The sequence below is a fragment of the Gottfriedia solisilvae genome (genome assembly GCF_002128405.1).
Taxonomy (GTDB): Bacteria; Bacillota; Bacilli; order Bacillales; family Bacillaceae_G; genus Gottfriedia; species Gottfriedia solisilvae.
Genome location: NZ_NETJ01000003.1, coordinates 691,524 through 806,866, shown reverse-complemented (window position 1 = coordinate 806,866; position 115,343 = coordinate 691,524). Strand labels below are relative to the sequence as shown.

General features: G+C 33.5%; 122 protein-coding genes and 1 other annotated feature (2 of these 123 cut by a window edge). Of the genes, 21 read left to right on the top strand and 101 right to left on the bottom strand.

Annotated features, from left to right (window positions below; genetic code table 11):
* Positions 1 to 67 carry the final stretch of a nucleoside transporter C-terminal domain-containing protein gene (locus CAB05_RS13080; protein WP_088000324.1) on the top strand. It extends 1,127 nt beyond the left edge of the window, so 67 of the gene's 1,194 nt are visible here — the last part of the coding sequence; its start codon lies beyond the left edge, outside the window; its stop codon occupies positions 65 to 67.
* A gap of 118 nt (positions 68 to 185) precedes the next feature.
* On the opposite strand, the gene murI is transcribed toward CAB05_RS13080, so the two are convergent.
* Positions 186 to 959: a glutamate racemase gene (gene murI / locus CAB05_RS13075; protein ID WP_088000322.1), complete on the bottom strand. Its 774-nt coding sequence runs from the start codon at positions 957 to 959 to the stop codon at positions 186 to 188.
* A gap of 374 nt (positions 960 to 1,333) precedes the next feature.
* On the opposite strand from murI, the gene CAB05_RS13070 reads away from it, so the two are divergent.
* Complete coding sequence (locus CAB05_RS13070) at positions 1,334 to 1,954, top strand: NUDIX hydrolase (protein ID WP_088000320.1); 621 nt, start codon at positions 1,334 to 1,336, stop codon at positions 1,952 to 1,954.
* A gap of 192 nt (positions 1,955 to 2,146) precedes the next feature.
* Here CAB05_RS13070 and CAB05_RS13065 read toward each other — a convergent pair whose 3' ends face one another.
* The 47 genes from CAB05_RS13065 to CAB05_RS12835 form a co-directional block, all read right to left on the bottom strand.
* Positions 2,147 to 2,701 carry a DUF4240 domain-containing protein gene (locus CAB05_RS13065; protein WP_088000318.1) on the bottom strand — a complete coding sequence of 185 codons (555 nt, stop codon included), beginning with the start codon at positions 2,699 to 2,701 and terminating at the stop codon, positions 2,147 to 2,149.
* 166 nt (positions 2,702 to 2,867) lie between these two features.
* Positions 2,868 to 3,305, bottom strand: coding sequence for a GNAT family N-acetyltransferase (locus tag CAB05_RS13060; RefSeq protein WP_088000457.1), 438 nt, complete (start codon positions 3,303 to 3,305; stop codon positions 2,868 to 2,870).
* Between the two features lie 31 nt (positions 3,306 to 3,336).
* Positions 3,337 to 5,109: an ABC transporter ATP-binding protein gene (locus tag CAB05_RS13055; RefSeq protein ID WP_088000316.1), complete on the bottom strand. Its 1,773-nt coding sequence runs from the start codon at positions 5,107 to 5,109 to the stop codon at positions 3,337 to 3,339.
* Positions 5,106 to 6,845: an ABC transporter ATP-binding protein gene (locus CAB05_RS13050; RefSeq protein ID WP_088000314.1), complete on the bottom strand. Its 1,740-nt coding sequence runs from the start codon at positions 6,843 to 6,845 to the stop codon at positions 5,106 to 5,108. The genes CAB05_RS13055 and CAB05_RS13050 overlap by 4 nt, the downstream gene beginning before the upstream one ends.
* Before the next feature lie 302 nt (positions 6,846 to 7,147).
* Positions 7,148 to 7,687, bottom strand: coding sequence for a DUF1572 family protein (locus tag CAB05_RS13045; RefSeq protein ID WP_088000312.1), 540 nt, complete (start codon positions 7,685 to 7,687; stop codon positions 7,148 to 7,150).
* 163 nt (positions 7,688 to 7,850) lie between these two features.
* Positions 7,851 to 8,489 carry an orotate phosphoribosyltransferase gene (gene pyrE / locus CAB05_RS13040; protein WP_088000310.1) on the bottom strand — a complete coding sequence of 213 codons (639 nt, stop codon included), beginning with the start codon at positions 8,487 to 8,489 and terminating at the stop codon, positions 7,851 to 7,853.
* On the bottom strand, positions 8,486 to 9,199 hold the full coding sequence (gene pyrF / locus CAB05_RS13035; RefSeq protein ID WP_088000308.1) for an orotidine-5'-phosphate decarboxylase: 714 nt from the start codon (positions 9,197 to 9,199) through the stop codon (positions 8,486 to 8,488). Before pyrF ends, pyrE begins: the two co-directional genes overlap by 4 nt.
* Complete coding sequence (locus CAB05_RS13030) at positions 9,171 to 10,112, bottom strand: dihydroorotate dehydrogenase (RefSeq protein ID WP_088000306.1); 942 nt, start codon at positions 10,110 to 10,112, stop codon at positions 9,171 to 9,173. Before CAB05_RS13030 ends, pyrF begins: the two co-directional genes overlap by 29 nt.
* Positions 10,109 to 10,879 carry a dihydroorotate dehydrogenase electron transfer subunit gene (locus tag CAB05_RS13025; protein WP_088000304.1) on the bottom strand — a complete coding sequence of 257 codons (771 nt, stop codon included), beginning with the start codon at positions 10,877 to 10,879 and terminating at the stop codon, positions 10,109 to 10,111. Before CAB05_RS13025 ends, CAB05_RS13030 begins: the two co-directional genes overlap by 4 nt.
* Entirely contained in the window at positions 10,876 to 14,088 is a 3,213-nt protein-coding gene (carB, locus tag CAB05_RS13020) for a carbamoyl-phosphate synthase large subunit (protein WP_088000302.1), read from the bottom strand. Before carB ends, CAB05_RS13025 begins: the two co-directional genes overlap by 4 nt.
* Positions 14,073 to 15,173, bottom strand: coding sequence for a carbamoyl phosphate synthase small subunit (locus tag CAB05_RS13015; protein ID WP_088000300.1), 1,101 nt, complete (start codon positions 15,171 to 15,173; stop codon positions 14,073 to 14,075). Before CAB05_RS13015 ends, carB begins: the two co-directional genes overlap by 16 nt.
* Positions 15,170 to 16,456: a dihydroorotase gene (pyrC, locus tag CAB05_RS13010; protein ID WP_088000298.1), complete on the bottom strand. Its 1,287-nt coding sequence runs from the start codon at positions 16,454 to 16,456 to the stop codon at positions 15,170 to 15,172. The genes CAB05_RS13015 and pyrC overlap by 4 nt, the downstream gene beginning before the upstream one ends.
* Positions 16,440 to 17,351: an aspartate carbamoyltransferase catalytic subunit gene (locus CAB05_RS13005; RefSeq protein ID WP_088000296.1), complete on the bottom strand. Its 912-nt coding sequence runs from the start codon at positions 17,349 to 17,351 to the stop codon at positions 16,440 to 16,442. Before CAB05_RS13005 ends, pyrC begins: the two co-directional genes overlap by 17 nt.
* Before the next feature lie 87 nt (positions 17,352 to 17,438).
* Complete coding sequence (locus CAB05_RS13000) at positions 17,439 to 18,734, bottom strand: solute carrier family 23 protein (RefSeq protein WP_142283100.1); 1,296 nt, start codon at positions 18,732 to 18,734, stop codon at positions 17,439 to 17,441.
* Between the two features lie 131 nt (positions 18,735 to 18,865).
* Positions 18,866 to 19,408 carry a bifunctional pyr operon transcriptional regulator/uracil phosphoribosyltransferase PyrR gene (gene pyrR / locus CAB05_RS12995; RefSeq protein WP_088000292.1) on the bottom strand — a complete coding sequence of 181 codons (543 nt, stop codon included), beginning with the start codon at positions 19,406 to 19,408 and terminating at the stop codon, positions 18,866 to 18,868.
* 185 nt (positions 19,409 to 19,593) lie between these two features.
* On the bottom strand, positions 19,594 to 20,502 hold the full coding sequence (locus CAB05_RS12990; RefSeq protein WP_088000290.1) for an RluA family pseudouridine synthase: 909 nt from the start codon (positions 20,500 to 20,502) through the stop codon (positions 19,594 to 19,596).
* Positions 20,499 to 20,957, bottom strand: coding sequence for a signal peptidase II (gene lspA, locus CAB05_RS12985; RefSeq protein ID WP_088000288.1), 459 nt, complete (start codon positions 20,955 to 20,957; stop codon positions 20,499 to 20,501). The genes CAB05_RS12990 and lspA overlap by 4 nt, the downstream gene beginning before the upstream one ends.
* A 73-nt stretch (positions 20,958 to 21,030) precedes the next feature.
* Complete coding sequence (locus CAB05_RS12980) at positions 21,031 to 21,351, bottom strand: TraR/DksA family transcriptional regulator (RefSeq protein WP_088000286.1); 321 nt, start codon at positions 21,349 to 21,351, stop codon at positions 21,031 to 21,033.
* A gap of 220 nt (positions 21,352 to 21,571) precedes the next feature.
* Positions 21,572 to 22,213 (bottom strand): CAP domain-containing protein, encoded by a 642-nt coding sequence (locus tag CAB05_RS12975; RefSeq protein ID WP_088000284.1) that lies wholly within the window; start codon positions 22,211 to 22,213, stop codon positions 21,572 to 21,574.
* Positions 22,214 to 22,443: 230 nt separating this feature from the next.
* Positions 22,444 to 25,200, bottom strand: coding sequence for an isoleucine--tRNA ligase (gene ileS / locus CAB05_RS12970; RefSeq protein ID WP_088000282.1), 2,757 nt, complete (start codon positions 25,198 to 25,200; stop codon positions 22,444 to 22,446).
* A gap of 225 nt (positions 25,201 to 25,425) precedes the next feature.
* Positions 25,426 to 25,647, bottom strand: a binding site (T-box leader).
* 56 nt (positions 25,648 to 25,703) lie between these two features.
* Entirely contained in the window at positions 25,704 to 26,189 is a 486-nt protein-coding gene (locus CAB05_RS12965; protein WP_088000280.1) for a DivIVA domain-containing protein, read from the bottom strand.
* An 85-nt stretch (positions 26,190 to 26,274) separates the two neighbouring features.
* The gene (locus tag CAB05_RS12960) at positions 26,275 to 27,048 is read right to left on the bottom strand and encodes a YlmH family RNA-binding protein (protein ID WP_088000278.1); all 774 of its coding nucleotides are present in this window, start codon (positions 27,046 to 27,048) and stop codon (positions 26,275 to 26,277) included.
* Between the two features lie 65 nt (positions 27,049 to 27,113).
* A complete protein-coding gene (locus tag CAB05_RS12955) occupies positions 27,114 to 27,374 on the bottom strand; it encodes a YggT family protein (protein WP_088000276.1) in 261 nt (86 codons plus the stop codon).
* A gap of 4 nt (positions 27,375 to 27,378) precedes the next feature.
* Positions 27,379 to 27,834, bottom strand: coding sequence for a cell division protein SepF (locus CAB05_RS12950; RefSeq protein WP_088000274.1), 456 nt, complete (start codon positions 27,832 to 27,834; stop codon positions 27,379 to 27,381).
* A 6-nt stretch (positions 27,835 to 27,840) separates the two neighbouring features.
* Entirely contained in the window at positions 27,841 to 28,515 is a 675-nt protein-coding gene (locus CAB05_RS12945) for a YggS family pyridoxal phosphate-dependent enzyme (protein WP_088000272.1), read from the bottom strand.
* Between the two features lie 4 nt (positions 28,516 to 28,519).
* Positions 28,520 to 29,344, bottom strand: a complete 825-nt coding sequence (gene pgeF, locus CAB05_RS12940; RefSeq protein ID WP_088000270.1) for a peptidoglycan editing factor PgeF — start codon at positions 29,342 to 29,344, stop codon at positions 28,520 to 28,522.
* Between the two features lie 122 nt (positions 29,345 to 29,466).
* On the bottom strand, positions 29,467 to 29,748 hold the full coding sequence (locus tag CAB05_RS12935) for a YlmC/YmxH family sporulation protein (protein WP_088000268.1): 282 nt from the start codon (positions 29,746 to 29,748) through the stop codon (positions 29,467 to 29,469).
* Positions 29,749 to 30,334: 586 nt separating this feature from the next.
* Positions 30,335 to 31,114, bottom strand: a complete 780-nt coding sequence (sigG, locus tag CAB05_RS12930; protein ID WP_056471070.1) for an RNA polymerase sporulation sigma factor SigG — start codon at positions 31,112 to 31,114, stop codon at positions 30,335 to 30,337.
* 162 nt (positions 31,115 to 31,276) lie between these two features.
* Positions 31,277 to 31,996, bottom strand: a complete 720-nt coding sequence (gene sigE, locus CAB05_RS12925; protein WP_088000266.1) for an RNA polymerase sporulation sigma factor SigE — start codon at positions 31,994 to 31,996, stop codon at positions 31,277 to 31,279.
* A 10-nt stretch (positions 31,997 to 32,006) separates the two neighbouring features.
* Positions 32,007 to 32,912, bottom strand: a complete 906-nt coding sequence (gene spoIIGA, locus CAB05_RS12920) for a sigma-E processing peptidase SpoIIGA (protein ID WP_235821477.1) — start codon at positions 32,910 to 32,912, stop codon at positions 32,007 to 32,009.
* A gap of 630 nt (positions 32,913 to 33,542) precedes the next feature.
* A complete protein-coding gene (gene ftsZ / locus CAB05_RS12915; RefSeq protein WP_088000262.1) occupies positions 33,543 to 34,685 on the bottom strand; it encodes a cell division protein FtsZ in 1,143 nt (380 codons plus the stop codon).
* Positions 34,686 to 34,721: 36 nt separating this feature from the next.
* On the bottom strand, positions 34,722 to 36,002 hold the full coding sequence (gene ftsA, locus CAB05_RS12910; RefSeq protein ID WP_088000260.1) for a cell division protein FtsA: 1,281 nt from the start codon (positions 36,000 to 36,002) through the stop codon (positions 34,722 to 34,724).
* Between the two features lie 226 nt (positions 36,003 to 36,228).
* Positions 36,229 to 36,996, bottom strand: coding sequence for a cell division protein FtsQ/DivIB (locus CAB05_RS12905; protein ID WP_158093264.1), 768 nt, complete (start codon positions 36,994 to 36,996; stop codon positions 36,229 to 36,231).
* Positions 36,997 to 37,159: 163 nt separating this feature from the next.
* Positions 37,160 to 38,068, bottom strand: coding sequence for a UDP-N-acetylmuramate dehydrogenase (gene murB / locus CAB05_RS12900; RefSeq protein ID WP_088000255.1), 909 nt, complete (start codon positions 38,066 to 38,068; stop codon positions 37,160 to 37,162).
* A gap of 77 nt (positions 38,069 to 38,145) precedes the next feature.
* A complete protein-coding gene (gene murG, locus CAB05_RS12895) occupies positions 38,146 to 39,237 on the bottom strand; it encodes an undecaprenyldiphospho-muramoylpentapeptide beta-N-acetylglucosaminyltransferase (protein WP_088000253.1) in 1,092 nt (363 codons plus the stop codon).
* 206 nt (positions 39,238 to 39,443) lie between these two features.
* Complete coding sequence (gene spoVE / locus CAB05_RS12890) at positions 39,444 to 40,517, bottom strand: stage V sporulation protein E (protein WP_088000455.1); 1,074 nt, start codon at positions 40,515 to 40,517, stop codon at positions 39,444 to 39,446.
* A 61-nt stretch (positions 40,518 to 40,578) separates the two neighbouring features.
* A complete protein-coding gene (gene murD, locus CAB05_RS12885; protein ID WP_088000251.1) occupies positions 40,579 to 41,931 on the bottom strand; it encodes a UDP-N-acetylmuramoyl-L-alanine--D-glutamate ligase in 1,353 nt (450 codons plus the stop codon).
* Positions 41,932 to 42,906 carry a phospho-N-acetylmuramoyl-pentapeptide-transferase gene (gene mraY / locus CAB05_RS12880; RefSeq protein ID WP_088000249.1) on the bottom strand — a complete coding sequence of 325 codons (975 nt, stop codon included), beginning with the start codon at positions 42,904 to 42,906 and terminating at the stop codon, positions 41,932 to 41,934. It abuts the gene before it with no gap.
* Between the two features lie 108 nt (positions 42,907 to 43,014).
* Positions 43,015 to 44,481, bottom strand: a complete 1,467-nt coding sequence (locus tag CAB05_RS12875) for a UDP-N-acetylmuramoyl-L-alanyl-D-glutamate--2,6-diaminopimelate ligase (RefSeq protein WP_088000453.1) — start codon at positions 44,479 to 44,481, stop codon at positions 43,015 to 43,017.
* Positions 44,482 to 44,506: 25 nt separating this feature from the next.
* Complete coding sequence (locus tag CAB05_RS12870; protein WP_088000247.1) at positions 44,507 to 46,453, bottom strand: stage V sporulation protein D; 1,947 nt, start codon at positions 46,451 to 46,453, stop codon at positions 44,507 to 44,509.
* 115 nt (positions 46,454 to 46,568) lie between these two features.
* Entirely contained in the window at positions 46,569 to 48,761 is a 2,193-nt protein-coding gene (locus tag CAB05_RS12865) for a penicillin-binding protein (protein ID WP_088000245.1), read from the bottom strand.
* Between the two features lie 11 nt (positions 48,762 to 48,772).
* Positions 48,773 to 49,144, bottom strand: coding sequence for a cell division protein FtsL (gene ftsL / locus CAB05_RS12860; RefSeq protein WP_088000242.1), 372 nt, complete (start codon positions 49,142 to 49,144; stop codon positions 48,773 to 48,775).
* A 12-nt stretch (positions 49,145 to 49,156) separates the two neighbouring features.
* A complete protein-coding gene (rsmH, locus tag CAB05_RS12855) occupies positions 49,157 to 50,089 on the bottom strand; it encodes a 16S rRNA (cytosine(1402)-N(4))-methyltransferase RsmH (protein WP_088000240.1) in 933 nt (310 codons plus the stop codon).
* 93 nt (positions 50,090 to 50,182) lie between these two features.
* Positions 50,183 to 50,614 carry a division/cell wall cluster transcriptional repressor MraZ gene (mraZ, locus tag CAB05_RS12850; RefSeq protein WP_088000238.1) on the bottom strand — a complete coding sequence of 144 codons (432 nt, stop codon included), beginning with the start codon at positions 50,612 to 50,614 and terminating at the stop codon, positions 50,183 to 50,185.
* Positions 50,615 to 50,739: 125 nt separating this feature from the next.
* Positions 50,740 to 52,368, bottom strand: a complete 1,629-nt coding sequence (gene bshC, locus CAB05_RS12845; protein WP_088000236.1) for a bacillithiol biosynthesis cysteine-adding enzyme BshC — start codon at positions 52,366 to 52,368, stop codon at positions 50,740 to 50,742.
* 26 nt (positions 52,369 to 52,394) lie between these two features.
* Positions 52,395 to 52,787 carry a DUF3397 family protein gene (locus CAB05_RS22750; protein ID WP_088000234.1) on the bottom strand — a complete coding sequence of 131 codons (393 nt, stop codon included), beginning with the start codon at positions 52,785 to 52,787 and terminating at the stop codon, positions 52,395 to 52,397.
* A gap of 6 nt (positions 52,788 to 52,793) precedes the next feature.
* Positions 52,794 to 53,681, bottom strand: a complete 888-nt coding sequence (locus tag CAB05_RS12835) for a 2-dehydropantoate 2-reductase (RefSeq protein WP_158093263.1) — start codon at positions 53,679 to 53,681, stop codon at positions 52,794 to 52,796.
* Between the two features lie 156 nt (positions 53,682 to 53,837).
* Here CAB05_RS12835 and CAB05_RS12830 point away from each other — a divergent pair, with 156 nt between their 5' ends.
* Positions 53,838 to 54,245, top strand: a complete 408-nt coding sequence (locus tag CAB05_RS12830; RefSeq protein ID WP_088000230.1) for a GNAT family N-acetyltransferase — start codon at positions 53,838 to 53,840, stop codon at positions 54,243 to 54,245.
* A 45-nt stretch (positions 54,246 to 54,290) separates the two neighbouring features.
* Here CAB05_RS12830 and CAB05_RS12825 read toward each other — a convergent pair whose 3' ends face one another.
* From CAB05_RS12825 to CAB05_RS12810, 4 genes are all read right to left on the bottom strand, one after another.
* Positions 54,291 to 54,881 (bottom strand): RsfA family transcriptional regulator, encoded by a 591-nt coding sequence (locus CAB05_RS12825; RefSeq protein WP_088000228.1) that lies wholly within the window; start codon positions 54,879 to 54,881, stop codon positions 54,291 to 54,293.
* 78 nt (positions 54,882 to 54,959) lie between these two features.
* On the bottom strand, positions 54,960 to 55,727 hold the full coding sequence (locus tag CAB05_RS12820) for an enoyl-CoA hydratase/isomerase family protein (protein WP_088000226.1): 768 nt from the start codon (positions 55,725 to 55,727) through the stop codon (positions 54,960 to 54,962).
* Between the two features lie 208 nt (positions 55,728 to 55,935).
* Positions 55,936 to 56,109: a 50S ribosomal protein L32 gene (gene rpmF, locus CAB05_RS12815; protein ID WP_025672195.1), complete on the bottom strand. Its 174-nt coding sequence runs from the start codon at positions 56,107 to 56,109 to the stop codon at positions 55,936 to 55,938.
* 55 nt (positions 56,110 to 56,164) lie between these two features.
* A complete protein-coding gene (locus tag CAB05_RS12810) occupies positions 56,165 to 56,680 on the bottom strand; it encodes a YceD family protein (RefSeq protein WP_088000224.1) in 516 nt (171 codons plus the stop codon).
* 770 nt (positions 56,681 to 57,450) lie between these two features.
* Between CAB05_RS12810 and CAB05_RS12805 the strand changes: the two genes are divergently transcribed.
* Complete coding sequence (locus CAB05_RS12805) at positions 57,451 to 58,686, top strand: nucleotidyltransferase (protein WP_088000222.1); 1,236 nt, start codon at positions 57,451 to 57,453, stop codon at positions 58,684 to 58,686.
* Between the two features lie 86 nt (positions 58,687 to 58,772).
* Here the strand turns inward: CAB05_RS12805 and CAB05_RS12800 are convergent, their stop codons facing one another.
* Together CAB05_RS12800 and CAB05_RS12795 are read right to left on the bottom strand one after the other, a co-directional pair.
* Positions 58,773 to 59,798 carry a SepM family pheromone-processing serine protease gene (locus tag CAB05_RS12800; RefSeq protein WP_088000220.1) on the bottom strand — a complete coding sequence of 342 codons (1,026 nt, stop codon included), beginning with the start codon at positions 59,796 to 59,798 and terminating at the stop codon, positions 58,773 to 58,775.
* On the bottom strand, positions 59,773 to 60,579 hold the full coding sequence (locus CAB05_RS12795; protein ID WP_371870380.1) for a patatin-like phospholipase family protein: 807 nt from the start codon (positions 60,577 to 60,579) through the stop codon (positions 59,773 to 59,775). Before CAB05_RS12795 ends, CAB05_RS12800 begins: the two co-directional genes overlap by 26 nt.
* A 175-nt stretch (positions 60,580 to 60,754) precedes the next feature.
* Here CAB05_RS12795 and spoVV point away from each other — a divergent pair, with 175 nt between their 5' ends.
* Positions 60,755 to 61,984 (top strand): dipicolinic acid transporter SpoVV, encoded by a 1,230-nt coding sequence (gene spoVV, locus CAB05_RS12790; RefSeq protein WP_235821445.1) that lies wholly within the window; start codon positions 60,755 to 60,757, stop codon positions 61,982 to 61,984.
* On the opposite strand, the gene coaD is transcribed toward spoVV, so the two are convergent.
* Positions 61,985 to 62,476 carry a pantetheine-phosphate adenylyltransferase gene (gene coaD / locus CAB05_RS12785; RefSeq protein ID WP_088000214.1) on the bottom strand — a complete coding sequence of 164 codons (492 nt, stop codon included), beginning with the start codon at positions 62,474 to 62,476 and terminating at the stop codon, positions 61,985 to 61,987. It abuts the gene before it with no gap.
* A gap of 11 nt (positions 62,477 to 62,487) precedes the next feature.
* Positions 62,488 to 63,051 carry a 16S rRNA (guanine(966)-N(2))-methyltransferase RsmD gene (rsmD, locus tag CAB05_RS12780; protein ID WP_088000213.1) on the bottom strand — a complete coding sequence of 188 codons (564 nt, stop codon included), beginning with the start codon at positions 63,049 to 63,051 and terminating at the stop codon, positions 62,488 to 62,490.
* Positions 63,052 to 63,392: 341 nt separating this feature from the next.
* On the opposite strand from rsmD, the gene CAB05_RS12775 reads away from it, so the two are divergent.
* Positions 63,393 to 63,782 (top strand): DUF7147 family protein, encoded by a 390-nt coding sequence (locus CAB05_RS12775; protein WP_088000212.1) that lies wholly within the window; start codon positions 63,393 to 63,395, stop codon positions 63,780 to 63,782.
* Positions 63,783 to 63,866: 84 nt separating this feature from the next.
* Here CAB05_RS12775 and CAB05_RS12770 read toward each other — a convergent pair whose 3' ends face one another.
* Positions 63,867 to 64,145: a YlbG family protein gene (locus CAB05_RS12770; RefSeq protein ID WP_088000211.1), complete on the bottom strand. Its 279-nt coding sequence runs from the start codon at positions 64,143 to 64,145 to the stop codon at positions 63,867 to 63,869.
* A gap of 105 nt (positions 64,146 to 64,250) precedes the next feature.
* On the opposite strand from CAB05_RS12770, the gene CAB05_RS12765 reads away from it, so the two are divergent.
* The gene (locus CAB05_RS12765; protein ID WP_088000210.1) at positions 64,251 to 64,571 is read left to right on the top strand and encodes a hypothetical protein; all 321 of its coding nucleotides are present in this window, start codon (positions 64,251 to 64,253) and stop codon (positions 64,569 to 64,571) included.
* 264 nt (positions 64,572 to 64,835) lie between these two features.
* Here the strand turns inward: CAB05_RS12765 and CAB05_RS12760 are convergent, their stop codons facing one another.
* The 5 genes from CAB05_RS12760 to CAB05_RS12740 all read right to left on the bottom strand — a co-directional run bounded on the left by CAB05_RS12760 (position 64,836) and on the right by CAB05_RS12740 (position 67,858).
* Positions 64,836 to 65,291: a YlbF/YmcA family competence regulator gene (locus CAB05_RS12760; RefSeq protein WP_088000209.1), complete on the bottom strand. Its 456-nt coding sequence runs from the start codon at positions 65,289 to 65,291 to the stop codon at positions 64,836 to 64,838.
* A 60-nt stretch (positions 65,292 to 65,351) separates the two neighbouring features.
* Positions 65,352 to 65,924, bottom strand: a complete 573-nt coding sequence (locus CAB05_RS12755) for a histidine phosphatase family protein (RefSeq protein WP_088000208.1) — start codon at positions 65,922 to 65,924, stop codon at positions 65,352 to 65,354.
* A gap of 65 nt (positions 65,925 to 65,989) precedes the next feature.
* Positions 65,990 to 66,274, bottom strand: coding sequence for a YlbE-like family protein (locus tag CAB05_RS12750; protein WP_088000207.1), 285 nt, complete (start codon positions 66,272 to 66,274; stop codon positions 65,990 to 65,992).
* Positions 66,275 to 66,284: 10 nt separating this feature from the next.
* Positions 66,285 to 66,695 (bottom strand): YlbD family protein, encoded by a 411-nt coding sequence (locus tag CAB05_RS12745; protein WP_158093262.1) that lies wholly within the window; start codon positions 66,693 to 66,695, stop codon positions 66,285 to 66,287.
* Between the two features lie 116 nt (positions 66,696 to 66,811).
* Entirely contained in the window at positions 66,812 to 67,858 is a 1,047-nt protein-coding gene (locus tag CAB05_RS12740) for a CAP domain-containing protein (RefSeq protein WP_158093261.1), read from the bottom strand.
* 175 nt (positions 67,859 to 68,033) lie between these two features.
* Between CAB05_RS12740 and CAB05_RS12735 the strand changes: the two genes are divergently transcribed.
* The gene (locus CAB05_RS12735; protein ID WP_088000204.1) at positions 68,034 to 68,405 is read left to right on the top strand and encodes a YugN family protein; all 372 of its coding nucleotides are present in this window, start codon (positions 68,034 to 68,036) and stop codon (positions 68,403 to 68,405) included.
* A gap of 68 nt (positions 68,406 to 68,473) precedes the next feature.
* Here the strand turns inward: CAB05_RS12735 and CAB05_RS12730 are convergent, their stop codons facing one another.
* The 7 genes from CAB05_RS12730 to cyoE all read right to left on the bottom strand — a co-directional run bounded on the left by CAB05_RS12730 (position 68,474) and on the right by cyoE (position 75,014).
* On the bottom strand, positions 68,474 to 68,935 hold the full coding sequence (locus CAB05_RS12730; protein WP_088000203.1) for a DUF420 domain-containing protein: 462 nt from the start codon (positions 68,933 to 68,935) through the stop codon (positions 68,474 to 68,476).
* Positions 68,936 to 68,946: 11 nt separating this feature from the next.
* Positions 68,947 to 69,846 (bottom strand): cytochrome c oxidase assembly factor CtaG, encoded by a 900-nt coding sequence (gene ctaG / locus CAB05_RS12725; RefSeq protein WP_142283094.1) that lies wholly within the window; start codon positions 69,844 to 69,846, stop codon positions 68,947 to 68,949.
* Between the two features lie 292 nt (positions 69,847 to 70,138).
* On the bottom strand, positions 70,139 to 70,480 hold the full coding sequence (gene ctaF, locus CAB05_RS12720; RefSeq protein ID WP_088000202.1) for a cytochrome c oxidase subunit IVB: 342 nt from the start codon (positions 70,478 to 70,480) through the stop codon (positions 70,139 to 70,141).
* A gap of 3 nt (positions 70,481 to 70,483) precedes the next feature.
* Entirely contained in the window at positions 70,484 to 71,107 is a 624-nt protein-coding gene (ctaE, locus tag CAB05_RS12715) for a cytochrome c oxidase subunit III (protein ID WP_088000201.1), read from the bottom strand.
* Positions 71,107 to 72,963: a cytochrome c oxidase subunit I gene (gene ctaD / locus CAB05_RS12710; RefSeq protein ID WP_088000200.1), complete on the bottom strand. Its 1,857-nt coding sequence runs from the start codon at positions 72,961 to 72,963 to the stop codon at positions 71,107 to 71,109. Before ctaD ends, ctaE begins: the two co-directional genes overlap by 1 nt.
* A gap of 31 nt (positions 72,964 to 72,994) precedes the next feature.
* Positions 72,995 to 74,038, bottom strand: coding sequence for a cytochrome c oxidase subunit II (coxB, locus tag CAB05_RS12705; RefSeq protein ID WP_088000199.1), 1,044 nt, complete (start codon positions 74,036 to 74,038; stop codon positions 72,995 to 72,997).
* A 94-nt stretch (positions 74,039 to 74,132) separates the two neighbouring features.
* Positions 74,133 to 75,014: a heme o synthase gene (cyoE, locus tag CAB05_RS12700; protein ID WP_235821473.1), complete on the bottom strand. Its 882-nt coding sequence runs from the start codon at positions 75,012 to 75,014 to the stop codon at positions 74,133 to 74,135.
* A gap of 440 nt (positions 75,015 to 75,454) precedes the next feature.
* Between cyoE and CAB05_RS12695 the strand changes: the two genes are divergently transcribed.
* On the top strand, positions 75,455 to 76,390 hold the full coding sequence (locus tag CAB05_RS12695) for a COX15/CtaA family protein (protein ID WP_088000197.1): 936 nt from the start codon (positions 75,455 to 75,457) through the stop codon (positions 76,388 to 76,390).
* Between the two features lie 45 nt (positions 76,391 to 76,435).
* Here the strand turns inward: CAB05_RS12695 and pyc are convergent, their stop codons facing one another.
* The 3 genes from pyc to CAB05_RS12680 all read right to left on the bottom strand — a co-directional run bounded on the left by pyc (position 76,436) and on the right by CAB05_RS12680 (position 81,566).
* Positions 76,436 to 79,885 (bottom strand): pyruvate carboxylase, encoded by a 3,450-nt coding sequence (gene pyc, locus CAB05_RS12690; protein ID WP_088000196.1) that lies wholly within the window; start codon positions 79,883 to 79,885, stop codon positions 76,436 to 76,438.
* A gap of 75 nt (positions 79,886 to 79,960) precedes the next feature.
* Positions 79,961 to 81,103 (bottom strand): FtsW/RodA/SpoVE family cell cycle protein, encoded by a 1,143-nt coding sequence (locus CAB05_RS12685; RefSeq protein WP_088000195.1) that lies wholly within the window; start codon positions 81,101 to 81,103, stop codon positions 79,961 to 79,963.
* 172 nt (positions 81,104 to 81,275) lie between these two features.
* Entirely contained in the window at positions 81,276 to 81,566 is a 291-nt protein-coding gene (locus CAB05_RS12680; protein ID WP_088000194.1) for an Fpa/YlaN family protein, read from the bottom strand.
* A 342-nt stretch (positions 81,567 to 81,908) separates the two neighbouring features.
* Here CAB05_RS12680 and CAB05_RS12675 point away from each other — a divergent pair, with 342 nt between their 5' ends.
* Entirely contained in the window at positions 81,909 to 82,397 is a 489-nt protein-coding gene (locus CAB05_RS12675) for a hypothetical protein (RefSeq protein ID WP_088000193.1), read from the top strand.
* 88 nt (positions 82,398 to 82,485) lie between these two features.
* Here the strand turns inward: CAB05_RS12675 and CAB05_RS12670 are convergent, their stop codons facing one another.
* Together CAB05_RS12670 and CAB05_RS12665 are read right to left on the bottom strand one after the other, a co-directional pair.
* Positions 82,486 to 83,814 carry a PhoH family protein gene (locus CAB05_RS12670; protein ID WP_088000192.1) on the bottom strand — a complete coding sequence of 443 codons (1,329 nt, stop codon included), beginning with the start codon at positions 83,812 to 83,814 and terminating at the stop codon, positions 82,486 to 82,488.
* A gap of 156 nt (positions 83,815 to 83,970) precedes the next feature.
* Positions 83,971 to 84,432 carry a PNPOx family protein gene (locus CAB05_RS12665; RefSeq protein WP_142283093.1) on the bottom strand — a complete coding sequence of 154 codons (462 nt, stop codon included), beginning with the start codon at positions 84,430 to 84,432 and terminating at the stop codon, positions 83,971 to 83,973.
* 154 nt (positions 84,433 to 84,586) lie between these two features.
* Between CAB05_RS12665 and CAB05_RS12660 the strand changes: the two genes are divergently transcribed.
* Positions 84,587 to 84,787, top strand: coding sequence for a YlaI family protein (locus CAB05_RS12660; protein WP_088000190.1), 201 nt, complete (start codon positions 84,587 to 84,589; stop codon positions 84,785 to 84,787).
* Between the two features lie 138 nt (positions 84,788 to 84,925).
* Here CAB05_RS12660 and CAB05_RS12655 read toward each other — a convergent pair whose 3' ends face one another.
* From CAB05_RS12655 to typA, 3 genes are all read right to left on the bottom strand, one after another.
* Positions 84,926 to 85,198, bottom strand: coding sequence for a hypothetical protein (locus CAB05_RS12655; RefSeq protein WP_088000189.1), 273 nt, complete (start codon positions 85,196 to 85,198; stop codon positions 84,926 to 84,928).
* Between the two features lie 31 nt (positions 85,199 to 85,229).
* Positions 85,230 to 85,553 (bottom strand): YlaH-like family protein, encoded by a 324-nt coding sequence (locus tag CAB05_RS12650; protein ID WP_235821442.1) that lies wholly within the window; start codon positions 85,551 to 85,553, stop codon positions 85,230 to 85,232.
* 88 nt (positions 85,554 to 85,641) lie between these two features.
* Positions 85,642 to 87,483, bottom strand: coding sequence for a translational GTPase TypA (gene typA, locus CAB05_RS12645; protein ID WP_088000447.1), 1,842 nt, complete (start codon positions 87,481 to 87,483; stop codon positions 85,642 to 85,644).
* Between the two features lie 198 nt (positions 87,484 to 87,681).
* Between typA and CAB05_RS12640 the strand changes: the two genes are divergently transcribed.
* On the top strand, positions 87,682 to 87,867 hold the full coding sequence (locus CAB05_RS12640) for a DUF5325 family protein (RefSeq protein ID WP_088000188.1): 186 nt from the start codon (positions 87,682 to 87,684) through the stop codon (positions 87,865 to 87,867).
* On the opposite strand, the gene CAB05_RS12635 is transcribed toward CAB05_RS12640, so the two are convergent.
* Both CAB05_RS12635 and CAB05_RS12630 read right to left on the bottom strand, forming a co-directional pair.
* Positions 87,864 to 88,685, bottom strand: a complete 822-nt coding sequence (locus CAB05_RS12635) for an inositol monophosphatase family protein (protein ID WP_088000187.1) — start codon at positions 88,683 to 88,685, stop codon at positions 87,864 to 87,866. The genes CAB05_RS12640 and CAB05_RS12635 overlap by 4 nt on opposite strands.
* A 214-nt stretch (positions 88,686 to 88,899) precedes the next feature.
* A complete protein-coding gene (locus tag CAB05_RS12630; protein WP_088000186.1) occupies positions 88,900 to 89,088 on the bottom strand; it encodes a YkzI domain-containing protein in 189 nt (62 codons plus the stop codon).
* Between the two features lie 198 nt (positions 89,089 to 89,286).
* On the opposite strand from CAB05_RS12630, the gene CAB05_RS12625 reads away from it, so the two are divergent.
* Positions 89,287 to 89,916, top strand: coding sequence for a YktB family protein (locus tag CAB05_RS12625; protein ID WP_088000185.1), 630 nt, complete (start codon positions 89,287 to 89,289; stop codon positions 89,914 to 89,916).
* 956 nt (positions 89,917 to 90,872) lie between these two features.
* Here the strand turns inward: CAB05_RS12625 and CAB05_RS12620 are convergent.
* A complete protein-coding gene (locus CAB05_RS12620) occupies positions 90,873 to 91,142 on the bottom strand; it encodes a UPF0223 family protein (RefSeq protein WP_088000184.1) in 270 nt (89 codons plus the stop codon).
* A 277-nt stretch (positions 91,143 to 91,419) separates the two neighbouring features.
* On the opposite strand from CAB05_RS12620, the gene CAB05_RS12615 reads away from it, so the two are divergent.
* Complete coding sequence (locus CAB05_RS12615) at positions 91,420 to 92,871, top strand: aminotransferase class I/II-fold pyridoxal phosphate-dependent enzyme (protein WP_088000183.1); 1,452 nt, start codon at positions 91,420 to 91,422, stop codon at positions 92,869 to 92,871.
* Between the two features lie 154 nt (positions 92,872 to 93,025).
* Positions 93,026 to 93,850: a protein-glutamine gamma-glutamyltransferase gene (locus CAB05_RS12610; RefSeq protein WP_217348567.1), complete on the top strand. Its 825-nt coding sequence runs from the start codon at positions 93,026 to 93,028 to the stop codon at positions 93,848 to 93,850.
* A 70-nt stretch (positions 93,851 to 93,920) separates the two neighbouring features.
* Here CAB05_RS12610 and CAB05_RS12605 read toward each other — a convergent pair whose 3' ends face one another.
* Both CAB05_RS12605 and CAB05_RS12600 read right to left on the bottom strand, forming a co-directional pair.
* Positions 93,921 to 94,043 (bottom strand): GapA-binding peptide SR1P, encoded by a 123-nt coding sequence (locus CAB05_RS12605; protein WP_088000181.1) that lies wholly within the window; start codon positions 94,041 to 94,043, stop codon positions 93,921 to 93,923.
* A 171-nt stretch (positions 94,044 to 94,214) separates the two neighbouring features.
* Positions 94,215 to 94,508, bottom strand: coding sequence for a DUF3055 domain-containing protein (locus tag CAB05_RS12600; protein WP_088000180.1), 294 nt, complete (start codon positions 94,506 to 94,508; stop codon positions 94,215 to 94,217).
* A 157-nt stretch (positions 94,509 to 94,665) separates the two neighbouring features.
* Between CAB05_RS12600 and CAB05_RS12595 the strand changes: the two genes are divergently transcribed.
* Positions 94,666 to 95,061 (top strand): DUF1885 family protein, encoded by a 396-nt coding sequence (locus tag CAB05_RS12595; RefSeq protein ID WP_088000179.1) that lies wholly within the window; start codon positions 94,666 to 94,668, stop codon positions 95,059 to 95,061.
* Here the strand turns inward: CAB05_RS12595 and CAB05_RS12590 are convergent, their stop codons facing one another.
* From CAB05_RS12590 to CAB05_RS12565, 6 genes are all read right to left on the bottom strand, one after another.
* Positions 95,062 to 95,319 (bottom strand): hypothetical protein, encoded by a 258-nt coding sequence (locus tag CAB05_RS12590; RefSeq protein WP_217348566.1) that lies wholly within the window; start codon positions 95,317 to 95,319, stop codon positions 95,062 to 95,064.
* Positions 95,320 to 95,445: 126 nt separating this feature from the next.
* Positions 95,446 to 96,858, bottom strand: coding sequence for a dihydrolipoyl dehydrogenase (gene lpdA / locus CAB05_RS12585; protein ID WP_088000177.1), 1,413 nt, complete (start codon positions 96,856 to 96,858; stop codon positions 95,446 to 95,448).
* Between the two features lie 5 nt (positions 96,859 to 96,863).
* Positions 96,864 to 98,219, bottom strand: coding sequence for a dihydrolipoamide acetyltransferase family protein (locus CAB05_RS12580; protein WP_088000444.1), 1,356 nt, complete (start codon positions 98,217 to 98,219; stop codon positions 96,864 to 96,866).
* A gap of 121 nt (positions 98,220 to 98,340) precedes the next feature.
* The gene (locus tag CAB05_RS12575; protein WP_088000176.1) at positions 98,341 to 99,318 is read right to left on the bottom strand and encodes an alpha-ketoacid dehydrogenase subunit beta; all 978 of its coding nucleotides are present in this window, start codon (positions 99,316 to 99,318) and stop codon (positions 98,341 to 98,343) included.
* A gap of 3 nt (positions 99,319 to 99,321) precedes the next feature.
* Positions 99,322 to 100,401, bottom strand: coding sequence for a pyruvate dehydrogenase (acetyl-transferring) E1 component subunit alpha (gene pdhA / locus CAB05_RS12570; RefSeq protein ID WP_235821472.1), 1,080 nt, complete (start codon positions 100,399 to 100,401; stop codon positions 99,322 to 99,324).
* A 476-nt stretch (positions 100,402 to 100,877) separates the two neighbouring features.
* A complete protein-coding gene (locus CAB05_RS12565; protein WP_158093260.1) occupies positions 100,878 to 101,525 on the bottom strand; it encodes a YkyA family protein in 648 nt (215 codons plus the stop codon).
* A gap of 198 nt (positions 101,526 to 101,723) precedes the next feature.
* Between CAB05_RS12565 and CAB05_RS12560 the strand changes: the two genes are divergently transcribed.
* Positions 101,724 to 101,825, top strand: a complete 102-nt coding sequence (locus tag CAB05_RS12560) for a YjcZ family sporulation protein (protein ID WP_235821470.1) — start codon at positions 101,724 to 101,726, stop codon at positions 101,823 to 101,825.
* A 195-nt stretch (positions 101,826 to 102,020) separates the two neighbouring features.
* On the top strand, positions 102,021 to 102,578 hold the full coding sequence (gene def, locus CAB05_RS12555; protein ID WP_088000173.1) for a peptide deformylase: 558 nt from the start codon (positions 102,021 to 102,023) through the stop codon (positions 102,576 to 102,578).
* Between the two features lie 54 nt (positions 102,579 to 102,632).
* Here the strand turns inward: def and CAB05_RS12550 are convergent, their stop codons facing one another.
* Both CAB05_RS12550 and CAB05_RS12545 read right to left on the bottom strand, forming a co-directional pair.
* Positions 102,633 to 103,406, bottom strand: coding sequence for a Cof-type HAD-IIB family hydrolase (locus tag CAB05_RS12550; RefSeq protein ID WP_088000172.1), 774 nt, complete (start codon positions 103,404 to 103,406; stop codon positions 102,633 to 102,635).
* A gap of 16 nt (positions 103,407 to 103,422) precedes the next feature.
* Positions 103,423 to 104,331: a DMT family transporter gene (locus CAB05_RS12545; protein ID WP_088000171.1), complete on the bottom strand. Its 909-nt coding sequence runs from the start codon at positions 104,329 to 104,331 to the stop codon at positions 103,423 to 103,425.
* A 350-nt stretch (positions 104,332 to 104,681) separates the two neighbouring features.
* Here CAB05_RS12545 and CAB05_RS12540 point away from each other — a divergent pair, with 350 nt between their 5' ends.
* Together CAB05_RS12540 and rnjA are read left to right on the top strand one after the other, a co-directional pair.
* Positions 104,682 to 104,894, top strand: a complete 213-nt coding sequence (locus CAB05_RS12540; RefSeq protein WP_088000170.1) for a DNA-dependent RNA polymerase subunit epsilon — start codon at positions 104,682 to 104,684, stop codon at positions 104,892 to 104,894.
* Positions 104,895 to 104,898: 4 nt separating this feature from the next.
* Positions 104,899 to 106,566: a ribonuclease J1 gene (gene rnjA, locus CAB05_RS12535; protein WP_088000169.1), complete on the top strand. Its 1,668-nt coding sequence runs from the start codon at positions 104,899 to 104,901 to the stop codon at positions 106,564 to 106,566.
* A gap of 346 nt (positions 106,567 to 106,912) precedes the next feature.
* On the opposite strand, the gene CAB05_RS12530 is transcribed toward rnjA, so the two are convergent.
* From CAB05_RS12530 to CAB05_RS12485, 10 genes are all read right to left on the bottom strand, one after another.
* A complete protein-coding gene (locus CAB05_RS12530; RefSeq protein ID WP_088000168.1) occupies positions 106,913 to 107,950 on the bottom strand; it encodes a cytochrome d ubiquinol oxidase subunit II in 1,038 nt (345 codons plus the stop codon).
* 176 nt (positions 107,951 to 108,126) lie between these two features.
* The gene (locus CAB05_RS12525) at positions 108,127 to 108,582 is read right to left on the bottom strand and encodes a TlpA family protein disulfide reductase (RefSeq protein WP_088000167.1); all 456 of its coding nucleotides are present in this window, start codon (positions 108,580 to 108,582) and stop codon (positions 108,127 to 108,129) included.
* Positions 108,583 to 108,737: 155 nt separating this feature from the next.
* Entirely contained in the window at positions 108,738 to 109,280 is a 543-nt protein-coding gene (locus CAB05_RS12520; RefSeq protein WP_088000166.1) for a peroxiredoxin, read from the bottom strand.
* A gap of 112 nt (positions 109,281 to 109,392) precedes the next feature.
* Positions 109,393 to 110,508 carry an N-acetyldiaminopimelate deacetylase gene (locus CAB05_RS12515; protein ID WP_088000165.1) on the bottom strand — a complete coding sequence of 372 codons (1,116 nt, stop codon included), beginning with the start codon at positions 110,506 to 110,508 and terminating at the stop codon, positions 109,393 to 109,395.
* A gap of 66 nt (positions 110,509 to 110,574) precedes the next feature.
* Positions 110,575 to 111,291, bottom strand: coding sequence for a 2,3,4,5-tetrahydropyridine-2,6-dicarboxylate N-acetyltransferase (gene dapD / locus CAB05_RS12510; RefSeq protein ID WP_088000164.1), 717 nt, complete (start codon positions 111,289 to 111,291; stop codon positions 110,575 to 110,577).
* Between the two features lie 80 nt (positions 111,292 to 111,371).
* Complete coding sequence (gene ccpC / locus CAB05_RS12505) at positions 111,372 to 112,241, bottom strand: transcriptional regulator CcpC (RefSeq protein WP_088000163.1); 870 nt, start codon at positions 112,239 to 112,241, stop codon at positions 111,372 to 111,374.
* A gap of 68 nt (positions 112,242 to 112,309) precedes the next feature.
* Positions 112,310 to 112,756, bottom strand: coding sequence for a cyclic-di-AMP-binding protein CbpB (gene cbpB, locus CAB05_RS12500; protein WP_088000162.1), 447 nt, complete (start codon positions 112,754 to 112,756; stop codon positions 112,310 to 112,312).
* Positions 112,757 to 113,061: 305 nt separating this feature from the next.
* Positions 113,062 to 113,253: an antirepressor AbbA gene (gene abbA, locus CAB05_RS12495; RefSeq protein ID WP_088000161.1), complete on the bottom strand. Its 192-nt coding sequence runs from the start codon at positions 113,251 to 113,253 to the stop codon at positions 113,062 to 113,064.
* A 54-nt stretch (positions 113,254 to 113,307) separates the two neighbouring features.
* Positions 113,308 to 113,826 carry a ribonuclease H-like YkuK family protein gene (locus CAB05_RS12490; protein WP_235821440.1) on the bottom strand — a complete coding sequence of 173 codons (519 nt, stop codon included), beginning with the start codon at positions 113,824 to 113,826 and terminating at the stop codon, positions 113,308 to 113,310.
* A 135-nt stretch (positions 113,827 to 113,961) separates the two neighbouring features.
* On the bottom strand, positions 113,962 to 114,195 hold the full coding sequence (locus tag CAB05_RS12485) for a YkuJ family protein (protein ID WP_088000159.1): 234 nt from the start codon (positions 114,193 to 114,195) through the stop codon (positions 113,962 to 113,964).
* Between the two features lie 264 nt (positions 114,196 to 114,459).
* Between CAB05_RS12485 and CAB05_RS12480 the strand changes: the two genes are divergently transcribed.
* Positions 114,460 to 114,693, top strand: coding sequence for a glutaredoxin domain-containing protein (locus CAB05_RS12480; RefSeq protein WP_088000158.1), 234 nt, complete (start codon positions 114,460 to 114,462; stop codon positions 114,691 to 114,693).
* A gap of 458 nt (positions 114,694 to 115,151) precedes the next feature.
* Here CAB05_RS12480 and CAB05_RS12475 read toward each other — a convergent pair whose 3' ends face one another.
* Positions 115,152 to 115,343 carry the end of an EAL domain-containing protein gene (locus CAB05_RS12475; RefSeq protein WP_088000157.1) on the bottom strand. Its footprint extends 1,023 nt past the window's final position, so 192 of the gene's 1,215 nt are visible here — the last part of the coding sequence; the start codon falls outside the window, past its right edge; the stop codon is at positions 115,152 to 115,154.

Genomic DNA, 115,343 nt, shown 5'->3' with positions numbered 1-115,343 from the left:
GCTATTAGTAAGTGGTATTGGCGTTTCAATGCTGAGTGCCATGATTGTAGGATTATTTGTTTGGTAAGTTAATTAAATATAAAGAGAAGTAGTGATTATCACTACTTCTTTTTTTGTTATTTAATCACTGTATATATTTCGAAATAACATTGCCTAAAAAATAAAAAAAAGATAAGCTAAAAAGCTTATCTTTTAGTTTGAAGTAAGTTTAGTGCAAACTTCATCTTTTCGATATAATCTTGATTATCATCTGAGCACATGAACTTAATCGTTGATTCACCAGAATCTTTTAATTGATTTGAAGGGCTTAATAATTGAATTAGCCTTTTAACTGTACCTGCACTTCCATCAACTATATGTATATCTTCTGGTAGAATTTTCTTTAATATCTCTTTATAAAATGGATAATGTGTGCATCCAAGTACTACAGTTCCGTATAAATTAATATCAAACGCTGCGAACTTACTCTTAAAATAATCAATCATTGTAGCATCTTCAAAATTCAATTCTTCACAGTAACGTACTAATTCTGGTAATGGTAATGAGTCAACAATACTTTGATCATCAATTCTAGAAACTAATTCATGATACTTTGTTTGTTTTAATGTAAGTGGTGTTGCAAGAACTAATACTCTTTTACCAGTTGAACGATTCATCTCAATAGCTGGTTTTACAGCCGGTTCCATACCGATAATTGGGAAGTCATAATATGCTCTTAAATCTGAAACAGCAATACTAGTTGCTGTATTGCATGCAATGACAAGTGCTTTTACATCTTCTTTTACAATTCTTTCTACTGATTGTTTTACAAATGAACTAACTTCTTCCTTTGATTTAGTACCATAAGGAACATGAAGAGTATCTGCAAAATATAAAAATTCTTCATTGGGTAACTGATTCATCGCTTCGTTTAAAACAGTTAACCCACCCATTCCCGAGTCAAAAAATGCAATTTTCATTTTGTTCACCTAATAATTTTTATTTAATGTAGTCATCAAGCAGTCTAAATACCATTAAGTTTTCTTTTTGACATACTTTTATAAACTATCTAATAATAAATTAACCTAATTAAGCATGAAAGTAAATTTTTCAGAAAAATATTACATTCAATTTAACAGTTAGACATAGCTTTTTAATACTGCATAAACTTTTTTAATAAACCATATCATTCTTTTATCTACTTTTCTCTTTTTTATTCCATCCTATCCGCTGGTGGTATTTCTATAAAAATAAAATTACATGAATAAACCTTATATCATATTACAATCAGTATCAATTATTTATATAATAGTAATAGTTAACTAATTTAAAAAAAGTTAAGGTGGTAAGTACATTGCAAGTAGAGTCTCTTAAAATTTTTGATGAATTCGGAAACCATATTGGTGAAGCAACTCGAGACGAAGTACATAAAAATGGATTTTGGCATGAAACATTTCATTGTTGGTTAATGAGTATTGAGAACGGGATTCCAATGATCTATTTTCAAAAAAGAAGTCAAACAAAAAAAGATTTTCCAAATTTACTAGACATCACTGCCGCTGGCCATCTATTAGCACATGAGACAGTTTCTGATGGAATTAGAGAAGTTCATGAAGAACTAGGCATTGAAGTCAATATAGAAGAAGTATTACCGCTTGGAATCGTTAAGAATTCTATTAACCTGCAAAATTTCCATGATCATGAACTTAGTCATGTATTTTTACTTAAAAGGAATGAACCATTTACAAAATTTAATCTGCAAAAAGAAGAAGTTTCTGGCATTGTGAAAGCAAACTTTAATGAATACTATGATTTTGCATACGGATTAAGTGAATCAATTGAAGTTGAAGGCTTCGAAGTGAATGAAAAAGATGAAAAAATTACTGTATGTAAAACTGTCTATAAAGAGCACTTCGTCATTCATGAAAACAATTACCTATTTAGTGTACTTGAACTGTTGAAACAGCATGTATAGTCATGAATCCATAAAAAAGGGGAACTTCGCCATGAAGTCCCCTTTTTACTTGGCCACTTTAGATGGATTAAGAATAATTACATTCATACTTTCTTTTAGAGAAATCTAAAAAAAACAGCTCAAATTACGCATTTGAACTGTTTTTATACGTTACTATTAGATCAGCGTTTGTTCTTTATTTAGCCATCTATATTATCCTAGTGGGTTTTCGCCAAATCTTGCCCATAATTTCGGAAACATATTTTGTAAGTCATCTGTATCTTCTTCCCAATCAAATTCAAAGTCGACAGCAGGCTTTAGTCCTTTCTTATCGAGTTTTTCTAACATTTCATCATGAATGTCATCATCCCATTCTGTATCTCCAGTCTTTTTGAACGTATACGCATCTAATCCAACTGACAGGATCTCTTCATTTTGAGGATAACCTTCTTCATCTAGATTTTCCTCATGGATATATGTTGCAAGATACTCATGATTTTCTATAACCTTTTGATATATTTCTTCACCTTGACCAATTAACCAGCCCCTGAAATAATCAAAAGCATCGTCAGAACATCCACCCATTAGAATATAAGCTGCACCCCACAGGCGAGATTGGTAACTTTCATTCATGAAACTTTCAAAATAGAATTCAAACTCTAATATTTCATTTGATTCTCTATGAGATAATACCTCTGTTAACCATTCTGCTTGATTCTCGAATTTCTTTGATTCTTCTATTAAACGCCAAAATTCTTTTTTGTCCAAGGTATTCCCTCCATTTAAAATTACATAAAAAATTTCACTACTATCATCATTTTAGCATAAATAAATGTCTTCTTTTTATTATTACAAAAACTACAATCATAACAATCTTTTAGAAACAAGCCTATAAAAAAAGTAAACCCTAATCATCCGACTAGGGTTTACTTTTTTACTTGATATCCTTACTAAAAGCATATGATAATTTTCGATATTCCATTTTTTCTTCATAAAAACGATGTGCATCAATTCTTTGTAGTCCTGACTGAAGTGAAACAAGCTCGCAGCCATTTTCCTTCCCAAATTCATGAATATAATCTAGTAGCTGTTTGCCATAGCCATTTGAACGACGATGCTGATCTGAAACTAAATCATAGACAAAAACATGCTTCCCATTATAAAAATTTGTTAAAATAATGATTCCTGCTACTGCTACTGTTTCACCATGATCCTCTAAACCAACTAACTTGTAGCCTTCCTTCTTCATTTCTTCATATAGTTCAAAAAATGATTCTTCTGTTAAATGTGTGCGTAGCTGTTTTAAAACTTGAAAACCTTTCAGTAATTCTTCTTTTGATTCATAGTGTTGAATAGAAATCTTACTGTTCATTTGAGTACCCCTTCCACTTCCAACATGTTTTTTAAACACTCAATACATTTTCACCAGTTTCAGCCTCACGTTTAAATAATCTAGAATACACTCCATCCATTTCCAATAATGCATGATGCGTACCTTCTTCAACAACGATACCGTTTTCTAATACGACAATACGATCTGCCGTTAATACAGTTGAAAGACGATGGGAAATGACAATTACCGATTGTTTTGATTTTCTCTTTTGAATTGCTTCATTTATTTGTAATTCTGTAATAGGGTCAAGTGCTGAGCTTGCTTCATCTAATATCAAGATTGGTGAATTTTTGACGAGTGCTCTTGCTAAAGACAATCGTTGTTTTTGACCACCTGAAAGAAGTGCTCCTCTTTCTCCAATTGAAGAATGTAAACCATCTGGTAATGAATCATAATAGTCAGATAAACCACTATCTCTTAAAGCTTGGACTAGCTCTTCATCAGTCGCCTTTTCATTTCCAATCTTTATGTTATCCGCTAAGCTACCATTTCGTAACTGTACATCCTGTGAGACGAATGAAATTGAGTCTCTAACCCATTTAGCATTCGACTGCTCGATAGATAATCCATCAATGTCAATCGTACCACTATTTAATGGATAAAAACCTAGTAATAAATCTACAATTGTTGACTTCCCTGCACCACTAGGTCCTACGATGGCAACTGCCTCTCCAGGTTTTACTTGGAATGTTAAGCCATTTAATACAAGGTCTTCTTTATTTGGATAACCGAATTTAACATCTTTAAATTCAATTAAACCATCCACAACATCTAGTTTCTTTCCTTCTTGTACTTCAAAAGCAGATGTTGGCTCAGCTAATAATTTTTCGGAACGATCAAGTGCTGGACCAGTTCTTCTAACGGATAACCAATTTCTTAGCATTCTTTGAATTTCATTTGCAGCAATGGTAACTAGACCGCCCGCTGTTAGCATTTGTCCACTTGATATTTGTTCATTTGATATTAATAAAACACTAATAAAATAAACCGAAGCCAAAGCGAAGCCATTGTAGCTTCCGATGACAACAATGGACTTCATTCTTGCTTTTAACTCAATAATTGATTCTTTTACAAATGATTTTCGAATATCTGCTACACTTTGAATCTCATAATCTGTTGCACCTAGAATTCTAGATAACTGGATACCTGTTACAGATTCACGTAGCCTTTCTAAATAACGTGACGCTTCTTCTCTTGCTCTTGCAGAAGCATTCCTTGTTCTAGCCCCAACTTTATTTGACGTCCAATAAAACAATATTCCTAAAACTACACTCGTAACCATTAAGTACGGGTGAATCCATAATAATACAACACTATAAATGACAACCCCTTGTACGGATGCCATAAAAGTAGATCCTTCCCATGCTAAGAAATTATGAAGCGTATCCGGGTCATCTGATACTCTAGCTAGAAGTTCCCCAGATTTTGATTGATGAAAATATGAATACGGTAAAATTTGTAAATGCTTAAATAAGCGTAATTTTTGCCAGTTTGTAACTGACTTTGCTACATGATGACAAAAATACTCGTCGATTACCATTAAAATTAAATCAAGTATTGCTGCAAAAACTAGTAACCACATTAATCCCCAAAGTAATGTATTTTCATGATTTGGGATGATATGATCTACTAACCACCCCATACCTAAAGTTGGGATTAAAGTTGCACAAATTTGACTTAAAGCAATAACAAATGAATCAGCAAATACCCATTTTTTATGAGGTATTAGAAACTGAATAACTCTTTTTCCATCACCTATTTTTTTTATTTTATTTTGGTTCATACGGCACTCTCCTTATCTAGCTCACTGTACTGTGCCATATATAGTTGATAATATTGCCCTTTTAATGATAGTAATTCTTCATGCGTACCTTGTTCAGCAATTAAACCTTTGTCTAATAGCAAGATACAATCTGCATCCTTTACTGTAACGAGTCGATGAGCAATCGTAATTGTCGTTCTTCCCGGAATTAATTTCTCAAGAGAAGACTGTACCTTCTCTTCAGTTTCCCCGTCTAAAGATGAAGTTGCTTCATCGAATATCAATACTGGAGGATGTCTTAATATCGAACGTGCTAATGCTACACGTTGTCTTTGACCACCTGAAAGCTTTAAACCTCGCTCTCCGACGATTGTCTCAAATCCTTCTGGCAATGAATCTATTAAATCACCTAAATCAGCAGCTTCAACGGCAAGTAGTAGTTCATCATCAGTAGCATTTGGTTTGGCATATAATAAATTTTGTTTCAGTGTGCTATTTAATAAGAACGTTTCTTGAGAAACAACCCCAACATTTTGGCGCAATGATTGAAAATCATGTTTTGATAAATCTTTTTGATCAACAAATATTGAACCTGATGTAGGCTCATATAATCCTAATAATAATTGGATTAATGTACTCTTTCCTCCACCACTAGATCCGACTATACCAATATGCTGCCCTGACTTTATTGAAAAAGATACACCCTTTAATACTTCTTCAGTAGCATTAGGATATGCAAATCGAATATTGTTAACATCAATATCACCTTTTACATTTTCAAAAATAGGGAAAGATTCAGTTTGCTCCGAAGGTAAATCAAAATACTCATAAATACGCTCAAGAGCAGGAATCGCTTGTTGAATTGTAAGTGCATTTTCAGCAAGAGAGCGCACCGGCATAAACATTGTTGGGATAAATCCTAATACAGCTATTAAAGTCCCTATCGAAATCTCCTGTTGCCATACTGAATATCCTCCAACCAACATAATAACCCCAGGTGCACCATTATTAAAAACATTCCCTAATCTCCAATTAAATTTACCAAAAAGAGCCAATCGGATTGCAAATCTCTTCCATATTGAAAGCTTTTCTTCTAAGCGTTTATTTTCTTGTTCCTGTGTTTGAAATGTACGAACAAGTCGAACTGATTCAATACTTTCTTGTGTATGATTATATAAATCAGCGCTCATATCTCGTGAAATGGCACCCATTTTACGTACTTTTGTTCCAATCATAAATGAAGGTACTAAATAAATTGCAAAAACAATCAGCATGATGACAGCAGCTGGCCAATACAAAGGAAAAACTGCAACAAATGCTGCGATTGCTGCGATCACTTGTTGAATAAATCGCGGAACAACAGTATTATTCAGATTTTGTACTGATTCTACATCATGCGTTAATCGAAATAGCATATCACCACGAGGTGATGTTGAAAAAAACGACATTGGTGCTTTTTGAAGCTTTTTAAATGCTCGTAATTGCATATCACTAATGACATCTAGACCAATCTTAACTTGTATAAATTCTTGTAAGGATTCAAATACAACTTTACATAAAAATGCCAACATGATTCCAAAGATTAAATAGAAAAGAACTTGTGAATTAGCATCTCCTAATAACTCATCCACGACTTTTCCCGTTAAAATTGGTGGAATAACGGCAAAAGCTCCAGCAATTAAAGAACTACCAAAAGCAAGGAGTAAAATTTTCCAATACGGTTTAAAGTGATTAAGTGTTTCAATTAAAATCTTCATATATTCCCCCCTAACTTGTAACATTTTACATTATTTTCTAACTATTTTCATTATTAAAAAAAAGAATTGATAAACTAAGTTCCGATTTAAAGGTAAATCTTCAATATTTCTTTCTATTCTAATCAAACATCCGATATCTTTGTCTTTCCTCATTCTTACTTTACTCTTCACCGATCTTTTTTTCTTCATCATTAAGTTTGAAATTAATTACTCGTTTTGTTGTAATATTCATTAAAAAATCTACAACTTTTGTTGTAGATTTAATGATCATTTTTATTTTTTATTAGGTATTCATATAGTCATCATGTATGTTTTACGTTTTTAAGTTTCTCATTTAAATATTGTTCCGATTGTCCTCTAGGGATACTTAAACTTGTAAACTGTTCATTTTTAACTTGTTTTCCTACATAAACAATTTGACCAATATGATAACCATAATGACTAATTTGTCTATGTATTGCTTGTAGTACAAAATGAGCTTCACCTCTTATGGTGATTGTTTTTAGAATGTCATCTTCTTTTAAATTTTGAATTGCCGAGAATACTACATCCCATCCTTTTTCCCACGCAGCGAGCATTTCTTCCTTTGAAGAATAAGTCCCCTCAAATTCCTGATCTCGATTACGCCATGTTTTCTCTCCATCTAACGTCAAAAAATCAGTCCATCTTGAGATCATGTTTCCACTTAAATGTTTAACGATAATGGCAATACTATTCGATTCACTAGAGGGCTGCCATACTAATTCTTCATATGACAATTGCTTCATCGTAAGATCACCTAGTTTTTTAATGCCTTGAAATTCTTTTAAACTATTTGATAAGAACAGCTTTTCTACTGACATCCAAATCCCCCCTATAAAAGATACACATTAACAATTATATGAATAGTATAAAAATTAAAATGAATAGTTTTCAACTAATTTCTATGAAATTCTGATCAGGGACCAAAAATAAAGGAATTAATCAAAAAAACACAGCCATTTGAGGCTGTGTTCCTACATTATTTTATACGCCGACAGTCATCCAGCTAGCGTCTTGTGGATTTTTTCTCCAGGCAGTTAGTTTTGCTACATGGTCTTCTTTAATTGAGCCTTGCTCTTTAGCTACTTCTACTAACGTGTCATAATCAGTTAGAGAGTAGTATGTTACGTCATTTGCTTCGAATTTTTCTACTGCAGCTGGTAGATTATATGTGAAAATTGATACAACTCCTACCACTTCACAACCTGCTTCACGTAATGCTTCTACACATGTAATTACGCTTCCACCTGTTGAAATCAGATCTTCTACTACTACAACTTTTTGACCTGCTTTTATTGGGCCTTCAATTTGGTTTCCTTTGCCATGACCTTTTGCAGAGCTGCGGACATAGACCATCGGCAAGTTCATTAAATCACTTGTCCAAGCTGCATGTGGAATTCCCGCTGTTGCAGTTCCAGCAATTACATCAACTGTGCCAAATTTTTCTTCGATTAATTGAACTAGTCCTGATGCAATATTTTTACGAATTTCTGGATAGCCAAGAGTTAAGCGATTATCACAATAGATAGGAGATTTGATTCCTGATGCCCAAGTAAATGGAGTTTCAGGTTGAAGGCTTACTGCCCCAATGCTTAATAAGTTTGCTGCGATATTCTTTTTCATATTATTACGCCCTCCCATTGTGCCAATATTTCTTCATATGCTTCTACTGGATTTTCACTTTTTGTAATACTGCGTCCTACTACAATATAGCTACTTCCTAATTGTCTAGCTTTCGCTGGAGTAGTTACTCGTACTTGATCATCTACACTATTATCAGCTAAACGTATGCCAGGTGTCACCGTTATAAAGTTATCACCTTCAACTGCTGCTTGGACTAATTCTACATCTAGTGGAGAGCAAACTACCCCATCAAGTCCACTTTCTTCTGTAATTGCAGCATATAGTTTAATCGAATCCTTTAAAGATGTAAGTCCTTGTTCATGGATTACTTGTTCTTCTGAAGTGCTAGTAAGTTGAGTAACTGCAATTAGTAAAGGTCTTTTCTTACCAGCCGGAGTGCCTTCTTCTAACCCTTCTAATGCTGCCTTCATCATTTTCGTTCCACCAGCTGCATGCACATTTACCATGTCTACTTCTAAAGATGCGATATTTTTCATAGCATGTTTTACTGTATTCGGAATATCATGAAGCTTTAAATCTAGGAAGATTTGATGTCCTAATTCTTTTAGTTCCTTTATGATCGCTGGACCCTCTTTGTAAAATAGTTCCATCCCTACCTTTACATATAGAGATTTTTGAAATTTTTTTACAAAATTCATTACTTCTTCTTTTGAAGAAAAATCAAGCGCGATGACCACTTGTGATGACATGTTGTTTCCAGCTCCTTCCAATACATTCTTCGATCGACTGATAACCGTATTTTTCTAATACTTCTGGTAGTTCATCAATGATTGTTGGACAAACAAATGGATCAACAAAGTTTGCCGTTCCTACACCAATTGCACTTGCTCCTGCTAAGAAAAACTCTAGTGCATCTTCTGCGTTCATTACGCCACCCATACCGATGATCGGGATGTTGACTACTTGACTAACATCATGGATCATTCGTATCGCTACTGGTTTGATAGCTGGACCCGATAATCCACCAGTTTTATTCGCAAGAATTGGTTTTCCCGTTCTTAAGTCTAGTCTCATCCCTAGTAATGTATTGATCATTGTTAAACCGTCTGCTCCAGCATTTTCAATTGCTTTTGCGATTTCTACAATGTTTGTTACATTTGGAGATAATTTTACGTAAAGCGGAACTTCGCTTACTTCTTTCACTTTTTTTGTTACTTCAGCCGCTGTTGCAGCATCAGTCCCAAATGCAATCCCACCACATTTTACGTTTGGACAAGAAATGTTTAGTTCTAATGCTTTTACATTACTTACTTTTGATATTTCTCTTGCTACTGTTACATAGTCCTCTATTGTTGAACCTGCAATATTTGCAATGATTGGCACATCATAGCTTGATAGCCATTTTAATTCCTCATTGATTACTTTTTCTAATCCAGGATTTTGAAGACCGATAGCATTTAACATCCCCGCCTGCGTTTCAGCAACACGAGGCGTTTCATTTCCGTATCTTGTTTCAACCGTTGTCGCCTTAATCATAATGGCACCAAGTACACTTAAATCATATAGATTTGCAAACTCTCTACCGAATCCAAAGCAACCTGAAGCTGGCATTATAGGATTTTTTAAATCTAAGCCAGGAAGTTTTGTTTGTAATGAAATCATAGAACTACCTCCTCAGCCTGGAACACTGGTCCATCACTACAAATTTTACGATATGACCCATCTTCTGTATGGCATACACATGCGAAACAAGCACCAATTCCACAGCCCATTCGTTCTTCAAGTGATATATAACCATCCTTCATACCTTTATATTGCTGTTGTAAAGCTTTTAACATTACCGTTGGACCACATGCAAAGTATTGATCAAATTGAAGCTTTTCTTCACGAATAACATCAGTTACGAATCCTTTCGTACCAATAGTTCCATCTACTGTTGCCATATAAGTTGGTCCTAATTCTGAAAATTCTTTTTCATAAAAAGCCACATTGCTTGATGCAAATCCTAGTACATGAATAACATTTACACCACGTGCTTTAAATTGCTTCGAAAGTTCATACATTGGAGGTACGCCAATTCCACCGCCTACAAGTAGTGCTGTATCCCCTTCAGAAAGAGTTTCAATATCATAACCTTGACCAAGAGGACCTAATACATCAACCTGTTGTCCAACGCTTGCTTCTTTTAAAAGCTTAGTTCCTTCACCTTCTGCGCGGAATATCATAGTGAACTCACTTTTCTCTTTGTCGACCTGACATATACTGATTGGTCTTCTTAAAAGTGGTGTTAGTCCACCAGTCACTTTTATATGGACAAACTGCCCAGGAGAGTGCATCTCCTGAACTAGTTCACCTTTTAATGTCATTTCAACAATTTGATGGGCAATTTCTCGGTTTGAGACAATTGTCATGAGTTCTTTTTTTATCATATTAATACGCCAGCCTTCATTTCTTTGTTTGGTAGTGCAGAAGTTGAGAATGTTAAGCTTTCAATTACTGATAATATTGCATTTGCTGTATCAAGTGAAGTTAAGCAAACTACTCCGTTTTCAACTGATTCACGACGAATTCTGAATCCATCACGAGCTGGTTTTTTACCTTTTGTTAATGTATTGATTACAAACTGCGCATCTCCACGCTTGATCATGTCTAGCATATTGTCTTCATGCTCGTTAATTTTGTTTACAGCTTTTACTGGTACACCGTGGTTTTCTAAATGATTTTTAGTTCCTTCAGTACCGAATACTGTAAATCCAATTTCATGGAAGCGTTTTGCGATATTCACTACTTCTTCTTTATCCTTATCAGCTACTGTAATGATCACTGAACCGTGAGTTGGGATATGCATTCCTGCAGCGATTAATGCTTTGTATAATGCTTTTTGAAGACTTACATCTTTCCCCATTACTTCTCCAGTTGATTTCATTTCAGGGCCTAATGTTATATCTACTGAGCGTAATTTAGCGAATGAGAACACTGGTGCTTTTACATACACTTCTTTACCTTCTGGATGGTAGCCTGTTGCATAACCGAATGATGCTAGTGTTTGACCTAGGATTACTTTAGTTGCGATATTCGCCATTGGTACATTTGTAATTTTACTTAAGAATGGTACTGTACGACTTGATCTTGGGTTAACCTCTAGTACGAATACTTCATCTTTATCTGTGACAACAAACTGGATGTTTAGTAATCCTTTAATATTTAAGCCTTTTGCTAGTTTGATTGTATATTCGATTAACTTTTCCTTCGCAGCTTCTGATACATTTTGTGTAGGATATACTGCGATTGAATCTCCGGAGTGAACTCCTGCTCGTTCGATATGCTCCATTATACCTGGGATATATACATCGATTCCGTCAGAGATTGCATCTACTTCAATTTCTTTACCAGTTAAGTAACGGTCTACTAGTACTGGATGTTCTGGATTGATTTTTACTGCATTTTGCATATAGTGTAGAATTTCTTCACGGTGATATACAATCTCCATAGCACGTCCACCAAGTACGTATGATGGTCTTACTAAAACTGGATAACCAATTTCATCAGCGATTGCTGCAGCTTCTTCTGCTGTCATTGCTGTTTTACCAAGAGGTTGTGGAACACCTAATTGTTGAAGTGCTTCTTCAAACTTGTCTCGGTCTTCTGCACGATCTAAATCTTCAAGTGAAGTTCCAAGAATTTTCACACCACGTTCTACTAATTTGCCTGCTAGGTTAATTGCTGTTTGACCACCGAATTGAACGACTACACCCATCGGTTTTTCTAAATCGATAATATGCATTACGTCTTCAATTGTTAATGGCTCGAAATAAAGTTTGTCTGAGATACTAAAGTCAGTCGAAACCGTTTCTGGATTGTTGTTTATAATGATTGCTTCGTATCCAGCCTCTTTAATTGCTCTTACACAATGTACTGTTGCATAGTCAAACTCAATACCTTGACCGATACGTATTGGACCAGAGCCAAGTACTACTACACTTTTCTTATCAGTTACAATTGATTCATTTTCGATCTCATATGTTCCGTAGAAGTATGGAGTGGTAGATTCAAACTCAGCAGAACATGTATCAACCATTTTATATACCGGAATGATTTGATTTTGTTTTCTAAAATCGTATATTTCTTTATTTGTTGCATTCCATTGTAATGCTAGGTAATCATCACTGAAGCCCATTTTCTTAGCTTTTAATAGTACATCAAGTTCAAAATGGTTTTCTTTAATAACTTTTTCCATTTTGATGATGTTTTCAATTTTGTGTAAGAAGAAGAAATCAATTTTTGTAATATCATGTATTTCTTCTAACGTCATACCTGTTCTCATTGCTTCAGCAACGATGTATAGTCTTTCATCGTCAGCTTTTGCCATGCGAGTAATCATTTCGTCTTTAGTCAGTTCTTTTACTGCGTTAAGCTCGATGTGACTTATTCCTAATTCTAGAGAGCGTACTGCTTTTAATAATGACTCTTCAAGTGTTCTACCAATCGCCATTACTTCTCCAGTTGCTTTCATTTGAGTTCCTAACTGACGGTTTGCCGTTTCAAATTTATCAAATGGCCAGCGTGGAATTTTTGATACGATATAGTCTAATGCTGGCTCGAAGCATGCATAAGTTTTCTTTGTAACTGGGTTAATCATCTCATCTAATGTTAAGCCTACTGCAATTTTCGCTGCTAATTTCGCAATCGGATAACCTGTTGCTTTTGATGCTAGCGCACTTGAACGTGATACACGTGGATTAACTTCGATTACATAGTATTGGAAGCTATCTGGATCTAGTGCAAGCTGTACGTTACATCCACCTTCAATTCCTAAAGCGCGAATGATTTTAAGTGATACATTTCGTAACATTTGATACTCGCGATCACTTAATGTTTGAGAAGGAGCAACTACGATTGAATCCCCTGTATGAACACCAACTGGGTCGATGTTTTCCATGTTACATACTACAATCGCATGGTCATTTGCATCTCGCATTACTTCATATTCGATTTCTTTAAAACCAGCGATACTTTTTTCTAATAAACATTGTGTTACTGGGCTATTTTTTAATCCACTTGCTACGATTTCTTTAAGCTCTTCTTCATCGTGGCAAATTCCTCCGCCTGTTCCTCCAAGAGTAAAGGCAGGTCTTACGATAACCGGGTAACCAATTTCTTCTACGAAGTCATATGCTTCTTCTAAAGTATGGATGATTGTACTTTCTGGTACTGGCTCATTTAAGTCGTTCATTAATGTTCTGAATAAGTCTCGGTCTTCTGCACGGTTAATTGCTTCTAACGTTGTACCTAAAATTTTTACACCACATTCTTTTAACACACCAGAATTATCTAGTGCTACCGCTAGGTTAAGTCCTGTTTGACCTCCTAATGTTGGTAAAAGTGCATCTGGGCGTTCTTTGCGAATGATTCGACTAACGAAATCTACTGTTAGTGGCTCGATGTATACTTTATCTGCTGTTTGTACATCCGTCATTATTGTTGCAGGGTTTGAGTTTACAAGAATTACTTTGTATCCTTCTTCTTTCAATGCCTGACAAGCCTGTGTTCCAGCATAATCAAATTCTGCTGCTTGACCGATTACGATTGGTCCTGATCCGATTACTAAGATTGTTTTAATGTCTACGCGTTTTGGCATTGTAAGTTCCCCTCTCTCTTCTGTGCTTCCATCATGCTCATAAATTCATCGAATAAATAGTTTGCATCTTCTGGTCCCGGTGATGCCTCTGGGTGATATTGTACTGTGAATGCTGGGTATTTCTTATGTTTAAGTCCTTCTACAGTTCCATCATTTAGTGCAACATGTGTTACTACTAAATCAGTTCCTTCAATTGAATCCATTTCTACAGCATAACCGTGGTTTTGTGATGTAATTGCTACTTTTCCTGTTTCTAAATGTTTAACTGGATGGTTCGCACCGCGATGTCCGAATTTAAGTTTTGAAGTATCTCCTCCATTTGCTAGCGCAAATAACTGATGACCTAAGCAAATTCCGAATAATGGTACTTTGCCAACTACTTCTTTAATCATTTCGATTGCTACTTGAACATCTTTTGGATCTCCAGGTCCATTACTTAACATAATTCCATCTGGAGCTAGTAAGAAAATTTCTTTTGCTGAGATATTATATGGTACGACTGTTACGTCACATTTACGATTTGTTAATTCTCTTAAAATACCATGCTTCATACCGAAGTCTACTAATACTACTCGGTGTCCTCTACCTGGACTTCTATAAGGCTTTTGTGTTGAAACTCGTTCCACGTGGTTAGTGAATAATGGTGTATTTGTTAATTCTGCAACAACTTCATCTACGTTGGCTTCCATACTGCAGAATTTCCCTTTCATTGTTCCAACTTCACGTAACTTTTTCGTTAACATACGTGTATCGATACCTGCTAAACCTGGGATTCCTTTATCTTTACAATATTGATCCAAGCTCATTTTATTTCGGAAATTTGAAGGATGCTCAGCATACTCCTTAACGATTAATCCGTGTACTGCTGGTACAATGCTTTCAAAATCCTCTAAATTGATACCGTAATTACCTACTAATGGATAAGTAAATGTTACGATTTGTCCACAGTAAGATGGGTCAGTTAATACTTCTTGATATCCTGTCATACCTGTTGTAAATACGATTTCTCCTGTTGTTTCAACTTCGCTACCAAATCCTTCTCCTACAAAAACTGTTCCGTCTTCTAATATTAATTGACGCATCATACTGTTACTTCCCCACTTTCATATACTAATTTGCCTTTTACCATTGTCATTACTGGCCAACCTTTACATTTCCAGCCATCAAACGGTGTATTTTTTCCTTTTGAAAGGAATGTTGTTGAATCAATTTCTTCTTGAAGTTCTAAATCAATTACCGTTAAATCAGCAACTGCGCCAACTTCAATTTTTCCTCTGTTGATCTTAAATACTTCTGCTGGTTTTACTGTCATAAAATCGATTAGTTGTTTTAATGACATTTTTCCAGTTTGTACAAAGTGTGTGTTTAAAAGTGGGAATGCTGTTTCTAAGCCTACAATCCCAAAAGGAGCTAGCTGCATTCCTTGTGCCTTTTCTTCTGGTGTATGTGGTGCATGATCAGTAGCAATCATATCGATTGTCCCATCAAGTAAACCCTCTATTAATGATTCTCTATCTAATGCTCCTCTTAGTGGAGGATTCATTTTAAAGTTCGTATCAAGTCCTGGAATGTCATCTTCACATAAAATTAAGTGATGTGGTGACACTTCAGCTGTTACGTTTATTCCTGCTTTTTTAGCATCTCTTACTACTCTTACTGATTCCTTTGTACTGATATGACATACGTGATAATGACAACCAGTTGCTTCTGCTAATAAAACATCACGTGCAATTTGTACACTCTCACAAATTGAAGGAATTCCGTTTAAGTCATTTTCTTTTGAGAATTTCCCTTCGTGTACACAGCCTTTTTGAATTAATGTATTCTCTTCACAATGAGCTACGATTGAGACATTTAACTCTGCAGCTTTTTGCATTGCTTTGTACATCATTTCTGCTGATTGAACGCCAACTCCATCATCAGTAAATGCAAATGCACCATTATTTTTTAATGTTTCAAAATCCGTTTGTTCCTCACCAGCTTGACGAATTGTGATTGAAGCATAAGGAAGTACGTTAACTAGTGCAGTATCCTCAATTTTTTTATTTAAAGATTGTAGATGTTCAATTGTATCTGGTACTGGTCGAGTATTTGGCATTGCTGCAATCGTTGTAAATCCACCTCTTGCTGCTGCTTTTGTACCTGTTTCGATTGTCTCCTTATGCTCTCCGCCCGGCTCTCTTAAATGAACATGTACGTCGATAAAACCTGGTGAAAGTAATTTCCCCTCAAGCTCAATGATTGTTGCTTCTTGATCTATGATTGTTTCAGCAATTACTGAAATTTTCTCATTCACTACTAGTACATCACGCTTTAATAATTCACCGTTTTCTTGTAAGATGACACCGTTTTTAAACAAGTACTTCATTTTTCATCTCTCCCCATACAGTTGGTAAGGCTCTTTTTAATACAGCCATTCGTACGTAAACGCCATTTTCCATTTGCTTAAAGATTCTTGAACGCTCGCATTCGACTAGTTCACTCGCTATTTCTACATCTCTATTGAATGGTGCTGGATGCATGATAATGCTTGTTGGTTTCATTTTGGCTTCTCGCTCGATTGTTAGACCATGCTTTTGTAAGTAATTTTCCATTATGTGATTAGTCTTTGCATCATGTCTTTCATGCTGTACTCTTAGTAGCATCATGACATCAACTTCTTCAACTAATTCATCTAAATTTTTATATGTTCCATAAGAGTTTTTATCGTCTTTCCATTCATCAGGACTTGCGAAGAATACTTCCGCACCTAATCTTGTTAGTGCTTCTGCATTTGAACGGGCAACTCTAGAATGTCTTAGATCACCTGCAATTGCTACTTTTAATCCTTCAAAACGTCCAAACTCTTGTTTAATGGTTAAAAGGTCTAGTAGACATTGTGTCGGGTGATTTCCACATCCGTCACCCGCATTTAGGATTGGCATTCCTGCATCTTCAATTTCTTGAAAGTACTCATCTTCTGTATGACGAATGACAACCGCTTCTACCCCAATTGCTTTAAGGGTTTTAACAGTGTCATATAAAGTTTCACCTTTTTGAATACTTGAACTTTCAACTGCTAAGTTGATCACTTCAAGTCCTAGTTTCTTTTGGGCTACTTCGAAGCTAAAACGAGTTCTCGTACTATTTTCAAAAAATAAATTTGCAACAAATGTCTGACGGTTTAGACTAGTTTTTTCTCCATTTGCAAACTTTTGAGCTTCCATTAGCAAATCTTGAATTTCTTCGATTGTTAAATCAGACATGGTTAATAAATGATTCATCCGTCTTCCCCCTAAATGAATTTCATCCGTTTTTTATATCTAGAGCACCATTTTTGTTTTTAGAGTGCTCCAATCTATCAATTGTGTTTATGAAGCTTTTTCATTGTTCATTTCAATATCTCGATCTCCACCAATTTTTTCTGGTAGGACTAAATTTAGTAAAACTCCGATTAGTGCGGCTAATGCCATTCCTTCAAGTGTGAAGACATCTCCAACATGGATTGTTGCTCCGCCAATCCCTAATACTAGGATGACAGATGCGATTACTAAGTTACGTTGTTTACTAAAATCAATTTTATTTTCAACCAGTACTCTTAACCCGCTAGAAGCGATGATTCCGAAAAGTAGTATTGAGATACCACCCATTACTGGTGTTGGGATTGAACTTATGATTGCTGAAATCTTTCCGACGAATCCGAATATCATTGCGAAGATTGCTGCACCGACGAACAGGTAAACACTGTAAGCTCTTGTTATGGCTAAAACACCAATGTTTTCACCGTAAGTTGTCGTTGTTGGTCCACCGATTAGACCTGCAATCATTGTTGACACTGCGTCTCCGAAAAGTGAACGATCTAAACCAGGATCTTTAATTAAATCTTTATCTACTACATTTCCAAGTACTACTTGGTGACCGATGTGTTCAGAAATTGTTACGATTGCGACTGGTACAAAGATGAAAAGTAACTGTAATGTAATTTCTGGCGTGTAGTCTACGAATGGTACTGAGAAATCAGGTATTTCGATCCATTTTGCTTTTGCGACTTTCGAGAAGTCTACGATTCCAAAGAAGATTGAAGTAATATAACCGCCGATAATTCCGACTAAGATTGGTATGACTGATAAGAACCCTCTTGTGAATAATGCTGTTACGATTGTGATCGCTAATGTGATGAATGCAATTGTGATTGATGTTGAACTATATTTACCATCTGCTCCATTCATTGCCATGCCTACAGCTACTGATGATAAGCCTAAGCCGATTACGATAATGACTGGTCCTACTACGATTGGTGGTAATATTTTAAATAACCATTTTACGCCGACTTTGTTAATAACAAGTGCGATCACCGCATATACAATCCCTGTGATGAACACTCCTACAAATGCTGCTCCTGTTCCAAGATTCTTTATAGCGAAGCTCATGGGAGCAATGAATGCGAATGATGACCCTAAGTAAGAAGGTACTCTACCTCTTGTAATTAGTACAAAAACGATCGTTCCAATCCCACTTGAAATTAATGCGATTGCTGGAGAAATTCCGATTAAGATTGGTGCTAATACAGTTGCACCAAACATTGCGAATAAGTGCTGTATACTTAGGAAAAACCATTGACTCAAACTTGGTTTTTCATTGATTTCTAAAACTGGTTTCTGTTTTATCATTTAGATTCCCCCATTTTTTCATAAAAAAAACTCTTTGTGATTTACACAAAGAGTCCAATACGTTGCTAAGAAGGCAGCAACTAACTAGACCCTTTGGCGGCCTCTCTGGACCACATTAAAAGGGACTTTTAATTTTCAAATATGCTTACTTTATCATGTTCATCTGTTTCCTTCAGTGCTACGACTACTTTTTCACCACTTGAAGTTGGAATGTTCTTACCAACATAGTCTGCACGAATCGGAAGTTCACGATGTCCACGGTCGATTAATACTGCTAGTTGAATTTGTGATGGTCTACCTAGGTCCATTACAGCGTCCATTGCGGCACGAACTGTTCTCCCTGTGTAAAGTACATCATCAACTAAAATAACTTTTTTGTTTGTTAGATCTACCGGTACATTTGAACCTTTCACTAATGGTTCCTTGTTTTCGGTCTTAGTTGTTAGATCATCGCGATAAAGAGTAATATCAAGGTCTCCCATAATTACTTCTTTACCTTCAATTTGCTTAATTCTTTCTGCAATTCGTTGAGCCAAGAAAACACCTCTTGTTTTAATCCCAACTAGAACGACATCTTGAATGCCTTTATTATTTTCAAGCATTTCATGAGCAATTCTAGTTAATCCTCTTCTAATTGCAAGTTCGTCTAAGATGATTGCTTTTTCGTTCATTTCCCTTTACCTCCTACTTTTTATTTTGTAGAAGCAAAAACCCTCTTGCCCGATGGACAAGAGGGTAGCACAAAAGGATACAGTTATCCCTTTTATATTCCGCTTCCTTCTCAACCTCACGGGGTTGTGTTAAAGGTTCATTCAACTGTCCTCATTATGCCTCACTAGGCATAAGTTGTCAACAGTTATCTTCTTAAATTTTCTAATACATCTTCCATTACTTTTGGAATAGGTGATGAAAACTCCATATATTCACCTGTTCTTGGATGCTTAAATCCTAATACTGCAGCGTGAAGTGCTTGCCCATCAATATCAATTGTTTTTCTCGGACCATATTTTGGATCTCCAGCTAATGGGAAACCAATATACTTCATATGAACACGAATTTGATGTGTACGACCTGTTTCAAGCTGACATTCAACTAATGTAAACTCTTCAAATCGTTCTAGTACTTTAAAATGCGTTACAGCTTCTTTAGCATTTTCTTCAGTAACTGTCATACTTTGACGATCTGATTTATCTCTTCCGATTGGTGCATCAATCGTACCCTCTTCATGCTGAATTACACCATGAACGATTGCAATATATTTACGAACAGTCGTTTTTTCACGTAATTGTTCTGCAAGTTTTTCATGCGCTACATCATTTTTAGCTACCATTAGAAGGCCTGATGTATCTTTATCAATTCGATGAACAATTCCTGGCCTTAAAATGCCATTAATTCCAGATAAATCTTTGCAATGATACATTAATGCATTCACTAAAGTACCAGTTTCATGACCTAATGCAGGATGAACTACCATACCACGAGGTTTATTGACAACGATAACATCACTATCTTCGTAGTAAATTTCAAGTGGAATATTCTCTGCAATAATTTCTAAAGGCTTTGGATCAGGTACTGAAACTGATATTTCATCGCCTTGTTTCACTTTGTAATTTCGCTTTACTTTTTCACCATTTACTAATACAAAATCTTCTTTTAACCAGATTTGTACTTGTGAACGAGACCACTCTTCATTTTGAGCTGTAATAAAAGTATCGATTCTTTCTAAATGTTGTTCTTCTTCAACTGCAAATGTAAAAACTGTCATTCCTTAACTCCTCTTTTTTCTTCCAATAAAGTAATAATAAATAATAAGACGACTCCAATACAAAGTGCAGAATCGGCAATATTAAACACAGGAAAATCATATCCAAAAATATAAACATGTATAAAATCAACAACTTCTTTACGGAAGAAACGATCGATAAAGTTTCCAATCGCGCCACCTAATACCAGACCTAAAGAAATAGATAATAAACGATCATTTTTCGCATGCTTTTGAATAAAGTAAACCACAGCTACAACGAATACAATTGTAATAATGTAGAAAAAGAACATTTTACCTTGTAACATTCCCCAAGCCGCTCCTCTGTTACGGTGAGATGTTATGTAAAAAATATTTTTAATGATTTCAATATTTTCACCTAAATACATCTTCTTTAATACTGCAAGTTTAGTTAATTGGTCAATTAAAATGACAATTAGTGCAATAATATATGCCATATTTATCCCCTACCTTATTAGATATCTCATAAAAGTTTAGCATAGGGGACAAGTTTATACAATGAAATACAAATCAGTAATAATTTCTGACAAAACTAAAGTCATCAATTGTTCTTCCTGTAGGAAGAACTTTTAGTTTCTCTATTGGAATTTGTGTTCCCGTAACTTCACAAAAACCATACAATCCATTATCAATTTTTTGTATTGCAAGCTCTATATCATATAAATCATTCTTCATATCATCAACAAGAACTTGATGTTTCATTGTTTCCTCATATAATGAAAGATGAGGTTCCACAATATTTGAATGAATTGGTTCAGAAAATAAACGATGTAGCAATTCATTTTTAATCATTTCGAGCTCTTGTCTTATATGGTAAATTTCATTGCTCATCTTGTTCACTCCCTTTTTTGAATGTAAATATAATTTTCCCAGAACTGACATTCATAAAAGGTGAAAGTTTTTCCTTTAAAGGAAACTGATAAAGATATTCCCATTTATAAATCATTGAGTTTAAGGTTTCACTATTATAAAATAAATGCTATTACAAATATAAAAAAGACTGTCTATATAGACAGTCTAAAAATTAGATTAACATAAGCCTTTTGTTATATCAGTCAGTAAATTGTTGCGTCCAATAAGTTCCTACTTTACCAACACCTAGATGTTGGAAGTTTTTGCTCATGATGTTAGCTCTATGACCTTCAGAGTGCATCCAATCATACATTACTTGTGATGGAGTTGTTTGACCATGTGCAATGTTTTCACCTTTATACCCACCATTGAATGATAAAGTTGAATGATACATACTGTTTGCATTACTCATTGTTTGTGACCATTGTTGAGCAGTTCCATTTAGGTAGCTAGTAAGTGTTAAAGGTTTTAATCCGCTTTTACCACGCTCAGTATTTACTAAATCTAAAATTTGTTGCTGAGTAGATGAACTAGTACTTGCTCGCGTAGTAGATGTTGGTGCTATATATTTCACATATTTCTTTTGAATATATCTTGTTTTACCTTTGTAACTAATTTTTACAAACGAACTATTGTAACCTGAGTAAGTGATTTTTTGATTTTTAGCTAAATATCCAACTGTTTTTGAACTAAAATATGGCTTTTCTTTAATTGATAATTTAGAGACAGCTATTGCTCCCGATGTTGCTCCAGCACTTCCTGCGCCAACTCCTAAAATCATAGGTAAAGCTACTGCGATCCCTAAAATTGTTTGAGAAAATTTTTTGAATGTATTTTTCATGTTGTACTCCTCAATAATTGAATTTTCGTAATCGTTTACAAAATAATCATACAGGAATACATACACACATACAACAAAACAAGCAATAAGGTAAAATTTACTATTATGGAATGGAATGGAATTGATTTGCTCTAGGTGTAGTCTAGTTTATTATTTCCTTCCTTTTTTGAAATGAAAAAAAGCCGAAAGTTTAACTTTCGACTTTTCTTCAAGTGTTCAACACTTTTACATTACATTTCTTTTACTACACTTGCGCAACGTAGGCATAATGTTGAATGCTCTTCATCTTTTCCTACTTCTTCTGTAACTATCCAACAACGTTCACATGTCTCACCAGTTGCCGGTGAAACTTCGATACTTAATGTTTCAAATTTTTGTGCTGTTTGTGGAACTTGCGTATCACGATCAGCTACTTCAACTTGAGATACGATTAATAATTGTTTTAAGTCTTCATTAATTGATTGTAATAAATCTGATACTTCTGCATTTGGATAAATTTTAACTGAAGCAGTTAATGATTTACCAATTACTTTTTCATTACGAGCAACTTCTAATGCTTTTAATACATCATCACGTAAATCCATGAATTTTTCCCATTTCGCTACTAACTCAGTCGTATTACCAAAGTCATTAACTTCTGGCATTTCAGTTAAGAAAATGCTATCAACTGATGTTCCGGCCATATGCGTCCAAACTTCTTCAGCTGTGTGAGGTAAAATTGGTGCAACTAAACGAGTAAGAGCTTGTAATGATTCATGTAATACAGTTTGAATTGCTAAACGATCTTTATTTGATTTTGGTTCGATATATAATACATCTTTTGATAAATCAAAATAGAATGAACTTAAATCAGTTGTACAGAAGTTTTGAATCGTATGATAAACAGTAGCAAATTCATATTTTTCATAAGATTCACGAACTGTTTTTACAACTTCATTTAATTTCACAAGCATGTATTGATCTAATTCACGAAGTTCATCAAATTTTAATGCATCCGTTTCAGCATTAAAGCCATCTAAGTTACCTAATAAGAAACGGAATGTATTTCTGATTTTACGATAAACTTCAGCAACTTGTTTCATTAATGCATCTGAAATACGAACATCAGATTGATAATCAACAGAAGCTACCCATAATCGTAAGATATCTGAACCATATTGATTCATAATTTTTGAAGGAAGAACGATATTCCCGATAGACTTACTCATTTTACGTCCTTCACCATCTAATACGAAACCATGACTCACTACAGATTTATATGGCGCTTGACCAGTTACAGCAACACTCGTGCTTAGTGAAGAGTTGAACCAACCACGGTACTGGTCTGAACCTTCTAAATACACATCAGCTGGAAATGATAATTCTTCACGAGTTGTTAACACAGCCTGATGTGAAGAGCCGCTATCAAACCAAACATCCATAATATCTTTTTCTTTAGTAAATTTACCATTTGGTGAACCTGGATGTGTAAATCCTTCTGGTAATAATTCTTTTGCTTCTTTTTCAAACCAGATGTTAGATCCATTTTCTTTAAATAAGTTAGAAACATGTTCAATTGTTTCTTCTGTAATGATTGCTTCTCCATCTTCAGCATAAAATACTGGGATTGGTACTCCCCAAACACGCTGACGAGAGATACACCAGTCACCACGGTCACGTACCATGTTGAATAGTCTTGTTTCACCCCAAGCAGGGAACCAGTTTGTATCTTGTACAGCTTGCATTAATTGATCACGAATTGCTTCAATTGAAGCAAACCATTGAGCTGTAGCACGGAAGATAATTGGTTTTTTTGTTCTCCAGTCATGTGGATATGAATGCGTGATAAATTGTAATTTTAGTAAAGCACCTTTTTCTTCTAATGCCTTTGTAATTTCTTTATTTGCTTCATCATAGAATAAACCTTCGAAACCAGGTGCTTCTTTTGTTAATACACCTTTTTCATCAACTGGACAAAGTACGTCTAAACCGTATTGTTGACCAACTCGGAAGTCATCTTCACCATGACCAGGAGCTGTATGAACACAACCAGTTCCTGCATCAGTTGTTACATGATCACCAAGAATGACAACTGATTGACGATCGTATAATGGATGTTTACAAACGATTCCTTCTAGTTGGCTACCGTTAAATGTATTTTCTACAACAGCATCTTCCCAGCCTAATTCATTTGAAACTGATTCTCTTAATTCACTCGCTACTACAAATTTGTCTCCATTTACTGCAACTACATCATAGCTAAGTTCTGGATGTAAACAAACTGCTAAGTTAGCTGGAATTGTCCATGGAGTCGTCGTCCAAATGATGAATTTCTCTCCACCATTTAAAACATTTTTTCCATTTTCAACTGCAAATGCAACATAGATTGAAGCAGATCGTTTATCTTGATATTCAATTTCTGCTTCAGCTAATGCAGATTCACTTGATGGAGACCAATAAACTGGCTTAAGGCCTTTATAGATTAAGCCTTTTGTCGCCATTTTACCGAATACTTTAATTTGTTCTGCTTCATATTCTTTTTCAAGCGTAATGTATGGGCGATCCCAATCACCTAAAATTCCTAAACGCTTAAATTGTTCTTTTTGACGATCAACTTGTTCATAAGCATACTCTTCACAAAGTTTACGAAATTCAGCTACTGACATTTCTTTACGATTTACTTTTTTGTTTGCTAACGCTTGCTCAATTGGTAATCCGTGTGTATCCCAACCAGGAACGTATGGCGAACGATAGCCATTCATATTATAAAAACGAACAATAAAATCTTTTAAGACTTTATTTAGTGCATGCCCCATATGTAAGTCACCATTTGCATATGGAGGGCCATCATGTAGGATAAATGATGGTTTTTCTGCATTGTGTTTCATTACTTTTGTATAAATATCTTTCTCATTCCAGTCCTCTTGAATTTGAGGTTCACGCTGCGGTAAATTCCCTCTCATTGGAAAATCTGTTTTTGGCATCAATAACGTATCTTTATATTCCATTTGATACTCCTCCTGAATATGGTTTTAATCTTTTTTAAATAGTCGAGTTCCACATTAACGCATTCTATCCATCTTCTAAATCTTTTATTAGTAAGGTTTCTGTTCATCCAATACAGTAAGGACAAAGAAAACCTTGTATCAAAAGATTAAATGAATAGGAATGAATCGTTTAAAACAATCCTAATCGGTAATAAATTGAGCACAAAAAAACCTTTCGCATCCCAAAAAAGGGACGAGAAAGGTTTCCCGTGGTACCACCCTAATTGACTATACATAAATAATATAGTCCACTTAGCATTCGTAACGTGAACGAAACGGCTGTTCTTACTAATGTTCAGAAAAGCTCTCAAGGGTGATTTTCGTTCTATTTTTCTACATCAAGCTTACACTATCCTTGACTCGCTAACTAGATTTTATAGAAGTACTCTTCCCTATCACCGATTAACTATTAATATTTAATAAATTATATGTAAAACTTTACAAATCGTCAAGGCTTCTTAAAATTAGTTTGCTATTTCTTCTGTTTCTTTATCTAAAATATGATCCCAATCTTCATGACTTAACATTTCTAACTGAGTTTCAATTGCCATACGAAGTCTTGTACGGAAAACTTTTGATTGTTTCTTAAGCTCTTCAAACTCCATTGTAACTTTTCGAGATTTGATTAAAGCTTCGTTAATAATACGATCAGCATTTTTTTCTGCTTCTTTTATAATTAATTTTGCTTCTTTTTGAGCATTTCCTTTTACATCTTCTGCTGCTTCTTGAGCAATTAAAATTGACTTATTTAAAGTTTCTTCAATAGTAGAAAAATGTTTTAATCTTTCTTTCATGTCTAACATTTGTTCTTCTAATTGTTTCTTTTCTCGAATTACTAATTCATAGTCTTTGATCACTTGGTCAAGAAATTCGTTTACTTCGTCTTCGTCATATCCACGAAAACTTTTACCAAATTCTTTATTATGAATATCAAGTGGTGTTAAAGGCAATTAAGCCACCTCCATGTAAGTTCTTAAATATAGGTTAATTATTAGTTTTCGACAGTTTCTACGAATATCCTTCTACATTTTCTGACTATTTTTTGACACCGTACTGAATCCGCCATTTTTCTTTTTTTGACATACCATCTATTGAAAGAAGCATCCCTCTTCCAAACCCTTTAACAGATAGTAAGTCTCCTTCGCCACAAATAAATGAAGTTGAATCAATTATTTTTTGATTGACTTTGACGTGTTCAGCTTTTATTAATGCCTGTGCTTTCTGGCGTGATATATGATAAAACTCACTAATTAATACATCTAGACGAAGTGATGAAATTGTCCCATGTCTCGATTGCCAGTCATCTTCAATTTCAACTAGTTCATTAAATGTAATTCTCTCTAATTTAATCGGCGATTTCCCTATAGAATTCAAGTTATTCTGAACAAAAACTGCTATTTCCTCGGCAACAATTATTTGAATAACATCATCTTTTAATAAAATATCACCAAATTTTGCTCTTGTCATACCTAATGACATAAGCGTTCCTAGTACTTGTCTATGTGATAAAGAATGAAATTTCACTGCATAGCTTAAATTAAATGCTGCTAACGAAAAATCTTCATCCATTGGAGAATAGTAATTCGGATAAATTAGTGCACGTTTTCGCTCACTATTTTCCCGACCACCAAAAAAAGCTGCAATACATTCAGATTGATTCCCGATTATGGTACTCATAATTTTTTGTTCCCTTAGATCAAGGAAATCAGTTAACTTTGGTGAGTATCTTTCAATTACTTGATCTTTCCAATTAATCACTTGATCAACAAATACATGCTCTTCCTTTCGATAATGATCGTATATACTCATTGATGCATTCCTCAATTTCTAAACAATATAAATAGTAAAAAAGAGAACCGTTTCAGATTCTCTTTTTAGAAGTAAGTACTAAGCGCAAATATACCTCTCATTGCAAATTGCAACGTTATTAAAGCTACAATTGGCGAGAAATCAAACATTCCGATTGACGGTATGATTCGACGGAATGGCTCTAAGTATGGTTCTGCTATTCTTCCGATAAAACGACCGAATGATGATTGTTGTACTTGTGGAAACCAGGACATAATGATGTGAATCACTAATATCGTTTGATATACTTGTATCGCATGATACAAGATTGATAAAATAAAGTCCATCTATTTACCACCTTTTAATGGATTGTTCTTCCTCAAATAACATATCTGTAATCGTTCCAGAAATGTCAACATTATCTGGCGTACAAATGAATGTATTTGTTCCGATTTTTTTTATATCTCCACTAATTGCATAAACAGTACCACTTAAAAAATCAACAAAGCGTTTTGCTTGATCAATTTGCATTTGTTGAAGATTGATCACAACAGCTTTTTTAGATTTTAGGTGATCTGCAACATCTTGTGCTTCTGCATATTCACGTGGCTGAGCCAATACAACTTTTGACGTCAAGGATGCTCCTCCTGGTATACTTACTAATTTTTGCTTTGAAGTACTACGTTCTTGATGTACTTCTTCATTTACATGCTTTGAAACAGGTTGTTGTTCCTCATACTCATACTCTTCATCTTCGTACTCATCATCCATTGCAAAAAAGTTTCTTACTTTTCCCATAAAACTCATAGCTATTTACCTTCCCTTTCCAACTAAATCTGTCCCAATGCGAATAAAGGTTGCCCCTTCTTCTATCGCAATTTCAAAATCGTTAGACATCCCCATCGATAATTCATTACATGGAACATTTGCTATTTCTAATCCTTTAATTTTCGTCTGTAAATCTTTTAATCCTTTAAAACTATTTCTTATGACTTGCTGGTCCTCTGTATAAGGTGCCATAGTCATTAACCCAACAACATATACCTTATCCAGTTCAGCTAATTCACGAGCAAAATTAACAGCTTCTTCAGGTGATAAACCATGTTTTGATTCCTCACCAGAAATATTTACTTGTATGAAACACTTTAATGGTTCATTCGCTCTTTTTTGTATTTCATTTGCTAATGACATTCTATCTAAAGAATGTAGATAATCTATACGATGGATTATGTCTTTTACTTTTCTAGTTTGTAATGAACCAATAAAATGCCAAACAACGTCGGTGTTAATATGGTCTTGTTTATCTTGTAAACCTTCAAAACGATTTTCACCTAATTGGTTTATACCAAGCTCCAATACCTCTTTAGCTACATGAACAGAAACTTCTTTTGTAACAGCTATTAGCGTAACCTGGTCGTCACGATTTGACCGACTCTTAGCAGAACGTATTTGCTCACTTATTCTTTCATAATTTTGTTTGATTGTCATGTTGCTATATCCTCCAACCAATAAAGCTCATCATTCTACCTGTTTTCCCTTCATCTCTTCGATGTGAAAAAAATGTATTCGGATTACAGCTTGTACAATAAGATGTAACTAAAATATTCTCTTTTGGGATCCCTGCTTGAATGAGCAATTGTTTGTTTGCTTCTTTTAAATCCAAAGAGTATTTTCCATTTGGCAAATCTGTCAAAATAAAAGGTGGTAAATTGTTCGAAAATGCATCTTGTACCTTATTCATAACAAAATCATCTACCTCATAACAACAATTACCAATTGATGGACCAATTACTACTTGAATATTTTCTACATTCATATTTTCTTCCGTTAGCCACTTATTGATTAAGATACCACCAATATTGCCAACAGTACCTTTCCAACCGGCATGCGCTAATCCAATGTATTTTTTTGTAGGTTCAAGAAAATATAATGGTACGCAGTCCGCATAACAAGAAGTAAGTAAAACATTTTCTTCATTCGTATAAAAGCCATCTGTACCTGGGATGCCACTATTGTAATCAGTAACACCTTTCCCACGATCGTCCTTTGTGACCTTCACTACATTATTGCCATGTACTTGTTCAGAACAAACCCATTTCGTTATTGGATAGTTTATTTCTTTAGCAAGTAATTCTCTATTCTTAACTACGTGGTTATCTGAATCATTTACATGTAAACCTACATTAAAAGAAGAGAAACAACCTTGACTAACTCCACCATTTTTTGTTGTAAAACCTGCAACTAAATGTTTATATGAGTCTTCCCAAGGTTGTATCTTAAAAGTACTTTCAGTCGATTGAATGAAACATTCTTTCATATCTAAAGAACCTCACAAAACGTATTTAGTAAATATTACTATCTAAACCACTATTAGGGTTTCCTATATTTTACCATAGATTTCATATTTTTGATTATTTTTGACAAAACACTCTATATTTTTTAAGGTAAATTTACTGGTTTTACTGTATTTCCGTCTAAATCTACTGTCGAACGATATTTTACAAGAATGACATCTTCACCAATTTTCACAATATCGCTCCAATAAATCGTCATTTCTTCTTCTTTACTAAAAAAATTCAGACCTTTACCAGGCTTCGTTAAAATAATTGATGTAATTTTACCACTTAATTGATCAATATCTAAATCAACAATATTACCTAACTTTTTACCATCAGCAACATTCACTACATCTTTTACTTGAAAGTCAGAAATTCTTGCCACTATCTCTTCACCTTCCTTTTTATCAAATATATGAAGGCAGTGAGACGAATATTGATTTTATTTAAAATAAAAATGTGTTAAACAATGAATTGATCAATACCTCATCATTGTCTAACACATTTATTATCGGAAATACATCGGCTAATTAAAGTATAATGACTATTTAATCTAGATTTGGAAGAATATTTATGTTTAATTAGTTGATGCTTTTGGTGATACACTGTCGCCTATACTTTTCTTGATGTCTAGCTCTTAAGGTTATATTTCATTAATCTTTGAAGTGAATAAACCGCCACTTTAATTAGTTAAATTCCTTTGAAAAGAAGTGGTGTCGATGTCTAGCTCCGGCTCCTAGCCCCTCGAGGTCATAAGTCAAGCCCAGTTAAAGGTTAAAAAACAACCTTTATCTGGGCTCGCCTTATGCTTGTCGGGGCTAACCAGTCGCCTCCGCTTTTCTTGGTGTCTAGTTCCGCAAGCTAGCTCTTCGGTAATATTCCATTAATCTTTGAAGTGGATAAACCGCCACTTCTTCAGATGAATGGAGATATTCCCTTCAGAGCTGGGCGAGCTTGCTCCACATTTCAATTCAACCTTGAATATTTTTGTTCATTTGTTTGATTGCTGATTTTTCTAGTCTTGATACTTGTGCTTGTGAGATTCCGATTTCTTCTGCCACTTCCATTTGTGTTTTTCCTTGGAAAAATCTTTTGCTTATGATCATTTTTTCTCTATCGTTTAGTCTTTTCATTCCTTCGCGTAGTGCAAGTTCTTCTACCCATTGCTCGTCCTTGTTTTTGTCATCACTTAGCTGATCCATTACGAAAATTGGATCGCCTCCGTCATTATATATAGGTTCAAATAACGATACTGGATCTTGAATTGCATCTAATGCGAAGACAATTTCTTCATGTGTTACACCTAATACTTCTGCAATTTGAACAGGTGTTGGTTCTTTTGAATTTTCTGCTAATAGGCGCTCTCTTACTTGTAGTGCCTTGTATGCAATGTCTCTGAGTGATCTTGATACTCTTATTGGATTATTATCGCGTAAGTATCTTCTAATTTCTCCAATGATCATTGGCACAGCATATGTTGAAAATTTTACATTTTGACTTAAATCGAAATTATCAATCGATTTCATTAGCCCAATACAACCCACTTGAAATAAGTCATCCACAAATTCTCCACGATTATTAAAACGTTGTATGACGCTTAGAACCAGTCGTAAATTTCCGTTTACAATTGTTTCCCTTGCACTTCGGTCACCGCTTTGCATCGCATGAAATAACTTACGCATCTCATCATTTTTTAAAACCGGAAGTTTTGAAGTATCTACACCACATATTTCTACTTTGTTTCGTGTCATGATGTTCCCTCCTATTTGGAGTTGCTGTACTATAGGTAAGTATCTCCTTCGGTGGAAAATTTATGCACGAAAACATATTTACAAAATATTTAACATTTTACATTCAAATTAAAAAAACCGAATAGAAAATGAGGACAACTCATCTTCTATTCGGTATGTCTATTAAACCATTTTATTAAACTCTTTTCGAAGTCTTTTTATGATTCTTTTTTCTAAGCGAGAAATATACGATTGCGAAATTCCAAGCATATCTGCAACGTCTTTTTGTGTTTTTTCCTCTGTTCCATCAAGACCAAATCTAAGCTCCATAATTTGCTTTTCACGATCATTTAATTGATCTAATGCTTTCGTTAATAATGATTTATCTACATTTGCTTCTAAATCTTTAGTGATAATATCATCTTCAGTTCCTAATACATCCGAAAGCAATAATTCATTTCCATCCCAATCAATATTAAGTGGTTCATCGAATGACACTTCAGAACGATTTTTATTATTTCGTCGTAAATGCATTAAGATTTCATTTTCAATACATCTAGAAGCATATGTTGCTAGTTTAATTTTCTTTTCGGGATTGAATGTATTAACTGCTTTAATTAAACCGATTGTACCAATGCTGATTAAATCTTCAATATTAATACCCGTATTTTCAAATTTTCTAGCTATATAGACGACAAGTCGTAAATTTCGTTCAATTAATAAAGAGCGTGCACCAAGGTCACCATTTGGGAGCTTCTGTAATAGCTTTTCTTCTTCTTCTCTTGTTAAAGGTGGCGGAAGTGCTTCACTACCCCCTATGTAAAAAACTTCATCGGCTTTCAAACCAAGTTTCACTAAGAGCTTATAAAATCCTAATTTTAATTTTAAGATAAAACGATACATTTTCTACCTCCTATGCGATTTCGTTAATCGTTCCCTGCATCATTTTTGGATGAAGGATACATTCATATAAGTTGTCAGAAGACAAAGTGACATGACTTAATCCTAATAAGACCGATTTCGTAGAGTACCATTTTCCATTGATTTTTAAGCGAACGACTGTCGGCTTAATAGCAACGAGTAATTGATTGCTTTGACCAATGCTTTTATAAGGTACGAACGATGCTTGGAAAAAACTTAAGACATCTAGTGAGTCTTTGCCTTGTAATGTACTTTCTGAATCACGTACTAACTTAACTAATTCTCCAGGAAGTCCAAAATCTTTTGTAGAACAATCTAAAATGATAACTGGTTTTCTTGAAAGTGGCTCATGTAGTGAATTTCCACTGTCCATTAGCCCTTTTGTATGGATGGTTGTATTTCTCCATACGATTTCCATTTCATACATTTCATTTAATTTCCATTTTGTAAAGGCAATCTGGTTGATTGACTTTCTAGCAAATAAAATGACAATTGGGATCATACCTAATACAAAATACCAACTTAAGGGATCGCCATAAAATGAGGCCTTTGATAAGTTATTAGAATTTGATTGAAATAAATAGTGTAATCCTAATAGTGCTCCACCTAGTAAAAAAGTAGAAAAATAGAAAATACTGATACATTGTAAAAATGTAATCATACGTTGTTTTCCAAATGAAAAAAATACAATGAAAAATGATAATAATATTTTCATAAAGGGTGAACTAACAACATATGCATATGGAGTAAACGTTAATAAAACAACGATAGAACCTATAAATGCGCCTAAAAACGAACGAAAAATAGATACATTTCTCTTTAGGATTAAACCTGTCAATTGGATAATCAAAAAATCCATTAACAAGTTTAATAACCAAACAAGATCACCATATATCACCAATATTGTCGCCATCCTCTAAAATATAGTTCATTTATTTGTAAGTATAGGATGAGCATCGTAAGAAGTCTGTCAAAAAAAGGGGTTCTGAATGAAGAGTTTTTCGACAAGTTCGTATGTGAAAATGTCTGATAAGCTCGGACAAGCACAAGCATTATTATTTTTCTAATGGAACTTTTCTGTAAAATTGGTTCTTTTTGGATTTAAAATATAGACAGATGTTGATTACAACGGATAGTGTGAGACTCTGACGGAGATGTGGGAAGGTTAAAGCCCCCAGGATGTGGGTCATGCATGAGTTACTGAAGGATGTTGTGGTTTTAGCATCCCTACCTATCATTTTTTCAGGGGGCACAGCTCATGATCCACTAAAAAGGGAACATCATGGAGTAGTAATTAACTAAAGCATTGATAAATTTCAACAATGGATCAGTAAACTCTACATGGAGAGACCATACCAATCTTGCATGTGATTTAGTCAGATTATTGACAGCTAAAAAAATTGTAGAATTAGATACATATATGGAGTCTTCTTTATTATTTTTTTGCCAAGCACATTCAAAGTAATGGACAAAATAAAAAAACCAAGAAAAGAAGAACTAACTACTTTTCTTGGTTTTGCTTGAAAGATTAGCGCTTTTTACGATTACGTAAGAAAGCCGGAATATCTAAATCATCTAGACTTGTAATATTCTTTGTAGTTTCTACAACAGGTGCTTCTTCACGAACCATTTCACGTTTTACAGTCGTTTGAGTTGATTGACTTGGTGTAGAAATTGATGGTCTTTGAATTTGCTTTTGAGCTGGCGTAGGAGCAACTACTCCTTCAAAACCTGTAGCAATAACTGTAACGATGATTTCGTCTTTTAAGTTCTCATTAATAACAGAACCGAAAATCATATTTACTTCAGCATCACATGCAGTAGAAACGATATCTGCAGCTTCTTGCACTTCATATAAGCTTAAGTTTGTACCACCAGTAATATTCATTAACACACCTTGAGCACCATTAATTGACGTTTCAAGTAATGGACTTGAAATAGCCTTTTTAGCTGCTTCAGCTGCACGGTTTTCTCCACCAGCAACACCGATTCCCATTAAAGCAGAACCTTTGTTTGACATAATTGTTTTTACGTCAGCAAAGTCAAGGTTGATTAATCCAGGTACAGCGATTAAGTCAGAAATACCTTGAACACCTTGTCGTAATACATTATCAGCTTCACGGAAAGCTTCTAACATTGGCGTGTTACGGTCAACGATTTCTAATAGACGATCGTTTGGAATAACAATTAGTGTATCAACACTTTCCTTCATTGCAGCAATACCAGTTGCTGCTTGTGTTGAACGTTTTCTACCTTCAAATGTAAATGGACGAGTTACAACCCCAACAGTTAATGCGCCAAGTTCTTTAGCAACTTGTGCAATTACCGGTGCTGCACCTGTTCCAGTACCGCCACCCATTCCAGCAGTTACGAATACCATATCAGCTCCTTTAAGAGCTTCTTGTAATTGTTCTCTGCTTTCTTCAGCAGCTTTTTTACCAACCTCTGGATTAGCACCTGCACCTAAACCACGTGTTAATTTGCCACCAATTTGCATTCTAACATCTGCTTTAGAAAGATTAAGTGCTTGTGCATCTGTATTCACAGCGATAAAGTCTACACCTTGTACGCCATGTTCTATCATACGGTTAACGGCATTATTTCCACCGCCACCTACACCAATTACTTTTATTTTCGCTAACGCATCTAAGTTTGTATCAAAATCTAACATGACTGATCCCCCTACTATTTCAAATTCATCACAAAATTAATCCCATAAATACTTAAAAATGCTTTTAACTTTACTCATGACACGTTCTTCATCCTGCTGTTTTGGTTTTGTATTTGAATTTGTAACAGCTACAGGTTTTCGTTCATTCGATTCGAAAGCGATATTAGAGCTAAGTTTTTTACCGCGCATTTTTGATTTATAAAAAGCATATCTTATTAGTCCAACACCAGTAATGTATTGAGGTTCGCGAACGCCTATATAATCAGGAGTTGCAATCCTTACATTATTTTTAAATACTCTTTGAGCTAAATCAATAACACCTGTCATTGATACAGTACCACCAGTTAATACAAATCCACCAGGTAGATTACTTCCCCTCATTCTTGATAGTTCATTTTGAACCATTAAGAAGATCTCTTCTAACCTTGCTTCAATTACATCTGATATTTCTTGTTGACTATATTGGTGATGCTGTTCGCTTCCCATGATTGGAACACTTAATACTTCTTCAGTTAAAGCAGTATCATAAAAAGCATGTCCAAATTTCACTTTTATCTTTTCAGCATCTTCAGTTGATGTCTTTAATCCAATTGATAAGTCCTTCGTAATGTGTTCGCCACCTACTGGCAATACAGAAGTTGCGATTAACACACCTTCTCTGAATACAGAGATTGTCGTAGAACCGCCGCCAATATCAACTAAAGCTACACCTAAGTTTTTCTCATCTTGTTTTAAAGCAATTGTACTTGCAGCCATTGGTTGTAAACAAATGTCAGTAACTTCTAACCCTGCTCTTTCAACACAACGTAAAATATTATGTACAAGTGTTCTTGAACCAGTGATTAATGTACCTTCCATTTCCAGTCTAACCCCAATCATTCCTCTAGGGTCTTTTACTTCTGAAAGGCCATCTACAATGTATTCATGAGGAACGACATCAATAATTTCCCTTTCAGGTGGAATTGAAATAACTTGTGCCTGATCCATTACTCTTAGAACATCTTCATTATCAATTTCTTTATTTTCTTTAGAAACTGCCACTACTCCATTTGTGCTAATTAATTGAACTTGGTTTGCACTTACCCCTACTATTACTTTGTCAATGTGAATGCCAACCATTCTTTCTGCTTGATCAATAGCTTTTTTGATGGAAGTAACTGTTTCATCTATATCAACTATCGAACCACGTTTTAAGCCAGAAGATTTCACATTACCTACGCCGATAATGTTTAGTGTGTCATTAACTAGTTCGCCAATAATAACTTTAATTGTCGAAGTTCCAACGTCAAGACTCACATAGATCTCATTGCTGTTCATGATGGCACCTCCTTTTTCTCTCTATCTATTATAATCGAACATCAATTCATTCTTAAATAACATATATGAAAAACTATTCAACATTCACAAGGGATTTCCCTCTTTTTTATTTGCATTTTTCACAATCTTTTTAATTTTTTTCAATAATTTCTATTTATCTATTAGTCTACACTAACATAAACAGATAAAAAAGGCTTAAAAGTACTGTTTTCTAATGTTATTACCGTTATTTTATAACATTTGTAACATTCGTTTCATATGGAGCGAAATAAGCTCCTACTTCTAAATGAATAACCCCTTTTTTATTTTTAGGAATTGACTTTAAAATAATCGGATAATTAGACATTTTGTTTGAAAATTTTCTAATTGTCGTCTTCACTTCGTAACCTTCATTCATAAAAACAGTAACAAGTAAAGGATCATCCTTACTTGGGGTATAATCTATTTCAGAAATTGAATGGAATATACTTTTTGGTAGTTTCGATAGTTCAACCGCTAATTCTTGTAGTTCATCACCTTGGCTCCATCCATTTAGTTCAGGAATCGTTGTATTTTCTAGGGAATGATTATCCTTCAATAACATACCACTTTCAAGAAGTAAATGTTTTTTTCCATCAAACATTGCTTGTCCGATTGGTTGATATTCTTTTATGACGATTTCTACTTTATTCGGAAACCTTTTATGTACCTCTGCAGATTGAATCGTATTTCTACTTTCAAGCTTTTGAATCACCTTTTTTGAATGAATTGTCAAAAAGCTATCGTCTTGGTTTAAATCGGCTAATTTTTGAATTTCTTTATCTGTATATAGGTTATTTCCTTTAATTTCTAAATTTATTTCTGAACCAATGGATGTTTGGAAATATAATACGCATAAAAGCAAAGAAAAAAACAATAAAATTGTCATTAGTAAACGTATATTTGCTTTTTTACGTTTTTTATTACGCAAGATCGGAACACGGTCTTCTAAACTAATTATCTTATTTTCTTGCATGTTTATGCCTCCATTATCAAAGTCCACTTCAATCTTCTTACTTATACATCGGATGTAATTTAAGAATAATAAAAAATAGAATAGCATATAAAATGCCATTCTATCTTGGTCACTATATGCTACCTTAAATTATAGCATATAATTTCAATTGTTTTTAAGAAACTTACATTTTTTTACCAACTATTTCAACTTCAGTTTCAAGTTCTACATTAAATTTTTCTAATATAGTTTTCTTAATGAAATCAATTAATTCTAGAACATCCTTTGATGTTGCGTTCCCTGCATTCACAATAAAGTTTCCATGCATTTCAGAAATTTTCGCTCCACCAATTTGGTAACCTTTTAAGTTTGCTAGTTCAATTAGATTCCCTGCATATTGCGGAAGGGGATTACGGAAAATACTTCCAGCACATGGGAAATTCCAAGGTTGCGTTTCTCTGCGATAATCCTTATTTTTCTGCATTAATGCAGAAGATACTTCTTTTGAACCTTCTTCTAATTGTAATTCAGCTTCTAAAACAAATCCTTGACGCTTTTTTTGTAGGACAGACGTACGATATGAAAATTCTAGTTGTTCATTCGTAAGCCATTCCATTGACCCATCTTGGAATATAATATGGGCTTTAGTCGTAATCTTTGAAAAGTCAGATTGGTGTGCACCTGCGTTCATATAGACAGCTCCACCAACACTTCCTGGAATGCCACTAGCAAACTCTAATCCCGAAAGTCCTTTTCTACTCAACTGGGTAGCAAGACGAATGACAGAGTAACCTGCTCCAACTAAAACTTTTGTCCCATCTATTTCAATATGATCTAAACAATCACTTATTTTAATGACAACACCTTCAATACCATTATCAGACACAAGTAAATTCGATCCTCTCCCAATAACGGTAACATTGATATTATTTTCTTTTGCAAGTTGAATGATCTCTTTTATTTCATTGACATTTTTAGGTATGACCAAATAATCAGCAGGTCCACCTATTTTCATTGTAGTATGATTTGCTAAAGGCTCATTCATTAGAAGACTCGAGTCCTTGACGATTTCCTTTAATCTAGTTTCAAACATTCTAAGCTTTTCCCCCTTTAGCTTGTAGCATCCTATGATACATATTTATAGATTTTCTAACTTGTTCGTGCATGGTTCTACTTTCTTATTTCTTCTAATACTTTTACTAGCTTGTTTGCGGCATCTGGAACACCTATTTCTAAAGCTGCACGTTTCATTTCTTCAAGTTTGATAGGATTTAATAATACTTTTTCAATTTCATTTACCAAATATTCATTTTGAAAATCTTTTTCTAAAATGACGATAGCTGCGCCATTTTTTTCAAGTGATCGAGCGTTTATTTCTTGATGATTATTCGTTACATATGGGCTAGGAATCAATATACTCGGCTTACCTAATGCTGTCAATTCAGCTAGAGTTGTTGCACCTGCTCTTGAAACGACTAAATCAACTTCTCTTAAAACCTCAGGCATATTGTGTAAAAACGGCTTGATCACTACATTTGATGGATTACCTACTTTATTGATTTCTTGAATAACCGCATCATAGTGAGCGTCACCTGTTACATAGATCATTTGATAATTCTTTTCACCAAGCTCACTCACACTTTTTAAAAACGCTTGATGGATTGGTCTAGCACCTCTTGAGCCACCAACGATTAATACAGTACTTTTCCCTTTATCCAAACCTAATGACTGTAAAACTGTTGGATTAGGTTCTCCTATTACTTCAGAAGCACGTGGATTACCAGTAAATACTACTTTTTCTTTCGTAAAATGATTAGCAACTTCATCAAAACAAATTGCAACCTTTGTAACATAGCGATTTAAAAATTTATTTGTTAAACCTGGCACACTATTTTGTTCGTGAATAACTGTTGGAATACCTAATTTTGCTGCAGCATATACTACAGGACCACATACATAGCCACCAGTACCAACAACTACGTCAGGATTAAATTCACGAATAATTTTTTTGCTATCAGAAACACCTTTTAAGAAACGATAAATTGTTTTAAAATTTTCAAGTGATAGACTTCTTTTAAATCCTGAGATGACGATTGATTTAAATGGTATGTTTTGCTTTGTTACGATACCTTTTTCAAGTCCATTTTCTGTACCAACATATAAACATTCTACATTGGAATCTTGTTTTTTCAACTCTTTAATTAGCGCAAGTGCTGGATAAATATGTCCACCAGTACCCCCACCACTAACTAAAATTTTCATAAAGATCCTCCTAAATATCAATACAATATGTAAATTGATAAGTTGTTAAGTAGCTATTATACCACTTTACGTAATTCTTTCTAATTCTTTTTTATAGAAAAATAAAATTGACCGACTCAATTAGAAATTCTAAGTACTTTTTTGATTTATGTCTAATAATTTGACATAAACAAAACTGCGTACTTGTTCCCATCGAGTCGGCCCTTTTACGATCGTGCGTGTCTGCTAATATTTAATAATACACCTACAGCTAAAAGCATCAATGTTAATGATGAACCGCCATAGCTTAAAAACGGTAATGTTATTCCAGTAACAGGCATTAACCCTATAACAACACCAATATTAATCATTACTTGTATTGCAATCATTGAAACGATTCCTACTGCAAGGAATGTACCAAATAAATCAGGCGAACTTAGTGCAATTCGGATTCCACGCCATAATAAGAAAGAAAATAATAAAATGACAAATGAACCTCCGATAAATCCTAATTCCTCTGATAAAATTGCAAAAATAAAATCTGTTTGCGGTTCAGGTAAGTACATAAACTTTTGTCTGCTTTGACCTAAACCTAGACCAAATAATCCACCTGGACCAATTGCATATAGTGATTGAATAATTTGAAATCCGGTACCTAGCGGGTCAGACCACGGATCTAAAAAGGAAGTAATCCTTTTTATTCGGTATGGTGCTGAGGCAATTAAAGCTACAAAACCTGCGATTCCAACTAATCCTAATCCCATAAAATGAGATATTCTTGCACCTGCTACAAATATGATTATGACACAAGTACCAACCATTACCGTTCCAGTTCCTAAGTCTGGTTGAAGCATAATTAAACCAAATGCTAAGAACACAAGACCTAATGTTGGCATTAAACCCTTTTTAAATGATGTAATATTTTTTTGATTTTCAGCTAAATATTTTGATAGGAAAACCATCATTCCGAGTTTCATAAATTCTGATGGTTGAATTGAGAAAGCTCCGATTCCAATCCAGCTTCTCGCTCCACCACGAACTAAACCAACGCCCGGAATTAGGACGAGTACCAACATAATAAAACAAACAATTAGAATTTTTTTTGCGTGTGTCCGAAATAACCAATAATCGATGTTTGAAACAATAAACATACCAATTACTCCAACACCTGCAAATAACAATTGCCGCTTTGCAAAAAAGAACGAATCATGAAACTTATAAGATGCCCATATTGCACTAGCACTATAAACCATAATCATACCGACTGTTAATAATGATAACGTAACGAGAACTAGAATCATGTCAGGACTATTTTTCTTTGTTGGCACTTCTATACACCTCAACTTTTGAATTAAACAAGCCTTACTTTAACTTATGCACTGCTTGTATAAATTTATTACCTCGTTCTTCAAAAGTCTTAAATTGATCCCAACTAGCACATGCAGGCGACAATAAAATGATATCTCCAACTTCTGAATGAGCGAATGCTTCTTTTACAGCATCCTCAACATTATCAACCGATTTTACTGCTTTCATTCCTGCTTTTTTTGCTGAGTCAATTAATTTATCTCTCGTTTGACCATAAGTAATCATGTTTTTCACATTATTAAAATATGGAATTAGATCATCAAAATCATTCCCGCGATCTAATCCACCTGCAATTAAGATTACTGGCTTTTGGAAAGATGAGATGGCTTTTTGAGTAGCCAAAATATTTGTTGCTTTCGAATCATTATAGAATTTTCGTTGTTTGATTTCAGTTACATATTGAAGCCTATGTTCTACCCCTGTGAATGTTGTTAGCACTTGTTCAATCGCTGCATGATCAACATCTAACAGCTTTGCAATTGCCACAGCAGCAAGGATATTTTCTAAATTATGTTTTCCTGGTAAAACAATCTTCTCTACTTCAATGACTTTTTGTTGTTTAAAATAAATTGAGCCTTCTTTAACGTATGCTCCTTCTTCTACAACCTTAGTAGAAGAAAATGGAATGATTGTTGCTTTTGAATGTTTCACCATAGCCATTACATTTTCATCATCAAAATTTACAATTGCAAAATCATCTTCGGATTGATTTTTGAATATATTTGCTTTCGCTTTTACATATTCTTCTTTCGTACCATGATAATCTAGATGAGCTTCAAATATATTCGTTACCAGAGAAATTTTAGGTTTAAACTCATCAATACCCATTAATTGAAATGAAGATAGCTCTGTTACGATAATATTATTACTTGTCGCCTTTTCTGCTACTTCGCATGCAACTGTACCAATATTCCCAGCAACTAATGGTTGTTTATTGCCTTGTTCCAACATATTTAGTGCTAATGTAGTCGTAGTCGTTTTCCCATTTGAACCTGTGATTCCAATAAACGGAGCTTCACTTATTAAATAAGCAAGTTCAATTTCTGTATAGATTGGAATATTTCTTTTTTCAGCTTCTATTAATAGAGGGTTTGAGTAAGGGATACCAGGATTCTTCACAATACAGTACAGTTCATTTTCTAACAGACTTAAAGGATGCTCCCCGCATACTACGTTAAATCCTTCATTTTTAAGTTTTTGTGCAATTTCATTTTGTTCAAATGGCGTACGATCGTTAACAGTAACAATTGCACCTAATTTTTTTAAAAGTTGACTTGCAGCATAACCGCTTTTGGCCATACCTAAAACTAATACATTCTTTTGATTGAAAATCCCCACATTTTTCAATTACATCCACACCTCGATATAGATTCCTAATAATGCAAAAAGCAACCCTACAAACCAAAATGTAACGACTACTCTCCATTCAGACCATCCAGATAATTCATAGTGGTGATGTAGTGGGCTCATTTTGAATACTCTTTTACCAGTCGCTTTAAACGACGCTACCTGAATCATTACAGAAAGGGTTTCAATAACGAATACGCCTCCGATGATCACAAGTAAAATTTCTAAATTCGTAACGATTGCAATTGCAGCTAATGCGCCACCTAAAGCCAATGAGCCTGTATCACCCATAAAGACCTTTGCAGGATGTGCATTAAATACTAAAAATCCTAAAACTGCACCTACTACAGCAATCGAAAAAATAGCAACATCAAGTTGTTGTTGATTATATGCAAGCACTGCATATGCACCGAATGCAATTGCAGCAGTACCAGAAACCAATCCATCTAAACCATCCGTTAAATTAACAGCATTAGAAGTTCCAACTAACATGAAGATTATTAATAATGCATATATAAATCCTAAATCAATTTCATATCCTGTACCTGGAATTTCTACTGAAGTAGATACTCCGGTTGATTTAATAGCAAAAAATACAATAATTGATACGATTACCTGACAGATAAATTTTTGTTTCGAAGTTAAACCAAGGTTTCTTTTCTTCACTACTTTTATGTAATCGTCTAAAAATCCAATAATACCGAAACAAACAGTTACAAATAGTAAAATAAATGTTCGTGTCGATAATACATCAAAGTACATTGAAATAAAAATTGCAGATAAACTTAAGGCAATTAATATGATGATTCCACCCATTGTTGGGGTTCCTGATTTCTTTTTATGAGATTTTGGACCTTCATCACGAATACTCTGTCCAAATTTAAGTTTTCTTAAGTACGGTATAAAAATAGGCGATAAAATGACTGCAATGATAAATGCTGTAATCATAGCAACTAAAATTGACGGTTCAAGCATTATACGCCCTCCTTTCCAAATTACTCTCTTTAGTATGTAATAGTTTAATTCTTTTAAATAGAATTATTTATTAATTAAATATTTTTTGGCATTACAAAAAAGAGGACATTATCCTCTTCTTTGCAAAATAGCCTCTTTAGCTTCTTCAACATCATCAAAATGAGATACACTCGTTCCTACAATTTGATATGTTTCATGCCCTTTACCAGCAATAACAATAATATCATGTTTTTTAGCATTCTCAATCGCAAATGTAATTGCTTTTTTACGATCTTCTATTACCGTTATATTATTATGCTCCAAACCGAATTTCATGTCTTCTAAAATTAAAATTGGGTCCTCTGTTCTAGGATTATCTGATGTGAAGATAGCTTGGGTAGAAAGGTCCGCTGCGATTTTCCCCATTAATGGACGTTTTGTACGATCTCGATCGCCACCACAACCTACAACAGTATACACATCATTTTTTGCAAATTGCTTAACAGTTTTTAATACATTTTCTAAACTGTCTGGCGTATGAGCATAATCTACAATAACAGTGAAATCTTGCCCTGCATTAACAGATTGGAACCGACCAGGAACACCTTCTAATGTAGCGATCGCTTCTAGAATTGTTTCAACCTTAATATCTAAAGCAATACCTGCACCAATTGCTGCTAACACATTATATACATTGAAAGTACCAATTAATTTCATTTCAACAACATATTGTTGATGTAAGAAATGTAGTACAAATCTAGTTCCTGAGTTTGTTAATTCAATCTCATCTGCGAATAAATCATAGTCCTTATTTAATCCATAAGTTAAGACATTCGCTTGAGTACTCGTCATATATTCCTTAGAAGCTTCATCATCACCATTTAAAATAGCGAACTTTCTCTTTTCAGAAGAAAAGCTATTTCCCAATTGTGAAAATAAAAGTCCTTTTGCTTTTTTATATTCATCCATCGATCCATGGTAATCTAAATGATCCTGAGAAAGATTCGTAAATACTGCAATATCATATTCGCAACCATGAACTCGACCTAAATGTAATGCATGAGATGATACTTCCATTACTGCTGTATCAACTTTTGCGTCTACCATTTTTGCAAACATTGATTGTAGTGTTAAACTATCTGGTGTTGTATTTTTCGTTTCAAATACTTCATCACCAATTTTCATTCCAATTGTTCCAATAACACCAGTTTTTTGTTTATTGTGTTTAACAATCTCTTCAATAATGTAAGATGTAGTTGTTTTACCATTTGTACCTGTAATTCCAACTAAATTTAAATTCTGAGTTGGGTTATGATAAAACATATTCCCAACAACAGCCATAGAACGAAGCGTATCTTTTACGTATGCAACAGGTACATTCGTTTCAACTGGTTTTTGTGCCAAAATAGCTACAGCGCCATTTTCTACTGCTTGTTTCACATATTGATGTCCATCAACTGTATAACCATCGATACAAATAAATAAGTATCCTGGTTTTACATTTCGGGAATCCATTTCAACCCCAGTGATTTCTGGATTTTCAGTTGGTGTTTTCACTAAAGGTTGCAATCTTGATAGTAAAGTATGAAGTTTCATAGCAAATCCTTTCATTTGAACTAAATCAATTTTTCTTCTTTGATTTAGTTTCTTCTTTCGTTCCTAAATAAATTCTGATTTTAGAGCCTTCTTTAAGCTTAACACCAGCTTTAGGTGCTTGGTCAATGACAACATTGCCACTACCACTATATTCAATAGTAAAAGTATCTAGCAATTGTTGCAAATCTTTTTTCTCTAAACCAATTAAATTTGGTAATTTATATGTCGGAATATCTCCATAAACAAATTCTCTTTCAATTTGATTTTTTCTTGGCGGAACGCCTAATACCTGCATACTATCACGAATAATATTTCCTACGATTGGTGCTGCTACAACACCACCGAATTGTACTGTTCCCTTTGGATTATCAACCGCAATATAAACCACGATTTGTGGATCATCTGCAGGTGCAAACCCAATAAATGATACAATAAAACTATTATCATCATAACGGCCATCTTTTACTTTTTGTGCCGTCCCAGTTTTTCCACCTACACGATACCCTTCAACGAAGGCTCCCTTACCTGTACCTTGTGCTACGACACTTTCAAGGGCAAGTCTTACTTTTTTAGACGTCTCTGGTGTAATGACTCTTTTTTTAGCAATTGGCGTTTTCCGACTAACAACTTCGTTCGTAACTGGATCTACAAATTCTTTAGCAATATATGGTTGATATAATATACCACCGTTAATTGCCGCAGAAACAGCTGCTACTTGCTGTATTGGCGTTACTGATACACCTTGACCAAAAGCAGTTGTTGCAGCTTCTACTGGTCCTACACGGTCCATACTAAATAAAATCCCAGTACCTTCACCTTGTAAATCAATACCAGTTTTTTGGCCAAACCCAAAATTACGAATATATTGGAAAAGTCTATCTTCACCTAAACGATTACCTAATTCAACAAATCCTGGGTTACAAGAATTTTGAACAACTTCTAAAAAAGATTGTGAACCATGTCCGCCTCTTTTCCAGCATCGTAATCTTGCACCGGCAACCTCTGCAGCTCCATCATCATAAAATTGGTCTTTATTCAGATCAACTAATCCTTCATTCAGTGCAGCAGCAAGTGTAATAATCTTAAAAGTAGAACCTGGTTCATAATTTGACCATACCGGTAAATTACGATTATATATTTCAGGTGAAACATTTTTAAAGTTTGATGGATTAAATCCAGGTCTACTACTCATTCCAAGTATTTCGCCAGTTTTTGGATTCATCGCGATCCCAATCATTGCATCAGGATTATATTGAGCAGTTGCATTGTTCATTTCTCGTTCTAATATTGTTTGAATTCGAGAGTCGATCGTTAGCTTTAAATTAAGCCCATTAACAGGTGGGATGTAATCATCTGCAATATTTGGCATTCTATGGCCTTTTGCATCTGAATAAAACTGAACACTACCTTTTTCACCACTTAATTGTTTATCATAATAAAGCTCTAATCCGTTCAGACCTTGATTATCGATTCCCGCAAAACCAAGTACATGAGAAAGATAGTTTCCAAATGGATAGTATCTTTTTGAATCCTCAGCTATGTAAACGCCTTCTAGGTTTAAATCCCTAATTTCTTTTGCTTTTTCATTTGTAATTTTAATACCTTCTGTACGAATATGTTCCATGCTGGATCTTTTGGTTAAAATTTTATACAGCTTTACCTCGGAGATTTTTAGGATAGGGGCAAGTTTTTTTGTCGCGATTTCTGGATCTTTAATTTGTCTAGGTACGACTAAAACGGAAGGAGCACTTTTATTTGTTGCGAGTGCAACACCATTACGGTCTAAGATTTCTCCACGTTTTGGTTCAAATGGAATATCACGACTCCATGAGTTTTTTGCACGTTCAGATAAAACATCACCTAATACAAATTGTACATAACCTAATCTTGTCGCAATAATAGAAAAAATTAATAAACCACCAATAAAAACAAAAAATAAACGTTTACGTACGGTTACATTTGATACTCGCATTTAAACGAACACTCCTCTACTACAATATGTTCGTTTCAATATATGCTTGTACCAAATACAATAGACCTTGAACTAATTCTAGCAATCTAGAAATAGTCCAAGTCCATTTTATAGTTTACTCTTGTATCTCTACTTTAACTTGTTTATCTTTCTCAACCTTTTCCTGAGGTTTATTTAATTCTACACTTAAAAAGTCACGATCTCTTAATTCTGCATTTTTCTTAATACTTTGACTTGTAATATAACCAGAACCTTTTATTGTAAGCTTTAAATTAAATAATTCACTCAATCGATTTACATCCACTTTGGACCATCCGATAACAGAAGGCATTTTATTTTTGCCATTCGTTCTTAAATAAATTTTTGTTCCTCTTACAACTTGGGTTTTTGAAGTGATTGTTTGTCCAATTACTTCATCCCCGCTTCCAAGCGAGATCGGCTTTAAGCCTAATGATGTTGCTAAAGATTTTGCTTCATTTACAGAAAGACCTTCTAAATCTGGAATTTCAATACTATCTTTATCAACTAACTCATTAATATCTGCATTTTCTGCAGGTTCTACTTTCATATACTCAAGTGCACCTTTTGTAACACTTCTAAATATTTCAGATACTGGATCAGAACCTAATTCAGTTTCTTTTAATTTAGGACGAAGAACTGCTACATAAACAACAAGCTCTGGATCATTTGCAGGAGCCATACCGATGAAAGAAAATAGATTTTCACCATGCCCCTTTATATATTTACCATGTTCATCAACAACCTGAGCCGTACCCGTTTTACCAGCAACTGTATAACCTTTGATTGCATAATTATGTCCAGTACCATTTGGTGACGTTACAACAGTTTCTAATAGTTTTCTTTCATTTTTTGCTGTTTCAGCCGTAATTGGATTGCCAGCTACTTCTGAATCATAATCTTTAACTGTTTTACTCGTATCATGATCAACTATTTTATCAATAATATAAGGTTTCATCATTCTTCCATTGTTAGCAATTGCACTGGCAGCCTGAATAATTTGAATGGCAGTTACTGTTGAACCTTGTCCAAAAGCAGTTGTCGTTTTTTCAAGTGGATATTTGTATACTAATCGTCCACTTGATTCACCAGGAAGATTAATCCCTGTTTTTTGGGTAAACCCGTAATTCTTATAATATTGCAAGAAACGTTCCGGACCTAATTTTTCGTTTAATAGAATGGAAATTCCAACGTTTGACGAACGCTGTATTCCTTCATCAAAGGTAATTGAGCCCCAACCATTTCTATTTACATCATGGACAGTACCTCCACCAGGTACTTTATATCTTCCAGATTGAAAATATTCATGACCATTGTATACTCCTTCATTCATGGAAGCACCAAGTGTAAATATTTTCATTGTTGAACCGGCTTCAAAAGCATAAGAAACTGGGTCATTTGTATAGTTTGTAATATCATTAATATTCGGATCAAAGCTCGGACGATTTCCCATCGCAACGATTTTACCCGTTTTTGGATCAGACACGATCGCCATGATTTTCTCAGGTTCATACTCTTTATCCACTCTAGTCATTGCATCTTCTAGTAAACTCTGAATCTTCGTATCAATCGTTAAATAAATGTCATTACCGTTATGCGGTGGATCAACTTTTTCATTTTCATAAGGAAGGATATTTCCTTTGCGATCACGTAAAAAGCTTTTTTTACCATCCTCTTCGTTCAATTCATCATTTAATGATTTTTCAAGACCCATTTCACCTACTAAATCACCATTATCATTTGTTGCCGTATAACCAAGTGTATGAGATGCGAACACACCATTTGGATAATATCGTTTTTGTGAAGGAGTAAAAACAATACCAGGTAGCTGTAATTTCTCAATTTTTTCTTTCTTGCTTTGAGAAATATTTCTTCCACCTGGTCCTAATTCAACTTGATATTTTGGTTTCCCTAACATTGATAATAGTTCCGACTCATCTACATCTAAAATTACCGACAATTGTTTTGCTGTTTTTTCTTTATCAACAACATGTCTTTTTATTTTAGAATTTTTAGAAGCACTCGGATCTAGTACTGCAGACACAGTATATGAAGTTACTTCTTCAGCAAGAGGAACACCATTTGCATCATAAATGGTACCTCTTTTTGCAGGAATTTTTTGTGATGTATTATAATTCTCATCTGCAAATGCTTTTAAGTTTCTACCTTCAACTGTGTCTGCTAATTGTAAATAACTAATTCTTACTATGAGTGAGATAAAAAATGCTAAAGTTACAAGAAAAAACCATCGAATTCCTAAATTCGTATACTTATTCTTTTTCTTACTCATAATATGATCTCCTAGTTGCCAGAATCTGTGAACTTCACATTATTACTATCGATCTTTAATCCCAATTCTTTAGCTTTTTGCCAAATTCGGTCATAAGTACTCAGTTCGTCTATTTTCATCTTTAATTCAGAATTATGTTGTTTTTCTTTTGCAACTTCATTTTTCACTTGTTGAATTTTAATATTCGTATCAAAAATTGCAGCTTGTGTTTTTACGATTTTCGTTCCAATAAAGAAACATGCAAAAATAAATGAAACATAAAGGAACTTTTCAATCGGCGTTACTTTTGATAATTTTTTCGTTCTTGCTTTTTTCTTGATAGAAGGTCTAAGTTGCGAATCAGTAACTTGTTTTTGTTGTAACTTTCTTGCCAAATTACTCATTGTTTTCCCTCCTTATAATTTTTCAGCTACTCTTAACTTTGCAGATCTTGCTCTTTTATTTGCTTCTAATTCTTCATCAGTTGGTAATAGTGGTTTACGAGTAATAAGCTTTAATTTCGGCTTAAACTCATCTGGAATAATCGGTAATCCAGGTGGTAAAGGTGGAAGAGAGCTCGCCTCTTTGAAAATAGTTTTACAAATTCGATCCTCTAAAGAATGGAATGTAATGACACTAATTCTTCCAGATGGTTTAATCAGTGTGATTGCATCCTTAAGCGCTTCTTCAAATACACCAAGTTCATCATTTACAGCAATTCTAATCGCTTGGAATATCCTTTTTGCTGGATGTCCACCCGTACGTCTAGCAGGTGCAGGGATTGCATCCTTAATAATTTCAACTAATTCAAACGTTGTTTCAATTGGTTTTTTAGCACGCAATTCTTCAATTTTTCTAGCAACCTGTTTTGAGAATTTTTCCTCGCCATATCGGAAGAATATTTTTACAAGTTGTTCATATGGCCAATCATTTACAACCTCGTAAGCCGATAATGTTTGTTCTTGATTCATTCTCATATCTAGTGGTGCATCTTGATGAAAACTAAAACCACGCTCTGCAACATCTAATTGTGGTGATGAAACTCCTAAATCAAATAAAATTCCATCAACTTCATAAATCCCTAAATGATGAAGCTCTTCTTTTATATGTTTAAAATTACTTTTTACGATGGTTAATTGATTTTCATACTCTTTTAAACGTTCTTTCGCATGTCTAATTGCAGTCTCATCTTGATCAAATGCAATTAATCTTCCATTAGAAGATAACTGTGATAGCAAGTATTCACTATGACCTCCACCGCCAAGTGTACAGTCTACATAAATACCATCTTTTTTTATATCTAAAGAATCAACAGTTTCTCTTAATAAAACCGTAATATGCTCAAACATGTTGCTCACCTCAATCTTAAATGTAAAAGCGTCACACTTATGGTCCCTCGAGTGGGAAGACGCTAAACGAACTAGAACTTACGATTTTTGGTTTTATAGGTCAAATCCAATTAAATTTTCAGCTAGTTCTCCAAATGACTCCTCAGACTCATTCATATATGTATTCCAAGTTGTTTGATCCCAAATCTCAATTCGATTTGTTACGCCAACTACTACGCATTCTTTTTCCAATTTTGCATAACCACGCAATGTAGGTGCAATATTAATTCTCCCCATCTTATCCATCTCACATTCCATAGCTCCAGAGAAGAAAAAACGAGTAAATGCCCTTGCGTCTTTTTTTGTTAGTGGTAGTGTACGCAGTTTGTCTTCAATTACACTCCATTCAGCCATTGAATAGCCAAATAAGCATTGATCCAACCCTCTTGTTACAATGAAGGTTTCACCAAGCTTGTCTCGAAATTTGGAAGGAATAATAAGACGTCCTTTTACATCGATATTATGTTGATATTCACCGATAAACATCCTTTCCCCCCACTTTCTAACACAAACTTACCACATTCCCCCACTTCTTACCACCTTTTCTATGAAATTCTTTAAAAAAACGAAAAATCCTGCTATCTACATAGCAGGATCGAATTATTTTCTATTTAAAGTTCGACGACTTGATGAGCATAATCCCAGGATAACGTTAACTCACATAGTTGGTGAACAAAGTCTGGGCCATATTTATTTATATAATAATAAATATTAAGTACTCGTTCTTGTGGCCTTCCATTTGGTGAAATAGAATGAATAATTCTATTCCATTTTGCAATTTGTTCTTCATGTCGTTTTAGGATTGATTCTTCAATTTTTCTTTCTAAAAGCAATATTTGTTCTTCTATTTTCGAATAATTCTTTTTAGAAAAGTCATTTAAGTTCGGTGCGACTTCTTTTGTTACTTCTTGAAGAGGTTCATGTAATTGGAACAATGCTTTTCTACTTTGATCGAAGACATCTTTATAGTCAACACTGATTTGAGCTTTTACCCATGAATTTTTCTTCTCCTCAAGTGATATTTGAAGTGATTCATCTATTCCTAGAGAAAAGTCTTCCATCGCGGATACAATATTTCGTTCGAAGATTGTAAACATATGCCTTAAAAAGACAGGAGGCATCTCTAGATTAAATACTTCAAAAATATCTTTTAACTCAGCCCAATATGCGATTTCACCAGGTCCACCAACAAACGCAAGTGTAGGAAATAAATATTCCTGCATAATTGGACGTGTCACAACATTATTGCTCAGTAACGTAGGTTGTTCAATTGCTAACCGAATGAGCTCATCTTTCGTAAATTGATAGCTTTTGTTCTTTGTCTGAATAACCCCTTCACTTTCTCCTACTTCCAACAACTGTCTACCTTCTTTACTATGGTAAAAAAGATGAATACTCTGTTCAGAAATTTGAAGTGTTTCTTGGTATCCAGATTTAATCAATTTACTTTTCGTATCTTTTAGGACACTTCTAACAATATCTTGTTTTGAAACCATTTCTTCGAACATTAAACCTTCTAAAGCTCTTATGTTCGGATCATCTGCATCAATTAAAACTAAACCTTCTTTTGCAAAAAGTCTAAATAATAGCTTTGCAAAGAAATCAACAAAAGTAACAGACTCCTCAAGCGTCTTGTTTAATTCTTGTAAAAGATCATTTGTATAATTCGTTTCTTCAAATGACTTTACGATTTTTAGTATCCAATTCTTCATTTCCTTCTGATCAAGCTCTGTTTTTGTAGCTGAGAAAGAATGTGTATCTTTACTATAGTAGGTTTGTTTTTTGACTTCATGATCATCTATGGTGTGGATATGATTTATTTCATCAATATCATGATCTTCTCCTGCTATCCAAAAAACAGGCACAACCGAAATATTCAATTCATCTTCATATTTTTTCGCTAATTGAATGATTGAAATTATTTTATGTATTGTGTATAAAGGTCCAGTTAACAATCCTGCCTGTTGACCACCAATTACAACAAACGTATCTTCATTTCGTAATTTTTTCATATTTTCCTGTGATTCAATACTAGCATGATGTTTTTGATGGAAAAGCTCTAATGCATCTACTAGACCTTGACGATTATATGATCGGTTCATTACATTTTTAATTCTGAATTCCATTTCTTCTTTTTTTAACGGATTTGCACCAAAGAAAGAAGAAATCGACTCTTTTCCATTTAAAAAATCATTCAACAATTTATTTTGACCCGCTAAATGGACTTTACTAATTTGCATTAAGAACTTCCTCTCTCGTTCTCCAATTAAGCAATATATTCAGATATGCTCAAAGTCAGACCTGTTAACAAGGTAATACAATGAAGGATAAAAAACAAAATAAAGGAAATCCTCCAAAAACCTTTTATAAGCTTAAAAAATCGAATATCTCTTTTTGCTTTCCATTGAAGAATAATACTAATAAATAAGATAATTAATAATAGATTAATCAAAATCCAACCGGTCGCAGTTGGAAAAAACATGTTTAACATAAAATAAAAAGAACTAATATATAGAATTGTAGTTAAATCTAAAGTAAAAAGCAAAAGTTTACGCTTATTATGCTTTAAAAAAAGTTTTAGAAACATATAGATAAAGATTGTTGAAACGATTGGAAATTCAATTAAAAATGAAATGAAGAAAATGAAAAATTTTCCCAATAAGAATTACCCCTTTTTCTTCTCAAGTCCTTTAATTACATTGTACACAAGTTCGATCGTTGGGACATTTATTTTTTTTTGAATTGCAAGATTCTTTACATAGCCAAGCATGCTTTCAATCTCAGTCTCTCTGCCAAAGTAAAGATCTCGATTCATTGATGAATAATTCATTGATGTTTTTTCACAGATTTCAATTACCTTCTGCCATTCTACTTCTTCATTTAATTGTAAAACTCTTGCAACTTCATTAAATAATAACTTACTAATTTGTTTAAAATAATCATTGGTAATCAACTCACCATTTCTTATGTTTAATATTGCAGTTAAGGGATTTATCGTACAATTTACAAGACATTTCTGATGTAGTATATACAACCAATTATTCTCAAATTGTAGTGAAAATCCCTCCGTATGTAATGATAACACTTTTTCAAGCGCTTCTTGGTTCCCTTTTAACCGACCAATTTTAATCGTCCCTAAACCGGTATGTTTGATCTCATTCATTGACATTTTTAATGCACCGTGTTCAACAATTCCGATAAAACAATTGTTTATTGATAATTTTTTTACATATTCAATATGGGACATACCATTTTGCAAGAATAAAATTGTATCGCCTTTAAAATTATTTATGATTGATTTGATTTTTTCTAAATGATATTGCTTTACACAAATAATCAGAATGTCACAATGATCAATATGTGAAGATAATTTTTTGGCGTTTATACACATTTGAGAAATATTTTCATTTAATGATAGTAAGATACCTGATTCATTGATTATTGTCGCCTGTTCATCCGTTCTTGTATATAACATAATTTCATGTTTTTGCTGATGAAAATACGATGCTACAAGCAGTCCAATCGCACCGCCACCTATAATTCCAATTTTCATTTTTTTCTCCATTCAATTTAAGTATTCTAATGGAATTTTAGTTTAACCAAAATAAATTTCCATGTAATCTATCTTTTTTTAAAATGTATAGTACGATATAATATAATTATATTTCAAATATTAAAAATTTACATTCAATTTAAGGGGGAGCAACATTTGAGCAACAAGATCGAACGCTTACAAATAAATTTTAAAACACTTGAACAATTTCAGCAATTTTCTGGTTACGGATTACAAGAACTTTCTATGTTGGAAGATCTTGAATCAAACTTAATCGATAATGAGTTCCAATCACCATTTTATGGTATTTATTTAGGCAAAGCTCTTATTGCTCGTATGAGCTTGTACACGCATAAAAGCGAAAACGAAGAAATAATCGAGATTAATAAAATGGAAGTACTTCCTTATTATCAAAAAAATGGTTACGGAAAAGAATTAGTCGCATTTGCTAAATCATTTAACAAACCAATCAAAACGATTCCAAGAGCAAATTCAAATGAATTTTGGAAGAAACAAGGTTTCACTGAAACTGATTCAGAGTTTGTCATTTGGCAACCGAAATAATCATAAAAAAAACTCAACACCTCAATGAAGAGATGTTGAGTTTTTTTATTCTTTTTTAGATCTTACCTTTTTATCAGGTGTTCCACTTGTAATATTTACAAATTTTCGTTTTTGGTCAATAAACTCAAATAAATTTTCATACTCACTCTCAAGCTCTTTTACTTTTTCAAGCAATAGTTGTTTTTCAACTTTTAATTGATCATTTTCTTGTTTTGAAATTAATAACTTCTTTTCGAGGGATTGAATTTCTCTAACTGGAAGCGACTCTACTTTTTCCTTTACAGTTTCTAAAAATTGAAACACAGCTTCAAAAGATACTTCTTGATCGCTTTCACCTGAAACTACTTCAGGTAATTCTATTTCAGTTTGCGGTTTTGGCACTTCATCATTTAATTCATTTTTATTTGTCGCTTGTTTTTTGCTATTTACTTTGGCATTTTCAATTTCTTCCTTATAAAACTTTCGGACGAAAGAATTCCAACGATAGCCACATGCAGCTGCTGTTCTCGATAAATTTCCAGCTACAACTTTAAAAGCAGTTAATTGAGTTGACCCTTCATTTATCGATTTTAAAACTACTTCAGCTAAGTAGTTATCCTCCTCTTTTGTCCATGCATCCTGGCGATTTGCAACCATTTGCAATCCCCTCCAATTTCTTATGCAATAAGCAGATTTTACTATAATTCATATGCAATAAAATATAAAGGTAGAAGATTACTTTTCCAATTTTTTTGTAAATTGTTCAATAATTTTTATATGCTCTTCTGAAAACCATAATGGAAGAGCTGAAATAACTTCTTCTTCCATACGAGTTTTTAATCTTTCCTGAACCCATTTTCTAGTAACTATTTTTTTATTTTGATGATGTATATGCGTTGGAATACTTCTAGCTAAGCTAATAAAGCTTTCATTATGTAACGATATAAAATCCTTACATAACTCATGGATAAATCCAAGTTTTTTCGCTTGATATGCAGTATATATGTTAGAGGAAGATAAAAGAGTAATCCATTCTTGATGATTCATTTTCTCTCGTAATATGGTCCCACCTCCCCACGAAGTAGGGATTCCCATCTGACCTTGAATAAAGCCTATTTTTGCATTATGGTTAGCAAAGCGAAAATCAAATGCACTTGCCAACTCACAACCACCACCTAACCCAAAACCATTAATATAACAAATCGTAATCTGAGGTAACATTGCTATTCGATAAATCACTTCACACATTTTTAAACAATATGTTTCTAACCCCTTACGATCATCTTTAAATTTTAGAATTGTCTTCAAGTCACCACCAGTACAAAAATATTTTAATCCTTCACCTGTTAAAACAACTAACTTACTATCTGATTTATAATGAATGTCGTAAATGATTTCTAATAGTCTATCGGCCATCGTTTCGTCTATGCAATTCCCACTATTTGGTCTATTCAAAAAGATATAATCTATTTTATCCCGTTGATATGTAATAACTTCAGACAATTACATCCCTCTCTCTAATTACCGATTATTCTCCCTAGTACACTATACGTTTTACATAAGGTAAGTAGTATAAAAAGATGAAGGTAAGAGATTGAATCTTTAGATGGTAACAGGCTTACGTCGCAGGAAGAGGTAATATATGAGGATTTCGGAGTTTAAGGAGAAAAGGAAAAAGCACATAGTTTCCTATGTGCTTTAAATGACTAGCTTATTTGCTAAGTACTTGTTTTCCTTTGTAGTGTCCGCATGATTTACATACGCGGTGTGCTAATGTTAATTCACTACAGTTTGGGCATTCAACCATTCCAGGTACCGCTAATTTAAAATGCGTACGACGCTTTCTTTTTACAGTTTTGGACGTTCTTCTTGCAGGTACTGCCATTGATCCCACCTCCTTAAAGTGAGTTTTAGTTATGAAGCCGGTAATCCGGTACTTCTCAATTATCTTTTTTGTCAAAAAATTTTGCTAATCCAGCAAGTCGAGGGTCAATTTTTTGCTCTTTTTCAACGTGTTCCCTAACTTCCCAATCTGTACCAGATGTCGGAGCTGTCTCTTTACCTTCAGTATCCTCAGCAAAAACTTGCAAAGGTATTTCAGCTAAGATAATCTCTTCAATCACAGGAGTTAAGTCTAACACATCACCCTCTAGGATGTGAAAATTCTCATCTTCACTTTTCCATTCAGATGTTGTAAAAAACGTTTCTGTTGTGGTAATCGACAAAGGATATTTTACATCAACTAATGTTCTTACACAAGGTAAAATTAAATATCCAGTTATTGTTAAATGAAACGTATATCGGTTCGTTCCAAAATCAACTCGTCCAGTTACTTTAATAGGCGAAACTTCACGAATTTCCTTATTCCGTTCCTTCAATTGACTTACATCAATTGTCTCATCTAAATTTAAACCTTTATGTCTTAATTTTTGTAATTGGTGCACTGACCATTTCATAAATAACCACCTCAAGGCAACAATGAAAATTATATAATCCCTATAATCATTTGTCAATATTTTTTCTTTACACTAAGAAAAGCGGAAGGCGTTCGCTCTGCCCCGACAAGCATAAGACGATTTTCAGTGAAGGTTGCTCTTTAACCTTTGCTGTAAATTGGCTTATGACCTCGAGGGGCAAACGCCTGGAGCTAGACACAACGAAAAGTGGAACAAGCTCGCCCAGCTCTGAAGGGAATATCTCCATTCATCTGAAGAAGTGGCGATTTTTCCACTTCGAAGATTATTGGAATATTACCGAAGAGCTAGCTTGTGGAACTAGACACTACGAAAAGCGGAAGGCGTTCGCTCTGCTCCGACAAGCATAAGACGATTTTCAGTGAAGGTTGCTCTTTAACCTTTGCTGTAAATTGGCTTATGACCTCGAGGGGCAAACGCCTGGAGCTAGACACTACGAAAAGTGGAACAAGCTCGCCCAGCTCTGAAGGGAATATCTCCATTCATTTGAAGAAGTGGCGATTTTTCCACTTCGAAGATTAATGGAATATTACCGAAGAGCTAGCTTGTAGAACTAGACACTACAAAAAGTGAACAATAAGCTAGTCTTCCCATATTAATCATTCTGATATTGGAAAATATGTAACTTATCTAATATATTATTTTCAACAAGAAATTACAATACAATTCACCTTAAGTTGCGAATTATTTCTTGATACTGTTATTCTATATGTATAATTTCTCATATTTTGTAAATATTGGAGGTGTTTTTCATGAAATCTGTTGGAGTGATCGTCGAATATAATCCGCTTCATAATGGACATGTCTACCATTTATCACAGTCAAAACAGTCAACAAATGCCGATGTTGTTATTGCGGTGATGAGTGGTCAATTTTTACAAAGAGGCGAACCGGCTGTGGTTCCAAAGCATGTCAGAGCAAAACTTGCATTACAAGCTGGAGCAGATCTTGTCATTGAGCTCCCATATAGTTACTCTACCCAGCATGCAACTCTTTTTGCAAAAGGTGCTATTTCAATCTTAGATTCCTTGAATTGTGATACTGTTTGTTTTGGCAGTGAAGAAGGTAAAATTGAAACATTTTATGAATTGATCAATCAAAAGAAACTGCTTACCAGCTCGATCAATACGAGCATCCGCTCATTACTTGATAAAGGAATGAGTTACCCTTCAGCGTATAGTACTGCACTACAAACAAATTTGGAAACCTCGAAACTAGATGTCTCCTTACCAAACAATATTTTAGGTATCCATTACTTGGAATCGATCGAACACTTTTCAAGTAAGATGCAGGGCACTACGATTAAACGGATTGCTGCAAATTATCACGATGAAGAAGCTAGCCACCAAAGTATAGCAAGTGCAACTGCAATTCGTAAAATACTGAAAAAAGAGGATGATTCAATTTCAAACTTTGTTCCAACCTACACGAAAAACGCAATTGAAACATACATAAACGAAAACGAAATCTTACATTCATGGAATGATTATCTTCCTTTTTTAAAATATCGATTAATGACAACGAAGCTTGAAGACTTATCCCTGATTTATGAAGCTGTTGAGGGATTAGAAAGAAGAGTAGTCGATGCGATTTTAAAATGTTCAAGCTTTGAGGACTTAATGACTTCAATCAAAACAAAAAGATATACATGGACTCGCATTCAAAGATTATTAACTCATTTGTTAACAAATACCTCAAAAGAAGAAATGAATGCTATTTTGGAAACTGATCGAGTTCCGTATATTCGTCTATTAGGGATGTCACAAAAAGGCAAAGCTTATTTGAATGTAAATAAAAAACAAATAGACCTACCAATTTATACAACCATCAATCAAGTAAACCAAAATGCTTTAAGTACAGACTTAAAGGCTACACATGCGTATGCTTCTATTCTTTCAATACAAAATCAGCAAAAATTAATTCATACTGAATACTCACTTTACCCATTTATTTATGATGAAAATTCGGGCCAATTTAGTAGGGAATAAATAGTAATGATAAAAATAAAAAAAACTGTTTATGACATTCTAACCAAACAACGATTTGTTTGATGAATTCAAAAACAGTTTTTTTGTTATGAACTAGACTTTAAATTTTTCAAGTATTCTATTGCGTCTGCATATGTGTTTACTGGAACAATTTTCATTTTTACATTATGCTCTTTAGCTGTTTTTACAGCCTCTTTATAATTTGAATTTCTTTTCCCGTTTTCATTTGGTGCAAAAAAGATTTCCGCCCCTGCTTTTGACGCAGCAATGATTTTTTGAGATATACCACCAATCGGACCTACTACTCCCTCTGTATCTAGCGTACCTGTACCAGCAATTTCATGTCCTTTTGCTAAGTTTTCTTCACTTAATTGATCATATATTTCTAAAGCAAACATTAGCCCCGCTGAAGGTCCACCAATTTCCTCAGAGTCAATTTCAACTTTCGGATTGGTACTTAGCTTTATATTTTCTACTATTGAAACGCCAATGCCAGATCTTTTCGGTTCATCTTTAAATTGTTTAGATGTAATACTAACTTTTTTATTTTTTCCATTACGAATAATAGAAAACTGAAAGTTCGTCCCCGTCGGTGATGATGAGATTGTATTCGTAAAATCATTAACTGAATGAATCTCCTTTTCTCCCACTTTTGTCACGATATCTCCCAACTTTAACACTTTAGAAGCTGGCATATCTTTTAATAACGAAATGATAACAACCCCAGTTTTGTTAATTGAATATGATTTGCCTGCTTCTTTGTATGCATTTACGATTGCTGCTTGTTTTGATTCTTCCATATATCGTAATTGACGAAATTGGTAATCATCATTACTTTCACCTTCACTTAAGATTTCTTTTTCTTTGTAAAGATGATGAACAGAATTAGTATACGTACCGATATAGGAATAAATATTTGCCTTACTCATTGAGACAGTCGTTAACATAAAATCCCCGTCATCTTTTTTTGCCCCTGCAACATTTACATATGGGCCTAATGGTTCCGCTAATCCAGGTTTGGTCACATAATATGGCAGTGGGATAAAAACTAATAGTATCATGACAATTCCTAGTACTAATAATACATTAAGTATCTTGATCCTTTTCTCCACTATACTTCTCCTTCCACTGTTCAATCTGATGAATGATTTCTGGTATCATTTTTTCTGTTTCTTCTTCTCCGGTTTGAATAATATTTTCTAAGTCAGTAAAGTTCCTTGAATTAAAATGATCTAGATTTGGTCGAATCATAACATTTGAAACTGTTTCTCTGTTTCTAACAAGTTCGTGCTGCATTATTTCAATACTTTGCATAATGACATCATAAATTGTTGATACTTCACCACTTACTTTTATAGGTGATACATCAACACCAATAATAAACTCCGCTCCCATATCCTTTACAACTGATACAGGAATTCGATCAATCACACCGCCATCAACTAAAAGTCTGCCATTCCATGGTTCTGGAACAAAAATACCAGGAATAGAAATACTCCCTCTTACAGCAGTGGCAATATCTCCTTCTCTAAAGATAATTTTTTCTCCAGTTAACAAGTCAGTTGCGATGACAGCAATTGGTAAATCTAAATCTTCAATTTTTCTACCGTATGATAATGCTCTAATAAGTTCTTTTGCCCGATTACCGGAAATTAATCCCATTTTAGGTACAACATAATCAATATAGTACTTTGATTTAAAGACTTTCGCAATTTTATAGAGTCTGTCTATATTAGAACCTGCTCCATACAAGACTGCTACAAGTGCACCCATACTACTTCCGGCAATATAATCTATGGGGATATTATGCTTTTTTAACACGGATATTACACCAATATGTGCAAAACCTCTTGCACCACCTGACCCTAGTGCTATACCAATTTTCGGATTCAATTTATTCCCCTCCATATAAACTAAATTGGTCTAAAATCGAGTTCATTTAACGTATATTGAATAGTACAAGTTTTATTTTGGATCCATATATTAATAACATATTTTCTATTCATTCAATTTACGACAATATAAGATGAATCAAATTTTGTTCCAATCATTTGTTGGAGGTTTGTTCGTGAAAAAAAATCATTTTATTACGTTGATTATTTTTATCATTCTAGTTACGCTAACCGCAACCATTATCATTTACCCTGATGTTGCATTTAAAGGTTCAACTCGAGGTTTAGAAATGTGGTGGGGAATCGTCTTTCCCTCTTTGCTACCCTTTTTTATTTTAAGTGAGCTATTAATCTGTTTTGGAATCGTACAATTTATAGGTGTATTTTTAGAACCTGTCATGAGGCCATTATTTAGAGTTCCAGGAGTTGGAGCTTTTGTGTGGGCGATGGGAATGGCTTCAGGATTTCCATCAGGAGCGAAGCTTTCTGCTAAATTATACAAAGATGGAGAGTTAACAAAATTAGAAGCTGAAAGACTAAATTCATTTACGAACTCTTCTAATCCATTATTTATTTTCGTCGCAATATCTGTTGGATTTTTTCATAATGTAAACATAGGAATTGTTCTGGCTGCTAGTCATTACCTATCAAACGCTCTTGTTGGCCTGTTAATGAGGTTTTACGGCAAAAACCAACCCAACTATTCTAGACGAGAAAAAACCCCTTCAAATCGAATTAAACACGCTTTCACAGTACTACATGAAAAAAGAATGAAAGAAAAAAGACCAATCGGTAAGATTTTAGGAGATGCGATCGCCTCTTCCATCCAAACTTTACTCATGATTGGTGGGTTTATTATCGTATTTTCCGTTTTGAACATGCTTTTGATTGAAGTTGGTTTCATAACCCAAGTCGGAAAAATCATTTCATTTTTCATTTCAAAGTCAAGTATCCATCAAGACCTATCCACTCCTTTTGTTTCTGGATTATTTGAAATCACGTTAGGATCAAAATTAGTGAGTGATGTTGCGAATAGTACATTATTACAACAAGTTGCTTTAACAAGCTTTATATTAGGCTTTGGTGGCTTCTCGATTCAAGCACAAGTCGCAAGTATTATTTCGGAAGTAAAAATGAGTATGAAGCCGTATATGATTGGTCGTTTACTACAATCTGTGATTGCCCCTATACTTGCAGTACTACTTTGGAAACCATTATATGTTGATCGATTGGCGAGCTGGTCGAACCATAAAACAATCACAGTAATAAATAACTTTACAGAACAACATTTTCATATAGATTCAATTTTTGTGATTGGTCCAATCATTACATTGACCGCTTTATATATTTACGTGCTCATCATCATATATCGAATATATATACAAAAAAAGAAACCTCAGTTTTAATTAAACTTGAGGTTTCTTAAATTTATTTTCTAATGCAATATTGACACATTCAGGAACTAAATCTTTTACATTTCCGCCATATTTAGCAACTTCTTTCACAATTGAAGAACTTAAGAAAGAATATTGATTATTCGTCATGACAAAAAAAGTATCAATTTCATCTACTAATTTTTTATTCATTGCAGTAATCTGCATTTCATATTCAAAATCTGAAACTGCTCTTAGTCCTCTTAAAATGGCAGAAGCATTAATAGATTTTGCGTAATCCATTAATAAGCCACTAAATGAATCTACCGTTACATTCGTTATGGATTTAGTCGCTTCAGAAATTAATGTTGTTCGTTCATCTAATGAAAACAGTGAATTTTTTGCTGAATTATTTAATACGACAACAATTACTTCATCAAACACCCTAGCCCCACGTTTAATAATATCAAGATGTCCTAATGTGATTGGATCAAAGCTACCAGGACACACTGCAATACGTTTCATGTTGTACCCCCTTATATTTCTCCCTTATTTTTATGATACACAGAAACACCACAAATTCCATATTTTTCTGCTTTTGTTCTGACAAAATGACCGATATTTTCCGGTAATTCTACATCAGTTGCATGTTCTACTAGAATTGTACCATCATTAGATAACAATTCTTTTTCGTCAAATGTTTCGATCAATGAAACAATTTGCTGCTTTTTATAAGGGGGATCTAATATGATTAAATCAAATTGCATTTCTCTTTTAATGATTGCTTTGACCGCACGCTCTGCATCATTTCGATATACTTCTGCAGACGATGAAAGTTTACATGTCTCTAAATTTTCTTTAATCGTCTTGATTGCTTTCATTTCTCGGTCTACAATGATTGCTTTATCCATTCCTCTACTTAAAGCTTCTATCGAGAGTCCACCGCTGCCGCCAAATAAATCAAGAACAGTGCCGCCTTCAAAATAAGGGCCAATAATATTAAACATCGCTTCTTTTACTTTATCTGTTGTTGGTCTTGTACTTGTACCTTGAACGGCTTTTAAACTCAAACCTTTACATTTACCTGAAACTACTCTCATTATTTACACCTACTATATTTATCAATTCTCAAAATATCCTATCATAAATTTCTACAAACAAAAACAATTCTTTCCATATTCTTCTTCTAATGTATAAAATCATTCTCATTGGTTATAACTATTTTTAACAACATCTCAGTTGATGTTGTTGCCAACCGCGGAGAAGACTTACGTTTCCCCATAAGTTCTTCCTCCGGTTTCTCCTCTCCCTTTGCCTTCTTTTAAGTGATTACACTTTAATAAGAGGGGCCCTGCGAATGCGGGGTTTTTTTTTATGTCTGATTCCTGTAAAATAAGTGATGCATATCCAATGTAATACAGATATTTAAGGGGGATTCATCATGATCCAACGCATGATTGAAATTGGAGAAGGTTACTCCGATTTATATGAATTATTTGAATTAGCTAAATCTCAGAAAGATAGAGTAAAATTTTTACTTAAGTTAACATCTGAAAAAAATAATCAAAAATGCTGTACGTTTGCAGTTATTTTAAGCCCTACTTCTATTGGCGAATTTCAACCAATATATTATTGCAGAGAAGGTATTACACTAAAAGAGAATTCAATTACGAAAAGAGAAGAACTATTTGAAGATCTAGCTGTAACATTAAATAAAGAAATTATTACATTACATATTAGGCATTCAAGTTCTTTCCACGCAATAGAATTATATCAACAATATTTAATTGGCATTTTAAGACTTAATCATTTTATTCCACCAATGAAGTAAATTGATTCAAATTCATTAAAAAACGATTGAACGGTGTTTAATTTAGAAGTAATTTCCTAAATTAAGTTTACCATTCAATCGTTTTTAATCTACTTGATAATCATATTCCTTTTCTTTCGCATGATCTGGCTTCGCATTTTCATACTCAGTTTTGATAAAAGGTTTATATGATAATTCGATTCTTTTTACAAAATGAAATTTCTTCAATCTCTCTATTGTTCGTTCAATATCATCCATATTGCAGTATAAGACAACATATTTCAAACGCTTAGAAACAAAGTGAATATTTCCAAATTTACGTAACATTTTTGCTTGCTTTAATGACTGTAAATAAATGATAATACCTTGTCTTTGCACAAACATATAACTTTCTCCTTTAAAAAATCCGTTAGAAATAGAATATCATATCCCAATTTTCTTTTGCAATGAAACTTTCATAATTCATTCGTATGAAAGGGTTGAATAAAGATGCTAGATGATATTTGGGAACAATTTCTTTTATGTATAACTTCAAATGATGAAGTTAAAGAAGTTTCTAATAAATTAATTTGTGGCGTTATCTTTTTATATATTCAACCACTGGTCCCCGAAAAAAGCGAGGCATTTATTAAAAACATCGTTTTAACATGTTCTAAACAGTATACAACACAATATAAGTTAATTTATCGAATTGAATTTGTCCGAGCCGAACAGAATATCTTGATCTTTAGACATCGTTTTTACGTTCCAAATCAAAAAATGTTCTGTTGTGGAAATGAATGTATAAACTGTACTAGATTCCGAAAATAATTGATATAGCTATTTTCGGGTACATATTGTTAAGACATAAGAATAGGTTTATTGATGACAACTCCAGGATACTCCTTTTCTTTGATTCCTAAGCCTCGAGGATGCTCATCTATCATACATTTCCTACAGGAGTCTTGCACTTTACGTTCTAATCAACTTTTGACTATTTCCTTTAAAATCCTAAAAACAGCAATTTGTTTAGAAAATAGCTTTAATAAAAAAGAAGACTCACTAATCATTAATGAGTCATTCTTAGTAATTATATTACTTTGTTTTACATCCACATTTACCGCCTGTACCGCAGCCTCCAGTACTACAGCCTCCACCAGTATTTACAAAGAATGGATTGCCTGCTGGAACTTTTACTGAAGGTGAAACAGATTGAGCAATTAAGTAGCTTGTCTCATCTAACAGCAACTGAATCGCGTCTTCCGCTTGTTTAAAAGCAGCAATCGTTTCATTCAATTGTAGTTCTCTTTTGACTTCACTCATATTTTTACGAATTACTTTATAATCAGGATGGTACTTTCCAAAACGTTGAACATCCTCATATAAGTCTTTCGTCTTTGTAAAGCGTTGGATTATGTCCTGCGCGGTTCTGTCATTATTTAAGGCTATATATGAAGCTCTATACTGATCTGCAACATCAGATTGTACGATCATAGAAGCAATTTCTTCTGATACTGTCATAAGTTGCAAGGTTTCAATTGTTGCGTACATTTCCTTACACCTCCAAGTATAAACTATACCATAAATAATTCGTAAAATAAAAGTACATGCTTAGCTATTTATATGTTCTGATACATTAAATGCTTTTATCTTCCAGTTACCATCTTTATATTCAATATAATTCGCGCATGCATTTTTTAAAACAGTTTGAAAAGGAACCTTTATAGGATCAATTGCATGTAAAATTGCCTTAATTGTATGTGAATGAGCAACGATCACAATTCTTTTATCTTTATGAATTTCAGCAATATCTTGGAGTGCATGAAAAGCTCGTTTAATTAAAAGCTCATTTGTCTCCATTCCAACTACATTGTCATGATAGATATGATCATGAAATTCAGATACAGGTTTTCCGCTAGCCTCACCAAATTCTCTTTCTACAAATCGAACATCTTCAATAATTTGATCAATATTAGTAAACTCCGCAATTGCCATTGCAGTTTCTTTTGCTCTAGATAATGGACTTGTTATAATTGTATCCCACTTTTCTCCACTAAGAAAACGTGCACTGTCATATGCCTGCTGTTTTCCAGTTTCATTTAATGGAATATCTTCTCTACCTTGGATAATATGATTAAGATTCCAATCTGTTTGTCCATGTCTAACTAAACAAATTTCTGTCATAACTTTTGCTCCTTTTAAAAACTTGTAACCCTTATTGTAGCAAAAAGCTATGACAGTATAAAATATTATTCATTTTCAGTCGCATCATCAGAATCACTCGTACTACTTTGACCTTGCTGTTCTTTTAATACTTGAAACATATCAATCATAAATGAAGCCATTTGAACTTGATTTTGCAATTTATCTACACGCTGAGGTATCGTTTTTCCAAAAAACTCTAACGAGGCAAGTCTGAAGTCTTCAACTAATTCAGGATTACGAGAAAGTTTTCTATACCATTTTGGTTGTTGTCTAATAAATTTAATATACTCTTCATCGCTCTGTAGAAAATCTAATACATCTTTTCTCATTTCAACCTCCTTAATCCTGTCTGAAGTTAAAAGGTTGTGACGTTTGCTTTTCTTCACGTTGACCAGATGGAGCTGGGGATTTAAACTGAGAAATTAATTGCTGAATATTATTTAAAGTTGAATTTACATTTGATAAATGATCCTGGATTTGATCTGGATCTAAATTCTTAACAAAGGACATTACTTTTCCTACATATCCTTCTTCTGATTGCTCTTTCTTTTGATCTTTTTTTGATGTTGCTTTTCCACCATCTGTTCTATAAGCATTCCATTCATCACTATCTTCACCATATAAATACCATTCTTCAAAAAATTGTTGCCACGTTTTATTCCCTTTTTTGACTTCATCTCTTAGCTTAGGATGTTCTTTGGCAAATTGCCTGAATTGTTCGATAGATGGACGGTTATGATTATTTCTCATACATCTCACTCCAATTAAAAGCATTTATTACAAAATTATGTATGAAGAATAATTTCGTGCTTGTATGGAAATAAAAAAACCAAGCACATAACGAAACGTTAATGCTTGATTTTTAATTATTTAATAAAATTTTGAGTGTAATATTTTTTATATGCTCCAACTCCAAGTGTGGTGTAATCTTTTTTATACATATTCACTCGGTGACCTTTTGAGTTAATCCAACCATAAACAGAAGCAATTCCATCAACATAATTAGCAGAAATATTTTCACCAGCTAAGCGATATGGAACATCAGCATCATTTAACCGATCAGCTAAGCTACCATACAAAGATGAATGGTGATCAAAATATTTGTTCTCTACCATATCTTTGCTATGACCTAATGCTACTTTTGCAGCTTCTTTATTCCATTTTAATGTTGATAAATTCATTCTTTTACGGTAAACATTTGTAAGATTAAAAATTTGTTTTTCTTCTTCACGATCTATAATAGCTTGTTTGGCTTCATTTAAAGGTTTTGAACTTATTAGTTTACCACTATAGACTAGTTCATATGGTCTTTGCTTTACTAGCGTTTCAGGAGAAAGGAATCTTACACCTAATAAACTTCCAGTAAATCGGTCAAAATAAAGTTGAGCATAACTATCATTCACTGCAACAAGTGGTCGTTCATGTAAATCCGTTGTTGATAACTTAAATGTATATTCATTATTTAATAATGAAAAAGACAACTTCTCATGTAAATTTACATGATCAATTGATTCTTCATAATGACTGCCTATTAAAAAAGGTGATACATCAACTTTATTGCCAGCAACATATACTGTCACTACAGTACCATTCAAAATACCAAATTGTATGTAATTTGCAGGGTCTTTATCATAAATTAGCCAATCATAATCATATTGAGAAGGAACCTTTCTTGATGGCTTACCGTAGACTTTCATTACATCTTGTTCACTCTTACCGATATATTCTATAACAGAAAAACTAGCTGCACTTTTCGTATCAGTATGTTCTGTCAAAGGTACTTGAACTTCATCAACTCTTTGAAATTGATTTACGTTCGTTATATTTATAAACCAATCTTTGATTAGTGGACTGAATATAAATACAGTTACAAAACTTATTGTAAAAAAGAAAAGTTTTAAAAGCTTTTCCATTTTTATCTTCCCTTCTCGGTAGTAATCTAATTTATATATATCCATTGTAGCCAAATTATTCAAAAAAATATATAAATTAGTTAAAATACATTTATCAGCTTTTCATTGCTAATTATTGTCATTGATAATATTATATTAGTAGGGATTTTTTCTAAGTAATTTAGGGGGTAATAACATGAAATTTGAAAATACAAATTTAGAAAATCATGTAGTGAATGTAAAATTATTAAATGAAATCATGGAAGAATTAGGTTTTGTCCTTGCAGGTCAATGGGATTACGAACGTGTAACTTACGATTATAAATTTGAACTTCGCAATGAAATTTACTATTTACGTGTACAAGGTTATTCTGTTGAAGGCCACGTTGAATCTAGCAAAGGTAAAATACAATTACTTACTCCATTATTAGGTAAGTATTACTACCCACACGGTGTAGAGTATGGTGAAGGTGAAAACTTCCCTCAAGCAGTATTAGATAAGAGTGCAGATCTACTGAAAAAAGCAGAAGAACAAATCGCACTTGTTAGTAAGTTCATTATTCTATAATTATTAAAAAGAGTGAGTAATAGAAGTACAAACTTCTAATACTCACTCTTTTATTTTGTCTTTTTACATTAGAAACCTAAAACCGCTTTAATAACCGATGTTGTTTCTCCACCTTCATATAATACATAAAGTAAGAAATAAACAAACACACCTGTAATAGCAGTAAAGAACCAAATAATACTAGTAATTGGACCAATTTTTTTATGTAACTTTAATTTGTTTTTAAAACCAGATATTAAAGATACAAGACCAAATACTCCACCAGTAGTAGCTAAGAATATATGGAAAAATAAAAAAATGTGATAATACAATTTTAAACTCTCTGGTCCACCAAAGTTTGTGTTTCCAATAAAGATTGTTCTAGAAGCATAAACGATAAAAAATGATAAAGCGAATACTCCTGCAAAGAACATGACTTTTTTATGCGCTTCGACATTTCTTTTTGCGATTAGTACCCAGCCAATTGCAACTAAAATTGCACTAATGACAATAAAGCTTGTACTAATTGTTGGTAAAATTGGTAAATTCAAAATTTCCACCCCTACGATTTTTTAAGCAACAATGGATTACTACTGATTGGATCAATTTTATTTCCATTTTGTTCTCTTTTAGCCCATTTAAAGAAGTTATAACCAATAACCCATCCATAAACTATTTCCTGGATAATTTTCATGATGACGCCACCAACTTGCTGATCTTCTCGAGCAGACATGAAGTTCAGTACTTCTGGTCCAGATATATTTAATGATTTTAATAAATCCGGAGATACACATAATTCCATAGCCTTACTCCACAAAACAGGATCATTATAAGTAGCATAGAATGGATGTCCCGAAAAAATGATTAATGCACAAGCAGGCGTTAATAATATACCATTTGCAAACATATAACCAATTTTTTGAATATCAGATAAAGTTTGTCTATCTTCTAAATTATTCATAACTGGGAACCACATGAAAATAGCCATAAAGAATAATACATTCGTAAATAAAAAGTGATATACATTATCCGTCTTCACGAAATCAAATATTAATGGGTAATGATACATTGAAAAAACACCATTAAAAATAATTAATGCAATCAAAGGCTTTGTAAAAAATGTAAAAAAGACATTTACAAATGTAGGTTTTAATATTTTTTTCCATAGCCAATTAGGAATACCGATAATCAAAAATATCGGTGCAACTAAATACAATAAGCCCATTTCCGTCATATGAGCACTAAAAATAATATGACCAATTAAATCAATTGGACTACCTTGTGCAATATAAATAATAGCAATACTTAGTATAAAATAGACTTTTTGTTTTGTTACCGTCACATTATGTTTTGATTGATATTTATGAATCAAATAAAAATAACCGGCAATTACCAAAAGTAAAAATACGAATAAGTAAGGACTCCAAAGAGCTTTGAATCCGAACATACTTAAATTAATCATTGATGCACACCCTTTATCTCTTGAATTCACTCTTATAGCTCACTACTGCTTACATTAATATAATGATGTCGAAAAAGAAAGCATCTTAGTAGTAATTAGATTTTATAATAGAAAAATACACAATTCAAACTATTATACTACTAAATTATATACTAGTATTAACAATTTGTTCAAATTTAAGTATGACAGAATTATGTCTAAATATAATTATTATTAATTAAGATATTTCAAACCTAACCACACTATTTTGACATAAAAAAAGGAAGTGAATTATATTCACTTCCTCTTTTCATTATAGCCAGATTAAAGTTAAGAATGTTAAAAGTGTAATGATCGCAACTGTCAATCCAGAGTATAAGAAGAATGACGTTGTGCTATGTCCTTTATTTTTCATATGCATGAAGTAATAAAGTTGGAAAATTAATTGAACTACAGCTAATAACAAGATAAACGGTACTGTGAAATATGAATCCATATGTTCACGGTAAATTACAGCTGCAAATGAAGCTAATGTTAAAACGATCATGAATAAGAACGAAATAACTTGTTGCTTCATTTCTTCTGCATGTTTACGTCTGTGGTACTTTAATTCAACTTGATTGTGACCTTGATGAGAGTTTGTATTTGTACCCATTCCTTATCCCACCATTCCCATTAAGTATACTACTGTAAAGATGAAAATCCATACTACGTCGATAAAGTGCCAGTATAAACTTGCTACGTAGAACTTAGGCGCATTGTATAAATTTAAACCTCTTCCAGCGTTTCTTAACATTAGTGTAGTAATCCAAAGTAACCCAACAAATACGTGAGCACCGTGCGTTCCAACTAATGTATAGAATGCAGAACCAAATGCACTACTTTTCATTGTAAACTCATATTCGTGCATATAATGTCTAAACTCGTAAATTTCTAATAATAAGAAACCTAAACCTAATAAAAGTGTAATACCTAACCAAAGCATCATTTTCTTATGCTCGAAATTTTTCATGTGGTACATAGCATATACACTTGTTAATGAAGATGTTAAAAGTAACATTGTAGCAATGAATACTAATTTAGGTTCGAACATTTCACTTGCACTTGCTCCACCAGCAGTAGAGTTTCTTAACGCTAAAAACGTACCGAATAATGAAGCGAATAATACTGTTTCTCCACCTAAAAATAGCCAAAATGCTAAGAACTTATTTTTACCTTCTTCTGTTGCTTTTTCAGGGTTATGCGGGAACGTTTCAGCAGTAAATTTTTGATTCATTTCCATTATGCTTTAACCCCCTCGTCCGCTAAATCTTCTTTATGAATATGATAACCATGATCATCAATCCATGAACGTAAGAACATACATCCGAACGTAATCACTAAGCCAAGGATTAAAACACCTACTGCTGTATGATTTTTTAAACCATCATTATATAATGCCCCAAATGAAGCAATAAATAATCCTAGTGACATAACGAATGGAAGAATAGATGAATTTGGCATATGAATATCACCTAATGGTTCAGCAGGCGTCATATTACCGTTACCGTCCATTTTTTCTACCCATAAAGCATCTAATCCACGAACGTATGGAATTTGAGCAAAGTTATATTCAGGAGCTGGAGAAGAAATTGCCCACTCAAGTGTACGACCTACACCCCAAGCGTCGCCTTCTGCTTTTTCTCCTTTAACAGCTGTGTAAATTACATTGATTAATAATACGATAGTTGCAACACCCATGAATGCTGCACCAACTGAACTGATTAAGTTTCCTGTTTCTAAACCTTGTCCTGGTAAATATGTAAAGTAACGACGAGGCATACCCATTAATCCTAAGAAATGCTGGATAAAGAATGTTAAATGGAAACCAATAAAGAATAAAATGAAAGTTAGAATTCCTAATTTTTCATTTAAAATTTTACCAAACATTTTTGGCCACCAGTAATGTGCACCAGCGAATAAACCGAATACTACCCCACCTACGATTACGTAATGGAAGTGAGCTACTACGAAATAACTATCATGGAACTGATAGTCAGCAGGAGCTGCAGCATTCATGATACCAGTTACTCCACCTAATACGAATGATGGAATAAATGCAACTGACCAAAGCATTGCTGTTGTAAAACGTACTTGACCGCCCCAAATTGTTAATAACCAGTTAAAGATCTTAACACCAGTTGGAACTGCGATTGCCATTGTTGCTACTGCGAAGATCGCATTTGCAACTGCACCAAGTCCATCAGTGAACATATGGTGAGCCCATACCATGAATCCTAAGAAACCAATTAATACTGTTGCGAATACCATTGAAGAATATCCGAATAAGCGTTTCTTAGAGAATGCTGGAATGATATCTGAGAAGATACCAAACGCTGGTAAAACAAGAATATATACTTCCGGATGTCCGAAGATCCAGAATAAATGTTCAAAGATCATTGAGTTACCACCTAATGAAGCGTCAAAGAACGCTGTACCAAATAGGCGATCGAACATTAATAATGCTAAACCAATTGTTAATGCTGGGAAAGCGAATAAAATTAATGCTGATGTTACAAATACTGTCCAAGTAAATAGTGGCATACGCATATAAGTCATACCAGGAGCACGCATGTTTATAATTGTTGCTAAGAAGTTAATACCCCCAGCTAATGTACCAATACCTGAAACCTGTAGACCAAGTAAATAGAAGTCTACACCATGAGATTTACTAGCTAAAGCTAATGTTGCGTATGAAGTCCAACCTGCATCAGGCGCTCCACCTAAAAACCAACTTAAGTTTAAGAAAATTCCACCGAAGAAAAATAACCAAAAACCTAAAGCGTTTAAGAACGGGAATGCTACGTCACGTGCACCAATTTGTAAAGGCACGATTGCATTAAAGAATGCAAATATTAATGGCATTGCCGCTAAGAAAATCATTGTTGTACCATGCATTGTTAATACTTGGTTATATGCATCACCTACTAAAAAGGTGTTGTCAGGAATTGCTAATTGTAATCGAATAAATAACGCTTCCATTCCACCAACTAAGAAGAATAGTCCCCCTGCAATTAAATACAGGATCGCAATTTTCTTATGGTCGACTGTCGTTAAATAGTCCCATATAAGTGGTTTCTTATGCCCTACAGAACTCACAGTATTACCCCCTTTGCTTCATATCCATCCATTATTTTGCAATTTTCAAGCTTTCTAAGTATGCAGTTAAAGCATTAATCTCGTCATCTGATAGTTCACCATATTTACCTGTCATCAGGTTACCTGGCTTCATAGATTCAGGATCTTTTAACCATTTCTTTACGTTTGCTTCAGTATTTTCAGCAATACCAGCAACCATTTCACGGTCACCGAAATTAGCTAAGTTTGGAGCAAGACGTGCAGCTGGTGGTCTTGTATCATTCGCATCAGCAGCATGACAACCGATACAGCTTTGTTGGAAGATTTTTTCTCCTTCACTAGCATCTGCAGTTACAGCTTGACCTTTTTGATCTTTCATCGAAACTAACCATTGATCATACTCTTCTTGACTAACAGCTTTTACTTTAAATTGCATTAAAGAATGTGAAGGACCACAAAACTCTGCACAAAAACCATTATATGTACCTTCTTTATCTGCTGATAACCACATTCTGTTTGTGCCTTCAACGTTTGTATCAATTTTACCTGCTAATGATGGTACCCAGAATGAGTGTTTAATATCTTCACCTTTTAAGTTTAAGATTACTTTTTTACCAACTGGGATAATCATGTCCTGAGACGTGACAATTTTTGATTTTGGATACTCAAATTCCCACCAGAAAAGATGAGCGTTTACATTTACAACAATTGCATCTTTCTTTTTCTCATCTTTCGCGATTTGTTTTTCATCAGAAAGCTTAAAAGTTTGTGATACAGTTGGAACTGCTAAAATGATAAGTAAGATAACAGGAATAATAGTCCAAAGAAGCTCTAAAGTATGACTACCTTCAACTTGCTTAGGAATTACATCTTCTTCCCCTTTACGATGACGGAACTTAACGACAACATAAAGGAAAAGTACTGTTACAACAGCAACAACAAATACCATGATAATAGTACTTAGCTTCATAAGCTCGTACTGCATTTCTGCTACTTCACCTTGAGGAATCAATGTAGATTGATTTGGATTACCAACACATCCACTCAATATCACTGCTATCAAGGAAATTAGCGAGACTAATCGCCAATGTTTCATAAGTATACTTCCCCCTCTTTCAATTTAAAGTGTTTCATTCTTATTTGAAAATAAGATTAAACAAACGATAAAATTTCCCCCGTAATACCCCTAACTAAAACGAAATTGTAAACACAATCATTGACATGAACAGAAGTGTTAAATAATTTATTGAGTAAATAAACATTAGTTTTGAGAACTTTTGATCGTTCTTTTGTTTATAACAATAAATTCCTAATACAATCCATCCTATATTCAATATTGTTGCAAAAATAATAAATGGTAAACCTAGATCTTGCATGTAAAATGGCAAAGGTAATAAACAAAGTACCCAGATCATCACCTGACGTTTCGTCATTTCAAATCCGTACACCACTGGTAACATAGGGATACCTGCTCTTTTATATTCTTCAGAGCGACGCATTGCTAATGCTAAAAAATGTGGTGGTTGCCAAATAAACATGATTAAAAACAGCATCCAAGCAATAAAATGCAAATTCGCATCAATCGCTGCCCATCCAATTAAAGGGGGTGCTGCACCAGATATACTACCTACTACTGTGTTTAACGTGTAATTACGTTTCGTCCAAAGAGTGTATAGTACGATATATGTAAATGCACCAATAAATGCATATACAACAGCCATTAAAGTAGTAAAAGCCATAAAAGTAAAACCAACGATAAGTAACATAATTCCAATAGAAATTGTAACACTTGGTTTGATATTCCCTGTTACAGTTGGCCTATTTTTAGTTCTTTCCATGTATGGATCAATATCTCGATCAATATAGTTATTGATTACACAAGAACCTGCAATAATTAACGATGAACCTATTATCGTTAAGATTGCTTTTGGTAGAGTTTCTAATATATCTAATCCATTTAATTGGATAGCTAACCAAATTCCTGTAAACGTTGTCAGTATATTAGAATTCACGATCCCTATTTTCATTAAAGAAAGTAAATCTTTCTTTAGTGAAGAAGAAGGATGATCCATTTCGCTATCATTAGAAACATTATTTGCTAATTGTTCCAAGTCAATCCTCCTCATTTCAACAAAACTTCATATTTCATTAACCAAATATAATTTTGTTTTAATCCTTATTAAATTTTAACCTATTTCTATTAAACTAAATCAAATGAAATATTTGTGATAAATATATGAACAAATTGTGTACGTTTCAAAAAAATTTTAACGTAAACAGTCAAGCTTTTCAATACTAAATACTATTTAATTATAAAATTAATTATTTCTATATTTTAAAATTGAATACATCCTACGTGTAGAAAAAACAAATATTATGTCTAAAATGAAAGGTTATCTTTGAATTTTATGTCGTAATCTTATATGATATAGAAGTATTATTAGCAGAATAATTTTTTTAATAGATATATTTTAACAATAATTATTATTTTATAAAAGTGGGTGTATATACTTTGCTACGTGTTTTAAAAGGGGTTTCATTATTGACCTCATTCGTACTTCTTATTGTTTTACTTGGTGGGGCACTCGTAACAAAGACAAATTCTGGACTTGGATGTGGAAAATCTTGGCCATTATGTAAAGGTCAAATCATTCCTGATAATTTAACGATTGAAACAGTAATTGAATTATCTCATAGAGCAGCATCAGGTCTTGCAGGAATGTCAGTATTATTATTAGCAGTGCTTGCTTGGATTATTATTCCACATAAAAGAGAAACGAAATTTTTAGCAATCATCTCATGTGTATTTTTAGTAGCACAAGCATTAATCGGAGCAGCTGCCGTTGTATGGGGACAGGTTCCTGCGGTTAAAGCCATTCATTTTGGAATCTCATTAATCTGTTTCGCTGCTGTTGTCATGTTAACATTATTAATTTTTGAACGTGATAGAAATTACCAAAAAGATACGTTTTTTGTTGGAAAAACTATGAAAATTCATACGTACGGACTATGGATTTACTCATATTTAGTCGTTTATACTGGCGCACTTGTAAGACATGAGAATGCAAGTTTAGTTTGTCCGAGTTGGCCAATGTGCAGTAGAGCTAATAATGGTTTCCCAACTCAATTTCATGAATGGGTACAGATGGGCCATCGTTTAGCAGCTTTCATTTTATTTCTTTGGGTCATCATCGCTTTTATTCACGCTTATAAACACTATCGTAAAGAACGTGGAATTTATGTAGGATGGTTAGTATCAGCGATTATTGTTACTTTACAAGTTATTTGTGGCGCATTCATCATTTTAACAAACTTAAACATTTATGTAGCATTAACACATGCCATTTTAATTTCATGCTTATTTGCGATTTTAAGCTTCCAATGCCTACTTAGTACTAGAAGTAAAAAATCCAATACACAATTACATCAAAATAAAGTCATTTCATAAAAAAAGGTATTTCCTCAGCTAATAACTGAAGAAATACCTTTTTTATTATCTTTGTTCTAATTCGATTAATAAGTCTCCTGTTGAAATACTCTCGCCTGATGTAATAAATAGATCTCTTATCACTCCTGTAAATGGAGATTGTACAGTTGTTTCCATCTTCATTGCTTCAGTAATCGCTAATGTTTGTCCTTTTTCAACAACATCACCTTTTTTAACTAAAACATTTAAGACTGTTCCTGGCATTGTCCCATTAATATGATTTGGATTACTAGAATCACCTTTTCTTTTTTGAACAACGGTTGACTTAATAGAATAATCTTTAACCACCACTTCACGTGGCTGACCATTTAATTCAAAGTAAATGACTCTTGTTGCATCAGGTTGTGCCTGACCAATCGATACTAATTTTACAATCAATGTTTTACCACGTTCGATATCTACTTTAATTTCTTCATCTAATTTCATTCCATAGAAGAATGAAGGGGTATCTAGTACTGAAAGATCACCATAGCTATCAACATTGTTTTGATAATCCATAAATACTTTCGGATATAAACAATAAGATAAAATATCAAAATTTGTAACTTGTCGTTTTAAAGTTTGAAATAAATATTCTTCTACATCTTTAAAATCGATCGGTTTTAACGTTTCGCCTGCTCTTTCAGTCAATGGTTTTTTTCCTTTTAAGATGATACGTTGTAAGCTCTTAGGGAACCCACCATGCGGCTGACCTAACTGTCCTTCGAAGAATTCTACAACTGAATCTGGGAAATCAATTCCGTCCCCTTTTTCATAAATATCATCTTCAACAAGATTATTTTGTACCATAAATAATGCCATATCACCTACTACTTTAGATGAAGGTGTTACTTTAACAACATCACCAAATAGTTGATTTACACGACCATACATATCTTTAACGGCTTCAAAACGATCTCCTAACCCTACTGCTTTTGCTTGTTGTTTTAAGTTTGAGTATTGGCCACCTGGCATTTCGTGTTGATATACCTCTGTGTGTGGTGACACCATTCCGCTTTCAAAACTACTATAATATTTACGCACGCCTTCCCAGTAAGTTGATAATTGTTCTAAACCATTAATATTTAAGTTTGTCTCAAAGTCAGATCCTTGTAGAGCGTAATATAAACTGTTTACACTTGGCTGTGATGTTAAGCCTGACATACTTCCAATTGCAACGTCGACAACATCTATACCTGCCTCAATTGCTTTTATATATGTGTATAAGCCATTTCCACTCGTGTCGTGAGTATGAAGATGGATTGGTAAGTCTACAGTCGCTTTAAGCTCACTAATAAGGGCATAGGCAGCTTGTGGCTTTAATAATCCTGCCATATCCTTAATGGCTAAAATATGTGCACCTGCTGATTCTAAATCCTTTGCAAGCTCTTTATAATAAGCTAAGTCATACTTTGTTCTTGAAGGATCTAAAATATCTCCTGTATAACAAATAGAAGCTTCTGCTAATTTACCATTTTCGCGAACAGCATCAATGGCAACCTCCATACCTTTGATCCAGTTAAGGCTATCGAAAATACGGAACACATCTATTCCAGCTTGTGCCGATGCTTCAATAAACTTTTTAACTAAATTGTCAGGATAATTTTTATAACCAACAGCATTAGAACCACGTAATAACATTTGGAATAATATATTTGGTACTTGTTGTCTTAACGTTAATAATCTTTCCCATGGATCTTCATTTAAGAATCGGTAGGCTACATCAAACGTTGCCCCTCCCCACATCTCCATTGAGAATAGATTTGGCAATAATTTTGATGTTTGCTCTGCCACAGCTTGCAGGTCTTTCGAACGAATTCTAGTTGCTAAAAGTGATTGATGCGCATCTCTAAAAGTCGTATCAGTAAATAAAACATTCGGCTGATTTTTTAACCACTTTGAAAATTCATCTGGACCAAGTTCATCTAATAACTGTTTTGTCCCTTTGTCAGCAATTTGGATATCACTTACGTTTGGAATAATGACATCTTCAAATGTTGGTTTCTCCGATGACGAAATACCAGGGAATCCATTTACAGTCACATTTCCAATATAATTCAATAATTTAGTCCCACGGTCTCTTCGTTTTGCAAAAACGAATAACTCAGGTGATGAGTCAACAAAGGACGTATTGTATTCACCAGATAAGAAATCTTTGTGTTGCATAACATTTTCTAAGAATGGAATATTTGTCTTAATTCCACGAATACGGAACTCTTTTAAGTTTCGATTTAATTTCGCTATAGCACCTTCAAATGTCAGTGCATGAGTTGTAACTTTAACCAATAACGAATCATAGTAAGGTGTAATAACAGCACCTTGAAAACTATTACCCGTATCTAAACGTACACCAAAACCGCCACCTGATCGGTAAGCCATGATTTTCCCAGTGTCCGGCATAAAATTATTTAATGGATCTTCTGTTGTAACACGCGCTTGTATAGCAAATCCGATTCTAGGAATATCATTTTGTAATGGAATTCCTACTTTTTCATTATGTAAACTATTACCTTGTGCAATTAAAATTTGAGTTTGTACAATATCAATTCCTGTAATCATCTCAGTGATCGTATGCTCAACTTGAACACGAGGATTTACTTCTATAAAATAAAAATCATTTCCAGAAACTAAAAATTCTACTGTTCCTGCATTAACGTACTCAACATCTTTCATTAATTGAACTGCAGCCTCACAAATACGCTGTCTTAGTTCTTCAGTTATTGATGTACAAGGAGCAACTTCAACTAATTTTTGATGTCTACGTTGAATCGAGCAATCTCTTTCATATAAATGAATGATATTACCTTGATGGTCACCTAAAATCTGAACTTCAATATGTTTAGGATTTTCAATATATTTTTCTACATAAACTTCATCATTACCGAATGCAGCTTTTGCTTCTGATTTTGCTCTTTCAAATGCTTCTTTTAAACCAGAACTAGTACGGACAATTCGCATACCTCTTCCACCGCCACCAAGTGCAGCTTTAATGATAATAGGGAATCCGTAAGTTTCTCCAAATTCCACAACATCCTGAAGTGTTTCAACTGGCCCATTACTTCCTGGAATAATTGGAAGCTTTGCTTTTAACGCTTCTTGCTTAGCTTTAATTTTGTCACCAAAAACATCTAAATGTTTTGAATGAGGACCAATAAAAACTATGCCTTCTTCCTCACATCTTTGTGCAAATTTAATGTTTTCAGATAAAAATCCATACCCAGGGTGGACAGCATCTACATTATTTTTCTTTGCAATTTCAATAATCCCTTCAATATCAAGGTAAGCATCAATTGGTTTTTTACCTTTTCCAACGATATATGCTTCATCCGCTTTATAACGGTGATATGAACCTTCATCTTCCTTTGAATAAATACCTACAGTGCGAATACCTAACTCGGTACATGCACGAAATACACGAATAGCGATTTCGCCACGGTTAGCAACTAAAACTTTTTTAATTTGTTTCGTATAAGTCATAATAATGCCTCCTGTATTCATGAAAGATAAATGATTATAAATGAAATGTAATCTATGATTGCATTAAGAAACAGTTTATAACGTTTCTTTATTCATTTTATTTCGAATGGAAATATTCATTAACATACCTACCATTGATAACATCACCATCATCGACGTACCACCATAGCTTACAAATGGTAAAGGAACACCTGTCAATGGAATTAGCGATGTAACACCACCGATATTAACAAATGTTTGGATTGCAATTAAAGCACAAATTCCTGTAGCCAATAATGAATCAAAAGAATCATTTGATTGATGTGCAATTAATAAACCTCGCCATACAATTAAAAAGATACAAATGATTACAATGATCACACCAATAAGACCTGTTTCTTCTCCGATAATTGCTAATATAAAATCAGTATGTGGTTCTGGTAAGTAACCTAATTTTTGAATACTTTTACCTAATCCCACACCAGTAAGACCACCATTGGCAAAAGCTATTAACGAATTGACAATTTGGAAACCGATATCTTGTGCATAATCAAATGGATTTCTAAATGCTAGAAATCGATTGACTTGGACGTCTGTAAGTCCAACACCAAAACTAACGCAAAAGCTTACTAATGGATATAAGACGATAATTCCTGCTGAAAACAAAAGAATTAGTCTTTTTACAATAAACCCACTACAAAATGAAACGACAGCGCAAGTTGCAATGATTAGTAAAGCCGTGCCCGTATCTGGTTGCATTCGTAATAAAATGACATATAACAAAATGACCAACCAAGGAGCAAATAACATTTTCCAATTCTTTGTAATCCCTTTTTGTCTTTTTGAGTACCAACCGGCTAGTAAAATAATTGAACTTAATTTTATTAATTCAGCAGGTTGTATCCCAAACACCCAACTTTTGGCATTGTTAACCACTTGTCCAAAAGCTAATACAGCTACTAATAACCCTATACTAATTAGTAGATTTAAAAATAAAATAATCCTTTTTTTAAAGATTGTTGAGGGTATTAAAGTTAATAAAACAAAAGCACCCATACCAACTTCAAATGCAAGCAGCTGTTTACGAAAAAAATGATCGCTCGCCCAATTTTCACTTTGATAGCGAATGGTTGGTAATGCAGAGCTAGCACTATATACCATAATTAATCCAAATAAACATAAAATAAGTAATGGAACAATAATCATATAGTCCATATTTTTTAAATATTTTTTTAACATTGCTAATCATCCCTGCTTCAATTCTTTATACATTATGTATTCAACTATTTTGGGAAATTCCCTTTATAAATATCAATATTGTAACATAGATTCATAGATTAATTCCTTATGCAATTAAAATAAAACAAAAAAGCTCAAACAAAGAATTGTTTGAGCTTTTGGATCATACTAACTATTTATTTTTTTGATTTGTAAAAGCATCATGCAAAGCAGATAATTGACGTTCTAGTTCTGATAGAAGTTCTTTTCCTTGCTCAACTTCAATTAATCCAAGTCGAGATGCAAAATCAATTTCTCTCGATAAACCGAACATTTGAGTATCTAAAACCTCTTCATATAGAGGGCATTGTGGCATTGTTAAATGATCAAGTTGTACATTTATTAGTTTTAAAATTTTTTCAGCATCTTTTTTTAATAATTCAAATGCTTTATCTTTGTAATCCGTTACAGCATCAGACCTCAATTTTCTCCCTCCGCTTCCGTACAAGCTATACTTCTTAATATTATAGTTCTTTTAAAGAAAAATCAACTTAAAAACGTCATTATTATAATATGTAAAATGCATCCAAGTTCATGTTGTGTATCAATTTACAAAAATCACTTCAATTTAAGTGTATGTAAAGTATTTCCGATTATGAAACATTTTAACTTTTATAAAATGTTAGTTCTATTCATTATACTCTATAATTCAATTTTTCATATCAATATTTTTAAGCTATGCAATTTTCTATATCAATACATTGATTTACTCTTAGAATTAGTCGTAAACTATATATAAACTTTATACTCTTAGGGGAGACAACAAATGAGTGATGTATTTTTAATTACCGGTGAGGTCGAGCACCCACTAACAATTGATCCAAGTGTGTGGATTTTTGATGAAAGAAAAATTGAACTTGAGCTTATTTTTAAAGGGGAACTCGAAACGGAAAACGAAAATGAAAAATACACTAAGAGTGTATCAAAACACTGGGATCGAGAAATTATTGAAGGAGCAAGAGTAGATACAAGTATCCCATTTGCTCAAACGAAGAAACAATGGCTTGAGAAAACATACGTCATGCCGTTTTCATACTTTATCGATAATAGTAAACCTAAATCTCGAGAACATAATGTTACGATTGAGACGGAGAAATCAACAATCACATTATCGTTTGAAACTGTTTATCAATCATATTTAGCATTTTCAAACAATGGGAAAAGAATTGTTGAAGAAGGTCCAGTTCATTTATATTTTAAAGATGGCTCAAATAAAGATACACCAATTACATCTATACAAAAAATTATTTTCTAACGAAAACATCCTACGAATTTGTAGGATGTTTTTTTAGAATGACTATTTAAGAAGATTTTTTTGCATCAACTCTCATATAGAAAAAGCTTTACAATAAATCTGCTGCTAATTGAGCAATTGATGACCTCTCTCCTTTTACGAGCTTTACATGACCACTTATTTTTTGATCTTTAAATTTTTCTACAACATATGTTAGACCATTGTTATATTCATCTAGATACGGATGATCAATTTGTTCTGGATCTCCCATTAAGACAATTTTACTCTTATCCCCTACTCGTGTTAATATCGTTTTTACCTCATGCCTTGTTAAATTTTGGGCCTCATCTATTATGATGAATTGTTCTGGAATACTTCTACCCCTTATATATGTTAGTGCCTCTACTTCAATAGAACCCATACCAGCTAATATCGCATCAAGTTCACCAGGTTTTTTCGTATTAAACAAGTATTCAAGATTATCATAAATTGGCTGCATCCATGGCCTTAGCTTTTCATCCTTCTCACCAGGTAAATAGCCTAAATCCTTCCCAACTGGAACAATTGGTCTTGCAACTAGTAATTTTTTATAGTTTTGTAGATCTTCTGTTTGCATTAGTCCTGCTGCTAAGGCTAATAAAGTTTTACCAGTCCCTGCCTTACCAATTAGAGTCACAAGTGGAATATCATCTCGTAACAGTAGTTCTAGCGCCATTGATTGTTGCGCATTTCTTGGTCGAATGCCCCAAATATGATCATTAGAAAAAACGAATTTTTTAATCCTTGTACCCGATTGGTCTACAATACCAAGCGCTGAACTTGATCCACCTAAAGCATCCTTCAATACGACAAATTGATTTGGATAAAAAGGGTGGTTCGCAACGTCAGATACTGGTAATTCAGTCTTTTCATAAAACTTATTTAGTAGCTCCGTATTTATGTAGTACTCTAGATAGCCAGTATATATATGGTCAACCTCTACCACTCGATCACTTAAGTAATCTTCCGCAAGTAAGTTTAACGCATCCGCTTTGACACGTACTAATGTGTCTTTACTAACTAATATAACTGTTTTGCCATCTTCTTTCGCTTCTTCTTCGAGAGATAAATTTTTCGCCACAGCTAAAATTCGATTATCATTTGTTTTTTCTACAAAAATTTCTTGTAACTGTTGAAATGAACGATGATTTAGTTCAATTCTAAACGTACCACCATTTTCAAGAGGAATACTTTCATGTAATTTTCCTAGTTCTCGAAAGCTATCGATTAATTTGGAAACATACCTAGCATTGCGACCTACTTCATCCATATATCTCTTCTTTGAATCTACCTCTTCTAATACAACAGCAGGTACAACTACATCATTGTCATCAAATGAAAAGATTGCTAGTGGATCTTGCAATAGTACATTGGTGTCGAGAACGTATATTTTACTCAATCCTTAACCTCCTGACTCAAATAACACAGAATAAAATATTTGAATTAAATTCTAAGTGCAAGTTTTAAAAACAGTTAGGTTACTAGTGAAGTATGGACGAACCGTTTATATATTATATGAATTTCTCTCTACTTTAGAATACGTTTTATCTTACCATCAAACTTCTAGCGCTCTTAAGCCATTTAAAACAGCGTCATCTAATTTTTTAGCAGCTCTTTCATCATACGTTTTTGCATACTGTGGTTCTGTGATAATTTTTGAACCATAAAATAAAATATTTTTCACTTCATTAATATTGACTTCAATACATGCTAATTTCAAAGGAATAGAAGGCATTTGTTTTGTTAACACTTTAGCATCACCTAAAATGTTATAGACGGTTTCATTCGAAAATAAGCTAAACGAAACAGTACTATTTGTCTCTACGTTTGAAACTACTAATGAACGTTGATCGATCGCAAAACGAATTGTTTTCTCATCTAAAGCAATAAACCATGAAATTGCGTTCATTACAGGAATGCTTTTCTCACTACTAATCGTACTTAATAAGACAATTTTTTCTTTATTACAGTCTTCAAACAATACTGGTGACAATTCTTTCTCGATACTGTTTGCCATCACTGTTTCATCTCCTTCAAATAAAGAGTATACTAAGATAATTCAAAGTTTATATAAAAACTTCCTGCTTATTAAATTGATTTCTAAAAATATATTCTAAAACCTGTTATAATTATGTTAACTTAAGTTACAGATATAAGGAGAGAAACTTTACATGAGAGTTAAATGTATGATCTGTGATAAATCAGAATCAATTAGTGATGAATCACCAATCGCTAAAAAACTACGTAATCGACCAATCCATACATACACTTGTTCAGAATGCTATGACAGGATTACGATAAAAACCGAGCAAAGAATTGCTACTGGAAAATTCCGTTTTCAAAAACCGATAAAAGATAATGACGAATGGTAATACATACAATCACGAAATAAAAAATGCCTAGAATATTTTCTAGGCTTTTGATATTTATAACGTATTTTAAATTAGATGGTTAAAGTCAGTAAAAGCGAACTGCAAACAAGAAAACAATTGATTAAGAGCAGTCTGTTCTTAATATCTTTCAGGATTCACTTTTACTTGATCTAAAAAACAATCGATCATTTCAATTGGGAAACGAGTCGTTCGATCTTTTTCACCTTGAGTGAATGAGATTAAGTAGAAATCCTCCATTACTTCAATTTTAATATTAGAAACTTTATGATCCTCTTTTAAGATCGTATCAAACATTTCATACGTCTCTTTTGCTGCTTCATCAGATGGCCTTCCATCATATATCACTTTAATCGTTAACCAGTTATATAAAGCATCCTGAACAGAATTCATCCTAAAATCCCACTTTCTATTAACAAATTAACTATGTAGTTGCATTATTTTTTTTTGATTGATGTAATCGTATTTTATAAATTCCTAAAACAAATACACTTGCAAACAATGCCTCTACTATTGGAATTCGAAGTGCTAAAAATGTTAAGAATGTACAACCTACACATAATAATACATAAGTGATTAACATTTTTATGATACTAAGTTTTTTCGCAAAACCTAAGTGATAGACCGCTATACTTAAAACAATAATTAATCCATATAAAATCCACATTGACAATTGAAAATCTTCATTCGTTATTTTTATTATATTTCTAATAACAAATTCTAACTTGTCTAATTCATTTGGAGCCAATTTCTTTATCCCCCTAAACGTTAATAAAAAACCGACTAATCTGTTAGTCGGTTTTTATTATATCATAATTATTTTAAATATTTGATTCTTACTCAGCGAATTTTTTCTTTTTCGCTACACGCTCACGCTCGTTCTTATCAAGAATCTTTTTACGTAAACGAATTGATGTAGGTGTTACTTCACAGTACTCATCATCATTTAAGTATTCTAATGATTCTTCCAACGTCATGATACGTGGTTTTTTCATTGTAGTAGTTTGATCTTTATTTGCTGAACGAATGTTTGTTGCTTGTTTCACCTTAACTACGTTTACTGATAAGTCATTTTCACGGTTGTGTTCACCAACAATCATTCCGTCATAAACTTCAGTACCAACTTCAAGGAAAATAACACCACGGTCCTCTAAGCCCATAATACCGTAAGTTGAAGCTTTACCAGTTTCCATAGAAACTAATACACCTTGACGACGTCCACCAACTTGACCTTGGATAGCAGGTTGATAGCTATCAAATGTGTGGTTAATAATACCGTATCCACGAGTTAATGTTAAGAACTCTGTTGTATATCCGATTAAGCCACGTGCTGGTACCATAAACGTTAAACGAACTTGACCGCTACCGTTATTTACCATGTCACGCATTTCACCTTTACGAGCACCCATTGATTCCATAATTGAACCAGTGTACTCTTCAGGAACATCGATTTGAACATGTTCAACAGGCTCACATTTCACACCATCAATGTCACGAATGATAACTTCTGGTTTAGAAACTTGTAACTCGTAGCCTTCACGACGCATGTTTTCAATTAAGATTGATAAGTGAAGCTCTCCACGTCCACTAACAATCCAAACATCAGGTGAGTCAGTGTTTTCTACACGTAAACTTACGTCTGTTTGAAGTTCTTGTAATAATCTTTCTTCAATTTTACGAGACGTTACAAACTTACCTTCACGACCTGCAAATGGTGAGTTGTTAACTAAGAATGTCATTTGAAGAGTTGGCTCGTCAATACGTAAGATTGGAAGTGCATCTTGGTATTCAGCAGGACATACTGTTTCACCTACGTTGATATCTTCCATACCAGATACTGCAACTAAATCTCCAGCTTGAGCTTCTTCAATTTCAATACGTTTTAATCCTATAAAACCAAACATTTTCGTAATACGGAATTGTTTTACTGATCCATCTAGTTTCATTAACGCTACTGATTGACCAACTTTCATTGTTCCACGGAAAATACGACCAATACCAATACGACCAACATAGTCATTGTAATCTAATAATGTAACTTGGAATTGTAATGGCTCATCACTATTATCAATCGGAGCTGGAATGTGCTCAATAATTGTATCAAATAGTGCATTCATATTTCCTTCTTGTTTCGCTGGATCTGAATCTAAGCTTGAAGTACCATTGATCGCTGATGCGAATACAACTGGGAATTCTAATTGATCTTCATCTGCACCTAATTCAATAAATAGATCGATTACTTCATCTACTACTTCATCTGGACGAGCAAAGTCACGGTCAATTTTGTTTACAACAACGATTGGTGTTAAATGTTGTTCTAAAGCTTTTTTCAGTACGAAACGTGTTTGAGGCATACAACCTTCATATGCATCAACTACTAATAGAACACCATCAACCATTTTCATGATTCGTTCTACTTCTCCACCAAAGTCAGCGTGACCTGGAGTATCCATGATGTTGATACGTTTACCTTCATATTGAATTGCAGTGTTTTTCGCTAAAATCGTAATACCACGTTCACGTTCTATATCATTAGAGTCCATTGCACGTTCGTTAACATTTTCGTTTGAACGGAATGTACCAGATTGTTTTAATAGTTCATCAACTAAAGTTGTTTTACCATGGTCAACGTGCGCAATAATAGCAATATTGCGTAAATCTTCTCTTTTTTTCAAAATATATTCACTCCTAAAATGTTTCCACATCTATTTTCATTATTAACTAAAACATTATAGCACATGCATGACATAATTTTTCAACTAAATGTTTATAATCCTATATAAAATTAAAATAAAAATTTCGTAAATATTGTTTTTTTCAAATTTACATACATATATACTTTAAGTAAAATAGGATTAGGAACAGGAGGTTTCATCATGTCGAGCATTAAATACCGTCTATTATTTGTAGCACTATTATCAGTCATTTTCTTAATTCTTGTTGGTATTTTATTAGCAGAAAAAAGCGTTATTGGGGCAATTATCGCACTGATTGCTTCGATTTTTTCAGTAGGATATGGATTTATTTTACGCGCTAAATTAAAAAGAGAAGGTAAGCTTTAAAACTTACCTTCCTTTTGATCAGGAAGAAACTCAATATAATTTGTTAACAACTCATTTTGTATTGATGCGTTGCTTACTAATACTGAACTATTTTTTAAAATAGAAAGCTCTTCATTTTTAAGAGTAGTACAAATCCCGCCAAGCTCTTCTACAATTATTTTCCCTGCTGCAAAATCCCATGGTGATAATCTAGGGGTAATATATGCATCTATTCTACCTGTTGCTACATAAACCATCTCAAGTGCAGCTGAACCGTACGAACGACTACCCCTTATTTTTTTAATGAGTAATCCTAATTTTTCATGACTTAAATATCGATTTTTTGTCAACCAAATCGCATTTACTGCAACAATCGCCTCTTCTAGGACGATATTTTTTAATGGGCTTATTTTTTGGTCATTTAGATAAGCACCTTCACCTCTTTTTGCAAAATATAATTCATTATGTATTACATCAAATATAAAGCCCATTTTCCCAATTCCATTCTCATAAATCCCTAATGAAATTGCAAAATTCCGTTTTTGATGAACAAAGTTCATTGTCCCATCAATTGGATCTAATATCCAGACGATACCGTTTACATTTTTCAGTTCGTCACCTTTGCCTTCTTCACCAAGTAGGGAATGATGAGGAAATTCTGTTTTAATGTTTTCAAAGAAATATCTTTGAATTTCTTCGTCTTTATTTGTAACTAAGTCATTTTCGTTTGATTTTGTATTAATTGTAATGGAGTCGTATAAAGAACTTTTTATATTTTTCGTGGCATTAATCAGAAGGGTCCTTGCAAACTGCTCTATTTTTTTCCAATCTTCTTTCATTTTGAACACTCCAATGTCTACATCTAAACTGATAAAATATCTTCTGTTTATCAGTTTACCAATAATATCCTAAAAAAACCTAATGAAATGATTTAAATCATAAAAAATGAGGAACTTTTTTGGAGGGTGGGCATACGATACATCGTTGGGCTAAAGAAAGAAATGTGTGCACAGAAAAACGAACCTATTTAAAGGTTCGGTAATTGAATACTCGCTAAGCTTCTAAACGAATTAATTCTAATCTTAGTACTTCTAATTTTTTCTTAGATTCGATCATAGCTTCATTGTCGTTAATTGTCATTGCATCGAATAATGTTGCTAATTCATAATCTAATTCTAATCTAAGTACAGGAATTCTCTTCTCAGCATCAGTTCTTTTTAACGCATTAATCACTTGTCTCATTATTATCCCTCCATAGAATATAAGTTGGCAAAACAAAATGTGTTCAGTTTAATTAACAAAATTTTCTGATTTTTATTTTGCTACTAATATATGTTATTTGAGCTTATAATGTAACTATTTTATAGTGAAACATTCTACCCATTTGTTTGTGGACAATCATGGTATACTATTTAAAGACTATATACTAGGGGGTCCAAAATGAATCAACCATTTTTTACAGAAAGCGATTTTAACATCTTCACAACTGACTCATCCTTAGAAACTAGAATGGATGCTATTAAAAGTGAAATTCAACCAAAATTCAAGGAAATAGAACAAGAAATCCTTCCTTTTTTAAACAACTCAACAGAAGAAGAATTCTTCGGTCATATTGCAAAACACGCTCGTCGTACAGTAAATGCTCCAAAAGACACTTGGATCGCATTTGCAACGAATAAACGAGGTTACAAAATGCTTCCACATTTTCAATTTGGCCTTTGGGGCACACATCTTTTTGTTCTGTTCGGTATCATTTACGAAAGTCCAAATAAACAAAAGATTGCAACTAATTTTGATAAAAATAAAAACAAACTATTTAAGTTAATACCTAAAAACTTTGTTATTTCCTATGACCATATGAAGCCTGATGTTCACCCAAGAAGTAAAATGAAAAAAGATGAATTCCATCAAGGTATCCAAAGATTCCATGATGTAAAAAAATCCGAGTACCTTTGTGGCATTACAATTCCAAAAGATGAAGCCATTACGCTTACAAAAGAAAGTCTTATTCATACAATTAAAGATACTTATAACACTTTACTTCCTTTATACGAAATCAGTATAAAATGAATAAATTTTTATAAGTGTTGTTTAATTATACATATGTCAAAAACAAAAGTCTATGCCCAATCTCTTCACATTTTTCGACAGTCCGAAAAGTGGAGGCGACTGTTCAGCTCCGACAAGCATAAGACAAGGACTATAAAAGTTGCTTTTTAACTTTAATAGGCATTGGCTTATGTCTCGAGGAGCTAGGAGCCGGAACTAGACATCCCGAAAAGTGGAGGCGACTGTTCAGCTCCGACAAGCATAAGACAAGGACTATAAAAGTTGCTTTTTAACTTTAATAGGCACTGGCTTATGTCTCGAGGAGCTAAGAGCCGGAACTAGACATCCCGAAAAGTCGCGGCGACTGTTCAGCTCCGACAAGCATAAGACAAGGACTATAAAAGTTGCTTTTTAACTTTAATAGGCATTGGCTTATGTCTCGAGGAGCTAGGAGCCGGAACTAGACATCCCGAAAAGTGGAAGTGACTGCTCTGCCCCCCACAAGCATAAGACAAGGACTATAAAGGTGCTTCTTAACTTTAATAGGCATTGGCTTATAACTCAGGAGCTAGGAGCCGGAACTAGACATCCCGAAAAGTGGAGGCGACTGGTCAGCTCCGACAAGCATAAGACAAGGACTATAAAAGTTGCTTTTTAACTTTAATAGGCATTGGCTTATGTCTCGAGGAGCTAGGAGCCGGAACTAGACATCCCGAAAAGTGGAGGCGACTGCTCTGCCCCCACAAGCATAAGACAAGGACTATAAAAGGTGCTTCTTAACTTTAATAGGCATTGGCTTATAACTCAGGGGCAAGGAGCCGGAACTAGACACCCCGAAAAGTCGAGGCGACTGCTCTGCCACGACAAGCATAAGACAAGGACATTAGAATACATTTTTTCATATCGTATAATTAATGGAAGAAATTGGCATTAAAAAGGCAAATGATATCGTCTCGGACATCATTTGCCTTTTTCATTTACATTTTAATTTTATCTCCTGGTGCAGCACTTTTCGCTTTTTGCATTAGTCTGTACGCCGAATAACCTGAAATTTCTTCTAATTCCCCACACAACTTCTTTTCTTCAGCAATACTTGGAACTATTTTTTTGAATTGTTTATACGCTAACATTAATTCTTCACGTTCAATTCCTTTTTCATATGCTTTTTCCACTGATGTGTAAAATTGTATAACTTCGATTGTTTCATTCGTACTCCAATCGTAAAGTATCGGATACTGATAATCCATGTAAACCCACTCCTATTTCATGTTACTATTACCATTTTATCACATTTTTCTAATTCAATTCTTCTATTAAATATTGATATAATTTCATTTCAATGAATAATATTTCATAAGTTTAGCATTTTTTTCTATACAGAAAATTCATAGAATGATATAATTTTTTTGTTTTTCAAATGAAGGTACAACAGTTTATAACTTAATGAGAGTAAACATATTTGATTTGTTTACAAACATACCACTTCCGAAAAACACTATTATTCATAAATGGGGTGTATGTTAAATGAACCAAAATGAAACGCCGTTATTTACTTCTTTACTAGAACATGCAAAGAAGAACCCTATTCAGTTTCATATCCCAGGACATAAAAAAGGGAATGGAATGGATCCAACATTTAGGGAATTTATTGGCGATAACGCATTGTCAATCGACTTAATCAATATTGCTCCTTTAGATGATCTACATCATCCTAAAGGTAAAATAAAACAAGCGCAGGATCTTGCTGCAAAAGCGTTTGGTGCTGATTATACTTTCTTTACAGTGCAAGGTACTAGCGGGGCTATCATGACAATGGTCATGAGCGTATGTGGTCCTGGAGATAAAATCATTGTTCCTAGAAATGTTCATAAATCGGTATTATCGGCCATTATTTTTTCAGGCGCGATGCCAATTTTTGTTCATCCGGAAATCGATAATGAGTTAGGAATTTCTCATGGTATTACAACAAATGCTGTAAAAGAAGCGATCGTTAATCATCCAGATGCAAAAGCAGTTTTAGTCATCAACCCTACATATTTTGGCTTTGTTGCTGATTTAAAAAGTATCGTAGATTTAGCTCACTCACATGGAATAGCTGTTTTAGTTGATGAAGCACATGGCGTACATATTCATTTTAATGATGAACTTCCAATCTCGGCTATGCAAGCTGGTGCTGATATGGCTGCTACAAGCGTTCATAAGCTTGGTGGCTCTCTAACTCAAAGTTCCATTTTAAATGTCAAAGAAGGCATTGTAAACGTCCACAGAGTGCAATCTGTATTAAGTATGTTAACGACAACTTCAACATCTTATATATTACTAGCCTCTCTTGACGTTGCACGAAAACGTCTTGCAACAATTGGTGAGGAACTGATTACAGAAACTATTAGACTAGCAAATGATGCTAGGGCAAGGATTAATAATATAGAGGGTTTATACAGTCCAGGCTATGAATTACTTGGAAATGAAGCAACATTTAACTTTGATCCAACGAAATTATTAATCAGTGTAAAAAAATTAGGCATTACTGGTCATGACGTTGAAGTTTGGTTACGAGAACGTTTTAATATTGAAGTAGAAATGTCTGATTTATATAACGTCCTATGTATACTAACTCCTGGAGATAGTAAAGAAGATATCGAGAAATTAATCCATGCATTTGAAGTTCTTGTAAAAGAGTTTCCTATTGTAGATCAATATAAAGCCTATAATGTAACGATTCCAACAATACCAAATCTAGCCGTATTACCTAGGGATGCTTTTTATGCTGAAACAGAGTCGGTACCATTAGAAGAATCAGTTGGACGTATAATAGCTGAATTCGTTATGGTTTACCCACCAGGTATCCCAATCTTCTTGCCAGGTGAAGAAATTACACTAGAAAATTTAATATATATTAAGAAGAATATTGAAGCAGGCCTACCTGTACAAGGACCTGAAGATGAAGACTTATATATGCTAAAAGTAATTAAATAATTTATGTTTAAAACTGAAAACTAAGGAAAACTTTCCTTAGTTTTTTTATTATGTATCACATTCATTTTTATTAGGCATATGATAGCTAAGGTAAATAATTAGAGAATTGTTATAAAAATAGCTATTATGATAGGATGTGAACCTAATGATAGTCGTGAATAATAAAATTGTTCATGCTTCATTAAAAGATAGTGGAGATTGGAATGAGCAACTTCTACAAGAAATTATAAGAAATTTATCAAACAGTCGACATTCAAATATTTATAAATCTGATCGAGAATTATCATTTGATTTAACATTACGTTCTTATATTATTAGAGCTTCAAAAGAATTGTTGGCAAGTAATATGCAATTTAGAGTTTTTAGGAGAGCTTATTGTAATCCTATGTTTTGGATTCGTACACGACAGGGAGGATTTCGTTTAAGACCAGGTGTTAGACCTTCTGCTGGTATATATGACATTTTTAGAAATGGACAATTTTATGCTACTGAGTGTGCTACAGCAATTGTAATTGTTTTCTATAAAGCTCTGTTGGATTTATACGGTTACGAAGTATTTGATGAATTATTCAATCGAGGAATGTACTTATATACATGGAATTACGATCCAAAATTAGCTATTCGTACTGCAGAAATTGATCGACCAGTACCTGGAGATGTCGTTTATATAAAAAATCCTCAAGTAGACCCTATTACGCCGGAGTGGCAAGGTGAAAATACTGTAAGTATGGGTAGTAATTACTATTATGGACATGGTATTGGTATTCGACCTTTACCTGAAATAATCTTTCATCTAAATATGCATAGATATCCATTTGCAATGATTTCTGCTTATTTAACAAGCTTAAACACTCGAATAGATGCAAATGAAATGGTAAATTATTTAACGGATGATTCAAAATTAATTCCTGTAAAAACTAGAGAAGAATCACGTGATGTTATTACTGCTAGAATTGGAGATCAGCACCAAATAGCTTAAATTCTTAAAAAAATAAAATTAGAGGGTACTTTTTAAAGTACCCTCTTTATCGTTACTTATTTAAATTATATTAGCAAGTTTCTTCAATTGACGGTTCACAATGCTCACAGTCTTTTACATATAAAGTCGTAACTTTTTCATCCTCGAAATGACCTACTGTTTTCTCACAACATTTACATACGAACGTTCCCATCTTGTAACCCCTTTCATAATGTTGTATCAATTAACTTAACTTCATTATAAAGTGTTATACTTATTTACGCAATAGGTAAATAAGTATAACTCAATAATTTTATTTTCAATCTTTTTATTTCATAATTCATTGTATTAACGAAGTAATTAGTATGACACATTAATTTTGAACTTATTCGTAACTCTCTTCCATCCTAGGGTGTGGCAACCAATCAGCTAAATAATCTGCAAGTTTCATCGCTTCCTCATCACTCTTCAATTTACAAAGGAATTTTAATTGATTCGGATATGAAACATCTTGTCGATCTAGAACAATACATTGCCTAGACTGCATGCAGATGACGAGTGGTTTCCCAAAAAACATGTTCGTATATACAATGCCTATATCGTACCTTACATCGTTTGCTATAAAACCAACAAATCTTACTCTAACATTTTCGTGATCATCATATAATTTTTCAAACATATCATTTTCCACTCCTCACATTTGTGTTGTAAATTAATACATATGAAGAGAAAGCAAAATTCATTCCGAATACTTGTCTAAAAATTTGAAATAATGTTATGATAAAAAAGAAAAAAAGTGATGTTTAACTGGATATACAACTTAGGGGGATAAGAAAATGGTTCAACAAGCTACCATTCAATTAATGGATAAATCAAAATATCAAGAGGCAAGTTTAGACTTATTACAAAACTTAATTAATGACTACATACAATCGTCTACAAAAATTGGACAACAAGTTGACTGGAATTATGAAAGGGCTTCATTTCCTTATAGCCTTTCAAATAAAAAGCTAGATGAACAGGATGCATTATATTTAAAAAGCAATGATTCACGTTATAATCATTTTGTTGTTTCAATCCAAGATGACAAACATATTATCATTACTTTATTACCGAATTCAACTTATGGTGATAAAGGAAAAGCAAATGAATTGTGTCGATACTTAGCTCAAAAAATAGAAGGTAAACTTGAATTATTTAATAAACGTATCATGTATTTTTATAAAAGATAATTAAAACAAGTTTACGATCAATTGACAAAAGAAAAATATACTAGCATAGAAGCAAGTAATCATAATACTTGCTTTTCTTGTGTTTCCAACAAATTTAGCAATTAAATACAATTGATAAAAAAATACTAAAAATAATATAAATTTTGCGTACAATTGATCTCTTTTTGATAAATACATGACAAATGAAAAACCGAACCAAAAGATTTGATGAATAAGTAATACCATTAACTGTTTACGCATTTTTACACCACCGTCCATTACATACCAAAAAATGTTGTTTTCTACAACGTTATGCGGTACATACTTTTAACATGCAAAAAAACCTCCTAATAATAGGAGGTTTTTTATGATGAGTAGTAGCAAATGTCACTACAGTACGACAGATTATTTCAATACGTGAATTGGGTGTCCCATTGCTAATTCAGCAGCTTCCATTGAAATTTCACCTAATGTTGGGTGAGCATGGATTGTTTGAGCAATATCCTCAACACTCATGCAAGCTTCAATTGCAAGACCTAATTCAGAAATAATATCAGAAGCATTAACACCAGCTACTTGAGCTCCGACTAACACACCATCTTCTTTACGAGATACTAATTGTACGAAACCTTCTGTAGCGTTTAGAGATAATGCACGACCATTTCCACCAAATGGGAACTTCGCAACATTTACATCTAAACCTTCATCAGTAGCTTGCTTTTTCGTATATCCAACTGTTGCTAATTCTGGATCAGTAAATACGACTGCAGGAATAGCTAGGTATTCAATTTCGCTTGATAAACCACTAATCGCTTCAGCAGCAACTTTACCTTCGTAAGAAGCTTTATGAGCTAATGGAGGCCCAGCAATTACATCACCAATTGCAAAAATATTTTTAACTGATGTACGAGCTTGTTTATCAGTACCAATTACACCACGTTCGTTAATTTCAACACCAATATTTTCTAAGCCCATATCACGAGAGTTAGGGTAACGTCCAACTGTTACTAATACATAATCAGCTTCGATTTCTTTCATTTCTCCGTTTGATTCGAATTTAACAGTCACGCCATCAGCAGTTTCTTCAACGCCTTTACCGAATGCTTTCGTTACGATATCAACATTGCCTTTTTTCTTTAATCCACGCTTAACAATTGAGCTCATTGATTTTTCGAAACCATTTAAGATTTCATCACCAGCTTCTAAAATTGTTACGTGAGTACCAAAGTTTGCATAAGCAGTACCTAATTCCATACCAATATAGCCGCCACCAATAACAACTAATTTTTTTGGAATTTCAGGTAAGTTTAATGCACCTGTTGAGTCGATTACACGTTTGCTCCATTTGAAACCAGGGATTTCGATTGGAGTTGAACCTGTTGCGATAATTGCATTATTAAAAGTATAAGTTTGAGCTGAATCTTCAGTGATCACACGTAGAGTGTTTGCATCATTAAAGTAAGCTTCCCCTTTGATTACTTCAACTTTGTTTCCTTTTAATAACCCAGCTACACCGCCAGTTAATTTATTAACAACACTGCTTTTCCAAGCTTGTACTTTAGTAAAGTCAACTTTTACATTTTCAGCAGTGATACCAATTTCTTCTGAATGCTTTGCAGTCTCATAACGGTGACCAGCAGTAATTAATGCTTTTGAAGGAATACAACCAACGTTTAAGCAAACTCCACCTAGGTTACCTTTTTCAATAACTGCAACTTTTTGTCCAAGTTGCGCTGCACGAATAGCTGCAACATATCCACCAGGACCAGCGCCGATAACGACCGTATCTAGTTCAATTGCGAAATCTCCTACTACCATTTATCTTACGCCTCCATTAATAATAATTCTGGATCATTTAATAATCGTTTAATGTGGTTTAAAGCGTTTTGAGCAGTTGCACCATCGATAATACGGTGGTCAAAGCTTAATGATAACGCTAATACTGGAGCAACAACGATTTCTCCGTTTAATACTACAGGTTTTTCAGCAATGCGACCAATACCTAAAATAGCTACTTCAGGGTGATTGATTACAGGAGTGAACCATTGTCCACCTGCTGAACCGATATTAGTGATTGTGCATGTAGCACCTTTCATTTCTGCAGGAGCTAATTTACCATCACGAGCTTTTGTAGCTAATTCGTTAATTTCAGCTGAAATTGAGAAGATTGCTTTACGATCAGCATCTTTAACAACTGGCACTAATAAACCTTTATCAGTATCTGCAGCAATACCGATGTTATAGTAATGCTTGTGGATGATTTCGCTAGCAGCATCATCGATTGATGTATTTAATGCTGGGAACTTACGTAATGCTGAAGTTAAAGCTTTAACAACATAAGGTAAGAATGTTAACTTAATACCTTGAGCAGCAGCAACTTCTTTATATTTTTTACGGCTAGCAACTAGTTTCGTTACATCTACTTCGTCCATTAATGTTACATGTGGAGCAGTATGTTTAGAGTTAACCATTGCTTTAGCAATTGCTTTACGAATTCCGCTCATTTTTTCACGAGTTTCAGGATATTGACCTTCTGGAATTGGCATTGCTTTTGGTGCTTCTTGCTTTTCAGCTGGAGCTTCTGTTACAACTTCAACAGCAACTTCAGTTTGTGCAGCAGCAGCTGGTGCTACTCCACCAAGTAAGAATGCATCTACGTCTTGTTTCGTTACACGTCCATTTTTACCTGAACCTGGTACGATACGAAGATCTACGTTTTTCTCACGTGCATATTTACGTACAGATGGCATAGCAATTACATGTGCTTTTGGTTCAATTGCAGCAACTGGAGAAAGTGGTGCAGCATCTGTTTTTGGTTCGCTTTGCTCATAAGACTCTTGTACTTTTGCTTGAACAGCATCAGCAGCTTCTGGTACTGGAGTAGTCGTTGGAGCTTCTTCAGCATGTTGCCCTTTGAAAGCAATGTTTTCATAACCTGGAGCATCTAAGCGTACTAAAACGTCACCAACAACTGAAACTGTTCCTTCACTTACTAAAACTTCTAAAACTTTACCTTTAACAGGTGATGGAATTTCAACAACTGATTTATCGTTTTGAACTTCACAAATGATATCATCTTCATTTACTTCGTCGCCTGCTTTAATAAACCATTTTACAATTTCACCTTCGTGAATACCTTCACCGATATCTGGTAATCTAAATTCAAATAGACTTGCCACTGAGTTTGACACAGATTTCTACCTCCGAACAAAGTTAATATTTTTAAACTTTCATCTATAATGTAAGAAAGGTATTGATGAATTCATCAAATACCTTTCCGCTATTTTTGTTACACACTTATTAGAAGTTTAATACTTTTTGAATACCTTCAACTACATCTTTATGGTTTGGTAACCAAACAGTTTCCGCTTCTGAGAATGGGAATACAGTGTCAGCCGCCGTAATACGTACAACTGGTGCTTCTAATGAAAGGATACAACGATCATTAATTTCAGCAACTACATTTGCAGCAATACCAGCTTGTTTTTGTGCTTCTTGAACAACAACTGCACGGCCAGTTTTCTCAACAGATGCAACGATTGCATCGATATCTAATGGGTGAACAGTACGTAAGTCTACAACTTCAACTGAAACCCCTTCTTTTTCTAATTCTTCAGCAGCTTTTAATGCAGCGTGAACCATTGCACCGTAAGCAAATACAGATACATCTTTACCTTCACGTTTAACATCAGCTTTACCTAATTCAATCGTATATTCACCTTCAGGTACATCTTCACGGAATGAACGGTATAACTTCATGTGCTCTAAATAGATAACTGGGTCATTATCACGAATTGATGAAATTAAAAGACCTTTTGCATCTTTAGGTGTTGATGGAATAACTACTTTTAAACCAGGAGTTTGAGCCATTAGTCCTTCTAAACTATCCGCGTGCATTTCAGGTGTGTGCACCCCTCCACCAAATGGAGAACGGAACGTAATTGGTGAAGTAAAACGACCACTAGTACGGTAACGCATACGAGCAGCTTGACTAGCAATTGAGTCAATTATTTCGAATAAAAATCCGAAGAATTGAATTTCTGCTACAGGACGGAATCCTTGAATACCAAGACCGATTGCTAATCCACCGATTCCTGATTCAGCAAGTGGTGTATCGAAAATACGCTCTTCACCGAATTCTGCTTGTAAACCTTCAGTTGCACGGAATACACCACCGTTTACTCCAACGTCCTCACCGAATACTACTACAGTAGGATCATTCTTCATTTCAACGCGTAATGCATCTGTGATAGCTTGAATCATTGTCATTTGCGCCATGACTTACTTCGACTCCTTCTCTTTATAAATTGCATATTGCTCTTCTATATTACTTGTTTTGTTTTCGAACATATTAGCCATTAAGTCAGTTACTTTTTGTTTTGGCTCTTGGTCAGCAAGTTTAATTGCATCTTTAATTGCTTCTTTAGCTTCTTCGATAATTGCATTTTCTTCTTCTTCAGTCCAAAGACCTTTTTTCTCTAAGAATTTACGGAAACGAACGATTGGATCTTTTGCTTCCCACTCATTTTCAGTGTCTTTTGTACGGTAACGAGTTGGGTCATCACCAGCCATAGTATGAGGTCCATAACGGAATGTTAATGTTTCGATTAATGTTGGACCTTCGCCATTTACAGCACGTTTACGAGCTTCTGACGTAGCTGCATAAACTGCTAATGGATCCATACCATCTACTTGAATACCAGCAATACCTACTGCGATTGCTTTTTGAGCAATTGTTTTAGCTTTTGACTGCTTAGAAACAGGAGTTGAGATTGCGTATCTGTTATTTTGAACAACGAAAATCGCAGGAGCATTGTAAGCACCAGCAAAGTTCATACCTTCGTAGAAATCACCTTGAGAAGCACCACCGTCACCTGTATATGTAATGGCAACAGATTTTTGCCCCTTTAACTTCATACCAAGTGCAACACCTGCAGCTTGAATAATTTGTGCACCAATGATAATTTGTGGGAACAGTGTATTAACATCCTCAGGAATTTGACTTCCTACTAAATGTCCACGTGACCATAAAAATGCTTTATATAATGGGAAACCGTGCCAAAGCATTTGAGGTACATCACGGTAACCAGGTAAGATAAAGTCTTCTTTCTCAAGAGCAAAATGGCTCGCTAATTGTGAAGCTTCTTGACCAGCTGTTGGAGCATAGAAACCTAAACGACCTTGTCTATTTAATGAAATTGAGCGTTGATCAAGAACACGTGTCCATACCATACGCTTCATTAATTCTTTTAATTGCTCGTCAGTTAATTCAGGCATTGCTGCTTCATTAACGATTTCGCCCTCTTCGTTTAAAATTTGAAGAGTTCCTACTGAATCACCAAATTGAAGCATTTGGTCCATCAATTCAGAAACAGTTTGTTTATTCTTCATTTCTGTTTTTTCCTTTCCTTCTACTTTCTTAGTAGTAGTTGCCACTAAACCCACACCCTTCTTTAATTATGGAGGCTATCATTTATTAACAATATCCACTTTAGTATTTTAGGTAGTAATTATAAGTTGTTCGAGATGATTTCACTTACAATTTTAAACTGTACTTATCATTATAGTGTATTACATTAGTACAACGTTCAATACTAGTACAGTTTATCGCACGTTCACAGACTCGTCAAATATTTTGTTGTATTATTTTAAACATGATTTCACGAAAAAAATATTGCTTTAATTTCAATCTGTATTACCCATGAAACACCCATCTGTTATACAATAATCGAACATCCCATTAATTATACTTCAATAGCGAATTCCCGTGATTTTTTTGAAGTAAAATAAAGCTGTACTACAACGACTTTTTATTGTTAGACCCTACTATTTTTTACTTATTTTCCATATTTTTCATATATATCTTTTCTTTGTTCATTTAATTTTTGAGTATAAAGATTTAGTCTATCATTTATTTTTATTACATCTTTATAAACAACGTTTGTGTTCTTTGTCTTATTCTTAACATTTTTCAATTCAACTTTTTTCTGAGATAGTAAATTGTATATTGTAAGGTCTATTTTAATTGCTTCCTGATATTTCTTATTTAATTGATCATACTTTGTTGTTCTTTTTTTCCAAGTTAGTATGAACTCATTCACATCTTTTCGAAACTCAGCATCTTTTGTTTCAATGTTTATTGTTTGAAGTTCTTCAATTTTTATGTCTATCTTGTGAATTAATTTTGATTCCTCTTCTATCATTCCTTTTCTTTCATTTAATAATGTGATCGCCTTTTTTGCAGTAGTTTGCCTTTTATCAATTTCATTTACTTTGAATGAAAATATCTTTTCGTAACATTCTAATTCTTGTATTTCTAATTCTTGAATTTGCTCACCAGCTTTGAAGAATTGTTGTTCCATGGCCGTTATTTTATTTAATTTTTCAATAACAGAATCTATTTGTTTAGCTTGCGATTGACAAGCTGTGTTCACCAAAAGGAGAAATGATAAAACCATTAAATAACTGATTATTTTTTTATACATGATTTTCACCTGAAATTTTTTTTGTATTATGTTCATCATGCATCTTTTCTGACTTTTTATGCGTATTCAAAATAAACATAGTCACATACCCACACACTTTAGCTCCTTTTTCATATTTTGTAGTATCCGCTACTGGCGGAAACACCCTTAAAAGGAGGTTATATTATGTACGGTTACGGAGGATATGGTAAAGGCGGAATTGGGCCTGGATATGGCGGTTGCGGTTACGGAAGTGGTTTCGCATTAATCGTTGTTCTATTCATTTTATTAATCATCGTTGGTGCGGCATTCCTTTACTAATTTTTTAGTTTCATTACTAAAACACTCTATATTTATGTATAACCACAAACTTTAGGAGCGAATGTTTATATTCGCTCCTTTTCATTTCGTTCAAATCTTTGCTTTACTGACAATTTAAAGAAGATTTGTTAGACTATTATTACCAATACAAATTACATATAATTTAATATGAAGCAATATAAGGAGTGAGATTGTTTGATTACAATGAAAGATATTATCCGTGAAGGTGACCCTAGATTAAGGGAAGTATCAACGGAAGTAAATTTACCGCCAAGTATTGAAGATATCAACTTAGCAAATTCTTTATTGGAATATGTTATTAACAGTCAGGATCCTGAAATATCGAGAGAGTACAGTTTACGTTCCGGGATTGGTTTAGCTGCGCCCCAAATTGGCATTTTAAAAAGAGCGATTGGTGTACATGTAACTGATTTACAAGGTAATTTATTCAGTTATGCCTTATTAAACCCTAAAATTATTAGTCATTCTGTTGAGGAAGTATATTTATCTACAGGAGAAGGTTGCTTATCAGTTGACCGCGATGTTCAAGGGTATGTTCCGAGATACGCTAGGATTACAGTTACAGGTTTTGATACTAGATTAGGTGAAGTAAAAATACGATTAAAGGGATTACCAGCAATTTGCTTTCAACATGAAATTGATCACTTAAATGGCATTATGTTTTATGATCGTATTAATAAAAATAATCCTTTTTCTGCTCCTGAAGGGGCCGCTCCATTGGAAAGAAACTAGTTTAGATAAAATAAAAAAGCAGAAATCGCACTAGCGAAATTCTGCTTTTTTTATTTATAGTAATCCAGCCCACTTTAATCCTTTTAAAATACCATCTTCTTCTACACTAGAAGTAATATGATTAGCTAATTTTTTTAGGGGTTCAACTGCATTCCCCATTGCTATACCAGTACCTACATTTTCAATCATTTCTAAATCATTTAATCCATCACCGAATGCAAATACATTCTTCATATCTATTCCTAAATGGTTAACCATTTGTTGTATACCATTTGCCTTTGATCCACCAATCGGTAATACATCTGAAGAATAATCATGCCAACGAATAAAATTAAATTGTTCAAATCCATTTGTTAATTTAGTCTCTTCATGTTCCTCACAGAAAAGTAGAACTTGATAAATATCACGACCATGATAAAAATCACTTTGTACTTCTGGATGATTCATTTTTATTGAAGTCATAGCTTCAAGAATATGTGGATGTGCATCAATGGAAGCTTTCATCGTTTCGTTATTTAAGTAAACAAGTGGGATATTTAATTCATTAGCTCTTTCTGTAAATAGGTGAAGCTGTTCTGAATGTAAAGCATGCTTATGAATTGTTTCCCCTTCAAATTCAGCATACTGACCGTTTAAGCTGACAAAACTATTAATGTTTAATTCTTCTCTTAACTCTTTAAACATAAATGGTGCTCTTCCTGTTGCGATTGCTACATGTACATCTCTATTTTGGAGCTCAAAAATTGCCTCTTTTGTGCTCTTTGGAATCTGTTTTTCATGATTTAAAATTGTGCCATCTATATCAAAAAATACGATTGGTTTTGACATATTCTTCTCTCCTTACTTATGAAGCCGCATTTGCATTTTTGTTTTTGATCTTCGTAGTTTTCTTACTATTTGTAATAAACACGCCTAATAATACAATTAGTAATCCAGCAACCATTTTAATCGTTAATGGTTCATTTAAAAAGAAGAATCCCCAGATAGACGCAAAAACTGGAACAATATAAGTTACCATTGTCGCAAATTCTGCACTACCCTCTTTAACCATATAATAAAATAATAAATATGCCAAGCCAGAACACAGTACGCCAAGACCTAGAATTCCACCGAATACTTCAATGTTTACAAACGGTTTAACTGTACCCTTCCCAGCAAGTACCATATAAATAAAGCCGAAAAAGGCTGAAATGCCAAGCGTTAAAAATGACACGATTAATACATCTATTTTTTGAAGATATTTTTTTGTTAAATGTGAACCAAGCCCATAACAGAAAGTAACAAAAATCATTAACAAAGAATAATATATATTATTGGAAAAGATTGTTGATAGTTTGATATTCATCATAATCATTAATCCTATAATTCCTACGAAAAGTCCAATCCACTGTTTTGAAACAATTTTTTGCGAGAAGAAAAAAATTCCAATTACCAGTGTTGCTATAGGTGTAAATGCATTTAGGATTGCTGCTTCATTACTTTGAAGATGCGTTTCACTGAAAGATAGGAATAACCATGGTATCGCATGATTAAAAAGCGATATTGCAATGAGTAAGCCCGTTTTAGGTAAATTTTTAAAATCAATCCTTACTTTTTTTATTAGCATGATGATTAATAAGGTGATTGCCCCGAAAAAGCATCGATAAAATACGATTCCCTCAGGGCTAATATCATTTAATAATAGCTTTATAAATAAAAATGAAGTACTCCAAATAATGCTTAGTAAAAATAAGGCGACATATAATTTCTTCACAGCATTCTCTCCTTAATATGTTAGATAACCTTTATTTTATCTCCTTTTTCCACTATATTGTATGAAAATGTACTTTCGTTAAATACTATACATAATTTATCCAATGTCCGTGTTCGTTACATACGAGTTTAATTTCGAGTAATGGAGGCAAAACTAATGTTAAGAAGACTTAGAAATAAATTAAAAAAACGGCTAAAACAATTATTAAAAAAGAAGAAATATATCTCTATAATTTCAAATAAATTTTTAAAATGAGCCTAATTTAAGCAATATGCAATAAAAAGAATGAAAATATAATGGAAATCCCTTATAATATTGAGAAGATAGAGAATTGACAAGGAGAGATTTAAATGATTTTTAAAGTATACTATCAGGAAGTGCTTTTAGAAGCGCCTGTAAGAGAAAAAACAAAGACGGTTTATGTTGAAGCAGAGAGTGAAAGAGAAGTTCGTGCGAAATTATTACCTTTCAATTATAATATTGAGCTTGTTCAAGCTTTAACCGGTGCTCATCTTGAATTTGAAAAACAAAGTGAAAACTTTAAAGTTTTGGAGTTAGTGTAAACTTATGAAATTTCTTAAAAATGATCAAGCTGCCGTATTCGCACTAGGTGGCTTAGGGGAAATTGGAAAAAATACATACGCAGTACAATACCAAGATGAAATTATATTAATCGATGCCGGCATCAAGTTCCCTGAAGATGAGCTATTAGGGATAGACTATGTAATTCCTGATTATTCCTATTTAGTTCGAAATGAGGAAAAAATTAAAGGTTTATTTATCACTCACGGACATGAAGATCACATTGGTGGTATTCCATATTTATTAAGAGAATTAAATATACCAATTTATGGTGGTAAACTTGCTTTAGCTTTAATCAAAAATAAACTTGAAGAGCATGGTTTATTACGTAAAGCTAAATTAATAGAAATTAAAGAAGATGACATCATTAAATTTAGAAAAACTAGTGTTACGTTTTACCGTACTACACATAGTATTCCTGATTGTTATGGTATTGTCGTTAAAACTCCTCAAGGACAAGTTGTTCATACTGGAGATTTTAAATTTGATTTCACACCAGTTGGAGATTCAGCTAATTTAACAAAGATGGCTGAAATCGGAAAAGATGGCGTTTTATGCTTACTTTCTGATAGTACAAACAGTGAGGTTTCTCACTTCACGATGTCTGAACGCAAAGTTGGTGACACGATCAATGAAATTTTCCGTAAGGTTGATGGTCGTATCATTTTTGCTACATTCGCTTCAAACATCCACCGTCTTCAACAAGTTGTTGAAGCTGCGATTGCTACAGGTCGTAAAATAGCAGTTTTCGGTCGTAGTATGGAAGCTAATATAGACATCGGTCATGACTTAGGTTATATCAAATGTCCAAAAGATACTTTTATTGATGCACAGCAAATCAATCGAATTCCTGCGAATCAAATTGTTATCTTATGTACTGGTAGCCAAGGTGAACCAATGGCAGCGCTATCTAGAATTGCAAACGGTACACACCGTCAAATTCAAATTATCCCTGGAGATACAGTTGTATTTTCATCTTCACCAATCCCAGGTAATACAATGAGCGTAAACCGTACAATCAATCTTCTATACCGCGCAGGCGCAGAAGTAATTCACGGTTCATTAAATGATATTCACACAAGCGGTCATGGTGGACAAGAAGAACAAAAGCTTATGCTTCGTTTAATGAAACCAAAATACTTCATGCCAATCCATGGTGAATATAGAATGCAACGTATGCATGCTAAACTAGCAATGGACTGTGGTGTACCTGAAGAAAACTGTTTTATCATGGATAACGGTGAAGTATTAGCCCTACGTTCTGATGAAGCGATGGTTGCTGGTAAAGTACCATCAGGCAATGTGTATATTGATGGAAGCGGAATCGGTGATATCGGAAATATCGTTTTACGCGACAGAAGAATCCTTTCTGAAGAAGGTCTTGTTATTGTTGTAGTAAGCATTGATATGAAAGAATTTAAAATTTCTGCTGGACCTGATATTATTTCACGTGGTTTTGTCTACATGAGAGAAAGTGGCGATTTAATTAATGAGGCACAAGCAATGATTTCTGCTCATTTAAATAAAATAATGGATCGCAAAACATCTCAATGGTCTGAAATTAAAAACGAAATTACTGACACATTATCTCCATTCCTTTACGAAAAAACAAAGCGTAAACCAATGATTCTTCCAATTATTATGGAAGTATAAATCATACAAGCGATAATGAAACAATATACGAAATGGCAACTAATTAATCGATTAATTAGTTGCCATTTTTTATTTCTACATTCATTTGTGGGTGTAGTAGTGCATCTAACGCTCTAGATGTGACCTTGTATAGTTATAAGACTCTGCTCTGGCTCTATGACCCCTTGTAGCCTGTTGTGGATATTAAAGCAGTGATTTAATCGATATATAAATTAAAAAAGGGCGTTTCAAGTCATATTGACTGATGAGCCCCCTTTATCGTGCTTATTTTGTTATTTAAAGTTAGATTTAGTATTTTATATGCTCTTTATAAAGATAGCCGTTAATAAAATCGTGAGCTTCATTTTCATTTCTCAGATATGTTATTTTTTTCATTATTTTTCAAATATAGTCTCATGAAAAGCGGTTTATTCATCATTAAGAAGATAAAATAAATTGTAATGATCAATAGAAATAACACAAAGAAAACAATTAATATGAAAGCCAAACTACTTTTTGCAAAACTTGTTTCAATTCTAAGATAAGGATACAGTATAAAAGGCATATGACTGACTCCGTAGCCAAAAAACGCAAAGAAATATTGCATCAACACTAATATAAAAGCTAAGCCATATCGCTTTCTTTTTATAATGAGTGTAATCGCAATTCCAAAACAAATTAGTGAAATTAAAAAATATTCCCAAACATTGTGCATTCTTTCAAAGTGAACACTATTATGTAGCTTCATAGATGCAAATACGATGATACTTGAAAATATTGTTGGTACCGACCATACAAGAACATATTTCCTTAATTTTATTTCGGACTCAGAATCGTTTACTAGTTTTGCAGAGTAAATTAAAAACATCGCACTGATAAACAATACCGAACATACAGCTAATAGCATAACAGATAAAGAATAAAAGTTCGTAATTAGTTTTATTGGATGAAATCTAATATCTGTGCCATTTTCTATAATAAAACCGCCTTCAGATATTGTTAGAACCGTAGATAAAGTTACTGGTATTAACAAGCTCGTTGCTCCGTATAACAACAAGAAATATTGGCTTTTTTTCCCACTGTATTGTTGAAACGTATAAAACGATCCCCTGATCGCTAATAAGATCATAGCTACACTTCCAGGTACTAAAAGAGGCACCCCATAATAATATGCAACTCGAGGAAATATACCTACTACACCTACAAAGAAGAAAATAAAAAATAATGTGGCCAATTCCCAGATAGATGATAAATGACTATTTATCAATCCAATCAATTTAGGCTCTTCTTTTCTTGAAATAGCGTAAAACGCATAAAATCCTGCGCCAAAATCAATAGAAGCAATAATCATGTAGGCATATAAAAACAACCATAATATAAAAATTGCGATCGTTTGTATTTCCAAAACATTTCCTCCTAAAAAACTTCCACGATATAATCGTTATTCTCCTTATTATACCGATAAATGACAATTACATCTATTTATTATTATATATTAAAAGGTCAGATCCATTGAATCTTACATAGAATCGAATACTTTTTACAAAAAAAAAGAGACTCATTAAAGTCTCTCTATCTTATTTATTCAACTTTAGCTGCTTCGTCTAGTACACGGTTAACACGCTTTTCTAGCATCGGCATTCCACCTTCACCAGCTTGGAAATGTCTTAATGCACCAGTTTTATCAAACACATAATAAGATGGAACATATTTATTTTCAAATGCGTCCGTAATTGTATGTTGGTTATCTACTAAAATTGTTTGTGTAATCCCATGTTCTTCTGCAACTTCTTTAATTTTATCAATATCTAAATCGTCTTCAGATCTTGGCATATGTACACTAACAACATTTAAACGATCTTTATATTCATCACGGAATGCGTTAATATTTGGCATAGCTACTTTACATAAGTGGCAACTTACTGACCAAAAATGAATAAGTGTTGGTTGTTGACCGATTAAATCCTCTTTTTGAACTTCTTTATTTAAAACTGCTGTCGCACCGTTTAATTCTGGCATTGGTGAGCGTAATTTCATCTATTCTTCCTCCTGACTAAAATGTAACAAACACCTAAGTTTCAGTGCTTGGCTTGTCCGAGGCAGAGCTTAGCCGCCTCCACTTTTCTTTCTTATGTATTGAAAAGGCCTAACATTATGTTAGACCTTTTCATTTGTATTACATTATTGATTAATTATAGAGTTGCTTGACCTGGTTTCCAGTTCGCTGGGCAAAGTCCACCAGTTTGTAAAGCTTGAAGTACACGTAATACTTCATCAACTTCACGACCAATGTTGTTATGGTGAACTACTTGGTACATTAATTCGCCTTCTGGGCTAATGATAAATAATCCACGTAATGCGATACCTTCTTCTTCAATTAAAACGCCATAGTCACGAGAAATAACGTGGTTTGTATCTGCGCCTAATGGGTATCTTAATTGACCTAAGCCGTTTTCTTTACGGTCTGTGTTAATCCAAGCTAAGTGAGTGTGGATTGTATCAGTAGATACACCAACAACTTCAGCATCTAAATCTTCAAACTCATCATAACGATCAGAAATAGCAACGATTTCTGTTGGACATACAAATGTGAAGTCCATTGGATAGAAGTATAATACTGTCCATTTATCGTTTTTCATGTTCTCTTCTAAACTTACTTTACCAAATTCTTTGTTTGGTAATACTGCTTCCATTTCAAAGCGTGGAGCTTGTTTACCTACTAAACGTTCTGCCATTATATTTACCTCCAATAATTTATGTAGTTAATAATCATACAAATGATATTATATTAAACTACCTTTTTAAAGTCAATATTTAATAATAATAATTATTAAATGAAAACTATTTTCAAGCTTTTTTCCCAATAAAATCAGAGATGAATTGAATGATAAGTGGAATGACATTTTCATCTGGGTTTAACTTTTGATGGTGTAATCCGAACTTAGAATCAACACCAATCCAAAACATCATCCCTGGAATCTCTTTTGTCATATAACCAAAATCTTCTCCAGTCATTGCTACATTACATTCAACTGCTTGAATACCGTCATATTGTCTCGCAAAATCAAAAAATTCATTCGTAATCGATTCATCATTTATGACGCCATAGTAATTACTTCCAAAATCTACTTCTATTTTACACTGAAAGCTCTCTTGAAATCCATTGACAAGACTTTGAATTCGCTCTTTTAATTTTTTCATTGCTTCTTCACTTAAAGCTCTCATTGTTCCTTCGATTCTCACATGATCTGCAATTACATTTTGAACGGTACCACCTGTTATTTTACCAATCGTAATAACAGCACTATCTAATGGATTCACATTTCTTGAAACAATTGATTGTAGTTGGGTAATAAAATGACTTGACGCAACAATCATATCATTTGTTAAATGTGGAAATGCAGCGTGACCACTTAATCCATGAAAGTCGATAAATAGTTCTGAAGTATGTGCAAATAACATGCCCGGTCTTGTGGCAATCGTACCAACTGGATACTCCGGTGCGATATGTAAGCCATAAATACGATCCGGCTTAAATGAAGTAAATTCTTCACTTTTTAGTAATGGTTCAGCTCCACCAGGTCCCTCTTCTGCAGGCTGGAAAATAAACACAACATCGTCTTTTATCGGAAGATCTACTAAATTAGTTAGAACACCTAAAGCAATACTCATATGTACATCATGTCCACATGCGTGCATTCTACCTTCATGAGTAGAAGCATACGGCAATCCTGTTGCTTCATTCATTGGCAAGCCATCAATATCAGTTCGATAGCCAATTGTCTTACTTGGATTTGTACCTTTTACTCTGACAAATATACCAGTTCTCCAAGTTTGAATAATCATCCGCTCTTGGTTTAGGGTTGATAAATATTCAAGCAAATAGCTTTGAGTTTTAAATTCTTGAAACCCTAATTCAGGAATTAGATGTAAATCTCTTCTTATTTTTACGAATGTTTCCATTTACAACACCTCCGAAAAAAAGCGTAGAATTATTATTCTACGCTTTATCCAACTAACATGATAACCTTATTGATTTAAATTACGTAAAGCTTGAATGATTTCAGTTTTTGAAATCGTTTTATCGTCAATATCTTTAATTTTTCTAGCTGGAACTCCTGCAACTACTGTATATGGTGCAACATCTTCTGTTACAATTGCACCTGCAGCTACTACAGCACCTTCTCCAACTCTAATTCCTTCTAATACAACGGCATTTGCACCGATTAAAACATTGTCCTCAAGGATAACTGGGTTTGCTGAAGGTGGCTCAATAACGCCTGCTAAAACAGCTCCTGCCCCAACGTGACAGTTTTTACCTGTAGTTGCACGTCCTCCAAGAACTGCATTCATATCAATCATTGTTCCTTCTCCAATTACAGCTCCAATGTTAATAACAGCACCCATCATAATAACTGCATTATCTCCAATTGTTACTTGGTCACGAATAAATGCGCCTGGCTCGATACGAGCTTTGATTCCTTTTAAATCTAATAAAGGAATTGCTGAGTTACGACGATCTGATTCTACTACATAATCTTCTATGTATTCTTTTTGCCCTTCAAGAATAACTTTTACATCATCCCATTCACCGAATAATACGCCTGAATTTTGAGAAATAAAAGCTTGTACTGATTCAGAGATCGCGAGCTTGTCTAATTGACCTTTTACATAAACCTTTACAGGTGTTTTCTTTGTACTATTAGCAATAAAAGCAATAATTTCGTTTGCATCCATTAATTTCATTTTGTTGCCTCCTTAAGAATCTCAATAAGATTACTCTATCAAAACTAGTATCTAACAAGCAAGATTTTGTGAACGTATCTTCAAATTTTTTTTCGGATTGACTCAATAAAACCCTCAACTTGTTTTAATTTCATTGCGTCTCTATTATATAGTAGGTATGTATCTCTAAATAAACGAGTATGTTCCTTTGTAAATAAAGGAGTTTTGATAATATTTTCATCAAACACATCATGTAAGACTGTAGAAGGTAAAATTGCAAATCCTAAACCGTTTAAGACGAATTGTTTACAAGTTTCAATTTGGTCAACAACTATTTCATGCTTAGGTAAGGAATTAAAGTGTTCATACCACCATGATTGAATTAATTGATAGTAATTAGAATTACTCTTAAACTGAATAAATGGTCGCCCAATTTCTTTATAATCTGCTAATTCATGTTTTTTTGAATCTACCAACAGTAGTTCATCCGAAAATAGCAATTCTTTTTCACCAAACCAATTTTGATTTCCCCTTACAATTGCAAGATGGACTTCATTTTCATATAATCGATTCGTAATTTCACTACTCCAACCAGTAAAGAGTGAAACTTGGACGTCTGGGTATTGTGATACATATCGTTTTAATACTGGCGGTAACCAATACTGTGCTACTACTGAAGAAACTGCAATCTTTAAAGTGCCGGAGATATCTGATTTTAATATTTGAAGTTGTTCTAGCATATTTTGATATGTTTCTTCCATTCTCTTAGCATAGTTTAATATTATTTCTCCAGATGCAGTAATAATCAAACCTTTTTGGGAACGAATAAATAGTTCACTTCCCATCTGTTTCTCTAAATTTTGTAGTCTTTGACTTAGAGCAGGTTGTGAAACAAATAATCGTTCTGCCGCTTTTCTCATATTCTTTTCTTCCGCTAAAGTAATCATTAAACGAATATCATCAATTTGCATTGTTCACCTCGAACTAGAAACATGATAAAAAAAGTAAGTCAATCATTGATGACCTACTTTTTTTGACTTTATTTTTTATTATATCTTCTTATGTTTTTGTTTAATTGTTTTAATATGACTCTTCTAGTTAAAATACCTTCAAATGTATTCTCTTTGTCTACCACACATACAAATGGGTGATCTATGACTAGCTCTAACCCTTTTGCAATCGTATCGGTTGTATATAATAATGGGATTTCTTTACCCATTACTTCCTCTACTTTCATCTCACTTAAACGTTCGAACTCTATTCGCTCTAATCCTAAAATACCATCTAAAATCATCGCTGTGCTAACTAATCCTTGTAATTGAAATTTTGGATTTAATACAGGAATCGAAGAGTATCCTGATTTTGTAAGCACTAATAAGGCATGCTCTAGGCTGTTTCCTATTTGAACATGCGCAACTTTTTCACTAGATATGATAACTTCCTCAACTTTATGTTCAAAAAATTGTTGTCCATCAATACTAATCAAAAGATCGTCCCCCTATTTTAAAAGCACCAAGTACTTTTCTTATCTTCCATCACAGAAAGAATTTAGTCACTTTACCTGACTTGTTAATCATTGAAAATCTCAACTTAACGAAATAGAGATAAACGTCCTAACCTAAATCATCCAAACGATTACAACATTTTTACATTCTAGGACACTGATTAACTAGTCCCAAATACTATCTTATCAGATTTAAAGGAGCATTCCAATGCACCAGGAATACAATAAAATTAAAAAAACGTATCGATAATCATAAGATTTATCGATACGTTTAATTCTATGATAATTCATAAACCCAAATCCCTAAGTTTTTGATACAAATGAATAAGTCTCTCATATTGGTCATCACCAGCATCCATTAGTCCATTTTCTATATCAGTAATTTGAGATGAAATTAATTCAATCGCATAATTTTGCTTCATTACAGTATCTACTAATAAATTTAACTCGTCCTCTGTGAAATGTTGTTCACTTTGCATTCATCAATCCCTCCTAATTTTCATTTTAATCAATGTTTATTCATCTTAAACTTATTATTTTGTAAATTTATTTGCATAACTAAAAGCTGTATATGAATCTGGTTTGATCTTTGGAATGATCCCCATAGCACTAACTTTTGACGTCATTTCTTGAATGAATTCTTTTGTTAATCCTGAGGTACCTATGTCTAAATGAATTTCAAAACTAAAGTTATTTGAGTTAGCATTTTCGTGGAGTGGACTAAAGATTTTTTCTAAATGAAATGGAGTTAGTAGAAATGCAATTTCTTGGCTATACATTGTTTCAAGAAATATCTTTTCTTTTAAATTTCTAATTTTCCTTTGATGCCAACAAGTATGTAAGCACCCCCAAGCCCCATTTCCAACTCTGTGTAAATGTAAGGCTGTGATAAATTTTGTTCCATTACTATGAACCTGTGAATCGGTTCCAATCGAAAGGCGGTATTGTTTATTTGGATCACATTTTACAAAATGATATAGCCTGGAAACGACTTGATCAAAACTTAGGTTTCTTTCACTAACATTATAAAATCTATACTGATCTTCATTCACAATCATAACCTCCCTTTTTCATGATCAATACATAATAATGTATTCAACTTGAAGTGGGATTAGCACGACCTATCTATTTCAATAAGTTTTACAACAAAAAAAAACAAGCTTTCGCTTGTTTTTTCATGACAATTATTAAGAAATCAGTTCATATATTTCAATCGCCAGCATATCGATGTTATCGTATGGAAACGTTTGTGGTTTTTCACCTTGTCTAAATACTTCTAATTCAAAAGCATTTTTTTCTGAATACTTTACACTACATTTTCTTTCGCCATTAACTTCAAAAAATCTCTGTGCAACTTCACCGTTCGTTGATTGTTGTATTAAGCTTTCTAAGCGTTCTAAAATTCCTGATAATAAAGACATATTAGAACTCCTTTCTACCATGTGTCATTCCCTAAATATAGGTTATACTTTCTTACAATTTCTATCCAAAAATTTTACAATAGATATTAGTTATGTAAGTGTCCACTAATAAGGATACTTGTATTTGTAAATAAATACAAGCTTAAAGTTAATTGATTCACACAGTGATAAAACAAAATTCTTTATATCTTCCAATTTTATATGTAATATTAAGATTAAATTAAATTATTTAAGTAAAAATAACTTTTAAAAGGATGAAAGTTTATGCAAATTGAATTATTTACTCAAGATGGCTGTCCACCATGTGAATTTCTGAAAAATTACTTGAAAGAATTAAATATACCATACGTGGAATATAATGTTTCAAAAGATGAAAATGCAAAAAAAAGAATGATGTTTGAACTAGATTCGTTTTCGACACCAACATTAATCATACAAAATGAAGTTATACGTGGTGTACAGATGGAACAAATAGAAGCTGCCTTGGGAAAAAATTAAATAAATCATAAAAAGACCATTCCTAAAAATTAGTTAAACTAGTTTTTAGGAATGGTCTTTTTTCATGTTTTGGATAGAAATATGTGAAAGATATTATAAGGAATTATGGATTACCCTACTCCGATATAGTGAAATGCAAAAAACATTATGGACGATACGATCAGAACTTTAGATATGAGTCCCTTCACACTAAATCCTCCCTCAGGTCATTCATCTAATATTCTCTACATTATCGTAACATCCTTGAAATCGTTTTCACCATGATTTTCGTTCGGTTCTTTCTTACAAAAGTTGACAAGCCTATCTAAAAAAGTCTTAAATATGATTCTTGTAGTAAAAATCAATCTCCTATAACAACTAAAGTGACTGCCGTAAATAAGACAGTCACTTTAGTTTGTAAACTAAGTAGAAAAGCTAAGAGACTCAGACTGCTTAAAATTAAGACAGTCACATTTTTATTAAAAAAGTAATTCATTATGTTTGAATAAGAAATCATAGCTTAAATCAATATAGATATAGCTACCATTCTCCAATGGATATGAAAAAGTTCTTATTTTTTCACCAGTTTCAATATCACGATACATATCAGATAATATGCCATGATCGTTTGCCTGCATTTTTAGGATTGTTTCTAAAAAATAAGGCCTCCA

Coding starts and splice junctions, on each gene's coding strand:
- murI (WP_088000322.1), bottom strand. CDS start 959: ATGAAAATTGCATTTTTTGACTCGGGAATGGGTGGGTTAACTGTTTTA.
- CAB05_RS13060 (WP_088000457.1), bottom strand. CDS start 3,305: ATGAACAGTAAGATTTCTATTCAACACTATGAATCAAAAGAAGAATTA.
- CAB05_RS13055 (WP_088000316.1), bottom strand. CDS start 5,109: ATGAACCAAAATAAAATAAAAAAAATAGGTGATGGAAAAAGAGTTATT.
- CAB05_RS13050 (WP_088000314.1), bottom strand. CDS start 6,845: ATGAAGATTTTAATTGAAACACTTAATCACTTTAAACCGTATTGGAAA.
- CAB05_RS13045 (WP_088000312.1), bottom strand. CDS start 7,687: ATGTCAGTAGAAAAGCTGTTCTTATCAAATAGTTTAAAAGAATTTCAA.
- pyrE (WP_088000310.1), bottom strand. CDS start 8,489: ATGAAAAAGAATATCGCAGCAAACTTATTAAGCATTGGGGCAGTAAGC.
- pyrF (WP_088000308.1), bottom strand. CDS start 9,199: ATGTCATCACAAGTGGTCATCGCGCTTGATTTTTCTTCAAAAGAAGAA.
- CAB05_RS13030 (WP_088000306.1), bottom strand. CDS start 10,112: ATGATTTCATTACAAACAAAACTTCCTGGCTTAGATTTAAAAAATCCT.
- CAB05_RS13025 (WP_088000304.1), bottom strand. CDS start 10,879: ATGATAAAAAAAGAACTCATGACAATTGTCTCAAACCGAGAAATTGCC.
- carB (WP_088000302.1), bottom strand. CDS start 14,088: ATGCCAAAACGCGTAGACATTAAAACAATCTTAGTAATCGGATCAGGA.
- CAB05_RS13015 (WP_088000300.1), bottom strand. CDS start 15,173: ATGATGCGTCAATTAATATTAGAAGACGGAACAGTTTTTGTAGGAGAA.
- pyrC (WP_088000298.1), bottom strand. CDS start 16,456: ATGAAGTACTTGTTTAAAAACGGTGTCATCTTACAAGAAAACGGTGAA.
- CAB05_RS13005 (WP_088000296.1), bottom strand. CDS start 17,351: ATGAATCATTTATTAACCATGTCTGATTTAACAATCGAAGAAATTCAA.
- pyrR (WP_088000292.1), bottom strand. CDS start 19,408: ATGAACGAAAAAGCAATCATCTTAGACGAACTTGCAATTAGAAGAGGA.
- CAB05_RS12990 (WP_088000290.1), bottom strand. CDS start 20,502: ATGACAGTTTTTACATTTGCAGTTGAAGAAGAACAACATTTAGAAAGA.
- lspA (WP_088000288.1), bottom strand. CDS start 20,957: ATGGCATATATTATTGCACTAATTGTCATTTTAATTGACCAATTAACT.
- CAB05_RS12980 (WP_088000286.1), bottom strand. CDS start 21,351: ATGAGCAATGAAATTTACCATATAAGACAAGAGCTCGAAATGATTAAA.
- CAB05_RS12975 (WP_088000284.1), bottom strand. CDS start 22,213: ATGAAAAATACATTCAAAAAATTTTCTCAAACAATTTTAGGGATCGCA.
- ileS (WP_088000282.1), bottom strand. CDS start 25,200: ATGGAATATAAAGATACGTTATTGATGCCAAAAACAGATTTTCCAATG.
- CAB05_RS12960 (WP_088000278.1), bottom strand. CDS start 27,048: ATGAGTATATACGATCATTATCGAAAGGAAGAGCATGTATTTGTTGAT.
- CAB05_RS12955 (WP_088000276.1), bottom strand. CDS start 27,374: ATGGACTTTATTTTATCAATCTTGTATCATGCGATACAAGTATATCAA.
- CAB05_RS12950 (WP_088000274.1), bottom strand. CDS start 27,834: ATGAGTTTTATGGGAAAAGTAAGAAACTTTTTTGCAATGGATGATGAG.
- CAB05_RS12945 (WP_088000272.1), bottom strand. CDS start 28,515: ATGACAATCAAACAAAATTATGAAAGAATAAGTGAGCAAATACGTTCT.
- pgeF (WP_088000270.1), bottom strand. CDS start 29,344: ATGAAAGAATGTTTCATTCAATCGACTGAAAGTACTTTTAAGATACAA.
- sigG (WP_056471070.1), bottom strand. CDS start 31,114: ATGACACGAAACAAAGTAGAAATATGTGGTGTAGATACTTCAAAACTT.
- sigE (WP_088000266.1), bottom strand. CDS start 31,996: ATGTATCGTTTTATCTTAAAATTAAAATTAGGATTTTATAAGCTCTTA.
- ftsZ (WP_088000262.1), bottom strand. CDS start 34,685: ATGTTAGATTTTGATACAAACTTAGATGCGTTAGCGAAAATAAAAGTA.
- ftsA (WP_088000260.1), bottom strand. CDS start 36,002: ATGAACAGCAATGAGATCTATGTGAGTCTTGACGTTGGAACTTCGACA.
- CAB05_RS12905 (WP_158093264.1), bottom strand. CDS start 36,996: ATGCAAGAAAATAAGATAATTAGTTTAGAAGACCGTGTTCCGATCTTG.
- murB (WP_088000255.1), bottom strand. CDS start 38,068: ATGTTTGAAACTAGATTAAAGGAAATCGTCAAGGACTCGAGTCTTCTA.
- murG (WP_088000253.1), bottom strand. CDS start 39,237: ATGAAAATTTTAGTTAGTGGTGGGGGTACTGGTGGACATATTTATCCA.
- spoVE (WP_088000455.1), bottom strand. CDS start 40,517: ATGATTCTAGTTCTCGTTACGTTATCATTATTAACAGTCGGTATGATT.
- mraY (WP_088000249.1), bottom strand. CDS start 42,906: ATGCTTGAACCGTCAATTTTAGTTGCTATGATTACAGCATTTATCATT.
- CAB05_RS12875 (WP_088000453.1), bottom strand. CDS start 44,481: ATGAAACTTCATACTTTACTATCAAGATTGCAACCTTTAGTGAAAACA.
- CAB05_RS12870 (WP_088000247.1), bottom strand. CDS start 46,453: ATGCGAGTATCAAATGTAACCGTACGTAAACGTTTATTTTTTGTTTTT.
- CAB05_RS12865 (WP_088000245.1), bottom strand. CDS start 48,761: ATGAGTAAGAAAAAGAATAAGTATACGAATTTAGGAATTCGATGGTTT.
- ftsL (WP_088000242.1), bottom strand. CDS start 49,144: ATGAGTAATTTGGCAAGAAAGTTACAACAAAAACAAGTTACTGATTCG.
- rsmH (WP_088000240.1), bottom strand. CDS start 50,089: ATGTTTGAGCATATTACGGTTTTATTAAGAGAAACTGTTGATTCTTTA.
- mraZ (WP_088000238.1), bottom strand. CDS start 50,614: ATGTTTATCGGTGAATATCAACATAATATCGATGTAAAAGGACGTCTT.
- bshC (WP_088000236.1), bottom strand. CDS start 52,368: ATGCAAATTAGTAAAGTCCATTTAGCGGGTCAAAATAAATTGTTGAAT.
- CAB05_RS12835 (WP_158093263.1), bottom strand. CDS start 53,681: ATGAAAATTGGAATTATAGGTGGCGGTGCGATTGGACTGCTTGTAGCA.
- CAB05_RS12825 (WP_088000228.1), bottom strand. CDS start 54,881: ATGGTTGCAAATCGCCAGGATGCATGGACAAAAGAGGAGGATAACTAC.
- rpmF (WP_025672195.1), bottom strand. CDS start 56,109: ATGGCAGTACCTGCAAGAAGAACGTCCAAAACTGTAAAAAGAAAGCGT.
- CAB05_RS12810 (WP_088000224.1), bottom strand. CDS start 56,680: ATGAAATGGTCAGTGCACCAATTACAAAAATTAAGACATAAAGGTTTA.
- CAB05_RS12805 (WP_088000222.1), top strand. CDS start 57,451: ATGAAATCTGTTGGAGTGATCGTCGAATATAATCCGCTTCATAATGGA.
- coaD (WP_088000214.1), bottom strand. CDS start 62,476: ATGAAACGTATTGCAGTGTGTCCTGGTAGCTTTGATCCAATCACATTA.
- rsmD (WP_088000213.1), bottom strand. CDS start 63,051: ATGAGAGTAGTTTCAGGTAAATGTAAAGGTTTGAGTTTAAAAGCCGTT.
- CAB05_RS12775 (WP_088000212.1), top strand. CDS start 63,393: ATGATCCAACGCATGATTGAAATTGGAGAAGGTTACTCCGATTTATAT.
- CAB05_RS12770 (WP_088000211.1), bottom strand. CDS start 64,145: ATGTTTGTGCAAAGACAAGGTATTATCATTTATTTACAGTCATTAAAG.
- CAB05_RS12765 (WP_088000210.1), top strand. CDS start 64,251: ATGCTAGATGATATTTGGGAACAATTTCTTTTATGTATAACTTCAAAT.
- CAB05_RS12760 (WP_088000209.1), bottom strand. CDS start 65,291: ATGTACGCAACAATTGAAACCTTGCAACTTATGACAGTATCAGAAGAA.
- CAB05_RS12755 (WP_088000208.1), bottom strand. CDS start 65,924: ATGACAGAAATTTGTTTAGTTAGACATGGACAAACAGATTGGAATCTT.
- CAB05_RS12750 (WP_088000207.1), bottom strand. CDS start 66,274: ATGAGAAAAGATGTATTAGATTTTCTACAGAGCGATGAAGAGTATATT.
- CAB05_RS12745 (WP_158093262.1), bottom strand. CDS start 66,695: ATGAGAAATAATCATAACCGTCCATCTATCGAACAATTCAGGCAATTT.
- CAB05_RS12740 (WP_158093261.1), bottom strand. CDS start 67,858: ATGGAAAAGCTTTTAAAACTTTTCTTTTTTACAATAAGTTTTGTAACT.
- CAB05_RS12735 (WP_088000204.1), top strand. CDS start 68,034: ATGAAATTTGAAAATACAAATTTAGAAAATCATGTAGTGAATGTAAAA.
- ctaG (WP_142283094.1), bottom strand. CDS start 69,846: ATGATTAATTTAAGTATGTTCGGATTCAAAGCTCTTTGGAGTCCTTAC.
- ctaF (WP_088000202.1), bottom strand. CDS start 70,480: ATGGGTACAAATACAAACTCTCATCAAGGTCACAATCAAGTTGAATTA.
- ctaE (WP_088000201.1), bottom strand. CDS start 71,107: ATGGAAATGAATCAAAAATTTACTGCTGAAACGTTCCCGCATAACCCT.
- coxB (WP_088000199.1), bottom strand. CDS start 74,038: ATGAAACATTGGCGATTAGTCTCGCTAATTTCCTTGATAGCAGTGATA.
- cyoE (WP_235821473.1), bottom strand. CDS start 75,014: ATGGATCATCCTTCTTCTTCACTAAAGAAAGATTTACTTTCTTTAATG.
- pyc (WP_088000196.1), bottom strand. CDS start 79,885: ATGACTTATACGAAACAAATTAAAAAAGTTTTAGTTGCTAACCGTGGC.
- CAB05_RS12685 (WP_088000195.1), bottom strand. CDS start 81,103: ATGTTAAAAAAATATTTAAAAAATATGGACTATATGATTATTGTTCCA.
- CAB05_RS12675 (WP_088000193.1), top strand. CDS start 81,909: ATGAGTGATGTATTTTTAATTACCGGTGAGGTCGAGCACCCACTAACA.
- CAB05_RS12665 (WP_142283093.1), bottom strand. CDS start 84,432: ATGGCAAACAGTATCGAGAAAGAATTGTCACCAGTATTGTTTGAAGAC.
- CAB05_RS12660 (WP_088000190.1), top strand. CDS start 84,587: ATGAGAGTTAAATGTATGATCTGTGATAAATCAGAATCAATTAGTGAT.
- CAB05_RS12655 (WP_088000189.1), bottom strand. CDS start 85,198: ATGAATTCTGTTCAGGATGCTTTATATAACTGGTTAACGATTAAAGTG.
- CAB05_RS12640 (WP_088000188.1), top strand. CDS start 87,682: ATGTCGAGCATTAAATACCGTCTATTATTTGTAGCACTATTATCAGTC.
- CAB05_RS12635 (WP_088000187.1), bottom strand. CDS start 88,685: ATGAAAGAAGATTGGAAAAAAATAGAGCAGTTTGCAAGGACCCTTCTG.
- CAB05_RS12630 (WP_088000186.1), bottom strand. CDS start 89,088: ATGAGACAAGTGATTAATGCGTTAAAAAGAACTGATGCTGAGAAGAGA.
- CAB05_RS12625 (WP_088000185.1), top strand. CDS start 89,287: ATGAATCAACCATTTTTTACAGAAAGCGATTTTAACATCTTCACAACT.
- CAB05_RS12620 (WP_088000184.1), bottom strand. CDS start 91,142: ATGGATTATCAGTATCCGATACTTTACGATTGGAGTACGAATGAAACA.
- CAB05_RS12615 (WP_088000183.1), top strand. CDS start 91,420: ATGAACCAAAATGAAACGCCGTTATTTACTTCTTTACTAGAACATGCA.
- CAB05_RS12605 (WP_088000181.1), bottom strand. CDS start 94,043: ATGGGAACGTTCGTATGTAAATGTTGTGAGAAAACAGTAGGTCATTTC.
- CAB05_RS12600 (WP_088000180.1), bottom strand. CDS start 94,508: ATGTTTGAAAAATTATATGATGATCACGAAAATGTTAGAGTAAGATTT.
- CAB05_RS12595 (WP_088000179.1), top strand. CDS start 94,666: ATGGTTCAACAAGCTACCATTCAATTAATGGATAAATCAAAATATCAA.
- CAB05_RS12590 (WP_217348566.1), bottom strand. CDS start 95,319: ATGGACGGTGGTGTAAAAATGCGTAAACAGTTAATGGTATTACTTATT.
- lpdA (WP_088000177.1), bottom strand. CDS start 96,858: ATGGTAGTAGGAGATTTCGCAATTGAACTAGATACGGTCGTTATCGGC.
- CAB05_RS12575 (WP_088000176.1), bottom strand. CDS start 99,318: ATGGCGCAAATGACAATGATTCAAGCTATCACAGATGCATTACGCGTT.
- pdhA (WP_235821472.1), bottom strand. CDS start 100,401: ATGGACCAAATGCTTCAATTTGGTGATTCAGTAGGAACTCTTCAAATT.
- CAB05_RS12565 (WP_158093260.1), bottom strand. CDS start 101,525: ATGTATAAAAAAATAATCAGTTATTTAATGGTTTTATCATTTCTCCTT.
- CAB05_RS12550 (WP_088000172.1), bottom strand. CDS start 103,406: ATGTCAAAACCAATCGTATTTTTTGATATAGATGGCACAATTTTAAAT.
- CAB05_RS12540 (WP_088000170.1), top strand. CDS start 104,682: ATGATTTTTAAAGTATACTATCAGGAAGTGCTTTTAGAAGCGCCTGTA.
- rnjA (WP_088000169.1), top strand. CDS start 104,899: ATGAAATTTCTTAAAAATGATCAAGCTGCCGTATTCGCACTAGGTGGC.
- CAB05_RS12525 (WP_088000167.1), bottom strand. CDS start 108,582: ATGAAATTACGCTCACCAATGCCAGAATTAAACGGTGCGACAGCAGTT.
- CAB05_RS12520 (WP_088000166.1), bottom strand. CDS start 109,280: ATGGCAGAACGTTTAGTAGGTAAACAAGCTCCACGCTTTGAAATGGAA.
- CAB05_RS12515 (WP_088000165.1), bottom strand. CDS start 110,508: ATGGAAACATTCGTAAAAATAAGAAGAGATTTACATCTAATTCCTGAA.
- dapD (WP_088000164.1), bottom strand. CDS start 111,291: ATGAAATTAATGGATGCAAACGAAATTATTGCTTTTATTGCTAATAGT.
- ccpC (WP_088000163.1), bottom strand. CDS start 112,241: ATGCAAATTGATGATATTCGTTTAATGATTACTTTAGCGGAAGAAAAG.
- abbA (WP_088000161.1), bottom strand. CDS start 113,253: ATGCAAAGTGAACAACATTTCACAGAGGACGAGTTAAATTTATTAGTA.
- CAB05_RS12485 (WP_088000159.1), bottom strand. CDS start 114,195: ATGTCTTTATTATCAGGAATTTTAGAACGCTTAGAAAGCTTAATACAA.
- CAB05_RS12480 (WP_088000158.1), top strand. CDS start 114,460: ATGCAAATTGAATTATTTACTCAAGATGGCTGTCCACCATGTGAATTT.